The organism is Paenibacillus radicis (ex Gao et al. 2016) (assembly GCF_014641555.1).
GTDB lineage: Bacteria > Bacillota > Bacilli > Paenibacillales > Paenibacillaceae > Pristimantibacillus > Pristimantibacillus radicis.
In genome coordinates this window covers 1-111,233 of the sequence record NZ_BMHY01000014.1, presented here as the reverse complement: position 1 = coordinate 111,233, position 111,233 = coordinate 1, and the positions used below count along the sequence as shown (strand labels likewise).

Annotated in this window: 101 protein-coding genes and 1 riboswitch; of the genes, 91 read left to right on the top strand and 10 right to left on the bottom strand. The window is 49.9% G+C overall.

The features are described from left to right. The 9 genes from IEX98_RS29300 to IEX98_RS24655 all read left to right on the top strand — a co-directional run. Positions 1 to 1,356: DUF6385 domain-containing protein (locus tag IEX98_RS29300; protein WP_229692370.1), on the top strand; the 1,356-nt coding region annotated here is incomplete at its 5' end. A gap of 15 nt (positions 1,357 to 1,371) precedes the next feature. Then, positions 1,372 to 3,447, top strand: a complete 2,076-nt coding sequence (locus IEX98_RS24690) for a tetratricopeptide repeat-containing glycosyltransferase family 2 protein (RefSeq protein WP_188892363.1) — start codon at positions 1,372 to 1,374, stop codon at positions 3,445 to 3,447. Beyond that, complete coding sequence (locus IEX98_RS24685; protein WP_229692372.1) at positions 3,410 to 4,930, top strand: tetratricopeptide repeat-containing glycosyltransferase family 2 protein; 1,521 nt, start codon at positions 3,410 to 3,412, stop codon at positions 4,928 to 4,930. The genes IEX98_RS24690 and IEX98_RS24685 overlap by 38 nt, the downstream gene beginning before the upstream one ends. A gap of 3 nt (positions 4,931 to 4,933) precedes the next feature. After that, positions 4,934 to 7,090, top strand: a complete 2,157-nt coding sequence (locus tag IEX98_RS24680) for a tetratricopeptide repeat-containing glycosyltransferase family 2 protein (RefSeq protein ID WP_188892361.1) — start codon at positions 4,934 to 4,936, stop codon at positions 7,088 to 7,090. 140 nt (positions 7,091 to 7,230) lie between these two features. Next, positions 7,231 to 8,892: a glutamine--tRNA ligase/YqeY domain fusion protein gene (locus IEX98_RS24675; protein ID WP_188892368.1), complete on the top strand. Its 1,662-nt coding sequence runs from the start codon at positions 7,231 to 7,233 to the stop codon at positions 8,890 to 8,892. Positions 8,893 to 9,087: 195 nt separating this feature from the next. Beyond that, on the top strand, positions 9,088 to 9,426 hold the full coding sequence (locus IEX98_RS24670) for a hypothetical protein (RefSeq protein WP_188892360.1): 339 nt from the start codon (positions 9,088 to 9,090) through the stop codon (positions 9,424 to 9,426). Between the two features lie 153 nt (positions 9,427 to 9,579). Then, on the top strand, positions 9,580 to 9,939 hold the full coding sequence (locus IEX98_RS24665; protein ID WP_188892359.1) for a YrdB family protein: 360 nt from the start codon (positions 9,580 to 9,582) through the stop codon (positions 9,937 to 9,939). Positions 9,940 to 9,964: 25 nt separating this feature from the next. After that, positions 9,965 to 10,357, top strand: coding sequence for an RDD family protein (locus tag IEX98_RS24660; RefSeq protein WP_188892358.1), 393 nt, complete (start codon positions 9,965 to 9,967; stop codon positions 10,355 to 10,357). A 122-nt stretch (positions 10,358 to 10,479) separates the two neighbouring features. Further along, positions 10,480 to 10,779 (top strand): hypothetical protein, encoded by a 300-nt coding sequence (locus tag IEX98_RS24655; protein WP_188892357.1) that lies wholly within the window; start codon positions 10,480 to 10,482, stop codon positions 10,777 to 10,779. Positions 10,780 to 10,815: 36 nt separating this feature from the next. On the opposite strand, the gene IEX98_RS24650 is transcribed toward IEX98_RS24655, so the two are convergent. After that, positions 10,816 to 11,652 (bottom strand): sugar phosphate isomerase/epimerase family protein, encoded by an 837-nt coding sequence (locus tag IEX98_RS24650; protein ID WP_188892356.1) that lies wholly within the window; start codon positions 11,650 to 11,652, stop codon positions 10,816 to 10,818. Between the two features lies 1 nt (position 11,653). Continuing rightward, a complete protein-coding gene (locus tag IEX98_RS24645) occupies positions 11,654 to 12,745 on the bottom strand; it encodes a Gfo/Idh/MocA family protein (protein WP_188892355.1) in 1,092 nt (363 codons plus the stop codon). A 167-nt stretch (positions 12,746 to 12,912) separates the two neighbouring features. On the opposite strand from IEX98_RS24645, the gene IEX98_RS24640 reads away from it, so the two are divergent. Continuing rightward, a complete protein-coding gene (locus IEX98_RS24640; protein WP_188892354.1) occupies positions 12,913 to 13,785 on the top strand; it encodes an AraC family transcriptional regulator in 873 nt (290 codons plus the stop codon). Between the two features lie 148 nt (positions 13,786 to 13,933). Here the strand turns inward: IEX98_RS24640 and IEX98_RS24635 are convergent, their stop codons facing one another. Continuing rightward, the gene (locus tag IEX98_RS24635) at positions 13,934 to 14,692 is read right to left on the bottom strand and encodes an SDR family NAD(P)-dependent oxidoreductase (RefSeq protein ID WP_188892353.1); all 759 of its coding nucleotides are present in this window, start codon (positions 14,690 to 14,692) and stop codon (positions 13,934 to 13,936) included. A gap of 255 nt (positions 14,693 to 14,947) precedes the next feature. On the opposite strand from IEX98_RS24635, the gene IEX98_RS24630 reads away from it, so the two are divergent. The 5 genes from IEX98_RS24630 to IEX98_RS24610 all read left to right on the top strand — a co-directional run bounded on the left by IEX98_RS24630 (position 14,948) and on the right by IEX98_RS24610 (position 22,202). Next, on the top strand, positions 14,948 to 15,922 hold the full coding sequence (locus IEX98_RS24630) for an ABC transporter permease (protein ID WP_188892352.1): 975 nt from the start codon (positions 14,948 to 14,950) through the stop codon (positions 15,920 to 15,922). Between the two features lie 19 nt (positions 15,923 to 15,941). After that, positions 15,942 to 16,829 (top strand): carbohydrate ABC transporter permease, encoded by an 888-nt coding sequence (locus tag IEX98_RS24625; protein ID WP_188892351.1) that lies wholly within the window; start codon positions 15,942 to 15,944, stop codon positions 16,827 to 16,829. 81 nt (positions 16,830 to 16,910) lie between these two features. Then, on the top strand, positions 16,911 to 18,572 hold the full coding sequence (locus tag IEX98_RS24620) for an extracellular solute-binding protein (protein ID WP_188892350.1): 1,662 nt from the start codon (positions 16,911 to 16,913) through the stop codon (positions 18,570 to 18,572). A gap of 131 nt (positions 18,573 to 18,703) precedes the next feature. Then, complete coding sequence (locus IEX98_RS24615; RefSeq protein WP_188892349.1) at positions 18,704 to 20,632, top strand: sensor histidine kinase; 1,929 nt, start codon at positions 18,704 to 18,706, stop codon at positions 20,630 to 20,632. Continuing rightward, complete coding sequence (locus IEX98_RS24610) at positions 20,607 to 22,202, top strand: response regulator (protein WP_188892348.1); 1,596 nt, start codon at positions 20,607 to 20,609, stop codon at positions 22,200 to 22,202. Before IEX98_RS24615 ends, IEX98_RS24610 begins: the two co-directional genes overlap by 26 nt. Positions 22,203 to 22,267: 65 nt before the next feature. Here IEX98_RS24610 and IEX98_RS24605 read toward each other — a convergent pair whose 3' ends face one another. From IEX98_RS24605 to IEX98_RS24595, 3 genes are all read right to left on the bottom strand, one after another. Then, positions 22,268 to 22,867, bottom strand: coding sequence for a response regulator transcription factor (locus tag IEX98_RS24605; RefSeq protein ID WP_188892347.1), 600 nt, complete (start codon positions 22,865 to 22,867; stop codon positions 22,268 to 22,270). Positions 22,868 to 22,879: 12 nt separating this feature from the next. Next, positions 22,880 to 24,004, bottom strand: a complete 1,125-nt coding sequence (locus tag IEX98_RS24600) for a sensor histidine kinase (RefSeq protein ID WP_188892346.1) — start codon at positions 24,002 to 24,004, stop codon at positions 22,880 to 22,882. Positions 24,005 to 24,065: 61 nt separating this feature from the next. Continuing rightward, positions 24,066 to 25,136 (bottom strand): fatty acid desaturase, encoded by a 1,071-nt coding sequence (locus IEX98_RS24595; RefSeq protein WP_188892345.1) that lies wholly within the window; start codon positions 25,134 to 25,136, stop codon positions 24,066 to 24,068. A 216-nt stretch (positions 25,137 to 25,352) separates the two neighbouring features. On the opposite strand from IEX98_RS24595, the gene IEX98_RS24590 reads away from it, so the two are divergent. From IEX98_RS24590 to IEX98_RS24570, 6 genes are all read left to right on the top strand, one after another. After that, positions 25,353 to 25,817, top strand: coding sequence for a hypothetical protein (locus IEX98_RS24590; RefSeq protein ID WP_188892344.1), 465 nt, complete (start codon positions 25,353 to 25,355; stop codon positions 25,815 to 25,817). 345 nt (positions 25,818 to 26,162) lie between these two features. After that, positions 26,163 to 26,363, top strand: a complete 201-nt coding sequence (locus tag IEX98_RS24585; RefSeq protein ID WP_188892343.1) for a DUF4177 domain-containing protein — start codon at positions 26,163 to 26,165, stop codon at positions 26,361 to 26,363. Between the two features lie 2 nt (positions 26,364 to 26,365). After that, positions 26,366 to 26,803 carry a hypothetical protein gene (locus tag IEX98_RS24580; protein WP_188892342.1) on the top strand — a complete coding sequence of 146 codons (438 nt, stop codon included), beginning with the start codon at positions 26,366 to 26,368 and terminating at the stop codon, positions 26,801 to 26,803. Positions 26,804 to 26,849: 46 nt separating this feature from the next. Continuing rightward, on the top strand, positions 26,850 to 27,218 hold the full coding sequence (locus tag IEX98_RS24575; protein WP_188892341.1) for a hypothetical protein: 369 nt from the start codon (positions 26,850 to 26,852) through the stop codon (positions 27,216 to 27,218). Continuing rightward, entirely contained in the window at positions 27,215 to 27,349 is a 135-nt protein-coding gene (locus IEX98_RS29385; RefSeq protein ID WP_268237841.1) for a hypothetical protein, read from the top strand. The genes IEX98_RS24575 and IEX98_RS29385 overlap by 4 nt, the downstream gene beginning before the upstream one ends. Beyond that, positions 27,342 to 27,620: a hypothetical protein gene (locus IEX98_RS24570; RefSeq protein ID WP_188892340.1), complete on the top strand. Its 279-nt coding sequence runs from the start codon at positions 27,342 to 27,344 to the stop codon at positions 27,618 to 27,620. Before IEX98_RS29385 ends, IEX98_RS24570 begins: the two co-directional genes overlap by 8 nt. A gap of 501 nt (positions 27,621 to 28,121) precedes the next feature. On the opposite strand, the gene IEX98_RS24565 is transcribed toward IEX98_RS24570, so the two are convergent. After that, a complete protein-coding gene (locus IEX98_RS24565) occupies positions 28,122 to 29,495 on the bottom strand; it encodes an LLM class flavin-dependent oxidoreductase (protein WP_188892339.1) in 1,374 nt (457 codons plus the stop codon). Between the two features lie 355 nt (positions 29,496 to 29,850). Here IEX98_RS24565 and IEX98_RS24560 point away from each other — a divergent pair, with 355 nt between their 5' ends. The 12 genes from IEX98_RS24560 (at position 29,851) to IEX98_RS24505 (ending at position 39,087) form a co-directional block, all read left to right on the top strand. Then, positions 29,851 to 30,636 carry a methionine ABC transporter ATP-binding protein gene (locus tag IEX98_RS24560; RefSeq protein WP_188892338.1) on the top strand — a complete coding sequence of 262 codons (786 nt, stop codon included), beginning with the start codon at positions 29,851 to 29,853 and terminating at the stop codon, positions 30,634 to 30,636. Further along, the gene (locus IEX98_RS24555) at positions 30,633 to 31,298 is read left to right on the top strand and encodes a methionine ABC transporter permease (protein ID WP_188892337.1); all 666 of its coding nucleotides are present in this window, start codon (positions 30,633 to 30,635) and stop codon (positions 31,296 to 31,298) included. The genes IEX98_RS24560 and IEX98_RS24555 overlap by 4 nt, the downstream gene beginning before the upstream one ends. A gap of 68 nt (positions 31,299 to 31,366) precedes the next feature. Beyond that, a complete protein-coding gene (locus IEX98_RS24550) occupies positions 31,367 to 32,251 on the top strand; it encodes a MetQ/NlpA family ABC transporter substrate-binding protein (RefSeq protein WP_188892336.1) in 885 nt (294 codons plus the stop codon). Between the two features lie 132 nt (positions 32,252 to 32,383). Continuing rightward, positions 32,384 to 32,896, top strand: a complete 513-nt coding sequence (locus tag IEX98_RS24545) for a GNAT family N-acetyltransferase (protein ID WP_188892335.1) — start codon at positions 32,384 to 32,386, stop codon at positions 32,894 to 32,896. Positions 32,897 to 33,271: 375 nt separating this feature from the next. Beyond that, positions 33,272 to 33,445 (top strand): hypothetical protein, encoded by a 174-nt coding sequence (locus IEX98_RS24540; protein WP_188892370.1) that lies wholly within the window; start codon positions 33,272 to 33,274, stop codon positions 33,443 to 33,445. A 1-nt stretch (position 33,446) separates the two neighbouring features. After that, positions 33,447 to 34,079 carry a Yip1 family protein gene (locus IEX98_RS24535; protein ID WP_188892334.1) on the top strand — a complete coding sequence of 211 codons (633 nt, stop codon included), beginning with the start codon at positions 33,447 to 33,449 and terminating at the stop codon, positions 34,077 to 34,079. Between the two features lie 117 nt (positions 34,080 to 34,196). Then, on the top strand, positions 34,197 to 35,258 hold the full coding sequence (gene hisC / locus IEX98_RS24530) for a histidinol-phosphate transaminase (protein ID WP_188892333.1): 1,062 nt from the start codon (positions 34,197 to 34,199) through the stop codon (positions 35,256 to 35,258). A gap of 95 nt (positions 35,259 to 35,353) precedes the next feature. Further along, positions 35,354 to 35,683, top strand: a complete 330-nt coding sequence (locus IEX98_RS24525) for a hypothetical protein (protein WP_188892332.1) — start codon at positions 35,354 to 35,356, stop codon at positions 35,681 to 35,683. Between the two features lie 110 nt (positions 35,684 to 35,793). After that, complete coding sequence (locus IEX98_RS24520; RefSeq protein ID WP_374705381.1) at positions 35,794 to 37,473, top strand: ribonuclease J; 1,680 nt, start codon at positions 35,794 to 35,796, stop codon at positions 37,471 to 37,473. A 253-nt stretch (positions 37,474 to 37,726) separates the two neighbouring features. Continuing rightward, entirely contained in the window at positions 37,727 to 38,338 is a 612-nt protein-coding gene (locus IEX98_RS24515; protein ID WP_188892330.1) for a TetR/AcrR family transcriptional regulator, read from the top strand. A 13-nt stretch (positions 38,339 to 38,351) separates the two neighbouring features. After that, on the top strand, positions 38,352 to 38,762 hold the full coding sequence (locus tag IEX98_RS24510; protein WP_188892329.1) for a DMT family transporter: 411 nt from the start codon (positions 38,352 to 38,354) through the stop codon (positions 38,760 to 38,762). A 1-nt stretch (position 38,763) separates the two neighbouring features. After that, positions 38,764 to 39,087 carry a DMT family transporter gene (locus IEX98_RS24505; protein ID WP_188892328.1) on the top strand — a complete coding sequence of 108 codons (324 nt, stop codon included), beginning with the start codon at positions 38,764 to 38,766 and terminating at the stop codon, positions 39,085 to 39,087. Positions 39,088 to 39,286: 199 nt separating this feature from the next. Here IEX98_RS24505 and IEX98_RS24500 read toward each other — a convergent pair whose 3' ends face one another. Further along, on the bottom strand, positions 39,287 to 39,502 hold the full coding sequence (locus tag IEX98_RS24500) for a hypothetical protein (RefSeq protein WP_229692369.1): 216 nt from the start codon (positions 39,500 to 39,502) through the stop codon (positions 39,287 to 39,289). 305 nt (positions 39,503 to 39,807) lie between these two features. Between IEX98_RS24500 and IEX98_RS24495 the strand changes: the two genes are divergently transcribed. From IEX98_RS24495 to IEX98_RS24485, 3 genes are all read left to right on the top strand, one after another. Then, positions 39,808 to 40,227, top strand: coding sequence for an RrF2 family transcriptional regulator (locus tag IEX98_RS24495; RefSeq protein ID WP_188892327.1), 420 nt, complete (start codon positions 39,808 to 39,810; stop codon positions 40,225 to 40,227). A gap of 69 nt (positions 40,228 to 40,296) precedes the next feature. Next, a complete protein-coding gene (gene trxA, locus IEX98_RS24490; RefSeq protein ID WP_042170322.1) occupies positions 40,297 to 40,608 on the top strand; it encodes a thioredoxin in 312 nt (103 codons plus the stop codon). A gap of 219 nt (positions 40,609 to 40,827) precedes the next feature. Continuing rightward, on the top strand, positions 40,828 to 43,167 hold the full coding sequence (locus tag IEX98_RS24485) for an S-layer homology domain-containing protein (protein ID WP_188892326.1): 2,340 nt from the start codon (positions 40,828 to 40,830) through the stop codon (positions 43,165 to 43,167). Between the two features lie 61 nt (positions 43,168 to 43,228). Here IEX98_RS24485 and IEX98_RS24480 read toward each other — a convergent pair whose 3' ends face one another. Beyond that, positions 43,229 to 43,372: a hypothetical protein gene (locus IEX98_RS24480; RefSeq protein WP_188892325.1), complete on the bottom strand. Its 144-nt coding sequence runs from the start codon at positions 43,370 to 43,372 to the stop codon at positions 43,229 to 43,231. A 91-nt stretch (positions 43,373 to 43,463) separates the two neighbouring features. Between IEX98_RS24480 and IEX98_RS24475 the strand changes: the two genes are divergently transcribed. Together IEX98_RS24475 and IEX98_RS24470 are read left to right on the top strand one after the other, a co-directional pair. After that, the gene (locus tag IEX98_RS24475) at positions 43,464 to 43,886 is read left to right on the top strand and encodes a hypothetical protein (RefSeq protein ID WP_188892324.1); all 423 of its coding nucleotides are present in this window, start codon (positions 43,464 to 43,466) and stop codon (positions 43,884 to 43,886) included. 92 nt (positions 43,887 to 43,978) lie between these two features. Further along, positions 43,979 to 46,249 carry a methyltransferase domain-containing protein gene (locus IEX98_RS24470; protein WP_188892323.1) on the top strand — a complete coding sequence of 757 codons (2,271 nt, stop codon included), beginning with the start codon at positions 43,979 to 43,981 and terminating at the stop codon, positions 46,247 to 46,249. Between the two features lie 72 nt (positions 46,250 to 46,321). Here IEX98_RS24470 and IEX98_RS24465 read toward each other — a convergent pair whose 3' ends face one another. Next, entirely contained in the window at positions 46,322 to 49,447 is a 3,126-nt protein-coding gene (locus IEX98_RS24465; protein WP_188892322.1) for an ATP-binding protein, read from the bottom strand. A gap of 327 nt (positions 49,448 to 49,774) precedes the next feature. Between IEX98_RS24465 and IEX98_RS24460 the strand changes: the two genes are divergently transcribed. The 53 genes from IEX98_RS24460 to murA all read left to right on the top strand — a co-directional run bounded on the left by IEX98_RS24460 (position 49,775) and on the right by murA (position 110,581). After that, positions 49,775 to 50,908, top strand: coding sequence for a hypothetical protein (locus tag IEX98_RS24460; protein WP_188892321.1), 1,134 nt, complete (start codon positions 49,775 to 49,777; stop codon positions 50,906 to 50,908). A 51-nt stretch (positions 50,909 to 50,959) separates the two neighbouring features. Continuing rightward, on the top strand, positions 50,960 to 56,551 hold the full coding sequence (locus IEX98_RS24455) for an RHS repeat-associated core domain-containing protein (protein WP_188892320.1): 5,592 nt from the start codon (positions 50,960 to 50,962) through the stop codon (positions 56,549 to 56,551). 2 nt (positions 56,552 to 56,553) lie between these two features. Continuing rightward, entirely contained in the window at positions 56,554 to 56,853 is a 300-nt protein-coding gene (locus IEX98_RS24450; RefSeq protein WP_188892319.1) for an immunity 53 family protein, read from the top strand. A 363-nt stretch (positions 56,854 to 57,216) separates the two neighbouring features. After that, positions 57,217 to 58,317, top strand: a complete 1,101-nt coding sequence (gene ychF / locus IEX98_RS24445) for a redox-regulated ATPase YchF (RefSeq protein WP_188892318.1) — start codon at positions 57,217 to 57,219, stop codon at positions 58,315 to 58,317. Positions 58,318 to 58,555: 238 nt separating this feature from the next. Further along, positions 58,556 to 60,208 carry a copper resistance CopC/CopD family protein gene (locus IEX98_RS24440; RefSeq protein ID WP_188892317.1) on the top strand — a complete coding sequence of 551 codons (1,653 nt, stop codon included), beginning with the start codon at positions 58,556 to 58,558 and terminating at the stop codon, positions 60,206 to 60,208. A 147-nt stretch (positions 60,209 to 60,355) separates the two neighbouring features. Continuing rightward, on the top strand, positions 60,356 to 60,997 hold the full coding sequence (locus tag IEX98_RS24435; protein ID WP_308421827.1) for a YcnI family protein: 642 nt from the start codon (positions 60,356 to 60,358) through the stop codon (positions 60,995 to 60,997). Positions 60,998 to 61,182: 185 nt separating this feature from the next. Continuing rightward, on the top strand, positions 61,183 to 62,253 hold the full coding sequence (gene prfA / locus IEX98_RS24430; protein WP_188892316.1) for a peptide chain release factor 1: 1,071 nt from the start codon (positions 61,183 to 61,185) through the stop codon (positions 62,251 to 62,253). Positions 62,254 to 62,280: 27 nt separating this feature from the next. Further along, positions 62,281 to 63,219 (top strand): peptide chain release factor N(5)-glutamine methyltransferase, encoded by a 939-nt coding sequence (gene prmC, locus IEX98_RS24425; protein ID WP_188892315.1) that lies wholly within the window; start codon positions 62,281 to 62,283, stop codon positions 63,217 to 63,219. Positions 63,220 to 63,665: 446 nt separating this feature from the next. Next, positions 63,666 to 64,406: a stage II sporulation protein R gene (gene spoIIR / locus IEX98_RS24420; RefSeq protein ID WP_188892314.1), complete on the top strand. Its 741-nt coding sequence runs from the start codon at positions 63,666 to 63,668 to the stop codon at positions 64,404 to 64,406. A 596-nt stretch (positions 64,407 to 65,002) separates the two neighbouring features. Continuing rightward, positions 65,003 to 66,061 carry an L-threonylcarbamoyladenylate synthase gene (locus IEX98_RS24415; RefSeq protein WP_188892313.1) on the top strand — a complete coding sequence of 353 codons (1,059 nt, stop codon included), beginning with the start codon at positions 65,003 to 65,005 and terminating at the stop codon, positions 66,059 to 66,061. A 333-nt stretch (positions 66,062 to 66,394) separates the two neighbouring features. Beyond that, the gene (locus IEX98_RS24410; RefSeq protein ID WP_374705382.1) at positions 66,395 to 66,907 is read left to right on the top strand and encodes a manganese efflux pump MntP; all 513 of its coding nucleotides are present in this window, start codon (positions 66,395 to 66,397) and stop codon (positions 66,905 to 66,907) included. A 39-nt stretch (positions 66,908 to 66,946) separates the two neighbouring features. Continuing rightward, complete coding sequence (locus IEX98_RS24405) at positions 66,947 to 67,516, top strand: low molecular weight protein arginine phosphatase (protein ID WP_188892311.1); 570 nt, start codon at positions 66,947 to 66,949, stop codon at positions 67,514 to 67,516. A 170-nt stretch (positions 67,517 to 67,686) separates the two neighbouring features. Then, positions 67,687 to 67,767: riboswitch (ZMP/ZTP riboswitch) on the top strand. Positions 67,768 to 67,990: 223 nt separating this feature from the next. Beyond that, positions 67,991 to 68,446 (top strand): ribose 5-phosphate isomerase B, encoded by a 456-nt coding sequence (rpiB, locus tag IEX98_RS24400; RefSeq protein ID WP_188892310.1) that lies wholly within the window; start codon positions 67,991 to 67,993, stop codon positions 68,444 to 68,446. A gap of 27 nt (positions 68,447 to 68,473) precedes the next feature. Further along, entirely contained in the window at positions 68,474 to 69,082 is a 609-nt protein-coding gene (locus IEX98_RS24395; RefSeq protein WP_188892309.1) for a TIGR01440 family protein, read from the top strand. 60 nt (positions 69,083 to 69,142) lie between these two features. Further along, the gene (glyA, locus tag IEX98_RS24390; protein WP_188892308.1) at positions 69,143 to 70,390 is read left to right on the top strand and encodes a serine hydroxymethyltransferase; all 1,248 of its coding nucleotides are present in this window, start codon (positions 69,143 to 69,145) and stop codon (positions 70,388 to 70,390) included. Between the two features lie 365 nt (positions 70,391 to 70,755). Beyond that, positions 70,756 to 72,429 (top strand): peptide ABC transporter substrate-binding protein, encoded by a 1,674-nt coding sequence (locus IEX98_RS24385; RefSeq protein ID WP_188892307.1) that lies wholly within the window; start codon positions 70,756 to 70,758, stop codon positions 72,427 to 72,429. A gap of 127 nt (positions 72,430 to 72,556) precedes the next feature. Further along, positions 72,557 to 73,486: an ABC transporter permease gene (locus IEX98_RS24380; protein ID WP_188892306.1), complete on the top strand. Its 930-nt coding sequence runs from the start codon at positions 72,557 to 72,559 to the stop codon at positions 73,484 to 73,486. A 4-nt stretch (positions 73,487 to 73,490) separates the two neighbouring features. Further along, the gene (locus IEX98_RS24375; protein WP_188892305.1) at positions 73,491 to 74,414 is read left to right on the top strand and encodes an ABC transporter permease; all 924 of its coding nucleotides are present in this window, start codon (positions 73,491 to 73,493) and stop codon (positions 74,412 to 74,414) included. A gap of 12 nt (positions 74,415 to 74,426) precedes the next feature. Next, on the top strand, positions 74,427 to 75,431 hold the full coding sequence (locus IEX98_RS24370; protein ID WP_188892304.1) for an ABC transporter ATP-binding protein: 1,005 nt from the start codon (positions 74,427 to 74,429) through the stop codon (positions 75,429 to 75,431). Further along, positions 75,428 to 76,390 (top strand): ABC transporter ATP-binding protein, encoded by a 963-nt coding sequence (locus IEX98_RS24365; protein ID WP_188892303.1) that lies wholly within the window; start codon positions 75,428 to 75,430, stop codon positions 76,388 to 76,390. Before IEX98_RS24370 ends, IEX98_RS24365 begins: the two co-directional genes overlap by 4 nt. Before the next feature lie 198 nt (positions 76,391 to 76,588). Beyond that, positions 76,589 to 77,605 carry a hypothetical protein gene (locus tag IEX98_RS24360; RefSeq protein WP_188892302.1) on the top strand — a complete coding sequence of 339 codons (1,017 nt, stop codon included), beginning with the start codon at positions 76,589 to 76,591 and terminating at the stop codon, positions 77,603 to 77,605. 111 nt (positions 77,606 to 77,716) lie between these two features. Further along, positions 77,717 to 78,346: a uracil phosphoribosyltransferase gene (gene upp / locus IEX98_RS24355; RefSeq protein WP_188892301.1), complete on the top strand. Its 630-nt coding sequence runs from the start codon at positions 77,717 to 77,719 to the stop codon at positions 78,344 to 78,346. A 38-nt stretch (positions 78,347 to 78,384) separates the two neighbouring features. Further along, on the top strand, positions 78,385 to 79,533 hold the full coding sequence (gene wecB, locus IEX98_RS24350; protein WP_308421826.1) for a non-hydrolyzing UDP-N-acetylglucosamine 2-epimerase: 1,149 nt from the start codon (positions 78,385 to 78,387) through the stop codon (positions 79,531 to 79,533). Positions 79,534 to 79,721: 188 nt separating this feature from the next. Further along, positions 79,722 to 79,955: an AtpZ/AtpI family protein gene (locus IEX98_RS24345; protein ID WP_042170289.1), complete on the top strand. Its 234-nt coding sequence runs from the start codon at positions 79,722 to 79,724 to the stop codon at positions 79,953 to 79,955. Continuing rightward, the gene (locus IEX98_RS24340; RefSeq protein WP_188892300.1) at positions 79,948 to 80,316 is read left to right on the top strand and encodes an ATP synthase subunit I; all 369 of its coding nucleotides are present in this window, start codon (positions 79,948 to 79,950) and stop codon (positions 80,314 to 80,316) included. The genes IEX98_RS24345 and IEX98_RS24340 overlap by 8 nt, the downstream gene beginning before the upstream one ends. Positions 80,317 to 80,337: 21 nt before the next feature. Then, positions 80,338 to 81,096 (top strand): F0F1 ATP synthase subunit A, encoded by a 759-nt coding sequence (gene atpB / locus IEX98_RS24335; RefSeq protein ID WP_188892299.1) that lies wholly within the window; start codon positions 80,338 to 80,340, stop codon positions 81,094 to 81,096. Between the two features lie 90 nt (positions 81,097 to 81,186). After that, complete coding sequence (gene atpE / locus IEX98_RS24330; protein WP_042170229.1) at positions 81,187 to 81,402, top strand: F0F1 ATP synthase subunit C; 216 nt, start codon at positions 81,187 to 81,189, stop codon at positions 81,400 to 81,402. A gap of 89 nt (positions 81,403 to 81,491) precedes the next feature. Next, the gene (gene atpF / locus IEX98_RS24325; RefSeq protein WP_188892298.1) at positions 81,492 to 81,974 is read left to right on the top strand and encodes a F0F1 ATP synthase subunit B; all 483 of its coding nucleotides are present in this window, start codon (positions 81,492 to 81,494) and stop codon (positions 81,972 to 81,974) included. Further along, positions 81,971 to 82,507 carry a F0F1 ATP synthase subunit delta gene (locus IEX98_RS24320; protein ID WP_188892297.1) on the top strand — a complete coding sequence of 179 codons (537 nt, stop codon included), beginning with the start codon at positions 81,971 to 81,973 and terminating at the stop codon, positions 82,505 to 82,507. Before atpF ends, IEX98_RS24320 begins: the two co-directional genes overlap by 4 nt. A 15-nt stretch (positions 82,508 to 82,522) precedes the next feature. Further along, entirely contained in the window at positions 82,523 to 84,040 is a 1,518-nt protein-coding gene (atpA, locus tag IEX98_RS24315) for a F0F1 ATP synthase subunit alpha (protein WP_188892296.1), read from the top strand. 114 nt (positions 84,041 to 84,154) lie between these two features. Next, the gene (atpG, locus tag IEX98_RS24310; protein ID WP_188892295.1) at positions 84,155 to 85,015 is read left to right on the top strand and encodes an ATP synthase F1 subunit gamma; all 861 of its coding nucleotides are present in this window, start codon (positions 84,155 to 84,157) and stop codon (positions 85,013 to 85,015) included. Between the two features lie 83 nt (positions 85,016 to 85,098). Then, on the top strand, positions 85,099 to 86,502 hold the full coding sequence (atpD, locus tag IEX98_RS24305) for a F0F1 ATP synthase subunit beta (protein WP_188892294.1): 1,404 nt from the start codon (positions 85,099 to 85,101) through the stop codon (positions 86,500 to 86,502). A gap of 24 nt (positions 86,503 to 86,526) precedes the next feature. Further along, positions 86,527 to 86,925, top strand: coding sequence for a F0F1 ATP synthase subunit epsilon (locus IEX98_RS24300; protein ID WP_188892293.1), 399 nt, complete (start codon positions 86,527 to 86,529; stop codon positions 86,923 to 86,925). A gap of 154 nt (positions 86,926 to 87,079) precedes the next feature. Beyond that, positions 87,080 to 87,865 (top strand): tyrosine-protein phosphatase, encoded by a 786-nt coding sequence (locus tag IEX98_RS24295; RefSeq protein WP_188892292.1) that lies wholly within the window; start codon positions 87,080 to 87,082, stop codon positions 87,863 to 87,865. A gap of 248 nt (positions 87,866 to 88,113) precedes the next feature. After that, positions 88,114 to 90,336, top strand: a complete 2,223-nt coding sequence (locus IEX98_RS24290; protein WP_188892291.1) for a methyl-accepting chemotaxis protein — start codon at positions 88,114 to 88,116, stop codon at positions 90,334 to 90,336. Between the two features lie 210 nt (positions 90,337 to 90,546). Next, positions 90,547 to 92,160, top strand: a complete 1,614-nt coding sequence (locus IEX98_RS24285; protein ID WP_188892290.1) for a spore germination protein — start codon at positions 90,547 to 90,549, stop codon at positions 92,158 to 92,160. Beyond that, on the top strand, positions 92,157 to 93,395 hold the full coding sequence (locus tag IEX98_RS24280; protein ID WP_188892289.1) for a Ger(x)C family spore germination protein: 1,239 nt from the start codon (positions 92,157 to 92,159) through the stop codon (positions 93,393 to 93,395). Before IEX98_RS24285 ends, IEX98_RS24280 begins: the two co-directional genes overlap by 4 nt. A gap of 12 nt (positions 93,396 to 93,407) precedes the next feature. Then, a complete protein-coding gene (locus tag IEX98_RS24275) occupies positions 93,408 to 93,653 on the top strand; it encodes a hypothetical protein (RefSeq protein ID WP_188892288.1) in 246 nt (81 codons plus the stop codon). Further along, positions 93,650 to 94,879 carry a GerAB/ArcD/ProY family transporter gene (locus IEX98_RS24270; protein WP_188892287.1) on the top strand — a complete coding sequence of 410 codons (1,230 nt, stop codon included), beginning with the start codon at positions 93,650 to 93,652 and terminating at the stop codon, positions 94,877 to 94,879. Before IEX98_RS24275 ends, IEX98_RS24270 begins: the two co-directional genes overlap by 4 nt. A gap of 51 nt (positions 94,880 to 94,930) precedes the next feature. After that, positions 94,931 to 95,341: an NADH-quinone oxidoreductase subunit A gene (locus IEX98_RS24265; RefSeq protein WP_188892364.1), complete on the top strand. Its 411-nt coding sequence runs from the start codon at positions 94,931 to 94,933 to the stop codon at positions 95,339 to 95,341. Continuing rightward, positions 95,326 to 95,844, top strand: a complete 519-nt coding sequence (locus tag IEX98_RS24260; RefSeq protein ID WP_188892286.1) for a NuoB/complex I 20 kDa subunit family protein — start codon at positions 95,326 to 95,328, stop codon at positions 95,842 to 95,844. Before IEX98_RS24265 ends, IEX98_RS24260 begins: the two co-directional genes overlap by 16 nt. Next, positions 95,841 to 96,521 (top strand): NADH-quinone oxidoreductase subunit C, encoded by a 681-nt coding sequence (locus IEX98_RS24255; protein ID WP_188892285.1) that lies wholly within the window; start codon positions 95,841 to 95,843, stop codon positions 96,519 to 96,521. Before IEX98_RS24260 ends, IEX98_RS24255 begins: the two co-directional genes overlap by 4 nt. A gap of 7 nt (positions 96,522 to 96,528) precedes the next feature. After that, positions 96,529 to 97,629, top strand: coding sequence for an NADH-quinone oxidoreductase subunit D (locus IEX98_RS24250; protein ID WP_188892284.1), 1,101 nt, complete (start codon positions 96,529 to 96,531; stop codon positions 97,627 to 97,629). Continuing rightward, positions 97,629 to 98,645 (top strand): NADH-quinone oxidoreductase subunit NuoH, encoded by a 1,017-nt coding sequence (gene nuoH / locus IEX98_RS24245; RefSeq protein WP_188892283.1) that lies wholly within the window; start codon positions 97,629 to 97,631, stop codon positions 98,643 to 98,645. The genes IEX98_RS24250 and nuoH overlap by 1 nt, the downstream gene beginning before the upstream one ends. Before the next feature lie 15 nt (positions 98,646 to 98,660). After that, complete coding sequence (gene nuoI, locus IEX98_RS24240; protein ID WP_188892282.1) at positions 98,661 to 99,110, top strand: NADH-quinone oxidoreductase subunit NuoI; 450 nt, start codon at positions 98,661 to 98,663, stop codon at positions 99,108 to 99,110. Then, positions 99,111 to 99,716, top strand: coding sequence for an NADH-quinone oxidoreductase subunit J (locus tag IEX98_RS24235; RefSeq protein WP_188892281.1), 606 nt, complete (start codon positions 99,111 to 99,113; stop codon positions 99,714 to 99,716). A gap of 1 nt (position 99,717) precedes the next feature. Further along, entirely contained in the window at positions 99,718 to 100,020 is a 303-nt protein-coding gene (gene nuoK, locus IEX98_RS24230; RefSeq protein WP_188892280.1) for an NADH-quinone oxidoreductase subunit NuoK, read from the top strand. Positions 100,021 to 100,030: 10 nt separating this feature from the next. Next, on the top strand, positions 100,031 to 101,920 hold the full coding sequence (nuoL, locus tag IEX98_RS24225) for an NADH-quinone oxidoreductase subunit L (protein ID WP_188892279.1): 1,890 nt from the start codon (positions 100,031 to 100,033) through the stop codon (positions 101,918 to 101,920). Then, on the top strand, positions 101,917 to 103,548 hold the full coding sequence (locus IEX98_RS24220) for a complex I subunit 4 family protein (RefSeq protein ID WP_188892278.1): 1,632 nt from the start codon (positions 101,917 to 101,919) through the stop codon (positions 103,546 to 103,548). Before nuoL ends, IEX98_RS24220 begins: the two co-directional genes overlap by 4 nt. A 3-nt stretch (positions 103,549 to 103,551) precedes the next feature. After that, positions 103,552 to 105,123 carry an NADH-quinone oxidoreductase subunit N gene (locus IEX98_RS24215; RefSeq protein ID WP_188892277.1) on the top strand — a complete coding sequence of 524 codons (1,572 nt, stop codon included), beginning with the start codon at positions 103,552 to 103,554 and terminating at the stop codon, positions 105,121 to 105,123. A 430-nt stretch (positions 105,124 to 105,553) separates the two neighbouring features. After that, a complete protein-coding gene (locus IEX98_RS24210) occupies positions 105,554 to 108,457 on the top strand; it encodes a S8 family peptidase (RefSeq protein WP_188892276.1) in 2,904 nt (967 codons plus the stop codon). Positions 108,458 to 108,545: 88 nt separating this feature from the next. Continuing rightward, positions 108,546 to 108,809, top strand: a complete 264-nt coding sequence (locus tag IEX98_RS24205; protein ID WP_188892275.1) for a DUF1146 family protein — start codon at positions 108,546 to 108,548, stop codon at positions 108,807 to 108,809. A 374-nt stretch (positions 108,810 to 109,183) separates the two neighbouring features. Continuing rightward, positions 109,184 to 110,581 (top strand): UDP-N-acetylglucosamine 1-carboxyvinyltransferase, encoded by a 1,398-nt coding sequence (gene murA / locus IEX98_RS24200; RefSeq protein WP_188892274.1) that lies wholly within the window; start codon positions 109,184 to 109,186, stop codon positions 110,579 to 110,581. The last annotated feature ends 652 nt before the right edge of the window (positions 110,582 to 111,233 follow it).

Below are 111,233 nucleotides of genomic sequence, written 5' to 3'. Positions count from 1 at the left end.
CTGGCGGCTGTGCTCGGGGCAACGATCACCACGGGTACACTGGCGGCTGTGCTCGGGGCAACGATCACCACGGGTACGCTGGCAGCAGTGTCAGGAGCAACAATTACCGCAGGTACACTTACTGCGATTCTCGGAGCAACGATCACGGGAGGAACAGTAGCCATATCAAGTGGCACGGTGGCCCTGTCAGGCGGAACAGTGGCGATATCTGGAGGAACAGTAGCAGTCTCCGGAGCAACAATCACAGGCGGAACATTGGGAGCGTTGCTAGGGGCGACGATCACGACAGGTACGCTGGCTGCCGTGCTCGGAGCAACGATTACAACGGGTACGTTGGCAGCAGTGTCAGGAGCAACAATCACAGCAGGTACCCTGACTGCAATCCTTGGAGCAACGATCACGGGAGGAACAGTAGCCATATCAAGTGGCACAGTGGCTCTGTCCGGAGGAACAGTAGCAATTTCTGGGGGAACGGTAGCAGTGTCGGGAGCGACCATCACAGGCGGAACATTGGGAGCGTTGCTCGGAGCAACGATAACAACAGGTACGCTGGCAGCAGTGTCGGGAGCGACGATCACAGCGGGTACGTTGACTGCGATTCTTGGAGCAACGATTACGACAGGTACGTTGGCGGCCGTGCTCGGAGCGACGATCACGACAGGAACGTTGGCAGCCGTGTCAGGGGCAACAATTACCGCAGGTACTCTGACTGCAATCCTTGGAGCAACGATCACAGGAGGAACAGTAGCCATATCAAGCGGCACGGTGGCTCTGTTAGGAGGAACAGTCGCGATATCTGGAGGGACGGTAGCGGTGTCGGGAGCGACAATCACAGGTGGAACGTTGGGAGCACTGCTCGGAGCGACAATCACGACAGGTACGCTGGCGGCTGTGCTCGGAGCGACGATAACAACGGGTACGCTGGCAGCCGTGTTAGGAGCGACGATCACGACAGGTACGTTAGCTGCACTGCTCGGAGCAACAATTACAGCAGGTACGCTTACCAGTGTGATCTCAATTTCACAGAAGAGCTTCCAAGAACAGTCGACGACTAATATAGTAACAACAAACACCTATACCCCTATACTGCCTGTAACAACTAGCAACTACGGCACTTATTCCTTTTATGTCTACAACAGGGGACCAGGCGGCAATAACGCTGATGCGATTGTTGAAATCAGTGCTAACGGCTCGAACTGGTACACCGATGTATCGACAGATACAGGAATTGCGGTTGGTTCGGTAGATGTGCTTGTTCCACAGAGATTTTTGAAGTATACGAGGTTATCCGCTCGCTCGAGCTCTTCAGGAAATCCGACGACGGTTGATGTGTATTTCAATGGTCAAGGAACTTAGATGGGAGGTTTGACTATGCTTCTCGGCGTTCACGTCATAGTCAGAGACGAGGCCGATGTATTAGGGCGCTGCTTAAGCAGCGTCCAAGGGATTGCGGATGAGATTATTGTCGCTGACACGGGTTCGACGGATCAGTCGGCGGCGATTGCCGCCGGCTTTGGCGCTAAAGTAATCGAAGTGCCATGGCAGGACGATTTTGCAGCTGTGCGAAACAGACTGCTTGACGAGGCAAGCACGCAATGGATATTGGTACTAGATGCAGATGAATGGCTGTCAGGAGGAGAGGCGCTGCTTCTGCGGCAAGAGCTTGAAGAAGCAGCCTTATCTATTTCGGCATTTAAACTTGCGATGGAGCATGTAATTGACGATACGGATCATCAGAATGTGGTGCGGAGCGAAGCAGTCCGATTATTCCGCAACAGACAAAGTTTTAAATATACGGGAGAAATACATGAGCAGCTTACTAACGAAACAAAGGAAGTTGATGGCCCTCTGCTGACTGCTTCCTTTATTCTTTTACACGATGGTTATAAACCTTCCGTCCTTCAACGTAAAAAGAAAACGGAAAGGAACTTGCGGATCATTACCAGGCAGCTGTCCCAGCGGCCGGATGATCCTTTTTGTCTATACAACTACGCCGTTGCATTATGCCAGTCTGGCCAGCTTGCAGAAGCGCTTGACGCTTTCCGTCAGTCCCTTGCATCGACATCAGTAAAGGCGCCTTATCGGCCGACGCTCATTCGGGATTATGCCAAAACTTTGCTTGCTACCGGTAAAGCGGATGAAGCGGGACAGTTGCTGCGAAGTGAAACGCTAGGCTACAGGGATTATGCAGAGCTTCATTTGCTATATGGTGAAAGTCTCGTTGCGCTCCACCTGCTCTCAGATGCTGAAGCTGCCTTTAAAGCGGCAATTGCAGCTGGCGAAACAGGCCGTTACGTATCTTTGGCAGGATCATCCGGCTACCGGGCACATACCGCACTCGGAGAAATTTATTTGCGTTTAGGTCACCGTTCAGAAGCGAATTATCATTTGAAAATAGCGCTGGAGCAAGCTCCCCTCTGGGAGCCAGCCCTTAAGGGCATGGCTCTATGGCTTCACGAAGACGGTGTGCCGGACTCCGCTCTGGCAGATCGGTTAGGGGAGTGGGTGGAGCCTGGCCAGACTAAACTTGTTGCTCGAGTGCTGGTCGGCATTGGCGCTTATTCGGATGCTTTGCTTTTATGGCAGTCGGTCCTTAATGAAGAGTGGACGGTGCGGGATAAGGTGCTGTATAGCGAGTGCCTTATCGGTATTCAACGATATTCTGAAGCAAGCCAGCTGTTGGAGGAATTGGTTGTTCAGCAGAATCCGGCCTATTCAGAAGAGCTTGGGATTGCAGTCGTCGATTGGATGCTTTGCCTTTGGACGGAGGAACGGCGAATGCCGGTTCAAGGCTGGAGCCAGCTTCATCTGCTTATGGGAAAACCCCAGCTGGAATGGACAAAAGAGCTCGATTTGCTTTTGACGTCAAAAAGGCGTGGGTACCCCGCATCTCTTGCAAATGCCCGCAACTTGGAGGCAGCGCGTATTTTTATGGATCGGGCCATTGGGCACGGCATGCTGCCGTTGGCGCAGCGTTTTGTCAAGCGTCTCCGCGGGTTGGATGCTTCCTTTGAGACGTCCCTATACGATAACGGATATATGGCCGCATCGGCCGAGCTCATGCTTCAAAGCTATGGGGCAAAAGGCAGACTGGGAGCGGAGCAGGCTTACCGCTTAGGCGAGCTGCTTTACCGTAAAAGACTGTTTCAAGAAGCGCTGCCGCTCATGGAGCAGGCTGCTGAAGCTGAAGGATCGGCAATCGCTGATCGTGCGCAGTTAGGGGTCGCATCGGTCTGCTTGCAGCTGGCACTGGAATCGCTTCAGCCTGAGGAGTACGGTGGAGGCCGCAGCTGGGATGGCGGCTGGCCGGAGCAGGACAGGGAACGAATTACGGAGGCATTGAGGCTGACGGAAGCACTTGGCTGGCTAACGAACTGGAACGGACTGCAAAGGAGGCGCGCAGGTGGAGATGCGTCGGAAGCTAATTTCCTTATGCATGATCGTTAAGGATGAAGAAGCGTTTTTGGCGGATTGTCTGGAGAGCGTAAAAGGCATTGCAGATGAAATTATTATCGTAGATACGGGTTCGACCGATCGTACGACTGAGATTGCGGCTCGGTACGGGGCAGTGATCGTTCACTATGAGTGGGATCATGACTTCGCAAAAGCGCGAAATGCGGGTTTGGATCGGGCTAAGGGAGAATGGATTCTTTTTCTGGATGCCGATGAGCGGCTGGATGCGGCCACGAAAGGGCAATTGCTCGATCTCATAAAGGACAAAAGCCTCTCGGCGATGCTGCTGCAAATTTGGAACATTGTCGGGGACGGCGAAGGGCAAGGAGCGACGATCCATCCCGTGCTTCGCATGTTCCGCAACGATAAGTTTATCCGCTTCGAGGGACGAATTCACGAGCAGATTGCGCCGTCGATTTTGCGGAAATTTCCAGGTGCAAGATTTCATTTGACGGATGCTATTATTCATCATTATGGCTACAAGCATCAGGTGGTGGAATCGAAAGGAAAGCTCAAGCGCAACATGGAGCTGTTAAAGCTGGCTATTGCCGAGGAACCGGAAAATAGTTTTCATCGCTATAACATTGGCGTAGAGCATTTGCGTGTAGGGGAGCCGGAGGAGGCTTTGGCTGCTTTTCGACTGGTACGCAATTCTCCCGATTTCGAACTATTAAATTATGCGCATCTGGTCAATAAATACGAGGCGTTAAGCCTGCAATTGTTAGGCCGATGGCAGGAGGCTGCGGATTCCGCTACGGAAGCTACGGTTCGTTTTCCGACTTATACGGATATGTGGCATTACAAATCGCTAGCGCATGCCCAATTGGCGCAGCTGCCGGAAGCTCGTGCCGCTGCGGAGCGGGCGATAGAGCTGGGTGTGTCGCCGCCTCAGTATCATACGGAAGATGGGATGGGTACTTTTCGGACGGCATATTTATTGGGACGTTTATGCGAAGCGCTGCAGGATGATCAGGCCGTTATTCGTTACTACGTGTTGGCGCTCAGGATGAAATCCAGTCTGCTGCCGCCATTATTCCGTCTATGCGCTTATTATCGCTCTAGCGGCCGCTCATCAGCGATAGGCGCTATTCTTGTTTCCAAGCTGCATTGTCCAGACGAGCGGTCGATCATGAAGGTAGCGGGCGTGATGAACGCTTCCGGCTGCGGCCAAGCGGCGTTATCCTGGCTGGAATGGCATGCTTCCACGGAAAAGGATTCAACCCTCAAGCAGTCGCTAACCGATCTCCTCGTTCGATTTCGCAGTGGAGATCATAGCGCGCTCCCTTTCGGAGAAAGGCTGTCCGCTGCTAACGAGCAAGAAGGCGGGGAGGCCAGAGAACAGCGGGTTAGCTCAAAAAGCTGGCGCGACCTTGCGGATGCAAGGCTGGATCTTTTCCAGAAGAGCAGGAGAACCGCATTGGAGCAAAGAGCGATAACGGCTATTCGGATTCAATTGCCTTTTTATGAAGGCTGGTAGTGAATGTATGGAGGCAAGGAGGAGCTGGATAAAATGGATCATCCGCTAGGCAAGCTGCCTATTTCGTTGTGCATGATTGTAAGGGATGAGGAAGAACTTCTAGCGCAATGTCTTCGCTCCGCCTTGCCTTATATATCGGAAATTGTCGTTGTGGATACCGGATCGGTGGATGGCACGGCTGCAATCGCAGCACAGTTTGGGGCAAAGCTTATTCAAACGGAATGGATTGACGATTTCGCGGCAGTCCGGAATGTGGCTCTGGCTCATGCTGTGCATCCGTGGCTGCTGGTGCTCGACGCTGATGAAGGGCTGGAGCCGTTGGCGATGGAGCAATGGCACCGCCTTTTGCATGATGAAACGAGGCAGGGCTACTATGTCCAACTTGTGAGCAGCATAGGCTCGGCGGCGATAGATGTGCTTCAAGATCGTGCGGGGCCGATGAATGTAGTGAAGGATCTGGTTTGCCGGTTGTTTCGCAATGATCCGCGTATCCGATTCACAGGGGCTATTCATGAGGAGTCTGTGACGGCGATAGAGAGCGCTTTTGGAGCGAATGCGATCGGTCTAGCCCCCATTGTGGTGCTGCATGAAGGGTACCGTGAGGAGCGGCTGCGCCAACGGGGAAAAAGAGAACGGAATGCGCGAATTATTGAAGCCGCATTAGACAGAAATCCGGGAGATCCTATGCTTCGCTATGCCCGCGGTACGGAGTTTTTTACGTATGGCGAATGGGAGAGCGCCGCTGCATGGCTGGAGCCATTAGCGGCGCAACTCCCGCAAGATTGCGGGTACGCTTCTGATGTTTTCTTGAAGTTAAGTCACGCGCTTCGCGTGTCTGGCCGATTACAGGATGCCGAGCACTGGGCCGAGAAGGGCTGGCGTGTATTCGGGTATGCAGATTTTCCGGATTTGTACGAAGCCCAAGCAGCAGCGCTGCTGGAGCAGGATCGTTCGGAGGAGGCCAAGCAGGCGTATGACAGGGCGTTAGCGGTTGGACCGGCACCCATTCATTATACTTCAGCACCGGGAGCGGGCACGTATCGGACGCTTTGCTCGGCAGGATTCGCAGCGGAGAGGCAATACGGGTGGTGGGAAGCAGCCGATTGCTATAAAGAAGCACTTCGCATCGATCCGGGTTACAGCCCGGCATGGGAACGGCTGATTATGCTGGGAGCATTGAATGAGCAGTTCCGTCCGCATTGGAAGGAAGCGATAGAATGGTTGTTGCATCGTCGGTTAAGAGAGGAGCAACAACTTGGACGGGAGCAGGGAACCTTTGATAGCGGAGAGAGCGGGCTGGGTATAGAAGAATGGCTGTGGCGTTTCGCAGATGCGGGCCTGGAACTGGATGCTGATATCAGTTTGCTAGTAATAGATCAGTTGGGCGATAGAGCGGCATTTTGGCACGGTTTGCTGCTCGTACAGCAAGGGGATACGGAAGCAGGTCGAGGTCATTGGGTGCAGTATGCGCAGCAGCTTGTTGATGAGCCGAAGCGGCGGCAGATAGAGGCCTATTTGGCTGCGCTGCGGCTGCGTAACGATAGGGAGAGCGATCAAGCGGGAACAGCAGAGCACGCTGGCGATGCACAGCGTGCTGCCTCTGCCGCCGGGCTGGCTCCGGCGGCTTTCGCGCGGACGCTGCTGCACGTCCGCGCCTGGCCCGCGTGGCAGGCGCTGCTCGCCGCCGCGCCTGCGCATGAAGCGGCGGCGGCGCACTCGCTCCCGCCGCTGCAGTGGTGCGCGCTGCTGGGCGCGAAAGCGTCCGCGCCCGGCAGCGCCTATGCGGCGCAGCTGCTTCGCGCCGCTGCGCCAGTGCCTGCGGCGCCCGCGCTGCTCGCAGCGGGCGCTGTTGCCGCAGCCGCGGGCGATTGGCCCGCCGCGGCGGAGCGGTTTGCGGCCGCGCGAGCCAGCGGGCCGCGGCCATGGCTGGCGCGAGCCGCTGGTAGCGGGCTCGCGGCTGCCTACGCCGCTTATGCCCGACGAGCGGCGATTCCATCCCTATCCGGGGAAGCGGGTATCGCCCCGCCTTCAGCCCCGCGGTTAAAAGCGTACGCGAACGAGCAGCTCGCTGCAGCCCTTGCTCCGCTAACCTGCCCTTCGCCGCTAATATCGGAGAGAGAATTGCTCCTTCGCATCAGTTCTGCTCTATACAGTCTTTAAATAATAGGGAGGGTACTTGTACCCCTCCTATTTCGTGCTGTCCGGCAATTCGCCATATCATTCGTGTAATTTCCGGCGATTTTGTGTATGATAGGAAGATAATATTTTCGTGGGAAAGGTTGATCGCCGTGGAAAACACAGTGGAGAATAAGACATCATCCTCTAACTTTATTAAAAACATCGTCGCCGAAGATTTGAAGGAAGGCCGCGTGCAGGAAATTGCAACCCGCTTTCCTCCGGAACCGAACGGCTACTTGCATATTGGACATGCCAAATCGATCTGTCTGAACTTTGAGCTTGCCGATGATTTCAAGGGCAGAACGAACCTTCGCTTTGATGATACGAATCCGGCTAAGGAAGACACAGAGTACGTGGAGTCGATTCAAGAGGATGTTCGCTGGCTCGGTTTTGATTGGGAGGAGCTCCGCTTTGCTTCTGATTATTTCGAGGAGCTGTACGATCGTGCTGTCCTGTTGATCAAAAAAGGCAAAGCCTACGTCTGTGACCTGAGCGCTGAGCAAATGCGCGAAACGCGCGGTACGTTGACGCAGCCTGGCCAAGACAGTCCGTACCGGAGCCGCAGCGTAGAGGAGAATCTTGATCTGTTCGCACGGATGCGCGCAGGTGAATTCCCGGACGGGGCGAAGGTGCTCCGCGCCAAAATCGATATGGCTTCGCCGAATATCAACCTTCGCGACCCTGTGCTGTACCGCATTTCTCATGCGCATCATCACCGGACCGGAGACGCTTGGTGCATCTATCCGATGTACGATTATGCGCACCCGATCAGCGATGCGATCGAAGGCATTACGCATTCCATCTGTACGCTGGAATTTGCCGACCACCGTCCGCTCTATGACTGGGCTATCGCTGAGTGCGAGATGGACGCGGTTCCGCATCAATACGAGTTTGCGCGCCTGAATGTCACTAACACGGTGATGAGCAAAAGAAAGCTGAAGCTGCTTGTCGACGAGAATGTAGTCGACGGCTGGGATGATCCGCGGATGCCGACGATCAGCGGTTTGCGCCGCAAAGGCTTTACGCCGGAATCGATCCGGGCGTTCTGCCGCGAGATTGGCGTAGCCAAAGCATACAGCATCGTGGATGAGCGGATGCTGGAGCATTTTATCCGTGAGGACTTGAAGCTGAAGGCGCTTCGTACGATGGCTGTGCTGCAGCCGTTGAAGGTTGTCATTACGAACTATCCGGAAGGGCAAACCGAGCTGCTTGAAGCGGAAAACAATGCCGAGAACGAAGAAATGGGCAAGCGCCAAATTCCGTTTTCCCGTGAGATCTATATTGAGCAAGATGACTTTATGGAGAATCCGCCGGCTAAATACTTCCGTCTGTTCCCTGGCAACGAAGTTCGCCTGAAGCATGCCTACTTCATTACGTGCCAAGAAGTGATCAAGGATGAGGCAGGCAATGTAGTTGAACTGCGCTGCACTTATGATCCAGAGACGAAAAGCGGCAGCGGCTTTAATGCCCGTAAAGTAAAAGGAACGATTCACTGGGTCGAAGCTTCGCAAGCAGTGCCGGCCGACTTCCGTCTGTTTGAGCCGCTCATTACGAATGAAGCGGAAGAAGAAGACAAGCCGTTTCTCGAGTGCATCAATCCGAACAGCCAAGTGGTGCAAAGCGGCTTCGTCGAGCCGAACATGAAAGGAATTGCGGGCGGCGAGAAGTTCCAATTCTTCCGTCATGGCTACTTCAATGTTGATCCGAAGGATTCAACGGGGGACAAACTTGTGTTCAACCGGATCGTATCGATGAAAAGCTCGTTTGATCCATCAAAAGCATAATCGCTCGTATACATTCGTTTACAGCACCTCCCGGCTTGATTGCCGGGAGGTTTTTTGTTATGCCGTTGCCCTTTTTGCTATGCCGTTGCCCTTTTTACCCTATGTTGTTGCCGGTTGCGGCTGGACGCATGGTTGATAAATCAGATTCTGTTGTAAAAAGAAGGATTTTGAGGGAATTTGCAGAAGGTAGTTCGTATGGGAAACTTCAGAACCGTTTTCAAGTGGGGTATTATTGGTTTGTTGTTCGCGGGGGCGTGCCTAATAGCAACGAAACCTGGGGATAGTCAGTATGAGAAGTGGCTGGCTGCTAAACACGGGATCGTCTGCTGGAATGATCCGATGCTGCTGACGGTTTGCAAGAAAGACGGGGAACCGATTGAATGGCGCAGTAAAGGCGTAACAACGGGAGTCTTTACACTAAAAGTCAGAGATCGTTATACGACTGACGATAGGACTTACGAGATTCATACGATAGGATTGTTCGGCAGCTTTATCGATTTTTCGGTCATAAAGGGAGATGGCAGCGGCGTATAGTAAAAGCAGCCCAGCCATTTTGCCCGAATAGCAATAGCAATTACTACACTGCAAAAAGCGAGCTGATTGTACAGTGGTAGTTGTTCGGGAGAGCGGTCTGCATGGGCTATAGAACGCGCCGCTTATGTTTGATGAGGGGAGTCAGAGAAGCCGATGTTTGCTGCGTTTCAATTATCGGTTCGCTTTGTGCTGGAGCTGGTGTTGTTTATCGGCTTGGCCTATTGGGGATTCCAGATTGAGGGGAGTGTGCTGCTGCAGATCGTTGCTGGACTGGGACTTCCCGCGGTGGCGGCTTTTGTATGGGGCAAACTGTTATCGCCAAAGCGAACAGTTAAGTTGGATCTTGCTTGGCGTCTTCTAATCGAATTCGCTTTAATGGGCGCTGCTTTTGTTTGTTATTATGATTTGGGCTATCATGGCTTTGCTATTTTTTTCGGCATTGTGCAGGTGGTGAATCGTACGTGCATCGCCATTTGGGATATTCAAGATTGGCCGGTGCGGGCAAAAAAATGACGGATAATGATAGAGGAGGAATAGGATGAATGCAGGTTTCTGGATTCGACTTGGCGCGGCTTTGTTGGACGGTTTGATTATCGGTCTGCCGCTTGGCTTGCTTACTATGGCTTTGCTGGGCCGAACAGGCGGTGAAAATCTCGCGAATCTTATTGGTTTTCTTTATTCGTTGCTGCTTCCTGTTTTTTGGAATGGCTTCACCATTGGCAAAAAGGCTTGTGGCGTGCAGATCCGTAAGCTAGACGGCTCCGCTCCGACGATCGGCACGATGCTGCTGAGGCAATTGGTTGGAGGGCTTGTCTATGGTGTTACTTTTGGCATTTGTGCTATCGTTAGCGCCTTTATGGTCGGATTGCGGGAAGATAAACGCGCCATTCATGACTTTATTGCTGGCACCGAGGTTGTTTACGCCGATTAGCGTGTGGTGTGTATCCCCACTTAGAAAAGAACGCCGCCAACGCTGAGAGGCGTGGCGGCGTTCTTTTGTGTGCAAACAAAATGCAAAAGTGCATTTTGATAGTGCGAAAAGAGGGTGTTTTGGTGTCTCAAAATGTAAAAATACATTTTGAATTGCTCATTTCGCTGCAAAAGGCCGATAACAGCCGATTCCACCTGCACTTTTACATTTTGAAGGTGGAAATCGGCCATTTTTCGCTAATTCAACTGCACTTTTACATTTTGATAGCAGTAGCCAGCCCATTTCCGCCTAATTCAGGACCGCTGGCGTGTGACATCGCACCGGTGCCAGAAGGCACACAGTGTGGTTATTTCACTTGCTACTTTAAATGTGTGGTTGGAGTTTTCGTGGCGATTGAGCCGACAGAGCGGACAAAATGCTAAAGGCTGGCCTGGTTTGATAAGTGCCGCACGGGAAGCCTAAATCCCCGCCGCTGCGTACACTTTGTCGAAGCCGGCTTTAGAGCGCTGCACGAGCTCCTCCGGCGATCCTTGCGGCGCTTCCGCGGCCAGAATCTCCTGCGTGACCGCGCCTTTGTAGCCGATTCGATTCAGCGCGGCTAGGAAGCCTGCGAGATCGATGACGCCTTCGCCCGGATAGAGGCGGCCGTTGTCCAGCACTTCCGCAACAGGTACAGCTGGCGCGTCGTTAATGTGCACGTGGACGATCTGCTCCGGACGGAGCGCCTCGATGTCCGCAATGCTGTGCTCATTTGTGTACCAATGGAACGAGTCGAATAGCAAGCCGACGTTGCTCTCGCCAATGGTGTCGATCCAGTCGAGCGTTTCGGCGAGTGTCCAGATGAACGGATTGGCCCAGTTGGTGCGCAGATGATGCGGACCAACGAATTCGAGTCCAAGCCGGATGCCATACGCGCCAAGAATTTGCGCGCATAGCCGGAGACGCCGCGTTGCCAGCGCCATGAAGTGGGCAGCGTTCTGATCCGTTGACGGAAGCACATAGGTGCAGCAGCTCGTGCAGCCAAGCGCTGCGGCTGCTTCCGCAGCCGGCGCAAGATGCTTCAGGCTGGAGCGGAACTCTTCTTCCGTCGTCCGCCATTCGACGGGCAAGCCGATGGAGCCGATGACGATGCCCTTTTCTTCCAGCTGCGCGCGTGCTTGCTCCAAGCCGTGGCGTGCGATGAGACCGCCCGCATCGATGTCAACCGCTTGAAAGCCATAGCGTGAAGCGAGCTCGATTAACTGCTCGTCACTTTGCAAATTGCCGAGCCCGGCATGAGATAATCCTCTAAGCATATTAGTTGCCTCCTCCTTGGCTGGACCAGTCCAGCTTGACTTCGCTGCCTGTCCGCGAAGATTCGTAAATCGCGTCCAGAATCAGATTGTTGGTATAGCCCGTCAATGCAGATGTAATCGGCTGCTTGCCCTCGCGGATGCAGTCCAGGAAATGACGGCTCAGACGCAGCCGTTCTCCTTCATCATTATCCTGTTTGATGATATCGGTATCGATTGCCCGGTCGAACTTCTCCGTCAGCAGCTTGCCTTTATCACCTCGATAGGAGGCGCCGCCCTCGCTGCCCATTAAGTGGATAAACGGCGTATTGTCCGTGTCCATATGAACCGCCCAGCTTACTTCGAGCGACAGCGTGCTGCCGTCTTCCATCTTGATGAGCGATGTAGCCAAATCCTCTACGTCATACTCCCCTTCCCAGTTCGGTTTGCCCCAAGTGCCGATGCCTTTCCGGTTAGGACCAAACTCCGCATAAGTGGAGCCGTAGACGGATACCGGCTTTGGATTGCCCATCAAGTAAAGCGCAAGATCGAGCATATGAACACCAATATCGATTAGCGGACCGCCGCCCGATTGGTCCATGCGAGTGAACCAAGTACCCCAGCCTGGAATGCCTTTACGGCGGTACCAGCCAGTTTTGGCCGTATAAATCCGTCCCAGCTCGCCGCGGTCGATCTGCTCCTTAATTTGCATCGGAATGGACTCCCAGCGCATTTGATGAGCGACCATCACAACCTTATCTGAAGCCTCGCTGGCGCGCAAAATGCTGCGGGCCGCTTCGCTGTTAATGCCCATCGGCTTTTCCAGCAGGACATGCTTGCCTGATTCGATAGCCTGTACCGCGAGCGGGGCGTGGAACTGATTCGGTACACCGATAATGACGGCATCGATATCATCGCGAGCGATCAGTTCTTCCGGTGATGCTGCTACGACGGGAATAGAGAACTGCTTTGCCCGTTCTTGCGCGAGCGGCAAGTACGCATCGGTAATAGCGGCGATTTCACATTGTTCTGCCAGTTTTGAGAATTCAGTCGCATGGACGCTGCCAATGTTGCCGGCGCCGATAATGCCGATTCTGATTTTTCCTTTATTGCTCATAGGGCTCATCCTCCAATGAAGTATGCATTCGCATGAAGCGTATGCAGCAGTTGTATGGTTTCAATCCTTATCGTTCCGCTTACGCTCTCTATGGTAAAATAAACGGTACGAGAAAGAATGCTTGTTTTTCGATAAAAGTCTCTATTTTTCGGAGGAGGCTCCAAACTGTGACTTATTTTCCCGACTATTTGAAAACGTATCCAAATATGCATACCTCATCTCCGCTTCATATTAGCCTGAACCGCCTGGATAACGGCTTTCGTCCGCATAAACATGATTTTTTGGAGTTTTCTTATGTCATATCCGGAAGCGGTGCGGAACGGGTGAACGGAGATCAGCATGTAATGAAGCCCGGCACGTTTACCTTCGTCTTACCCTATCAGGTACATCAGCTGTTCACCGATCCTGGTGAATCGCTCATGCTCTATAATTGTATGTTCAGTATGGATTTGCTGATGGAATCGGCCAAGGAAGATGGACTGCTCGGTCTGATCGACGCGTTCGAACTGCCATCGTTCTTGCAGCTGAGCGGAGAACAGAATGCGCGGATGCTAGGGCTAATCGAGGAATTGTTCCGGGAGTATAGCGGAAACGAGCCTTGGCGGAAAACGATGCTGCAAGTCAAACTGAAGGAAATACTAATTGCCTTTGACCGGCTGCGTCTCGAAGCCGCGCAGGCAACTATTCCCATTAAACCTACCCAGCGCAAAAACGTCTGGCCGATTATTTCCTACATTCATGCGAACTATCAGGATGATCTGACGCTTTCTGATTTGTCAGCCGCATTCGCAATGAGCGTCTCCCGCATCAGTGAAGTGATTAAAGAAACGACGGGACAAAATTTTGTCCATCTGCTGCATGATCTGAGGCTCCGCCATGCTTGCGGTTTGCTCGTATCGACGGATATGAGCGTTGCGGAGATCGCGCTTGAGGTCGGTTACGGCTCCTACAAAACCTTCTCCCGTATCTTTCATGAGAAGAAAGGCGTCGTACCCAAGGATTACCGCAAGCAGAAGCCGGTGGGCGAGTTCGTACCCTAATCGATGATCCCGGCGAAAAGGTTCATCCTAGAAACGAGTCTCCATTGTTCATGCTTAAACGGAACGGACTAAAAAAGGACCTCGCTTCTATCGATAATGGGCAGCGGGGTCCTTCTTCTAATTATAGGGATGCAATAAGCAATCCGCTCTATTGAGCGGTCCAGCCGCCATCCACGACCAGAAGCGTGCCGGTGACAAGATTGGAGGCCGGAGAAGCCAGATAGATAACTGCACCTGCCACATCGTCGATTGAACCGATGCGACCCGCAGGAATCCGGGCCAATACTCCATCTCTGAATGCTATCTCATCCAGCTTTTCAGCTGTGCCTGGCGTATAAATAAAGGTGGGTCCAACCGCGTTGATATTAACGCCTCTGCTGGACCATTCCAGCGCGAGCACCTTCGTCAACTGATTGACGCCGCCTTTGGAGGCGCAATAGGCGACACCCTCCGGAATGCCGACGATGCTCACTTGCGAGCTGACATTGACGATTTTTCCGCTGCCTTGCGCCAGCATGATACGTCCGGCTGCCTGGCAGCAGAAAAATACGCCCTTCAAGTTGACGTCAAGCATATCGTCCCAGTATTCCTCCGTCACATCCTCTGCCAGCATGCCTTCGCCTAGCCCCGCATTGTTCACCAGTATATCGAGCCGTCCGAAGTGCTGTGCTACTTGCTCGAACACGCTGCGAATCTGGCTGATGTTTCGCACGTCCAGCTCATAGGCTTTCGCCTCGCCGCCTGCAGCGGCAATTTCTTCAACCAACGCGTCAAGCGATTCCTTCCGGCGTGCCGTTACCGCCACAATGGCTCCCACAGCGGCCATCGCTTTAGCCAATCCGAAGCCAATGCCTTTACTGGCACCGGTTACGATGGCGATTTTTCCTTGAATGCTGAAATCAGGCATCGATGTACCTTCCCTTCCTCTGTTTCGCTTTGTTCAATAGTTTACCATAGGCTGTATCATTTGGCTGTTGCGTCCAGCTCCTATGAGCTGTGATCCGCCCCTCGTTTACTGCCTTTTCCCGCTTTCACCCCTAAATCCGAAAAATGATGCCCTCAATACGAAATCTCAAGCCTTACCGCCCAAGAGGGGACAATCTACAATAAAAGTATAGAGATTGCAAAGGCTTTCATTTTGATTCACAACAGCGTGGAGGTAATGATTTTGAAGACACAACTTAATCCGGCGCCCGTTTCCTTGACTGACCGGGATACGAAGGCGGAAAGAAGGAAATGGTTCAAGCGGCTGTACAGCCAAAGGCATATTCAAATTATGGCCCTCCTTGGCGTCGCATGGATGATTATTTTCAACTACGTTCCAATGTATGGCGTAATTATCGCATTTAAAGAGTTCAACATCGTTAAATCCATAAGCGAAGCACCTTGGGTAGGCTTCACGCATTTCAAAGACTTTTTCCAAGATGAGAGCTTTATGGATGTCATGCGAAATACGCTTGGCATTAGTCTCATTAAACTGGCGATCGGATTCCCGCTGCCTATCATATTTGCTTTGTTTCTGAATGAAGTCCGTTCCGTTGGCTTCAAGAAGGCGATTCAGACGATTTCCTATCTGCCTCACTTTTTGTCGTGGGTAATCCTCGGCGGCATTCTGACAACTTGGCTTGCCGATGTCGGGATCATCAACAATGTGCTGATGGCGCTTCATCTCATCAAGGAGCCGATTTCTTATTTGGCGGAACCTAGCTACTTCTGGAGCATTATTATTACCTCCGACATTTGGAAGGAGCTCGGCTGGTCGGCAATCATTTATTTGGCGGCTATCGCCAGCGTATCGCCGGAGCTTTATGAAGCGGCGACGATCGACGGCGCAGGCCGTTTTCAGAAAATGTGGTACGTAACGCTTCCGAGCATTAAGGCAACGATCTCCATTTTGTTCATTCTGGCTGTGAGCGGCGTGCTGAACTCCAACTTTGACCAAATTCTCGTGCTTCGCAACTCGCTTAACGAGAGCGCGAGCAACGTCATCGATATTTATGTGTTTCAGACGGGGATGCAGCAAGGACGTTACTCCTATGCAACGGCAGTGGGATTGTTCAAATCCGCGATTGCTTTGATCTTGCTTCTGCTTGCCAACCGTGTCACGAAAAAAATGAATGATACATCGCTGTTCTAGAAAAGGAGGTCGTTTGACCATGTTTAGTATTAAGCGCAAAACAAAGGGAGAAGCATTATTCGACCTCTTCAATAATTTCGGCATGCTGCTGATCTGTTTCGCCACCATGTACCCGATCTGGTACGTGCTGGTGAACGCCTTCAACGAAGGCCAGGACGGCATGCGCGGCGGCATCTACTGGTGGCCGCGGGTATTCAGCTTCGAGAGCTTCACAGCTGTATTCCAGAGCAGCGGCATTATGGGCGCTATGGGCATTACGATTGCCAAGACGCTGCTCGGCACCGTGCTTCACGTCTTTTTCACCGCTATGGTCGCTTACGCGTTTTCCCGCAAAGGCTTGATTGGCGGCAAAATTTACATCTTATTCGGTACGGTGACGCTGTTCTTCGGAGGCGGCCTGATCCCTATCTACCTGTTGATGAGGGATTTGCACTTGCTGGACAATTTTCTCGTGTATATCATTCCAGCGATGTTCAGCTTCTTCGATCTGATCATCTTCATGACCTTCTTCCGGGATATTCCTGACGGGCTGGAGGAAGCGGCTAAGATCGATGGAGCCAACGACTGGTCGATCTTTCTCAAGGTTATTCTGCCCGTGTCAATGCCGGTTATCGCGACGATTGCGTTGTTCCATGGGGTCTATCAGTGGAATGACTACTTCGCCGGCGTGATCTATATGAACAATATGGACCTGCAGCCGATTCAGACGTATCTGTACCGCGTCGTGGCCCAATCCAGCTCGAACCAGATGCTTGCGGCTATTCCGGGCGGCATCGGCAAATCGGTCACTTCGCAGTCGATCAAGCTGGCTACGATGGTCGTCACGACACTTCCAATCGTCCTTGTCTATCCGTTCCTGCAGAAGTACTTCGTTAAAGGGATGATGATCGGTTCGATTAAAGGCTAACCTAAGGCAATACCTGCGGCTCTATGAATAGAGCAACAGATTGCATATACTCATTCTTAGAGAGAAGGGGAAGACAAACAGATGAACAAGAAGCATACGCTTAAAAACATGTTGATGCTGATGGTCGCTGCGGTTCTCGTGTTTACAGCCGCCTGTTCTTCGGGCAGCAAAAACACGGACAAGCAAGAGGGCGGCTCTAACGCCGAGACGGTGAAGCTCACCCAGGATGATAAAGGCTGGGAAGTGGACAAAAGCCCGATTACGTTTGACTGGTATATTAACTTTTCATGGTTTCCTAACAAATGGGGTGTAGACTCCACCTCGAAATATATTACGGAGAAAACAGGCGTAAACATCAACTTCATCGTGCCGGCAGGCAATGAAGCGGAGAAGATGAATACGATGATGGCTTCCGGCAGCCTACCTGATTTTATTACGCTGGGCTGGTATGAAGATGCGGTTAAGAAAATGATCGAAGGCGACTTGGTGCTTCCGCTCAACGAGCTTGCCGACAAGTATGACCCGTACTTCTATAAAGTAACCGATCCTGCGAAGCTTTCGTGGTACAAGCAAGAGAACGGCAATGTATACGGTTATCCGAACTCTTCTTCGTCACCTAAAGACTATGAGAAATTCGGCGACAACATTGCGTCCTCGCAAACCTTCCTGGTACGCAAAGACATGTATGAGGCGCTTGGCAAACCGGATATGCGTACGCCAGAGGGCTTTCTGAAAGCGCTGGATGATGCAAAAAAAATGTTCCCGAACGTGAACGGCCAGCCGCTTATCCCGCTGGGCATGTATGATTTCAACGATACGGGCAATGCTGCCCTGCAGCACTATATTCAAAACTTCCTTGCTATTCCTTACGAGAAGGACGGCCAGTTGTATGACCGGAATACCGATCCGGAATATGTGAAATGGCTGAAGACGATGCGTCAAGCGAACGAAAACGGTTTGCTGGCAAAAGATATCTTTATCGACAAACGCCCGCAAATGGAAGAGAAAATCGCACAAGGCCGTTACTTTGCCATGCTGTATGCAAGAACAGATTTGGCTAATCAGCAAAACGCGCTGTTTGCCAATGACCCAGAGTCGATCTACATTGCTGTAGACGGTCCAGCCAATGCGAATTTGGATCAGCCAACGCTTGCTGGCCCATCGATTTCCGGATGGACAGTCACGCTCATCTCCAAAGATGTGAAGGACAAAGCTCGCGCCATTCGTTTCCTGGACTACCTGATCTCTGAAGAAGGCCAGCATGACCTGTTCTTCGGCAAGCAAGGCGAAACGTGGGACAACATTGACGGCAAAGATCAATTTCTTCCAGAAGCGCTTGAGCTGATGAATAAGGATCGCGGCGCATTCGACAAGAAGTATGGCGCTTCCCATACGTTCTGGATGATGATGGACACGAACCTGACGCCAATCTGGAGCCCGCCGGCAGTTGAGCCTTTCAAGCAATTGGAGGATTGGACGTTCGGCAAGACGGTAAGTCTTTCGGAATTTGACCAGATCAACCCGACTGGCACTTCGCCAGAGGGGATTAAGAACACCAAGATTGATCAGGAATTCGGCAAAGTGCTTCCGAAGCTGCTGCTTTCGAAATCAGAAGCGGACTTTGATAAAGTATGGAATGACTTCCTGAAAAAACGCGATTCCCTCGGATTCAAAGAGGTACAAGCGTACAAACAGAAGAAATATGAGGAAAATGTAGCGAAGCTTAACGGCGCTGCGGAATAATCGGGCAATCGCCCTCGCGAGAGGGCAGGCCCTGCAAAGGGTACTCCAGAACCGGTAACGGGCTGGGGTGCTTTTTGTCGCATAAGGGGAAGAATAGCAACATAGAACAGCCGGACGGAAGTGATAGGGTAATGGGCAGAAATATGGCGCAATCGATTGCGCATTGGTTCAACCGCAGATCGATGCAGAGTCGTCTAGTTGCTGCGTATATCGTTATTTTGCTGCTGCCGAGTCTCTTGGTATCGAACTATTTGTTTAGTGAAATTCGCGAGAGCTATGGCAATGATACGCTGAAACAGGCGCAGTATTCGGTGGAGATGGAACGGGTGAACATTCGCAATCAGATTGAAGCGATGGAACGGGCTGCCCAGCTCACGATATCCGATTCCGAAATTATCGACTATATATCGAGGGAGGAAGAGCTCCCCGTCGAGGATCTGCTTGAGCTTTACCGCGGGCCGTTAACGGATATGATCAATATTCAAATCAACAATCCGAATATCGTTCATTTACGATTGTTTTCGAACAACCGCTATTTGTCTGAGGTTTGGCCGATTGTATTTCATGAGCGCCGCATTCAGAAAGAGCCTTGGTACAAACAATTGGAGGAGCTAAACGGCAAGGAGCTGTGGCTGTTTAAAAATGAGGATCCTGACATCCTGCATCGCAACGTCACCGATGGCACGAATCAGATGCCGAAGGTTTCCCTTATGCGCGTAATAGAGGCAGGGGGCAAACGTGTTGGTGTGATTGAGGTGTCGATGCTCCTCAAGCAATTCTCGCCGAAGGCATTCGCCAGCATTAAAGACGAGGGAAGCCAGATGATGATAGCCGACAGGAACGGGACGATCTTTATGGATGAGCAGCAATCGTTTGCAGGCGATAATCTGGAGCTTCGCGACGCTTTGCTGGAAACGTTCGGGAAGATGGAACAGCAGCAATTAAGCGAGATGCGTTTTGTCGTCGGCCAGCAACCCTATTTGCTCGTATCAGCACCGCTTGAGCAAGCCAATGCTTATATCCTCAATCTCGTTTCGCTGCAAGCCGTCAGCAAAGATATTTCCAAGGCGCAGGCGCAGATTATCGGGTTTAACGTCATTATTATCACCTTGCTTTCTGTCATTACCTATTGGCTGAACGCGATTATTCTTAAAAACTTGCGAAGATTGACCGAAGCGATGAAAAAGGTAAGGCGCGGCGAGATGCCGACCGGCTTGCCGCTTAGCGGCGGGGGCGAAATCGGTGAGCTTGCCCATCATTTCAATAAAATGATCCATACGATTAATGAGTTGATCGCTCAGGGTGTGAAGAAGCAGGCGCTGACCAAAGAAGCAGAGCTGCGTACGCTGCACAGCCAGATCGATTCCCACTTTCTATATAACACGCTCGAGAATATTAAGATGCTTGCGGAGATGGAAGATCAGCGCACCATATCCGATTCTCTTACTTCGCTTGGCGGCATGATGCGCTATAATTTCAAATGGTCAGGCGAGTACGTGAGTTTGCAGGACGAAATTCGTCATATTCAAAATTATATCGCCGTCATGAATATCCGGTTCGATGAGCCGATTGCGCTGGAGCTCCATATCCCGCCAGGCCTCATGGAGATCGAAGTGCTGAAGATGTCACTGCAGCCAATCGTTGAAAATGCCGTCAAGCATGCATGGTCGGGCACAGAAGAGGAACAAAGCGTTATTCGCATTGAGGTGGCCGAAGGGAAGGGTAGTTCGGGTGCCAGCGATAGCCGGGATGGCGGCATCATCATTACGCTTAGAGACAACGGCATGGGCATCGGGGAAGAACGATTGCAGAGATTGAATGAATGGGTGCAGTCCGGACACAGCCGCGAAATGTCTTTAAGCGGTCCCGGCAATGGCCAGCAAGCGATTGGAATCGGACTGCGCAACGTGCATGAGCGCATCCGGCTCTATTATGGCGAACCGTACGGTTTGCGGATATACAGCGTAGAGGGGCAATTCACAGAAGTGGTTATTACCCTGCCGAAAGTGCTGTTAATGGGAGGGAGTTCCGGATATGAGAAAAATGCTGATCGTAGATGACGAGAAAAATATTCGGCTAGGGCTCAAAATGATGATCGAAAGAGAGTTTCCGGACTTCTATGACATTCGGATGGCTGTTCATGGGCAAGATGCACTGGCCCAATACGAGAGCGAGCGGGCTGATATTGTCATAACCGACATTCGAATGCCGGTCATGGACGGACTAGAGTTGATTCGAAGGCTGATGAATGAGATGGAGAAGGGACAGGAGCCGCCGATCTTTATCATTCTAAGCGGCTATGACGATTTTGCTTATGCGAGAGCGGCGATAGAATATCAGGTGAAAAACTACCTCTTGAAGCCTATCCGCCGGGAAGAGCTGTTTGAGGCGCTGCGCAAAAGCGAAACGACGCTTCAGGCGCAAGCTGAATTGGCTGAGCGGGTCGCCGTAAGCGATACTTTCCGCGAGCAGCTGCAAATTAACCGGTTGAAGGAATGGTTTGGGCAAGACGGCAGCGTTGCCCTCGAGAAGGCAAGCGAGTTTGCAGAAAGCGTCGGCTTTGATACGTTCACCCGCCCGTTTACGGTGGCGGTGTTGAATGATAAATCGGAGAGCAGCGGCTCAATGAGCAAGGAGCAGTTCAAGCAGATGGCCGAAAATCTGCTGAAGCCGATGAAGGGCGTACTCGATGCTTCTTTTCTCGATAACGGAAACCGGCTCGTATTGATTGGAAGTCCGTCCTCGCAATTTGTGGAGCTGTACAAGCAAATTTGCAGCAATGAGCTTGTACATGTTGGCATCAGCGCAGAGGGTGAGAAGGCGGCGGATTTATTCCGCTGTTACAGACAAGCATCTGAGGCGCTGCAGTATTCCTTTCTGTATTCGAATTGCCGCCTGCTCCAGCATGAGGACATTGCAGGAGAAGCACGCGCCTATCCGGCTGCCCCGATTGAGGAAGTGCGCAAGCTTGGCAATATGCTGGGGACGGATCGCGAGCGGGAAATGTTGGAGCTGTTGAAGCAGATTTTTCATATCGAGGAGCTTCCCTTGGTCGATATCCAGTATTTGAAGCTAGCGGGTAAAATGATCAACGAGCAGGTGCTCGATGAAATATTCCGCATCTACGGTGAGGGGTCCATTGAGGTGCTTAAGCTGTATCGCAAAGTCGGAAGTATGGACAATTTCCGTACCTTCCATGACTATTACCGGAGTTTGGAGCTGCTGCTGTCCAGCGTAAACGATTATGTTCGAGGCATTCGCTCTGCTTATAGCGAGCATTCGGAGATTAACGCCGCGATTGCTTATATCGAGGAGTTCTACTACAAGCCGCTGAATATGGCCGTCGTCAGCAATCACGTCGGGCTGAACTACTCGTATTTCAGCGAGGCGTTCAAAGCCCATACCGGTGAAAGTTTTGTCTTGTTTTTGAAGAAAGTGCGCATTCGCAAAGGCAAAGAGCTGCTGCTGGAAGACAATCGCAAAACGCAGGATATTGGCAGCGCGGTTGGCTTCGAGAACAGCAAGCAGTTTTCCCGCGTGTTCAAGGAATTGGAAGGCGTGTCCCCGCAGGAGTATAAGATCAAGCTTCGTATGGATGCGCAACAGAGCTTGGGCGAAGGGACAGAGTGAGCCTGAGGGCGGTCAATTAACAAGAAAAGAGCTGGTCAAGGGGAAAGGGGTTTTACTCCCATTCTCTACTTGAACCAGCCCTTTTCTTTAAAGCGGGTAATCGCTTCGATGCGATTGCTGACGTCGAGCTTATCGAGGATGACGGAAATGTAATTGCGAACCGTTCCGGTCGTAATATAGAGCTCGCTGGCGATTTCCTTGGTGTTCTTGCCATCGGCGATCAAACCGAGTACTTCCTTCTCCCGTTCGGTGAGGGGGTTCTCCTCGCCGTATGCTTCGTCCATCAGCTCCGGGGCGTAGATACGACGCCCGGCTATCACGCTGCGAATTGAAGCCGCAAGCTCCTCACTGGGGCTGTCCTTTAACAGATAGCCGCTGACTCCCGCTTTGAGTGCACGGTCGAAATAGCCGCTGCGGGCGAAGGTAGTAAGGATAATGACTTTGCAGCCAGCGCCTTTCAGCTCTTCGGCGGCTTCCAGTCCGGTTTTTGCCGGCATTTCGATATCCATAATGACGACGTCCGGCTTATGAAGATGGACGAGCGCAACAGCCTCCTCGCCGTTTCCAGCCCGTCCGACGACCTGCATATCTTCCTCCAGATCAAGCAGCGACGCAAGTGCGCCAAGCAGCATCCGTTGATCCTCTGCGATGACGATTCGTATCATTACGCTCACCTCCTAAAGTTGATTGACGACATTGGGCACGCGAATGACGAGTGTCGTGCCTTGTCCTGTTGATACAATTTCCAGATTGCCGTTGACGAACTCCAGCCTCTCTTTGATCCCTTTCAGCCCGTTGCCGTTGCGGAAGCCGCTGCGCGTTGCATTTATGCCTTTGCCATTATCCTGTACCCGTAAAGCGAGATCGGTCCGAGTCGGTTCAATGGTAACGCAGCATGCTGTCGCTTCGCTGTGTTTGACGATATTGGTGACCGCTTCCTTCAGACACATGCTCAGCACGTTCTCATTCAGCAGTGAGGTATTGGCAAGCTTGGGGTCACCCTCAATCGCGAGTTCAATCTCGGCCGCTTTCAATATTTGATGGACGCGGTGGACCTCATCCTCCAGCCGGGTTCCCCGCATTTGGGTAACCAGTTCACGAACTTCTTTTAGTGCAGTCCGAGCCGTTTGCTGTACATCATGAATTTCGGCTTGGGCACGATTAGGGTCGCTTGCGACGAGCCTGCTGGCCAAATCGCTTTTTAACCCAATCAGACTGAGTTTCTGCCCTAGTGTATCGTGAAGGTCGCGTGCAATCCGCTGCCGCTCCTCCAGCTTCACCAGCTCGGAAATCCGTTTGTTGGCATCCTCCAGCTTCACCTCGAGCTTCTCTTGCTTGTTCCGGTTGTAGTTGTTGACGGGAAGGAGAATGACTACGATCAAGCTGATGAGGATGAACGGGAATTGGCTGAGCAGCGTGGAATTCGTCGATATAAAACCGTAGTTAATGGTAATAAAGGTTGTGACGAGATGGATCGTATAGAGCGAGATAAACCCTGCACGATTCCGGATATTGCCGATGAAAAAGGCGAGAAAAATGGAAAAGTAGACGTAGCTGAACAAGAGCGTCATCGCAATGGATATGACAATCTGCAAGCCCGTCCACATATAGACCTGCCAGCCTTTGGATACGAAAGAAAGGACATAGCAGGTAAAGAACAGCAGAACGAGCGCGACACCGTAGACGATATCGATTGTGGAAGAGGAACGGACAATGAAATAAAAGGGCAAGATACAGAATACGATCCAAACATAGGGGCTAAGCCCGGTGTTTTTGTGGAAAATCTGATGCCATTTATTCATACGCGTTCCTCCCTCCTCCGTTCGCTGTCTCTATAGATGTATTGTAGCATAAAAGTCAAATTCAGCTAGGACGGCGGACCGTCTTCGTTCCTGGTACAAGCTCGGGAACAATTCGTCTTACACGAATACGCTGCTTAACCTCACGGAAAGTGACGAAGTTTTTGGCTGCTTCATCCCATAGCTTGAAGCGGAGCGATTGGAGACTGGTGCGCAATGTAATTGTAGTTGCCTTATGAAGCGGCGGCGTTGCATTATGCGCGTCTTCCAAATAGTAATTCGGTACCTTCGGGCTCAAGTGATGGACGTGGTGGAAGCCAATGTTGCCAGTTAACCATTGCAGCACTTTTGGAAGCTTATAGTACGAGCTGCCTTCTACGGCTGCCTTAACGTAGCTCCACTCCTCTTCGTTCTCGAAGTAGGAATCCTCGAATTGATGCTGTACATAGAATAACCAAATGCCGAGCAAGCCTGACATGAAGAAGATCGGGCCGTGTACGAGCAGGAACGCTTGCCAGCCAATCGCCCAGCACAGCAGTGCGTACAGAACTACCATCGAAATATTGGTCACATACGTGTTAATCCGTTCTTTGCGTCTTGCACCCTTGCGGTTGAAGCGGTATTGAACAAGAAATACGGCAATGGGACCAAGTCCAAACATAACGAGCGGATGACGGTAAAAGCGGTAAGCCAAACGGCGCCACAGCGGAGCTGCTACATACTCGTCGACCGTTAGAATCCAAATGTCGCCGAGGCCTCTTTTGTCCAAGTTGCCGCTAGTTGCGTGGTGCATGGCATGACTGTATTTCCACTGGGCATAAGGGACATGAGTCAGAACGCCGGTTATCGTGCCCATGATGGCGTTGGCCCGTTTGTTCTTGAAGAAGGACCCGTGACAGCAGTCGTGGAAAATGATAAAGGTGCGAATAACGAAGCCTGAAGCGGCTATGCCGAGCACAATTGTGAGCCAGTAAGATACGGCAAGACTTGCATAGGCGGCGTACCAAAGCCCGAATAAAGGAACAAGCGTATTCACCAGCTGGCGAATGCTCGATTTCATATCGGTTTTTTCATAGGGAGCGATTTCTTTTTTTAATTGGATTTGTTTGGCTGCGGAATTCGAATGGTTTGTCATCGTATTCCCCCTCTGTTGGGATGAGTAAAGCAATGTTGTAAGGTCTTTTTTGGTGGTGTACTTGTTTTCTATCTTAATTGTAAAGAAAAGCGTCATCCCCTTGAAGTCATAAACGTCAAGGATAGGGTATGACAACTGTCATGGAGGCTGTGGTATAATCTGGTTTATTATCTTAGTTGAATGATTTGGAATGAAGAATAAAGGAGTTGCTTTTAAATGAAAAGAAGATATGAGATCAAGCATCCGCTGCATTTGCAGACCATGATTGGGATGAGTGCCTATCTCGTTGGTCAACTATTGCTGATCTATAGCTCGTTTACCCGCAACGGGTTTAATCCGTTATTTTATTTTGTCGTTATCCTGCTGGTTTTCTCGCTAACAATTACGGTTTATCTGATTTTGAGAAGGATGGCGAAGCCTTCGGAGATTCGGATGCTGGAGACAACGATGGATGTGCGGGGGCATGAAGTCGATGCGAAAAACGTAGATTGCATTATGATCGACGGTTATTTCCAGCCTGTTGTAGGCATTAGGCCGAAGGGGAGGAAGATCGTTCCGGGGCAGTTTACGTTCAGCTTCCACGTCAGCGGCAACGACGATGAAGCGATGAAGGCGTTGAAGGGCTGGGCCGAACATAATCAGATTCAAATTTATAACCGGAAGTTTCTGCGCTGGATTTAGTACCTCTGCTTGAAGGGGAAGGGGAAGAGGCTGGATGGGAGGATTTGCAGTTATTGCTGGTATAACGGTCTTAATTGTAGTGGGAACAATTTTTTATTTATTAAGATTGCAATCAACGATTCTGTAGCAGGCAAGATCCAGCAGGAACTTAGCGAAATGAATACGAGATGTCAGTTGCAGCAGGAAGAGCATGTTAGACAATTCGAGCAATTAAATGAGCTGCTTCGAGAGCAAAATGCACTACTGGCGGAAATAAAGGACAAATCGTTGTAACTATTTCCCGGTTTTTCACGTTAACTTTAGTAATGGAACTAAAGGTGAATATCGACCGGGAGGCTAGTGCAAATGGACAAGTGGGAATATAAAACGCTGAAGTTCAAAATCGGGAGCTTTTGGGGCGGCGTCAACGTGGATGAGCAGCAATTCGAAGACATTCTCAATGAGGCCGGCTCACAAGGCTGGGAACTCGTGTCGAGTGTAGATACGAGTCAGTACCAAGGACAGTCCAAAGATTTGATCGTCGTGATGAAAAGAAAAAGGACCTAAAGATGAGACGGCTGGTATTGTTTATTTTACTAAGCTGCTTGTTGTTGACGGGCTGTTCGGATGACAAATTTATGCTGCAATTAAAGCTTCATACTTTGGATGACGTCAAGCAAGGGATGCAGCAAGTGTCCATTCAAGGGGCAGAGACAGAAATGCTTGAAAGCTACCGTCTGACGTCTGCTAGAGATTCGGCAGCCTATGCATTCGACAACGGCGAACTGCTCTACGTATATGAGTTTGAAGCTCCCACGGAGGCACATGAGGGCATGAAGAAAATTGAGGAGCAAACTGCACTAGTTGACCTGGTGTATTCTCCTGTCATTTATAATGCAAACAATGTCATTCTGATTTATATGCAGAAGTACGGAGAAACGACCGGTAAACAGCCGGCTGTAGAAAAGCTTGCAAGCAGCCTCGGATGGCAAGTTTCAACGTCATAAGGTGAAGCTAGGATAGGCTGAGGCTGATAGGTTAGGAGGAATGGCTATGACGGCATGGCGTATATCGACGGGTATTTCCACTCTGATCTGTTTCGTCCTGTACCTTTCCCCTGTATTGGCTTACATGCTCCGCATTGAGGAAGCTCCTCTTGGCTACTTGTGGAGCCTTCTGTTTGGACTATCCGGCATCTTGTTTCTAGATCCTGGCTTGCGCATGCCCGCATGGTTGCGAAAGCTCGGCTGGGGCTGCAATATGATCGTGCAGATCGTATTGCTCTTGTTGACACTGGGGTATTTGCTGCAGGTGAAGGATGCCCGTCTGTTGTTCTGGGTGTACCCCGTCGTTCATTTGCTCGCAGCGGTGCTTCTAGCTGGCTTCGTCATCATTTATCGTCGAGGGGAGATCCGACCATGATCCCACTGTTTGCTGGGCAACAGCCTGACATGGAGGTTGTGGCCAACGGTGATCTTCGTGATAGTGAACCCGCTTCGTTAAATAACGAAGCGAATTTCGCTGTAGAGCTGGTGGGCGAGGGTCTTGAGTAAAAGAGCGAAGCAACTTTCGCTATTCGTGAACCTAGGTTCTCCAATAGCGAAGTCTGCTTCGCTCTTTCATTTTAGGGTGCCAAGTACATCAGCCATTAGCGAATATGGCTTCGCAAAATTGCGAACCAGCTTCGCTAATGGCAAGATGCAGAGCAAGCAATATGAATGGTGTAATGGTGCGAGTGGTACGAGTGGTGTACATGATGCGCTGGCCTATAAGGTAGTTAAAGTAACTAGTGATGTACGTGTTGAAGGTGCTGACATGATGTGAATCGGTTCAAATGATGCTAGTAGTGGGCGTGATGCTGGGGTATATGTTACTTAAAGTAACGGGTAGCATACATGGTGCAGGTGTGAACAATACGGCAGCGGTTGGTGATTGTCAGATAGCGAACCCGATTCGTTAAATAACGAAGCGAGATTCGCTGTAGAGCTGGTGGGCGAGGGTCTTGAGTAAAAGAGCGAAGCAACTTTCGCTATTCGTGAACCTAGGTTCTCCGATAGCGAAGTCTGCTTCGCTCTTTGGTGATGGAGGGGTATGCAAGTCAGCAATAACGAAAATGGGTTCGCAAATTTGCGAACCAGCTTCGCTAATGGGCTGAGCTTGCTGGGAATCGTGAAAATGATGCATTGCATGAAGATTTGTGAGTTCATCTGCCATCCGGACAGTCCAGTTGAGTGATCCAACTAACTGTGTAGGACATGCCTTACACCTTTATAGGCCGCCCGCGTATGCTCTTCCCTTGAGTCATATCCTTTTCCTTATGCTTCCTTACGCCTTAACCTCAGCGGCGCTGAAGCGGTTGGCTGGCTTGGGCAAGCCGAAGTGCTCGCGCAGCGTGCTGCCCTCATACTCCGTGCGGAACAGCCCTCGCTCCTGAAGGATGGGAACGACTAAATTGACGAAATCGTCCAATCCGTCCGGCAGCAGCGGAGCCATCAGCATAAAGCCGTCAGCGGCTCGTTCTTGGAACCAATGCTCCAGCGTATCGGCGATTTTCTCCGGCGTGCCGACCAGATGGTCGCCGCTGAAGGAGCCGGTCAACAAGGAGTACACCTCGCGGAGCGTCGGGTTTTCACGGGCGATGACAGGCTGATGCTTCTTGTAATCGGATTTTTTCTCATCGACCCGGTCGAGGCCAACATCTATTGCGCGCGATTCCAGCGTGAAGCCGCTAAAATCGACGGTGCGGAAATAATCAGCGAGGAACCCGATGCCTTGTTCATCCGTAATAAGCGCCTCCAACTGCCGGAGCTTCGCTTTGGCGGCTTCATCCGACTCGGCAATGATGGGCGAAATCCCTTGCAAAATATAGACATCCTCCGGCGATCTTCCGGCAGCGGCAGCTTTTTCTTTGAAGGAACGATAGAACGTCTGAGCGTCCTCAATATTGTATTTAATGGAGAAGATGACTTCTGCTGATTTGGCGGCAAAGCTTTGTCCGGCCTCCGAATTTCCGGCTTGGACAAGTACGGGATGTCCCTGCTGGGAACGGGCGATATTCAGCGGCCCTTGAACGGAGAAAAACTCGCCCTGATGGTTGATGCGATGCAGTTTGTCCGGATCGAAGAAGACGCCGCTGGCTTTATCCCGCTGGAAGGCATCGTCCTCCCACGAATCCCACAGCCCCTGAATAACCTCGACAAACTCTTCGGCACGCTTATAGCGGTAGCTATGCTCATAATGCTCCTGCCCGCCGAAATTAAGCGCGGTATTGCCTGACAAATCCCGGGTCGTGACAATATTCCAGCCTACGCGTCCCTTGCTGATATGATCGGCAGACAGAAGCAGACGTGCCAGATTGAACGGTTCGATATAGGAAGTGGACGCGGTAGCGACGACACCAATATGGGTCGTTGCACAAGCAAGCGCCGTAATGAGTGTAATCGGTTCGTAACGGTTGAGGATATTAGGGTGGGATTGCTCATTAATAGCGAGACTGTCTGCTATAAAAGCAATATCGAACTTGCCGCGTTCTGCCGTCTGAGCCAGCTTGCGATAATAGTCGATATCGATGCTTGCATCTGGTTGCGCATGGGGGTGACGCCAGCCGGCTACGTGCATACCAGTTCCGACTAAATAGGCGGAAAGATGAATTTGCCGTTTTCGTTGCGATGGTCCGGATTGCTGTTGGGATTGTGTCATTAAGAAGCCTCCTGTCGACGGGTGAAATTTCGTATCTATTTATCCAAGTTAATTCATAAGAATAATTGGCTATAATTTACCATCTTCCGAACAGAGCGTCAATGCTCAAATTATTTTACAACTAAGGTAATTGTTGTTTGAAAGCGAATTTTATTTACCATATCTAAAAAATCCGTAAACAAGTATTGACACTTCCTGGTTTGTGTTTTAAATTATAGAAAATCAATCGGCTTAGTTGGTTATAAAAGCGGCGAGTTGACCAGTACACTGGAAACTAAGCGCATTACCGGGCAATAGGGACGGTCATGCGCTTAGTTTTTTTCGTTTTAAAGACCAAAATCGGGGGAGAGGCAACATGATTGAGGTATCCAATCTAAGCAAGACCTATAAAACCGGCAAAGAAACGGTTACGGCATTGAGCAATATTAACCTAAGCATTCGTAAAGGCGATATTTTTGGCATCATCGGCTTCAGTGGTGCAGGCAAATCAACCTTGATTCGCTGTTTGAACCGGTTGGAGGAGCCGGATACAGGGCGCATCGTCATCGGGGATACGGTGATTACCGATCTGGATGACAAGGAGCTTCGGCTGGCGAGACGGAAGATCGGGATGATTTTTCAACATTTTAATTTGCTTGATTCTCAGACGGTATTTCAAAACGTTGCATTTCCGCTATCGGTAGCAGGCCACCCAAAGCCTTATATCCGGGAAAAGGTGAGAGCGCTGCTCGCGCTTGTCGGCCTGGAGGACAAAGAAAACGTTTATCCGTCCATGCTGAGCGGCGGACAGAAGCAGAGAGTCGGCATCGCAAGGGCGCTTGTCAACGATCCGGATGTGCTGCTCAGCGACGAGGCGACTTCATCGCTTGATCCGCAAACCACGTATTCAATTCTGGAGCTGCTTCAAGATATTAACGCCAAGCTGAACTTGACGATCGTGCTTATTACACACGAGCTGGACGTTCTGCAGCATGTATGCGATCGCATGGCGGTTATCGAATACGGCTCCATCGCCGAGACCGGCACGGTCGACAAACTGTTTCTCCAGCCGGAGAGCCATACAGCTAGACGCTTTGTCAGCATTATTGACTATTACCGCGACAAGCGATCCATTATTGAAGGGTTTGGTGCCGGCATATGAGAGATGACTTGCTTGATCTGCTATGGGAAGGCCTTAAAGAGACGCTTTATATGGTGGCATGGTCCTCCGTATTTGCGCTTTTAATTGGCATTGCGCTCGGAGTCACACTCGTGGTCACGGAACGAAACGGTATTTTAGCAGCGCCAACGCTTAACAAAATTATCGGGACGCTCATAAACGGCGTTCGTTCCCTTCCTTTCATTATTTTGATCGTTTTACTTCTGCCAGTGGCGCGTTTCGTGGTCGGCACTTCACTAGGGCCGACGGCTGCGATCGTATCGCTGTCCATAGGGGCAGCTCCTTTTCTAGGGCGAATCATTGAAAATTCATTGAAGGAAGTTAGCTCCGGTAAAATCGAGGCGGCGAAAGCGATGGGAGCTACTCCCTGGACGATCATTTTCCGCGTATTGATTCCTGAGGCGCTTCCGGCTCTTGTGCGAGGCATTACGATCGCGGTCATCGCCATTACGGAATTTACTGCCGTAGCAGGCGCAATAGGCGCGGGAGGCCTTGGCAGTCTGGCAATCCGATTTGGTTATCAGCGCTTCCGCGTAGACATTCTGATCGCTACTGTCATTGTCATCATTGCACTTGTGCAATTGATCCAATTTTCCGGCGACGGGGTAGCTAGATCAATTTTGAGGCGAAGAAGACAACTCTAAAAGATGGTTTTACGGCTATACCACATATACCGTTTAGCGAAAAAACAAAGGGAAAGTAGGAGAGAAATATGGTTAAAAAGCATGTATTTACGTTAACTGCACTACTGCTCGTCATTAGCGTGATCCTAGGGGGCTGCGGATCGAACGGCGGTAACAGCAAGGCGACGAACGCACCATCGCCTGAAGCGACGGTTGCACCGTCCGAACCAGCTGCAACAGACGCACCTCCGGCTGAGGTTACAATTAAAGTAGGCGCTGCGCCAGTGCCGCATGCGGAAATTTTGGAGTTCGTAAAGCCGATTTTGAAAGAGCAAGGCGTTAATCTGGAAGTCGTTATCCTGGATGACGAAGGCCAGCTCAATCCGGCGCTCAAAGAAGGCCAAATCGATGCGAACTATTTCCAGCACGTTCCTTACCTCGATTCCGTTAAGGATGAGAAGGGTTATGACTTTGCTGTAACGGCAAAAGTGCATGTCGAGCCAATTGGCTTCTATTCCGACAAGTTAAAGTCTAAGGATGAGCTGAAGGAAGGCGCGAAAATCGGCATTCCGAACAACCCGTCCAATGAATACCGTGCCTTGGTATTGCTGCAACAACAAGGCCTGATTAAGCTGAAAGACGGTTTGACGACGTATGAAGCAACGCCTAAAGATATCGTTGAAAATCCGCTGAAGCTGAAATTCGTAGAAGCAGATTCCGCAACGCTGCCAAGAGCGCTGCCAGACGTTGCCGGCGCGGTTATTAACACAAACCTTGTACTCGAAGCCGGTCTTGATCCGAAAAGCGCGCTCTTCCGCGAGGACGCGAATTCCCCTTACGCGAACATCATAGTCGTGCGTAAAGGCGACGAGAACCGTGATGAAATTAAGAAGCTGAGCGCAGCTCTGTTGTCACCAGAAGTGAAGAAATTTATTGAAGACAAATACGGTGTAGCCGTTGTTCCGGCATTCTAATTTTTGCAAGCTGCCATTTTAATCTTCATTAACCGAAACAGCGTCTCCCGTCATCCATGGCGGCGAGGCGCTGTTTCATGATAAAATGCTCTTCAAAAAGGTACGGCAAACCGTCAGGAAGGACGAGCTGCGATGATCAAGCTTTTGGAGACTTATACGTTAAGAGATGCCGAGTGGAATGATCTGCCCCGCATCGTAGACATTTACAATTCCACGATTGAATCCCGTCAGGTAACGGCCGATCTGGAGCCGGTAACGGTAGAAAGCCGTCAAAAATGGTGGGAGGAGCATTCACCAGAAGCAAGGCCGCTATGGGTGCTGGAGGAGAATGGAGCCATTATCGCTTGGCTTAGCTTTCAATCTTTCTATGGACGGCCGGCTTATCAGGCGACAGCCGAACTAAGCATATATATCGCGCAGGAGCAGCGAAGCCGCGGAATCGGTTCATTGCTCATTCGGGAAGCGCTTGAAGCTTGTCCAAGTCTGAATATCCGCACGCTGCTTGGCTTTATTTTCGGACATAACGAACCGAGTCTTGGGCTGCTTGGGAAGTTTGGCTTCGAGCGATGGGCGCATTTGCCAAGGGTGGCGGAACTTGACGGTATTGAGCGGGATCTTATTATAGTAGGAAAACGAGTCGAATAGCCCGATCAAGCCCACGTCTCACCTCTCCATTCTGCATGAGAAACAAAATGCAAAAATGCATGCTGATGTGGCTCAAACGATCCAAAACAGCCTTCAAAATGCAAAAGTGCATTTGAAATGACTCAAATTCGCTCTTTAAGGGTAATTTGGGCTAATCAAAATGCACATTTGCATTTTGATGCGGTAAATTGAGGATCAAGCGGCTGACAACATGCAGATTTACATTTTGTTCGATATTTGTTGCAGTTTACAGCCTAAACTTAGAAATAGAGTCAGAGGCGCATCAGAAGGGATGCGTCTTTTTGTTGCAGACAAGAACATATCAGCAATGGTAATATGTTCCTATCTAAACAGAATGGAAAAGGAGGGAATTTGGTGGATAGTGGTACAGGTGGTTTAGTGGTTCTATGGCCGATCATTTTAATGGGCCTCATTTATATTCCAATTCTTGCTCTTGGCATTTACATGTCGGTTTTGTTCATTAAATTGGCTCGCAGGGGAATTGCCGCCCTTGATATTTACTTAGCGGAAAAAGGACGGAGATTCTAAAGTGGAGCAAGGGCAAACAAAGCTTTCACCATGGTTAGCGGTCTGGATTCGGCCAAGGGAGACGGTGCGGGAGCAGCTCGATACCGGACAGCCCATTAAATGGATGATTCCGATTGCGCTTGGAGCCGGTATTTTAAATGTGCTGGACAGGGCTTCAAGCAGATCCATGGGAGATACGATGTCTATGGGGGCGCTATTAGCGCTTGTCATTATTGGCGGTATGATAGCCGGTCTGGTCGGTTTATATCTCGGCAGCGCAATATTCGTCTGGATAGGCAAGTGGCTTGGCGGTGAGGGCAGCTATTCGGATCTTCTTACGGCGTTGACCGTGGGAAATTTAATGCCATCGATAGGAATGGGGATTTTGTGGATTCCCAAACTTCTGCTATATGGTAAGGATAATTTTACGAGTATATCTCCGTCCATTAATGCGTATCCAATGTTAGATTATATGCTGCTAATGGTTAGTCTCTTATTAACAATATGGAACCTTATCATTTCGTTGCATGCAGTAGGAGAAGCTCATCAGTTCTCTGCATGGAGAGCTCTGGGCAGCGTTGCCATCTTATTCGGAATGATCATAGGCGTTGCTCTTATTGTTGGCATTTTTACTTCCATCTTTACCGTTTTTTGAGCCGCTTCAGAGGCTTCCCTTCTTGGCAAGCGAATTTCAGGATGGTTTTGTAAGCCAAAATGAATTATTCTGAAATTAGCTATTTTTGACGTGCATATCAGAAGGGAGTACGACCCATTGAGTAAATTTTGGAGTCCGCTTGCCGCTTCTCTGGTTCCTTACGTGCCAGGAGAACAGCCAAAGGACAAAAAATATATAAAGCTGAATACGAATGAAAATCCGTACCCGCCGTCTCCGAACGTACTTGAGGCGATAAAAGCAGCAGCCAATGAGGATTTACGGCTGTATCCCGATCCGACCTGCGGAGAGCTGTCAAGCGTCGTAGCGGATTATTTTGGGCTGAAACCAAATCAGGTCTTCTTAGGCAACGGTTCGGACGAAGTGCTGTCGTTTGCTTTTGCCGCTTTCTTTGATCCGGCCAAACCGGTATTGTTTGCGGATATTACATACAGCTTCTATAAAGTGTATGCGGAATTTTATGGCCTGAAGGCGGATTTAATTCCGTTGGACGAGCAGCTCCGCATGCCGCTTGCATTGTTCAACCGGGAGAACGGCGGGATCGTCATACCGAATCCGAACGCTCCTACAGCGATGCTCATTCCAGTGGATGAGTTTCGTGCTCTTCTCGAGCAAAATGCCGATCAAGTCGTCATCATTGACGAAGCCTACATCGACTTCGGCGGCGAATCTGCGGCTAAGCTGGTAAATGATTACCCGAACGTGCTTGTCGTTCAGACGTTGTCTAAGTCGCGCTCACTGGCCGGCTTGCGTGTCGGTTGGGCGCTTGGCAGCGAAGAGCTGATCGATGGATTGAACCGGGTCAAAAACTCGTTCAATTCGTATACGATTGATCGGCTTGCACTGGCTGGCGCTATCGCGGCCATCAAGGATGAGGCTTATTTCCAAGAGACAGCCGCTAAAGTAAATGCAACACGCGACGCGGTTGCTGCGGAGCTTAAATCCATCGGCTTTCACGTCACGGATTCCAAAGCAAATTTCGTCTTTATTTCGCATCCGAATGTGGATGCTGAAGCGATCTTCCTGCAGCTTCGCGAGCAAGGCATTCTCGTCCGTTATTTCAAGCAGCCAAGAATCGACCGCTTCTTGCGTGTAACGATCGGCACGGATGAGGAGATGGAAGCTTTTCTGAAAGCTGTGAGAGGCATCGTGGCGCCGTAATGGATGCGGAGAAGAAACGCAGTTTCCGGAGAGCAACATTAATTGCCGTGCTTGCAAGCGTTATTTATGCTTTAATCGGGAATACTTTTTTTAACATGGCTTACTACAGCGACGCCATCTTTAACAACAGCTATTGGATTGCTGCGGTGCTGGCAGCGTTGTACGCCGTACCTGTCGTCATCTGGTTTCGCAACAGATACTGGTATTTTCCATTGTTTATACCGGTGCTGTGGGTGCCGTTTGTGGTGATTACAGGCTTCATATTTCCTCGGCTGCCAGAGGGCGCAATGGGCGGAGGCATGCTTCTCCTATTCATCCATATTTTGAATTTGGGAGCGGTCGCGCTTGGTGTGGCTTTAGGGATGACGGTCAACGCCATCATGGCTGCTTGGCGAAAGCTCAACAGGGAAATAAAGGCGCAATAGCCTATTTCCTTTTTATTAATTCTTCGTGTTATAATGAGGACAAGTGACTGGTTCGGATTTTTTTTGGTTTGAGTATATGAACGTCGTCAGTCTAATAATTAGGAGGTTTATTGTTGAATAATAAAAAAGAAAACAAGCTATCCATTTTTGCCTTAGGCGGCGTAGGCGAAATTGGTAAAAATATGTACGCAGTACAATATGCGAACGATATTATTGTAATTGATTGCGGTTCCAAGTTCCCCGATGAAGAGCTTCTGGGCATCGATATTATCGTGCCGGACATCTCTTATCTCATCGAGAACAAAGACAAAGTTAGAGCGCTGCTCATCACGCACGGACATGAAGATCACATCGGCGGATTGCCTTATATTCTGAAGCAGCTTAGTCTGCCGGTATATGCAAGCCGGCTGACCATGGGCTTGATCGAAGGAAAGCTGAAAGAAGCCGGCCTGCTCGGCACGACGGAAAGAACGTTGATTCATTCCGACTCCGTGCTCAAGCTGGGCTCGATGACAGCTTCGTTCTTCAAGACGAATCACAGTATTCCGGACTCCTTGGGCGTCGTGCTCGACACTCCGGAAGGCGTTGTGGTTCATACGGGGGACTTTAAATTCGATCAAACACCGGTTGGCGACTATCATGCGGATATTCATCGGATGGCGGAGATCGGAAGTAAAGGCGTTCTTGCATTGCTCTCTGAGAGCACGAATGCAGAGCGTCCCGGCTTTACCCCTTCAGAGCGCATCGTTGGCGCGAATTTCATCGACGCTTTCCGCAAAGCGGAGCGCCGTGTTATCGTATCGACTTTCGCTTCGAACGTGCACCGGCTTCAGCAAGTTATTGATGCCGGCCACGTAACCGGACGCAAGCTGGCTGTTATTGGCCGCAGTATGGTAAACATGATTACGATTGCATCAGAGTTAGGTTATTTGAACATTCCGGACGGCATGCTCATTGAGCCGAACGAGGTCAACCGCTATGCGGACAACCAAGTCGTTATTCTATGTACCGGCAGCCAAGGCGAACCGATGTCTGCGCTCACGCGCATGGCTCGCTCGAATCATCGTCAAGTGGAAATTCTCGAAGGCGATACCGTAATTATCTCCGCTACCCCGATTCCGGGCAACGAGCGGAGCATCGGCCGTACTGTAGATGAATTGTTCCGTCTGGGAGCGAATGTCATTTACGGTTCCGGTTCTGCAACCGGCATGCACGTATCCGGCCACGGCAGCCAAGAAGAGTTGAAGCTGATGCTTCAACTGATGGCTCCGAAATACTTTATTCCAATTCACGGCGAGTACCGGATGCAATTGCATCATAAGAAGCTTGCTGTTGCGGTAGGCGTCGAAAGTGACAATATCTTTATTGTTGATAACGGCGAAATCGTGGAAATTGTGGGCGGCGATGCCCGCAAATCAGGTAAAGTACCGGCAGGCAATACGTATATCGACGGTCTTGGCATCGGCGATGTCGGCAATATCGTCCTTCGCGACCGCAAGCATCTTTCCCAAGACGGCATTCTTGTCGTCGTTGTAACAATCAGCAAACAGGACAAAACGATCAAATCGGGACCGGATATCATTTCCCGCGGCTTCGTATACGTACGCGAGTCGGAGGGGCTGCTTGAAGAAGCGGGCCGAATTGTATCGAGAACGATAACGAAATCCATCAGCGACAACGTCAATCAATGGACGACGCTGAAATCAAATGTCAAAGACTCGCTCGGACGGTTCCTATACGAGCAAACGAAAAGAAAGCCGATGATTCTTCCTATCATCATGGAAGTGTAATCGGCGCCTAACCAGTCCACTTTTACTTTTGATTAGTGAGCCGATACAAATTAAAGCCTTGCTCAGCAGGCGGCCTAGCCGCCTGTACGAGCGGGGCTTTTTGCGTGCTGTGAAAACTTTATGAAAGGGTTTGGCCAGGGGTTGACTTTTATGCAGGAAGGTCATAAAATAGCGTGAGACTAACGTTCGTTAGGTAAGGGAACATTAACGTATAGGCTGCTTCGGCCAATGAAAACGGGAAAGGATTGATCCTATGCTGCCGCCTTCGAGTGGGAAAAGTACGTCTGAGAAAATCATACAAGCAGCTTTGGCGATGTTTGCCGACTCCGGGTATGAAGGGACATCGATGTCGGAGATTGCGAAAGCCGTGGGCATCAAAACGCCATCCATTTACGCGCATTTCAAATCAAAGGAGCAGTTGTTTCTTCAATTAACGGAAGAAGGAAAGGCTGAGGAACAGGAAGCTTTTCAGAAATGCTTAAAACAATCCGAAGAGATGGCCGCTAAAGAGCGGATAGAGCAAGCATTTGATTTTTTCACCGATTTCAGTCAACTGACAGCCGGCCAATCTTTTCTAAAGCGTTCCATGATGGTGCCGCCCCGCCATTTGCGCGATCAGCTCCGGATAAACTTTATGGCGTATGAATCAGAATTGAATGTACATTTAGAGCAATTATTTATACAGGGTATTGAAGAAGGACTGTTTCCTAGGCAAGATGTGAAGCGAATGGTTGCGCAGTTTTATAATGCCATAGACGGCTTGATGGTGGAGTATCAGATTTATGATGATTTATTATTTCATGACCGGAAACGAATAATAGGGGAGTCGTTGATGCGAATGTGGACAGCGGCTGCAACGACGTAGGAGGAGAATGATTATGGCTTGGGTTTATTTGATTTTGGCTGGGTTGTTAGAGGTTGGCTGGACGTTTGGTTTAAAGGAGTCGAAAGGATTTACAGTACTGGTTCCAAGTGTGATTACTATTGTCCTTATCATTATTAGCTTCATGCTGCTGGCTCGTGTCATGCGATATATTGAAATCGGAACCGCTTATGCGATCTTTACCGGAATTGGGACGGTCGGTACCGTTATCCTGGGCATCGCGCTCGGCGATTCTGCCGATCCGCTCAAACTGATGTTCCTGGGCATTCTGGTTATTGGTATAGTCGGATTGAAGCTGGTATCGGGAGATAAGGCGGAAGACAAGACGGACAATTCAGATTCAACGACTCGCGACGGAATAAGCTTATCTGCTTCGGAGGCAGCTTCCGGAAAGGAGAGAGCATAAGATGGCATGGTTATTTCTTATTTTATCGGGCCTTGCAGAAGTCGGAGGCGTTACTTCGATGAAGCTGTCGGATGGGTTCCGCAAATGGAAGGGAACGGTCGGGGCTGTTATTTTCGGTTTCTTCAGCTTCTACTTGCTGTCGAAAGCGCTGGAGGGAATTCCTCTGAGCACCGGTTACGGCATTTGGACGGGAATCGGGGCGGTTGGAAGTGTACTTCTTGGTATGGCACTGTTCGGCGATTCGCGGAGCTGGAAGAAGCTCTTCTTCGTAGGCTTAATTATTATCGGGGTCATTGGGTTGAAAATGACGGGCGGCAGTCACTAAGCCGCAGCGGAGCAAAAGCAAAGCAAAAGACCAGACGACGGAACGTAATTATCCCGATGTCTGGTCTTTTTTTGGGGAAAAAGCAGGCGGCAGCCGTCGTACGGCGCCGCCCTTAGAGGGTATGCGGAATGGGTCAAGCTTCGGGCTCCAGACCGGATCTTGCAGTCTTTCGCCTCTGCGGAGACAAGGGAAAAGATGATTAGTGATCCCCGTCGAACGTTGCGAGCAATTCCCTTGCCCGGCTTTCATCCTGCTGCAGAACATGAATTCGTTTCAGACCGTGGTCTTCCAGCGTTATTTTCGATTTCACTCCATTCTCTTTGAAGTGTGCTTGAAGTCTGTCAATCAGATCAGCCCGAGAACCGCCTTCGGTTCTGATGGCGATCCACTTTTTCCACCATAGCAGTGCCATCATGCGCACCTCCCCGCCTTGCACAGAGTAGCCATTCCGTACATATGTATTCCGCAGGACGGTGCAAACATGACAGCTGCTGGCAGTTTGACCGAAAAAAATCTAATAGTCATGGTGTGATCTTGCGAATAATGGTAAAATGATCGGCGTAAGCAGCCTGTTAAATAAAGAAAATAGGGGCTTCCGGCGCTAGGCGTATAAATGACACGTACAAATCGCAACCTAAGTGAGCATTCGGGCGGCCTGGCTATTGACAAGAGTAACTGTAATTGATAATATTACAGTATGAAGCAGGGAGGCCGTTCACATTGAACAGCGAATTTACGATTGCCGTACACAGTCTCGTGTACCTAGCTTATCTGCCTGAGCGGATGGCCAGCAGCGAGATGATCGCCCATAACGTCGGAACGCATTCCGCCCGAGTACGTAAAGTAATGAGCGGTTTGCGCAAAGCCGGATATGTCGATACGCGCGAAGGCGCGGGAGGCGGATACAAGCTGACCATGGATCCGAACGTCGTCACTTTAGGCGATATATACAAGGTAATGGCGCAAGGCTCGCTAATTCCGAGCTGGTGCACGGGAGATCCGGGCATGGATTGCGTCGTTGGCTCGAATATGAACCAGGTGATGTTCGGTATTTTTTGCAAAGCGGAAAAGCAGCTTGAATCACATTTCACTGGCATTACGATTCAGGATGTGCTGAGCCAAATCCACGCTTGCGGATAGCTGATTCACGAGTATGGTGTAACGGGTATTTCCCTTTATAATAACTTTATCTCGAGAGGATGATTGACAATGGCAGTAGCATTGACGAAAGACAACTTTCAATCAAGCGTAGAAAGCGGAGTATCCTTGGTAGATTTCTGGGCGCCATGGTGCGGACCTTGTAAAATGCAGCTTCCAATCGTTGAAGAATTGGCAACTGAGCTTGACGGCCAAGCAACGATCGGTAAAATCAACGTTGACGAGCAGCCTGAACTTGCTTCCCAATTCGGCGTAATGAGCATTCCTACGCTGATCCTGTTCAAAGACGGTCAACCTGTTGATAAAATGGTAGGCCTGCAAAGCAAAGACGCTCTGAAAGCTAAAATTTCGAGCCAACTGTAAGCCAACCGCGACGAAAGCCGTGCGAATCGCAATCTGCGATCCGCGCGGCTTTTTTTCATAGCTGGTCGCAACTTCCATCTAAGCTATAGCGTCTAAAGATTGTTCGATTGTAAATTTACCTACACGATGATTGCCTACATAACGATTGGACGTTTGAGCTTTGAACAGATAACAAAGAAGGCGCAAGCTTATTCCATTTATGGAGGGTGATTTTTCAATATGAAGAACAAAAAGCGTTGGATTGCGATGGCGGTCGCTGTTATGATGGTCAGCAGCCTGCCGGCAGCGGCATTTGCGGATACTCCGGCGGGACCGGCAACCGTGCCTGGGGAGGCGGCCAGTGTGGACAATGGGACGACAGAAGATCCGATTGACGTAGCGGTATCCAAAGAGAAAGCGACCTCGCTTGCGCGCGAGCTGGTCAACATTCCGAAGGAGTATACCTTGCAGGGTGCTTCCTACTCGACGGATCTGCTGGCAGGCGGCAAACGCGGCGCTTGGTCGCTGGATTTCGTGAAGAAGGTCAACGGCAAGCATAAAGGCAGCATCTACGTGCGTATCAGCGCGGACAGCGGCCAATTGCTGGATTTTGACACGTATGTGGACAATGCCAACTCGAAGCCTTCTTACCCGTTGAAGGTCGAACGGTCTGAGGCTCTCGAAATCGCCAAAACGTATATTAACACGATAGCTCCAGCCTATAAGGATCAGGTGCAGTACAATCCGGATTACGGCGTGCAGCTGCTTCCGCCGCTGACGGGAGAGGTGCGGCATTCCATCCGCTATGACCGAATTGTCAACGGCATTAGCTATGTCGACAATTATATCGAGCTTGAAGTCGACAGCGAGGGTCACGTCATGCGGTACTCACTCGTGTGGGATAGTACAATTCAGTTCCCGAAAGTTGATAAAATGCTGTCCCTGCAAGAAGCTAATGCCAAACTGAGCGAGCTGGCTAAGCCTGCCTTAACTTATATTTTGCCTTATGGCGCTCAAAAAAACACGAAGCCGGCTCTCAGTTATGAGCTGGATACGTTGACGATTCAGGCAACGGACGGCAAGCTGCTTCCAGAGATGTACGGAGGCAGGACAGAGGTCATCTCCCCAACGCCGGTAGCAGAGAAGGCGCTTGGAGAGGCGCCGAAAAAAGGCGTAAGCCTCACCGAGAAGGACGCTATTGCGAAGGTGACGTCTGCTTTCACGCTGCCTGCTGGAGCGAAGGTCTCCGGCACAAGCTATAACGAATATGCCAATGAAAGAACGGGCAGTAATAACGCGAGCTGGAATATTAGCTGGACGATTACAAGCAACAACCAGGAAGTCGGTTCTGCCTACGCAACGGTCAATAGCGACACCGGTGTTGTTGCAAGCTTTAATTGCTATCTATACGGCGACGACTCAAAAGTTGCCGTTACACTGGAGCAAGCGAAAGCCAAGGCGATCGAGACGGTCAAAAAGCAATTGCCATGGGCAGCCAATGAATTGTACCTGGTTGAACCTAATAAAGATCAGTACAGCCCGGATAAAATCGGAACGATGGATGCTTACTATTTCAGCTTTGTGCACAAAATTCATGGCGCAACGGTATCCTATGACCGTGTAGGCATATCAATAGACGGTAAAACCGGAGAGGTGCGTAATTTTGACGCATCGCTTAACGATTATGCATACCCGGCTAAAGCGCCGAATCTTATTGGCAGCAAGCAAGCTGTCGACAAATGGCTCACCTACTATCGTACCCAGCTTACGTATTATTTGGCTCAACAGTATATCTGGCACGGACAGCCGATTCCAGTTGAGAAGTATAAAGTATTGCTTGCAGCCGGCGAAGTGCAAGCAAACGAAGTGGAATATAAGACTGAAGCGCAGCTGGTCTACCGACTGGTGCCAAGACTGATTGACGAAGCTGTATTTCTGGATGCAGAGACCGGCAGCTGGCGGAGTCGTGATACAGGCGATGTGACACAGCTGGAGAAGCCTCAGGCGACGGACATCAACGGACATTGGGCGCAGCGTCAATTGGAGCTGATGGTTGCTTATAAGGCGCTTGACGTGAAGGATGGTAAAGTCCGTCCGAACGCGATAGTGACGCGCGGCGAGTTGATTAAGATGCTGGTATTATCGATGAATAGCGGTCACAAACCGATGTTTGCGGCGGGTGATACCGCTGCAAAGGCTTCCTTTAACGATGTGGCCACAAGCTCAAGCTATTACGTCTATGTCGAGTCGGCCTTGCAGCAAAATCTGATCGACATTGGAGATGGAACGTTTAATCCCGAAGGAAAAGTGGATCGTGAAGAAATGGCAGAGCTGATTGTTCGAGCTTTGGGTTATAACACCCTCGCCAATTATGATCAATTATTCCGCATTTCGTTCAAGGACGCTGCCAAGGTTGAGAAGAAAGGCCAAGCGGCAATCGTCGTTGGTCTTGGCATTATGACGTTGTCTGACGGCAACTTCGCACCGGAGAAGCAAGTGACGCGTGCGGAAGCTTCCGCAGCCTTCTTCCGTTTCCTGCAATCACGAGCTGATCTGCAAGAAGCGCCACTGCGCAATTAAGAAAAGTAGAAAACGCCGCCCTGCGAGCAAGACGGTCGCGGGGCGGCGTTTTATTGTGTCTTTAGTCGGATTTTTTCTTATCCGCTGTAAAATTAGTGACGGATTTGGTATCCTCTACATTATCGTTGACGAAAGCCATATCCTGATTTTTTGCTTTCATAGCCGTTGTCCCTTTATAATTGCCTTTGTGGCTCTTATTTTCCATCGGTTGCATGCACCTCCTTTGCTTCAGTATTATTTCCACAGCAGGGTGAGGCATTCGCCGCATTAGACAGTTTAAACAACAAGGAGTGTAGATGGTGCGTTTGAATCGATCGTTTTATCGTTATTTGGTTTTTGTTTTATTCGCGGCATTCAGCTTGCTGGTCGTTCATCTTAGCAATGAAGTTTTGATCCGCAACGGAGACGAAGCCGTCACCAATAAATACTTATTTGTACAATACGGTATGCTGTTTGCCTTTGGCATTAGCTTTCATCTATTATTGGGAGCCGAGTTATGGCTGCGTATAAGGGAAACGTTCTGGACGCTTCTGTTATCCTTGCTGCTAGTGGTTGGCTGCTACTTGCTTGCAATCAACAGCGTACAGTTGTATACCGAAGCATCCGGTTACGTTAACGCTGCACTCCGCATGGTGCTCGATGATCGGGTTCATCTGATGGTTATCGTGCTGGCGGGCTATTTGTTCGGCTTCTCTTTTGCAGAAAAAAGGTACAGGTAATCGCGGAGCGCATTGAGGTTAACGTCTATACGGATAACCCTCCGCTTACATATGCTGATGTCATAAAGCTACTTGGATAGGGGGCTTGTGACATGGATTTAACGCCTGACAACAACAACATAACGAGTATTGTGATCGTCTCCCGCAATCAGTTGGCGTTCACGAAGCAATGCATGGACAGTATTAGAAGAAATACGGCCGCCGGAAGCTATGAGCTCATTCTGGTTGACAATGGATCGGATGACGGGACTGCGGCATGGGCTGCCGAGCAGGCCGATGTGAAATTAATCGCAAATCACGACAACGCAGGCTTTCCTAAAGCATGCAATCAGGGGCTTGAGCTTGCTTCAGGCTCTTTTTTGCTGTTGTTAAATAATGATACGCTGGTTACCCCAGGTTGGCTGACCGGTTTGCAGCGCTGCCTGACGAGCGATGATACGATTGGGGCAGTTGGTCCGGTTACGAATTCTGCCTCTTATTGGAGCTCCGTCCCAGCCTCTTATATGACGATAGAGGAGTTGGATCAGTTCGCTGCAACGCTGAGAAGCTCTGCGAATAATGCGAATATACAAGGGGAATGGGAAGAACGGCTTAAGCTGGTCGGTTACTGCATGCTGTTCAAGCGTGAGGCTTATGAAACAGTGGGCGGGCTGGACGAGAGTTTCGGCATCGGCAATTTCGAGGACGATGATTATTCGGTACGGCTGCGGCTTGCCGGTTATAAGCTGATATTGTGCAGGGATACGTTCGTTCATCATTATGGCAGCGTCAGTTTTCGGGAAGAGGAGCATCTGTTTATAAGCACCTTCAAGAAGAATGGCCAAATTTTCCGCGATAAATGGGGTTTTAAGGCTGAACAAGGCTTAAAGATTCGTGTAGACCTTGTGGCATTGGTTGAGAGAGAGGCTAAGCCTCCAGGGAAGAAAAGCGCACCTCAAACTGCCGAGGGAGCTTACAAGCTGCTGGAGATCGGCTGCGGCTGTGGAGGCACGCTGCTGCGGTTACGGAGCGATTATCCTGGTGCAGAGCTGTTTGGTCTGGAGAGCAATGCAGGCGCTTCGCGGATCGCTGAGACATTGGGCGTGCAGTTGGTGGGAGGAAATGACCCTTCTCAATGGGCAATCGCTCCTGGCAGTCTGGACGGTATAATTGTCGGCGAAGCGGAATGGATAACAGCGGAGGAGACGCTGCGGGCGTTAGGCTTGCTGCTCAAGCCGGGCGGGTGGCTTGCTGGAGATTTCGCTAATCGCCATTATTATCAGAATTTGCTGCGCTACTTAAATCCTGTAGAAGGCGAATCAGGGGCTTTAGAAGAAGGGTTACATGCCATTGAGCAAGTGAAGGAGCGTTATGAACGAACAGGCTTCATCAACCTCTCGATTCATTTGCTGGATGACGGCAGCAGTGACAACGGGGGCAGCGATGTTGATTTCGAGGTGCTGGAGCGGATCGTTAATACCAAAAATGTGATTGCGGGCAGGCTGACTTCGAGTCGTTTTGTCGTATATGGCACTACGGCTTCGAGCAATGCCGATTCAGTTGGTTCGTCTGAGCTGTTGGATTTGCCGCAAGGCTTGAACGATGAGCATTCCAAGCCCAGGACCAAGGAGCTTGCCGAACAAAACGATGTCCGCTTCATGGGAGAGCGGCTGGTCGTCAATCAAGAAGTGAAGACGCATTATGCTGATGTATATGAGGAGCATCTGTCCCGGTACGAATTGGCCTGCCGTTATGTCAATGGCTTGCGAGTGCTGGATGCCGCCTGCGGGGCTGGTTACGGTACGGCGATGCTCAGTCAGGCTGGAGCGCTTGAAGTATGGGGTGTTGACGTAGATTCTCAATCCGTGCAACTGGCTCAACGGGATTATGGAGGAGTAGGCATTGCTTTTGCGGCTGCTGATGTGCTGGAACTGCCCTTTGCGGATAAGGAATTTGATGCGGTCATCTCCTTTGAGACGATTGAGCATGTGGCTCAAGGAGCGGCATGGATTGCCGAATCAGCACGCGTCTTAAAACCGGGTGGTCTATTTATCGTCTCTACGCCTAACCGGACGGTCACCAATCCGCCGCTGTATTATGAAGAGCAGCCGTTCAATACCTTCCATCGTTTCGAGTATCGAACCGCAGAGCTAGCGGGTGAGTTGCTGGTTCATTATGATATAGAAGCGATGTACGGGCAAAATCCAGTCGACGATTCCCGGTTTGCTTCCCTGAACTGGCTTCGCCAGATTAGTGGACTGGAGCCGGGACGAGAGGCTAGCCGGATTATGGAGCCGCAAGGCCATCAACCCATTCCGCTGTCGCAATTCAAAAGCGCAGAACCGATGTATGTTATCGCTGTATGCCGGAAAAGGCGAGCATAGCGAGTAGCCTGTATAAGAAGAGGGATGCCTGTCAACGTGTCATCACGTTGTTAGGCATCCCTCTTTTATCGTTTATGAGTTCGGAATTTGGAACGATACCGTCGTTCCCTGGTCAGGTATGCTGACGATGGACAACCCTTGCCCATACAACTGCGTCAGCCGTCGATTGGTGTTGAACAATCCGATCCCGCCGTCCTCGTTCTTGCTCCGAGGAAGGAGGAGGAGCTGGAGCGTCTCTTGGTTCATTCCTCTCCCGTCATCCGACACTTCAAATAATGTGAAGCCGTCATTCTTCCGAATTCGAATGCGTACAGTGCCTCCCCTGGAGCGGCTCATGATACCATGCCTTACGGCGTTCTCAACCAGCGGCTGAAGAGTCAGCGGAGGGAGAACCATTTTTGCCTCCGAATCATCAAGCTCCCATACGACAGTAAGCTTCTCCTCAAAACGTTCTTTCTCAATATGCAGATAAGCTCTTACAAGCTCAAGTTCATGCGATAGAGACACCAGCTTGCCGGAGTTCAGGAAATGGAAGCTAATTCGCAAATAGGAGGTAAAAGCTTCGCCTAGCGTAAACATCCGGTCCGGATCGATATGGCTGAGCGCCATAATCGAATTGAGCGTATTGAACAGGAAATGAGGGTGGATCTGCGCCTGCAAATAAGCGGCTTCCATACGAACTCTCTCGTTCACCGATTGCTTCAATGTCGTAAGCGACCAGATCCGATATTTCAATTCGGTTGCGTCCAGCGGCTTCGTTACATAGTCATTGGCTCCAGATTGAAAGCCTGTATAAATGTCGGTTGGTTCACTGCGGGCGGTTAGCAGCAGTACCGGAAGCTCGGATAGCGAATAGCGTTCCCGCACTTTCTGTGTCAATTCATAGCCGGAAACATGGGGCATCATGACATCTGTGATGAGCAAATCCCAAGACTTTGTTCCGAGCAAGCTCATTGCTTCTTCAGCAGAAGTGGCGAAATGAATCTCATACGGTTCCGTAGAAAGAATGCCGGCTAATACCTTCAAGTTGACTAGATCGTCATCGACAGCAAGTATTGTGGCCGTTCTTTCTCCCGCTGGCAGGGAAAGCATCGGCTGGCTGGAAGGCCAAGCACTGCCTGCAACATCGGCAAATCCCCGGGCTACGGCAATTTCCGCGGAAGACTCCTTTAACATGTCCGACCGCCTGTCATGGTCATGGACTGAAGCGGATGACGATTCTGCGAGCGGCAATGCGAACCGGAACGTTGAGCCTTTGCCTAGCTCGGAACGGACCGTAAGTTCTCCGCCATGGAGTTCGACGAGCTGCTTGCTGATGCTAAGGCCAAGACCTATGCCACCGCTGACGCTGCCCCCGTCTGCTCCATGCTCATAGGGCAGGAAAAGCCGTGTCAGCAATTCCTTGTCCATACCGCTACCCGTATCGGTTACTTCTATGGAAAGCTGACCGTTGCGGCTGTCCGCAGAGACGGTGACGGTTCCAGTCTCCGTGTGCTTAAGTGCGTTATGCAGCAAGTTGAACATGATCTGCACAAGCCTTTTCTCATCCGCCCAAGCGGGCGGAGTGGAGGGGGAGGCGAGCAGCTTCAATTGAACGGGTTTGCCCTCTGTCATATAGCGCAACATACTGAACACGCCGGATACGACGGATGGGAAAGATAACGGCTCAGCGTGCAGGACGATACGTTTTTCCCGCAGCCTTACCGTGTCGAGAAGATCATTCAGCAAGTAAGACATTCTTCGGCCGATCGTAACGAGCAATTCCATGTCTTGCGTACTTCTTTCGGCCATCGTATGCTTCTCTCTCTCCGCGAGGCTCTCAGCAATGCTGATGATGCCATGCAGCGGTGTTCTCAGCTCGTGGGAAGTGTTGGCTAAGAATTGATCCTTTAATTTGTCCGCAGCTAGCAGCTGTGCATTTAACTTTTTATTCTCGGTGGCATTGCGGAAATAGCCTTTGAACCAATAAGCGGAGAAGCCGATGATCGCTGTAAGCACATCTAACGGGTAGTAAATGTCGGTAAGTTCTTGCCGGTTATTGAATGCGCCCCATATGACGCTCGATAGGAGGCCCATAGCCGTGAACAGTAAGTAAATTGAGTCTTTTTGCTGCTTGATGACCATTTTGACGATAATGGCAACGAACCAAATGATCGGGAACAAATAGAAAAGCAAGAAAATATGATTCTTGAATGTGAAATAGATCAGCGGCGGAGTGGCTGCCAGTATAAAAACGGAGTATAGGACGAGTGCAGTCACATACACATAATAGGTTTTTCGGCCTGATAAACGGGCAGAGAAGCCTCTGGCAAGCAGCAGGATGAAAAAAGAGAGCCAAAGATAAGAGAGCATCTTGATTTTCAGCGCCCAAGCGTAAGTAATGGGAAGCCATAGCAGCAGCAAGCTTTCATGATCAGATACGATGGTGACACTGGCCGTGAGCAGCAACAAGAAGAATACGAGAAATAGCCGCTCCCGCGGGTTGAACGAGAACAGGATACAGGCGTAAAGCCCATGTAACAGCAGAACGGTAAACGTAATGAGTTGAAAGGCAATGGAATAGAGGCGCTCATTGTCGAGCGCAGCTTGGGAACCGAATCGAATCGAACGGGTAATTCCTCCCTCGTACGGGTGTTCGAAATTAGCAGCCTGAATGAAAAGATCGAGTTCGCCCTTTTCTTTTGCCTCATACGAGGCTGTATAAGAAATCGTTTTTGGTGTGTAAGCCTTAGCCTTCTCCGCAAGTGTACCAAAGGGATTTTCCTTTTGTCCGTTAATCTCCACCAAGGAGGAGGCCTGGATTTCTTGAAGCCAGAATGCAAAATCTATTTCTTTAACAGGGTCGACCAAAATACGAAGATGATAGGTGCCGTAGCCGAAGGAAGATTTGCGATTGTCTGGCATCGCGCTGCTCCAATCTCCAGGAACCTGAACGTATGCTGGCTGTTCTCCGGCTTTTGGCCTGTCCTTGGAGGAGTGGAAAGCTTCAGGGTAAAACTCCCATTGCCCGTTTAAAGTAATGGTCGGGGAATTGTTAAAGTCCCAGCCTCGTAAATCGATGACGCCCTGGCTTGCATGGGGATGCGGGGGTACTCTGAAAATGTCGAACCACAATAGACGCAGCCCGAGCAGAATCGTAAGGAATAGGACGAAGGACAATGTATACTTAACAATTGGTTTAGAGGTTATCGTGGTCATAGTAATGAGTAAATTCGACAGGATTTACGGTTTTCCTTTATAAAGGCTGCTTAATGAAGGGCGAAGCAGACGTTATTTGAGAGAGAGTCTGATCTTATCGCTTAATTTTTTGTGTCTGGGCTAGTAAAGGCTGATACATGTGAGAATGCTGTTGATATTAAAATAATAGTACGCTCTAAGTTGCTTCAATTATTTGAAAACTAATACAATCTATAATTGTGTTGTAAATCAATTAAGTACCATATATCATAGTGTAGTTGACTATTTTTTACTGAAATTACTAGATATCATTAAGATCTTGTTAATGAGAGTAAAGGGGTGCATGAAGTGAAAAGAGGTTTATTTTATTTAGTTGTAAGTATGATTTTTTTATTGTTGATTAATTCCAATAGTGCATTTGCATTCAAAAGTGAAGATAATTACTCAGGAGAAAAAGATAGTTCAACGAAAGCTACCGTGGATAAAACTCCCAGTTTTCAGGATGATGAATCTTTTAAAGAGAATTATCAGAAATTATTAAAGAATCTAAAGGAAAGAGCAGCAGCTGAAGGAAACAATAAACTGGAAAAAATAGTTGATGAAAATTTGAGGAAAACAAATATCAGTGAAAATAATGAGATATCTAAGGGGGAAAACGAACAAACAATTGATAGTATGATAAATGTAGGACCCTCTAGTAATTTAGTTACTAATGAAAGTTCTGCGATACGTTATTATCTCGAAAGACAATTAGAGGAAGTTGTATATGTTAATGCTGGCGAAAAAATAGAGATATTCCAGAAGAATATTTACAATGATCCAGAGGGTGCTGATGCATTCATATTATGCATGACCGATAAAGAATTCCACACAGGTGCAAATAATTTCGTATTAGTTGAAACAAAAGTGAAAAATGGTTATATAGAGTTTTTAATGCAAACGGATAGTAATACTACACCAGGGGTGTATTATCTTTATTATCCAACTGTTGCAGGTCAGTTTCAAGCATTTCAAGTGATACCATCAAATTTGCAAGAAATTACATTTAATAAGGATGCTAATTATACGGTTAATCTAAGCTTTGGTAATTATAAGTTATATTCTTTTAATCCCGATAAAAATGGAATATATACATTCGTGCATGATAACCCTAATCTTTGGATTGGTGTGTTTGAGGATACTAGCTTTAAAAATCCGGTCATGGTAAATAAGTACATGATGTCTAATAAAGCTAGCCAAGTGAATTTAGTCCCCGGAAAAAAATATTATATATTATTGTATCCGTATAATACAGTTGGAATATTAACTTCCAAATTGTCGATGACATATGAAATTAAGAGTGCTAATAAAGTACAGTATACTTACTCGAAGTCAGGTAGATTAGAAAAAATAGAAATAACATCAGGAGCAAATACCTATACTAAGTATTTTTATTATGATAAAAACGGGAATTTAATCGAAGTGAAAGTAGTAAAAAAATAAAATTTTTTTTATTTGCACTTATACATTATTGACTAGGAGGCTTTAGGCTTTATGCGCAAATTTACTAATAAATTCAAATGGATGGCTGTAATAATCGTTATTTCTCTCTTCTTAAGTTCCTTTAAGGATTTAGCCTATGCAAATAACAATAATAATTCCGCTATTGATGTATTTGATACCCAACTTCCCGTAATAAGTACTAACTCTTCAGTATTTGATGGTTATAACTCTGTTCTTCGATTTGAGGATCAGGAGAGAAAATGGATTAATGATGAAATCCATCAGCGTTTAGGTGAATTAAATACATTGAGGGCTCAGCTATCCGCAAAATTAGAAGAAAGTACCGATATAAACCTCGAATTAGGAACAGAAACAGAAACAGATATCAGTATAAATGAAGAAACAGATACCGAATCGAATGCAGAAACAGTCGCTAATGAAGAAATAGGAACCATTAATGAAGAGATACAAACCATTAATGAAGAAATAGACACCATTGGTGAAGATAGAGAATTATCCGAGCGTGTGATTCGTTTGTTAGAGAGAGAGCAGTTGAAGGCTCTGGATGAACGAAATGAACAGATGGTTGGTCTCAGTATTGAATCCGTAGCAGAAGCATGGAATGTTGATGAACAATATATACAAGATCAGTTAGATCTGGGTCAAACACTTGAGCAGGTTGAGAAAAATCTCTATTATGCTTCAAGTCTTACTGTTGAGACAGAACTGCAAGATCAACTTAATCTACAGACAGTAACTCACTCTACATATCAAAATCAGAGCAGTGAGAATGAGGGTATTGTTTCAGAAGTAGCTAATAAAGATTATGCTATTGCGAATTTATTTCGTGCTGCGGGACTACCTCCAGCGCCTGAAGAACCTAAATTAGATATGCTCAAAATCAAACTGGATGAAGCCCCCTATCAAATTAACCTTGAAACGGAGAATGTGTCCACCATATCGGGGGGACTCTCCTTATCTGAGCAGGATTTATCCTTGCCCGGACGCAATGGAAATGGATTCACATTAACAAGAACTTATGATTCTGGTTCTTCACAGTTGTATGATGCCGATATACAAGAAATTAACAGCAGCTATTATGAGCACTATGCCCAAATAGATTACAATGTTCAAATTGAAAAAAGAAAATATTATTATAATTACCAATATCACGTATTCAAAGAGAAGTATCAATGTTCTAATAATAGGTTCATACAAACTGAGGGAGAGCGATGGACTGATGCTGTCCAGAGTTCTTACTACGACACTGCAGTAGAACGTGATGCCGCCGCTCTCAATATCGGTACACCCGGGCCTACCACGATTAGAGATGTCTGCAAGACAGAAGATCGTAAATATGTTGAAAAGTATTATTTGAAACTGATAACTTCTTCAGAAATGAAGTACAGCCATTCAGAATATGACTCTGACTTTGAAGGTCCGTTTGGATCTGTTGCAGAAGCGACATCAGTAGTGAATAGTTATAATAACCGGGTTGGACAATTAGACGGATCAGATACTAGTGGTAATACAGTTAGAAAGTATTACATAAAAGGAGCATCAGTATATACTGACAGTACTGATAGTCGCAGTTATATTAATAAACTATCTAATTCTAAGGATCAAGCACGATTTCCGCTAGGTGTAGGCTGGACTTGGGATATTCCATACCTAACCTTTGATAACGGAACTTATGTTCATTTATCCGGTGGCGGCAGCTATAAGGTTGAGAATAATTATTTAAAGGGATATCCATGGAAGGATTTAACCCTAGTTCCTGATACTACTGTGAATGTTAACGGGCTGCAATCTGCTATGGTGTTGAAATCAATTACTGGTAACAATCAATATTTCGACAATACCGGAAAACTGATTCAAATCTCTGATGCATATAATAATAATATACAATTCAAATATGGTTCAGTAGCGCCTTATGGAACACTACTGACCGAAATTGTGGATGCTATTGGTAATAAAATTACAATTAGCTATTCTAGTTCTGAAGTCACCCTGACAATGGGAGATAGAGTAGTAACGTATAAAAAGACATTGCAAAATGGTAAAGAGATATTAACCCAAGTAGTAGATGCAATGAATAGAACGACCTCCTATAACTATACGATTAAACAAGCAAAATTTGATTTGTTAAGTACTACGCCTACGACGGAAAATCCTTATGCCTTAATTACATCGGTTACATTTCCTACCGGGGCTCAGACGGTCTATGAATACGAAAGTACGCCAACTGTCCGCTATACTTCAACAAACTCTGTAAATGAAGTCTACCGTTTGGCTGTTCGCAAAGATGTAGTTAAGAATGCTGATTCATCAACGACAGATGTGAACCGAACAGTATTTTTGTATCAGACTGATATGGGAAGTTCATATAACCAAGATATGAACTTTACAACTAGAATGATTAAAGGTCAACTAGAGACAGTATATTCGTATAAAAAGGATTTTATCGATGAACAGAATCCTCCAATGATTTATAAAATAGCGGAGGAACAATCGGATCTCATTACAAAAAGAGTTACAACTAACAGCTATGATGAAGTTAGACGGATACCTAATCCGATTTCGACAACAAACTATTTTGTCTCGAATTCGATCCAATCATCACCGGTTACAAACTCTTGGACTTATGATGACTATGGAAACCTGCTATCTTCAAGTGACACCTACGGATTTGTTGTTAACTATACCTACGATCCAGTTACACATTTAAGATTGACCGAGAGGTGGCCAATCTTTAATCAACAAGATGCTTTGTATATAACAATGTCAAGAAACGCTGAGGGGGATGTATTGGATTATCAGCTTAAATCCAATAATCTTTCTGCTGAATTTTTAAAACGGACAATATATGCTTATGATAGTTTTGGCAACGTAATTTCAACCCGTGACTTCGATACGGTTCGAGAAGCGATTACCAATTATGAGTATGATCCAAGCTATGGTTCCGCATATTTGACTAAGCAAACTGAACTATATAAAGACGCAGATAATATCTCTAGAAGTAGAAGCGCTGTCTCAACGTACGATAAGCTTACAGGCAATATGCTTACTTACACAGATGGAAGAGGTTCTGCGACGAGCTATCTGCATGATAAGTTAGATCGTATTACTCAAATAACCAATCCAGATCTGTCTACGTTCAAAGTGTCTTATGATGATCTGAACAACGCGATTATTACAACCAACGAAACCAATATTAGAACGAAGTCAACCTGGGATACTATTGGCAGATTGGTTGAGACTGGATTGTATGAGAATGGTATTTATAAGGTAAAGACTAAAACAGGATATGATGCACTCAGCCGTAAATTATGGGAAGAAGATCCGTCAGGAAATCGAATCGCTTATACGTATGACCACTGGGATAGACTGATTAAAACAAGTAATGCGGATCTAAGCTTTAGTACAGTGACTTACGATGATATTGCAAATACCGTGACGGATACAGACGAAGAGAATAATAAAATTATCAAATATGCTGATAAGCTGGATAGAACTGTACAAGAAAAAGAGCTTGAGAATGGGGTTTGGATAACAAAATCCACTACACTCTATAATCCTGCGGGTCATATTAGTCAAACCAAGGATGCCTTGAATAATGTAACCCAATATAGCTACGATCTTCTTGGCCAATTAATAGGTGTGCGAACACCAAAGGATGAAGTGTTCTCATATTCGTATGACAAGTTAGGAAATATGAGTGGAATTACCTATCCCGGCAACAATCGAATTATTAAGAAATATGATGAAGTTGGTCAATTAATCCAATACACAGACGAATCTGGTGCAAATAAAAAAATGTACTATGATTTGAGCGGAAATCTATCTAAACTAATTGATCGAAAAAACCAAACCTTTACTTATCAATATGATAGCAAGAACAGATTATTGGAAAGAAAAGGGCCGTCTGAGACGATCACTTACACTTATGAGGCTGATGGTAAACGCAGTACGATGAACGATAAAACTGGTGTTACAAAATACGCGTACGACAGTAACACAGGTTTGTTAGCGAAGAAAACCTATCCAGATAATAAAACGATTCAATACAAGTATGATTTGCGAGGAAACAAAACACAAATTACAGATCCGTTTGGAATAGTAACGGATTACCAGTATGATACTGTGAATCGTTTGAGTACTGTTAGGACAAATAATGCAACAACAGAGAGATTTCAGTACTATAAGAATGATCAGCTTAAGTCGGTTATGCATGGCAACGATATGTCTAGTGAGTATGGGTACAAAGGATTTGATCTTAGCAGCTTAAAGCATATAGCCACTAATCGTTCTACCATTAATAGTTTTGAGTATACCAATGATGCTAATGGTAATGTTACAAGCCGTACGGAGAATGGTGTCAATTATTCTTATACGTACGATTCATTAGGACGCATTCAGTCAAATTCTCAGTTTAACGAGCAGTATGAATATGATCCAAGAGGGAATCGAATATCGCTAATTTCGGAAGATTCTTCATTCTCATTAAATGATTATGCCTACACACACGATGAGTGGAACAGGCTAACAAGTGTAAAAGAGAATAATCAATTATCGGCTGAATATACCTATAATGGCGATGATAAATTATACGAACGTAAAGAGAATGGAATTACTACTAGATATTATTGGGATGATGAACATATTGTTGGTGAAGCGACTGTTAGCGCTACGCAAATAACTCCTGTAGCCTCATATATATATGGGAATAATAGTTTATTGGAGAGAATTGATGCTGCTACACATAGTCGAGCATATTATATTTTAAATGGGCATCAAGATGTTATCGAGATCAGGGATCAGTCAGGGAATCTATTAAATAAGTATAGTTATGATATTTGGGGCAAACCATTAGCTGCTAATACGACAGAGACAATAGCCAATCCATTTAGATATTCTTCTGAGTATTGGGACAGCAAATCCAATTTGTTATATTTAAGCACAAGATGGTATGATCCAAGTACAGCGAGATTCCTTGAACAGGATACCTTTGAGGGTGAATTGAAGAATCCGCTTAGTCTGAATCAATACACCTATGCTCATAATGATCCTATCTCGTATAGTGATCCTACTGGTAATTTTGCATTCTTAATCCCGCTAGCTATTTATGTGGGTAAAGTTGCAATAAAGACGGCAGTGGATGTATCCATTGATTATGCATCAGCAAAAGCATCAGGTACTAAATTTAATGCTGGGAAATCTATATTAAGTAATAGCATAAGTAATGCGGTGCCAGGCCTGGGAGAAGCCAAGACGATTAGTAAGATTGCTAAGGCCGGTAAGGTTATACAGGCTGCAAAGGCGTCTAAGAATGCGGGGAAAGTTGTTGAGAAGAACACCGGAAAAGCTAAAAATTTCATGAAGTCTGATAAAGAAGCGACAGGGGATCATACAGTCTTGAAAAGAGATCCTAAAACGAAGGAAGTTACGAATTATGAGACCTATAAATCCAATCCAAGAAACCCGAATGGTTTTGATAAGGTGCAACGTTATGATGGGATAGGTAAAGGCCACCATAATAAGCTAACAGGTAAAGAAATTCCTACGCCACATGTAAATGGTAAGTCAATTCCTGGGGGAGTTAGACCGGCGTATCCCAATGAAATTCCAAAGAAAAGGCGATGAAGATGGACATATTAAAGTGGATTCAAAATTGGTATTTCGAAAACTGTAATGGCGATTGGGAACATATGTATGGAGTTAAAATTGATACAATTGACAATCCTGGTTGGACTGTGAAGATTGATTTAGTGGAGACTTGTCTTGAGAATGAGCATTTTGAAATAATTAAAGGCGAAAGAGATGAAGAAGATTGGTATTACTGTGAAGTAAGGGATGGAATGTTCTATGGTGCAGGAGGAGTGGGGAACTTAGAAGAAATATTAAATTATTTTAGACAGTGGGCTTCAAGCATAGAGAGAAATTAGTTTTTTAGTAATTAGAGAAACCTTGGTTGGCTTCATGCCTTTCAAGGTTTCTTTTTGGGGTGTGTGAGCTAATATGCGTCGAATAAGACTCAGCCACTTTACTAGTCTTCCATATTACATAGAAGCGGGCGCATCGCCGCCTCCTGGAAAGTGCGCATCCAGATCAACTGGCGGCGTCAAATGCGGGCTAAGGGCCAGAGTTAAAAAGGTATTCACAGACTCCCATTGTCTTCAAGCGTATATGCACCTGCATGTACTTTATAAATACTCAATTTAATGTACAGTATTGGATTAGGCTTTCAATGTATATAGGCATCAGGTATAATAGCGACAGAAATATTTATATTAAGGAGCTGTTCAATAATGCCACTTTCATGTGGAATCGTCGGGCTGCCAAACGTCGGCAAATCGACTTTGTTTAATGCAATTACGCAAGCGGGCGCTGAATCCGCGAACTATCCTTTCTGTACGATCGATCCAAACGTTGGCGTCGTGGAAGTACCGGACCCGCGTCTAGATAAACTGGTTGAGCTCGTTACGCCAAAAAGCATCGTCCCTACCGCTTTTGAATTTGTCGATATCGCTGGTCTGGTTGCCGGCGCGAGCAAAGGCGAGGGACTTGGAAATAAGTTCCTGGCCCATATCCGCGAGGTAGACGCGATTGTTCACGTCGTTCGCTGTTTCCAAGACGAGAACATCACTCACGTTAATGGCAAAATCGATCCGCTGGGCGATATTCAGACGATCAATCTGGAGCTGATTCTGGCCGATATTGATTCGGTTGATCGGAAGATCGAACGCTCCCGTAAAAACCTCAAAGGCGGCGACAAAAAAATCGCTCAAGAGGTTGAAGTGCTGGAACGCGTCAAAGCAGCTCTTTATGAAGACAAGCCAGCTCGCAGCCTTGATCTGAGCGACGATGAGCGTCTGCTCATTCGCGACCTTCATCTCATTACGATGAAGCCAGTGTTGTATGCAGCTAACGTTAGCGAAGCTGAAGTAGCTGACACGGGCAGCAACGAGTACGTACAAAAAGTGCGTGAATTCGCCGCTGCGGAAAATGCGGAAGTGGTACAGATCAGCGCGCGTGTAGAAGAAGAAATCGCCGAGCTGGAAGGCGACGACAAAGCGATGTTCCTGGAGGAGCTGGGCTTGCAGGAATCCGGCTTGAACCGTCTGATCGCTGCGGCGTACAAGCTGCTTGGCTTGTACACGTACTTCACGGCAGGGGTGCAAGAGGTTCGCGCTTGGACGATCCGTCAAGGCACGAAAGCGCCTCAAGCAGCAGGCGTCATTCATACGGACTTCGAACGCGGCTTTATCCGTGCCGAGGTTGTATCCTTTGATGATCTCTCTGCTGCAGGATCGATGGCTGTTGCGCGCGAGCGCGGACAGCTTCGCCTTGAGGGAAAAGAGTACGTCGTGAAAGACGGGGACGTTATGCATTTCCGTTTCAACGTCTAGAATAGAGCTATAACGAAGAAGACCCTTTGTGGTCTTCTTTTTCGTACCCGAAATTCCTCCATGGAAAGGAGAATCGCATTTTCCGCTCTCTATAGCTCTTTCGAGTCATGCCAAATTTAGCGCGGAGCATTATACTTGATGGCGAAAAAGATGACCCTTTGCCTGTGTGTAAAAGATATCGTATTTAACGTATTGCAACGCGCTTACCCGCGAAAGAAATGAAGGAAGTGATTGCCGTATGCAACAACAGATACAACTCAGGAAACAGAAAAGAAGGCTTCCTCAAATTGTGCTTCTCGTTTTTGCCGTCATTTGGATGGTCGGCTTGCTGCCGTCCCTTATGCCAGTTGCCTCGGCTCATGCTTCGCTGGAGAAGCGGGTCCCCGAGGCGAATGCGAAACTGAAGGAATCGCCGCCTTTTGTCGAGCTCAGCTTCAGCGAGGCTATTGAACCGAGTGCCGGTTCATTGCAGGTGCTGGATTCTCAGAAGCGGAAAGTGACCTCTGACAAACCGACGCTCAATGAAGATCGGACAACGCTGAAGCTGGCGCTGCCGTCCCTGCAGGAAGGGGTCTATACCGCGTCCTTCCATATCGTGTCGGAGGATGGTCATCCGGTCAGCGGTTCCTATGTATTCGTAGTGGGCAACCCCCCGGAATGGAAGGATGGTTCCACCTTTAATGACGACGCTGGCGGCAGTTCCGGCTCGCATGGACTATCTAGCGACAATTGGCTGCTGTTCACTGTGCGTATTGTTTACTATCTGTCCCTGCTAATTGCGGCGGGATTAATGATTTGGTCGGCCTTATACCGCAATCCTAGTGAGTCCGTCAGCGGCGTACACCGCCGATTGCTGCTCCTCTCACTGAGGGTGCTGTTAATTTCACTGCTGCTGCACATCTTCATTCAAGCCAAAGAAATTATGGCCGGTCAGCCTTTCAGCGCATGGGGAGAGCTGTTTACCGGAACAGCTACCGGCCGCGCATGGCTGGAGCTTATCGTCGTTGTGCTTGCCGGTTTCGTTATTCAACGGGCACCTATGTATGTGAAGCTGTTATGGGCGGTTATTATACTGGCTATAGAAAGCTTAATTGGTCATCCTGCTGCCAATGACCTTAAGATCCTGACGCTTGCAGCCGATTGGATCCATTTGGTCGCAGCAGCAATATGGGCCGGCGGTTTATTGGCGCTTGTGGTCCTCTGGTTTGAAGACCGGAAGGAAGCGGGACGGTTCGGGGCGAGCTTTTCAAAGGGAGCACTCATCTCTCTTGTTGCGCTCGTCGTCAGCGGTATTCTGATGATGACGCTTTTCCTGCCTAAGTTTTCCTACTTGTGGCTGACGCCATGGGGAATAATGCTGGCTATTAAATCAGGGCTTACGTTGCTCGTTATCGGAACAGGCGCTTGGCTTCGCATTCGAATGAGCAAAAGCGGTATTCCAGACGGCCGGTTGCTTCGTGTCGATCTGGGTCTAATGCTCGTTATCGTGGCGATCGCCGCGATCTTCACCTACATTAGCCCGTTGCCGGCGAATGAGCCAATCAGGCATCACGAAATGGGCGAGGATATGCATTATACGCTCAGTATTACACCAAACGTACCGGGCGGCGAAAATGAAGCGAAGCTGCAAATCTGGCTGCCGGAAGCGGCCGGAGAGCCGAAAGCCGTTGTGCTTCGCCTGCATCCGCAAGGCAGTGAGGAGGCGCCGCTGGACGTGCCGCTTGCCCCTTTTGATGACGAGTCCTACGATTCCTATCCGGGCTACGCGAGAACTTCGTATCAGGCAACCGGAGCTTTCCTTCCGTATGCCTCGAAGTGGAAAGCAGAAATTCGAGTCATGACTCAGGATGATATCGAAATGGTGAAGCGATTGGATTTTGTGAACTATTAGACGAATATAGGCGGAGACATCAGCGGTGATTCGGACACATTTTTTTCACCAGTCATAGCTCTATCGAGTCATGACTGAGAACTCAGCTATCCTTATACTGGGGAACGAGAGATAAAGATTAATAACCGGGAAGGGTTGTGCAGAGTAATGAAAAAAATGCAAAAGTGGTTTGTGACCGCATCGGTCAGCTTGAGCCTTAGCCTGTTCCTGTTCGTCGGAATGGCTAGTGCCCATGTGACGGTGCAGCCGCCGGAGGTTCCGGCCAATTCGTATCAGGTGTTCACTGTTCGCGTGCCTAGTGAGACAAAAGGCGTTAACACGATAAAAGTACAAGTGAAAGCAGCCGATGGCGCTGCGATTTCCCGCGTCGAGCCGAAGCAGGGCTGGAAGCATGAGATCGAGAAAAATGCTGACGGCTCGATCGCAAGTGTAACTTGGACTGCTGAAGGTCCAGGGCTGGCTGAGACGGAATTCACAGAATTCCGTTTGAGCGGCAAAGTCAACGAAGATGCGACTCAGCTTGTATGGCGCGCTTACCAAACCTATAGCGACAACAGTGTTGTTGAGTGGATTGGCGGAGACGGTGCAGACAAACCGGCATCTGTTCAAAAGGTTACTCCTGCGGTAGCGGGCGGCGGTGACGGTCATGGGGCCGGCGGCTCGTCTCACGCAGCAGGCGACGAGGCGAAGGATGATGGTCAATCGCCATTGCCGCTTATTTTATCGATCGTAGCGGTTGTTCTGGGCGCAGCAGCGCTCGTTACGGCAGTTGCTAAAAAGAAAAAATAAAGTTTTGCTGAAGACGAGCCGGTTGCGGTTCGTCTTTTTTATGGCGTTTTTGCTTGATAACTTTAAAAAAACCGCTTTCTGAGCGATTCTGACATGCAGTTAGGCAAATACACCAGTCGTAACCTTTGGATCGTTATGTTATAATAAAGGATATTAATGCGGAAAAATAACAGAGGTGACGAAAAGTGTTGGACCGTTTACAAGCACTGGCCGACCGTTACGAGAAGCTGAGCGAATTGCTGTGCGATCCCGACGTAGCCAGCGATCCGAAGCGTCTGCGGGAGTATTCCAAGGAACAATCGGATTTACAAGAGGCGTATGAAGCTTTTACCGAATATAAGCAAGTGTCGGCGCAATTGGACGACGCAAAAGTAATGCAGGGCGAAAAGCTCGATGATGAAATGCGCGAAATGGTAAAGATGGAGATCGAAGAGCTGTCTGATCGCAAAGAAGAGCTGGACGCTAAGATCAAAATCTTGCTCCTGCCGAAAGATCCGAACGACGATAAGAACGTTATCGTTGAGATTCGCGGCGCAGCGGGCGGCGACGAAGCGGCTTTGTTCGCTTCTGAACTGTACCGGATGTACACGAAGTTTGCGGATTCTCAAGGCTGGCGCGTAGAGCTGATGGATTTGAGCGAGAATGACTTGGGCGGCTTTAAAGAGGTAATCTTCATGATTACCGGTAAGGGCGCCTACAGCAAGCTGAAGTTCGAGAGCGGCGCGCACCGCGTACAGCGTATTCCGGTAACGGAATCCGGCGGACGCATCCATACATCAACTTCAACAGTTTCGGTTATGCCGGAGGTTGAAGAGGTGGATGTAGAAATTCTCGACAAGGATATCCGGATCGATACGTTCTGCTCCAGCGGCGCAGGCGGGCAATCCGTTAATACGACCAAGTCGGCGGTTCGCGTACTGCACGTGCCGACTGGTATTATGGCGACTTGTCAGGACGGTAAATCGCAAAACGACAATAAAGCGAAGGCGCTGCAAGTGCTGCGCGCCCGTATCTCTGATATTCGTCGTCAAGAAGAGGAAGCGAAATACGCAGGCGAGCGGAAAAGCAAGGTCGGCACTGGTGACCGAAGCGAACGCATTCGCACGTATAACTTCCCGCAAAGCCGGGTGACCGATCACCGCATCGGCCTGACGCTGCACAAGCTGGATCAGGTGATGAACGGCGACATGGCCGACATCGTATCGTCGCTGACGATTGCCGAGCAAGCGGACATGATGGACAAAGAACTCGTATAAACCATAGGAGAGCGGAGATATTCAAATATGAGTGAATTTGAATTTTTCGCCCCGTCCTATACCATTCGGGAAGCCTGCTTGCAGGCTTCTTCGTTTTTGGCGGGGCATGGCGTGGAGGAATCCCGGTCGAATGCGGAGCTGCTGCTTCTGCATGTACTGGAGGTAGAGCGGTCCGTTTTGCTTCGCGACTGGAGCTTTGAGCAGTTCCCGCAAGAGAAGGCGGAGGCATGGGTACAAGCCGTTAGCCGAAAGGCGGCGGGCGAGCCGGTGCAATATATTATCGGCGAGCAGTGGTTTTATGGACGGCCGTTTACGGTAACGCCGGCCGTCTTGATCCCGCGCCCTGAGACGGAGCTGCTCGTCGAGGCGGTGCTGGAGGCGGCCGATCGCTTATGGCCGCCTGAAGGCGATACGGTGCCGACTGTGCTGGATGTCGGCACTGGCAGCGGCGCCATCGCCGTGACGCTGGCGGCGCAGCGTCCGCGCTGGCGCGTAAGCGCGTCCGATCTTTCGCCGGACGCGCTGGAGGTCGCCCGCATGAATGCGGCCCGCCAAGAGGCGGCGGGCCGGATTGCATTCGTGCAGGGCGACTTGCTGGCGCCGTTTGCCGTCGGCGCCGAAGGCTCTGCGTCGGCCGGGCTGGCGGCCGACGTGCTGGTGTCGAATCCGCCGTATATACCGGCGGATGATCTCCCGGGCTTGCAGCGCGAGGTGCGCGACTTTGAGCCGCGCCTTGCGCTGGATGGCGGGGCGGACGGGCTGGACCCGTACCGCCGCATGGTGGAGCAGCTGCCGGCGCTGCGGCAGGTGCCGCGGATCGTCGGCTTCGAGCTTGGCATGGGCCAAGCCCGCGACGTCGCGGCGCTGCTTGAGCAGTACGGCGCTTGGGACGAGGTGCGGATTATTACCGACTATGCCGGCATTGAGCGGCATGTACTGGCGATCCGCCATGCTGATCAGCTCTAGCGTTTCTCATTACCTGCAAAAATACATTTTGATTAGCTTAAAAAGGGTCATTTTCCACATCAGCCTGCAAAAGTGCATTTTGATTGATCGTCAAAGCTTGAAATCGGCGGTTTTGGCCCAATCAGCATGCAGATTTACATTTTGATGCGGTTTTTTGGCTTGTGTTGAGGAAATGAAATGTATTTTGGCATTTTGTAATCCTATGAATGTTCGCCAGTTAGCTCTGTGGCCTAAGGAGCTTAAAGTAGAGTGTCCGGAACTTTTTAATAGCATGACAAACCGGGTCCGCGAGGGCTCGGTTTTTTATTCTCTCTAAATCTAGCATGAGTAAATCTTTTTGCGAGATACGAGGTTTATAGAGTGGGATTGCGGGACATACTGACGGATAGATACGTTCCGGAACGCAAGCTGAAGCACCGACGGGTGCACGAGAGGAGCTTGTGTGTATGTCCCGCCCTTATTCCCGTTTCTATTATCGCAGGTCGTATGGTTTTATTGTATTTGCCCTTATTCTATTGATTATGAGCTGGGAGCTTCAACAAACGGATGCTGCTGTAGCCAGTGGTTCCATTCCACAGGAGTCGATTCGTCTCCGTATTTTAGCCAATTCGGACACTCCCGCTGACCAGGCGGTTAAACGCGTCGTTCGCGACGCCGTAGTAGATGCTATGAACGGCTGGGTAACCGGCCCGCAAACAATTGAAGAGGCTCGCGAAACATTGCAAAACCATATGAGTGAAATCGAAGCGATTGTCGCTGAAGTACTGCAAAGCCGGGGCTTTGGCTATGACTATCAGGCACAGCTCGGAATGGTTCCATTTCCAACGAAAATGTACGGCAATGAAGTATACCCTGCCGGACAATATGAAGCGCTGCTTATTACGCTGGGCGAGGGTCAAGGGCAAAATTGGTGGTGCGTGCTCTTCCCGCCGCTCTGCTTCATAGATGCTGCGACAGGCGAAGCTTCTGCTGCGAGCAGCGATGATGTGCAGGGTAAAGCCAAAGAAGCTGCTCCAGCCAAATCAGAAAGCAGTAAAGTAAGCAAGTCGGATGACAAGGCCTCCGCTTCGGTATCGAAAGATACTGCCGACAAAAAGCAATCGGAAGGCAAAGCGCCGGAAGCAAAGTTTTTCCTCTGGGAGATGCTGCAGCAGTTGATCAACTGGTTGAAAGGTTTGTTCTCTTAATGTAGCTTGTCTTTCAGTTCCGTACCGCGCCGGACTCCCGAAGCGCGTGCCATCGCGGCATGCGGCGCTCTTTCGCACGCTGGCGGTTAAACCTTATGCGAAAGCTGTCAGTGGACGAAGAGGCCGTGCCTGGATTGTAGCGAAGCTGGTTCGCTAAATAGAGAAGCCAAGTTCGCTGTGCACATCTCTATTTAGGAGATGAATTTTGCACAGCGAACCTTTTTTCGCTAACCGTGAACCTAAGTTCATGAGTAGCGAAAAGAGGTTCGCTAATGAACAAAACACACGCAACAATAGAGCAGCCAACGAAATTTGCTTCGTTATATAGCGAAGTAGCTTCGCTGGAGTCTCGTTTCTTCACAGCATAATGGTTGGTTACTTATTTAAGTAGTGAAACAGTTTATAAAGGTGACGATGAGTCTGCCAGGTAATTGATTGGTTAGTTGGATGCAGGCCTGTGATCATTTGAGTGATGCTGATATCATGCGACTGAGTCTGCCAGATAACTGATTAGTCAGATGGATGCGGCGCGTTTGCGTGCCTGTGGTATAATAGCGGCAAACAGACTACTAACAAGCAGGGATTGAACCATAAAGATGAAGATGACTAAGGTATGGCAGCTGGAAGGCGAGTTGTTGGCTGGACAGCTGACTGAGGCGGCCGAGCTGCTGAAGGCAGGAGAGCTGGTAGCATTCCCGACGGAGACGGTTTATGGCTTAGGGGCGGATGCGAGAAGTACGCAAGCGGTGGAACAGATTTTTGCCGCTAAGGGAAGGCCTTCCGATAATCCGCTTATCGTTCATATCGCTAGTATTGGACAGTTGGACGAGCTTGTGCTGCCGTATCCGGAATTGGCAAGCCGCTTGATGCAACAGCTTTGGCCGGGACCTCTCACCATTGTATTGCCCGTAAAGCCTGGTGCAGTATCGCCACTCGTGACAGCGGGATTAGCAACTGTAGGCGTCCGCATGCCGGATCACGCTGCGGCACTGGAGCTCATCGGGCAAGCCAATTGTCCAGTTGCTGCTCCAAGCGCCAATCGTTCAGGGAGACCAAGCCCGACAACAGCCGCACATGTATTAGAGGATCTTGACGGTGCAATCGCTGGAATCGTAGATGGCGGAGCGACGGGTGTCGGACTAGAGTCGACCGTTGTCGAGCTTGCTGGCGACAATGTCATTCGCATTCTTCGGCCAGGTGGCGTTACACCTGAACAACTGCTCCTGGCTGCACCAGATGCAATGATCGATACGCCTCCAGCAAAAGCTGAAGCGACGGAAGCTCCCCGTTCGCCTGGTATGAAATATACCCATTATGCACCTCAAGGCGATATGGAGATTGTTCAAGGCGATGCCGTTGAGATGACTGCTTATATCCGGCAAGCTATCGCTCAGGCTAAGAGCGAAGGTCTGAAAACCGGCGCACTTGTATTTGCTGAACGTGAAGGCGATTTTGACGCTGATGTTGTCCTCACCTACGGTGGAGGGAAGCGTCAATTGGAACAGGCGGCGCAGCGGCTGTATGCAGCATTAAGGCAGTTTGATGCCGAAGGGGTGCAGCGCATCTGGGCTGAGGGCTGCGAGGAGCAGGGGATTGGTCTGGCATTAATGAACCGGCTGGCCAAAGCAGCGGGCAATCAGGTAACCCGATTATAGAATAGAAGGTACCTTAAGTGCGGTTCCAGCTTCCGAAACCTTTGCCCTTGAGAAGTTTGAAGATAGCTCATGTAACCCGCTCAAGGGCGGGGGACGTGTGAGGTTGAGATGTCTCATCTGCCTTTACGTATGCTTCCCCACTAACGCGGCTACTCTAAAGCAGTCGCCGGTGCCGAATAGCAATGTCTCTTTTTTCTCTAATCTATTTGCCTATTAATTCGTATGTTTGGCTTCTTGTCCGCATATGTTGGGTAAAGAATGGATGTGGACAGGGGGAGAGACTGCGTGAATGAAGCCGCTTTGCACGCTGGACAGTTTGCGACACTGCTTATTATGGCGGTGGCACTGGGCATGGATGCTTTTTCATTGGGAATTGGAATCGGATTGAAAGGTATACGACTACGCGATATATTGAAGTTAAGCAGCGTTATTGCTCTTTTTCATATTATTATGCCGCTCGGGGGAATGTTTGCCGGGCAGTTCGTAAGCGGCCTTTTAGGCCATGTAGCGACTACGGCAGCTGGCATTCTGCTGGTTTTGCTGGGCGGGCATATGATTTACAGCTCGATTAAAGGCGAAGAGGTTAAATCGCTCGATTACCGTTCGGTTTGGGGAACGTTTCTGTTTGCGCTGAGCGTCAGCATCGATTCTTTTTCTGTTGGCGTGACCCTTGGGATGTTCCAAGCCGATCTGCTGCTTACGATTCTATTGTTCGGGTTTTTCGGCGGATTGATGTCCATAATGGGTTTGATGCTTGGCCGGAGAGTCAGCCGCAATCTTGGCGGTTACGGTGAAGCGTTTGGCGGAGCCATTTTGTTTATTTTTGGCATAATGTTTATTATCTGACCATGTTCATGGTCTCTCGAATAGAAAGGGGACAGCAACATGAAACGCATCTTATTCGTATGTACCGGCAACACCTGCCGATCACCGATGGCCGAAGCGATGTTGAAGGATATGGCCGATCGCCAAGGTGTTGCACTAGAAATCCGCTCTGCAGGCGTATCGACGATCGACGGTCTAGCTGTTTCACGATATGCGATTGAATCACTGCGGGAGAAAAATATCCAGCATCGCGGCGCATCACGTGCACTGACTGGCGAGGCTGTTGAATGGGCGGACCTCATCTTGACGATGACTGCAGGCCATAAAAGAGGATTGCTGCAAGGTTTTCCAGAAGCAGTGGACAAGACCCACACGCTGAAGGAATATGCGCATCAAGACGACACAGCGCTTGCTGACATTCAAGAGCTGGAACAGCTTTATACGGAGATGCATATGAAGCAGGCGCTCGGACAGCAGTTGAGCAATGCTGAGCGGTCGAAGCTGCTGGAATTGGAGCGGCGGATCCCTGGCACTGACATCGCCGATCCATTCGGCGGGACGATGGAAATGTACCGAAGCTGTGCGAACGAAATCGAAGAAGGGCTGCGCAAGCTGCTGGGCAAGCTATAAAGGAAAGGCGATCCGCAGATGACTGGGAATGCCATCCCCTTTTATTGCCGCTCGCTACTCTTTCTTTTCTTTAATAAGAAGCCTGTCCGATTAGTAAATTTCCACGCTGAAAAAGCATAAAGGATGATTGATTTTCGGGCAGGAATCGGCTATGATGAGAATACAAAGACGGTTTCCGATGTGACTGGCGACGGAAGTGGGTAACCACGGTGGAGCATCGGAACATACGGCCGGTCGCCTGGGCAAAGAGCAGCATGCTGAAGAGCATGTCATGCTCTTTTTTCGTCTTTTTCGACGAATTTAGGTATAATAAGATCGTAGGATTGGAGCGATAGTGTCATTTTTCAGCTTCAAAGGTAAGCAGTTTTGTCTGGTAGTAATCATGCTTATCTTGCTATGTAAAACGCCAAAGGTTTAAACAAATGGCCGTTTTGCCCGGTAATCGACGCACATACCTTTAGGAGGAAACCCACTATGAAAATTGCAATCGGCGCGGACCACGGAGGCTACCGCCTGAAAGACGTTATCGTCCCTTATCTGGAATCGCTGGGACATGAAATCGAGGATCTCGGCTGCGATTGCAGTCAATCGGTCGACTATCCCGACTATGCGCTTCCAGTTGCAGATCGCGTTGCAAGCGGCCAAGCTGACCGCGGTATCCTTATCTGCGGAACCGGCATCGGAATGTCGATCGCGGCGAATAAAGTCGCTGGCATCCGCTGTGCGCTTGTGCATGATTTGTTCTCTGCGCAAGCGACCCGAGAGCATAACGATACCAATGTGCTCGCGATGGGCGAGCGTGTCATCGGCCCTGGCGTAGCGCAAGAAATCGTCCGCATCTGGCTGGAGACACCGTTCTCGGGCGGAGAGCGTCATGTTAGCCGGCTGAATAAAGTGAATCAAATTGAAGCCCAACACTCACGCTCCTAACATGATGCAAGAAGGAGACAAACGTCCATGAGCGGAACTGATAAAATAACGAACATTGCATCTGATGTTGAGCAGATCATCCGTGAATTGGCCGAGGCCGGAAACCTTGGCAAAGGACAACTGCTCGTCGTCGGGACGAGCACGAGCGAGGTGCTGGGTCACCGTATCGGAACTTCCGGAACGGTGGAAACGGCGGCGCAGATTTTTGCAGGTGTGGAGGCGGCTCGACGCGACATTGGTTTTTACCCGGTGTTTCAATGCTGTGAGCATTTGAACCGTGCACTCGTCATTGAACGAGAGGCGGCGGAGAAGTACGGGCTGGAGGAAGTAGCGGCTGTACCGGTTCCGAAAGCAGGCGGCTCGATGGCGGCCTACGCTTACCGTCAGCTTCACGGGGCGTGTCTGGTTGAGACGATAGCTGCACACGCAGGGATTGATATCGGGGATACGTTCATCGGCATGCATTTGCGGCGGGTGGCGGTACCGGTTCGTCCTTCGATTAAAAACATTGGATCTGCCCATGTGACGATGGCTTATGCGCGACCGAAGCTGATCGGCGGCGCACGTGCCGTCTATACATCAGAGCCGGAAGGAAGCGGCCTGGCGGTAGAGCAATCGCCGGGAACCTGCGACTAGCGGCATGAGCCGTTGTCTCTAATTTATATAAACCATTAATTAACTATAGGAGGCATTATTATGGAAAATCTACGTAAGCAAGATCCTGAAGTTTTGAAGGCAATGGGCCTTGAATTGCAGCGTCAACGCGACAACATCGAATTGATCGCATCCGAGAACATCGTAAGTGAAGCGGTTCTGGAAGCAATGGGCTCTGTATTGACGAACAAATACGCAGAAGGCTACCCGGGCAAACGTTTCTACGGCGGCTGTGAGCATGTTGACATCGTTGAAGATATCGCACGTGATCGCGCAAAAGAAATTTTCGGCGCAGAACACGCGAACGTTCAGCCTCACTCCGGCGCTCAAGCAAACATGGCGGTTTACCTGGCTGTCCTCAAACCAGGCGACACCGTTCTTGGCATGAACCTGGCGCACGGCGGCCACTTGACACACGGCAGCCCGGTTAACGCTTCCGGCTTGTTGTACAATTTCGTCGCTTATGGCGTTGACGAAGATACATTCACAATTAACTATGAAGAAGTTCGCAAAGCGGCATTCAAGCACCGTCCTCGTCTGATCGTTGCCGGTGCCAGCGCTTACCCGCGTACGATTGATTTCGAAAAACTGGGCAAAATCGCAGAAGACGTAGGCGCTTTGTTCATGGTCGATATGGCCCACATCGCAGGTCTTGTTGCGGCTGGTCTGCACCCGAACCCAGTTCCATATGCACATTTCGTAACGACTACTACGCACAAAACGCTTCGCGGTCCTCGCGGCGGCTTGATTCTTTGCCGTAAACCATGGGCAGCGGCTATTGATAAAGCTGTATTCCCGGGTACGCAAGGCGGTCCTCTGATGCATATCATCGCTGCTAAAGCAGTTGCTTTTGGCGAAGTGCTGCAGCCTTCATGGAAGCAGTATGCACAACAGGTGATCAACAATGCGAAAGTTCTGGCTGACACGCTGGTTGGCGAAGGCATCAACATCGTTTCCGGCGGAACTGACAACCACTTGATGCTCATCGATACGCGCGGCCTGAACATCACAGGCAAAGTTGCGGAGCATGTGCTTGACTCGATCGGCATTACAGCTAACAAAAATGCGATTCCATTCGATCCGACCAGCCCGTTTGTAACGAGCGGCATCCGTCTTGGTACGCCAGCTGCTACTTCCCGCGGCATGGACGAAACAGCGATGAAGACGATCGGCGAAGTTATTGCAATGACGCTGAAAAACCACGAAGACGAAGCGATTCTGGCAAAAGCACGCGGCATCGTTCGCGATCTGACTGCGCAATATCCGCTTTACCCGACTGTTCAATACTAATCATCTGCGCTTGCAGTCAAAAGGGCGATTCGAGACTATTCTCGAATCGCCCTTTTTTTGCTTTAACAGCGTATTAACCCCATGCTGTTGCAGCATGCTATACGTACCGCTAGAAGTCTTCGTTATCAACATCCAACAATTACCACCCAATATATGGGAATTGACACGGGTCACTTACTAATGTATATTGGAAGTCGTGTATTAAAAGTTACAATGCAATAATTATATGTGTATCGACATAGAAATTGATAAATTTCGATTGAAATCATTTAATTTTCGCACAATTCAATCGATTAAATGTGATTTCTATCGTTATTAATGTAAAATTATTGCAAATATGGTAAGAACATCAGGGGAGGATATTCATGTTGAAGAAGAACAAACATGGCTTTAAACTCGTTTCTTTGCTTCTCGTGCTGGCCATCATTGCAGTTGGCTGTACACCAAAGAATGAAACGGGCAACTCGGGCAATGGCGGCAGCGATGCTGCAGGAAAGAAAGAATTTCGGATGAACCTGTCTGAGCAGCCTCCTACGCTGGATCCTGCGCAAGTACAGGACCAAGTTTCCGCTACTGTACTTAACGGTATCTACGAAGGTTTGTTGCGTAAAGACGAAAAAGGCAATGACGTTGCCGGCATTGCGAAAGATTGGAAAATTTCCGATGACGGTTTGACCTATACATTTAATCTTCGCGATGATGCGAAATGGAGCAATGGCGATCCAGTAACGGCGAATGATTTCGTTTATGCCTGGAAACGCGTCCTTGATCCAGACCTTAAACCAGCTGCAGCAGCTTACGCTTACCAGCTGTATTACATCAAAAACGCTGAGAAATACAACACAGGCGCTGACGGCGTAACAGCCGATGACGTTGCAGTAAAAGCGGTAGACGAGCATACGCTTGAAGTAACGCTGAACTCGCCAACGCCATACTTCTTGAGCCTGATGTCGTTTACAACTTACTTCCCTGTTCATCAATCGGTGAAGGACAATGAAGCATGGGCAACAGATGCGAAAACGATCATTACGAACGGTTCGTTCAAAATGACCGAGTGGAAGAAAAACACGTCGATTACGCTAGTTCCGAACGAGAACTATTACGCGAAAGACGATGTGAAGCTGAGCAAAGTATTCTTCACTATGGTTAACGACTCCGGTACGGAGCTTAGCATGTACCAAACAGACAAGCTGGATTATGCGGGTATGCCTACAGGCCTGATCCCGACTGAGCAATTCGAGACGTTGAAAAAAAGCAATCCTGATGAATTCAAAGTAAAAGGCACGGCGAGCATTTACTACTACATGTTCAACATTAAGCAAGAGCCTTTTAACAACCAGAAGATTCGCCAAGCACTGTCGATGGCAATCAGCCGTCAGGATATTACCGATAAAATCGCACTGGGCGGCGAGAAGCCAGCTTTCGGCTTTGTTCCTCCAGGTATTAAAGGCGAGAAAGAAGATTTCCGCGCCGAAGTTAGCGATGCATACTTCACTGAAGATATCGAAGCAGCGAAAAAACTGTTGGCTGAGGGTCTGCAAGAGCTGGGCCTGAGCAAAATGCCAACTGTTAAACTTGCTTACAACACAAATGACAAGCATCAAAAAATCGCTGAGGCGATTGCAGCAATGTGGAAAACAAACCTGGGCGTTGATACAAGCATCGAGAACCAGGAATGGGGCGTGTTCATCGACAACCGGAACCGTCTGAACTATGAAGTGGCTCGCGGCGGCAACGGCGCGGACTATAACGATCCGATGACTTTCATCGACCTGTACACTTCGAAGAGCGGCAACAACAATACCGGCTTTGCATCGAAGGAATACGACGATATGGTGAAAAAAGCATATGCTACGGATAATCAAAAAGAGCGTATGCAAGCTATGGCGCGTGCCGAGCAAATTTTGATCGAATCCCGTGCAGTAGCACCGCTGTTCTACTACAGCAGCGTGTACATGATTAAGCCTGGATATGAAGGCATCTTCATGGATTACAAAGGCGATATTGACTACAATCGCGGCAGCTATGTAGGAAAATAAGAAGCACGTCCATGGTTTGCGGGATATATGCAGCATTGACTGCATATATCCCTTTTTGAAATAAAAGGCCGTTTCCTGACGAATCGCCTTATTCCAGATGCTCATTACCAAGGAGGTGCCACGACGAGTGGTTCGCTATGTCCTTCAGAAGCTGCTGTTTATGTTAATTTCGATTTTCGTGCTGGCTTCCGCTACTTTTTTCCTGATGAAAGCGATACCGGGAAATCCTTTTCAATCCGAGAAAAACGTGCCTCCGGCCATTCAAGAGAGGCTTAACGAGCAATACGGTTTGAATGATCCGCTCGGCGTTCAATATTTGCATTACATGAACAATTTGCTTCACTTTGATCTTGGCTTGTCTATGAAACAGCAATATACGTCGGTTGTCGACGTGATTAAGAACGGCTTTATTTATTCGTTGCAGCTGGGCATTTTCGCGATTATTCTAGCGATTGCCGCAGGCATCGTTTTGGGTCTGATCGCTGCGCTTAACCATCGAAAATTTCTCGACGCCTTCACGATTTTTATCGCTGTGCTGGGTGTATCGATTCCAAATTTCGTCGTTGCCGCAGGTCTCCAGTATATTTTTGGCGTAAAGCTCGGCTGGCTTAGCGTAGCGGGTCTGAACGATCCGACCGACTTTATCTTGCCGGTTGTCGCATTGTCATTCCTGCCCGCAGCCTTCATTGCACGGCTTACGCGCTCCAGCATGCTGGAGGTGCTGACGGCCGACTATATTAAGACGGCTAGAGCAAAAGGCTTGTCCGGACGTATTATCCTCATTCGGCATGCACTGCGCAATGCGATTTTGCCAGTTGTCACTTACGTAGGTCCGATGACAGCCAACATTATTACCGGTTCGGTTATTATCGAGCAGATTTTCGGGATCGGCGGCTTGGGCAAAAGCTTCGTCAACAGCATTACCAACCGCGACTACACGCTGATCATGGGCGTGACGCTCTTCTATGCGGTTATTCTGATGCTTGCGCGCTTCTTGACCGATATTGCGTACGGCCTCGTTGACCCGCGGATTAAATTAAGCAGGAAAGGAGGCTGACCCGATGTCGGAGCATTCATTGCAAAGAGAAGATTTCGCAAAGCTTAGCAGAGAAGAGAAAGTGCCGGAAACAGTCGTTCGCGAAAGTATTTCGGCATGGAAGGACGCTTGGTTCCGGCTGCGTTCCAATAAAATGGCGATGGTCAGCCTTGTTATTCTTTTCCTTATCGTCGTTATGGCCATTATCGGCCAATGGATTTCGCCTCATGATTATTCCACGAATGATCTGTCGGCAACAAATCAGAAGCCGTCCTCTGACCACTGGTTTGGTACTGACGCTCTGGGACGGGATATGTTCTCGCGTACCTGGATGGGTGCGGGAATTTCACTGCAGGTCGGCATTTACGCGGCATTGGTCGATTTGTTCGTCGGCGTTATTATCGGCGGTATTATGGGCTACTACGGCGGTAAAGTCGACGAAGTACTCAACCGTTTTTGCGAAATATTGTATTCCATTCCGAGCTTGCTCGTCGTTATATTGCTTATTGTCGTTTTGGAGCCTAGCATGTTCACGATCATCTTGGCGCTTAGTATTACTGGATGGATCAATATGGCGTGGATTGTCCGCGGACAAATTATGCAGCTCAAAAATCAGGAATATGTATTGGCCGCGCGTTCGCTTGGCGCGAGTCCTGCGCGGATTATGTTTAAGCATCTTGTTCCGAACGCGATCGGCGCGATTATCGTCACGATTACGATGACGGTGCCAAGCGCAATTTTCGCCGAAGCTTTCCTCAGCTTCCTCGGACTTGGCGTGCAGTCCCCTGCCGCGTCGCTCGGAACACTGATCAATGACGCATTGAAAGCCATGACGATCTATCCTTGGCGGATGATTTTCCCTGCGGTCCTGATTAGTTTAACGATGCTTTGCTTTAATATTTTCGGAGACGGATTGCGTGACGCGCTTGATCCGAAAATGAAAAAGTAGGAGGTGCGACAGATGGAGCGTTTGCTTGAAGTCAATGATCTGCGAGTAAATTTCAAAGTTCGAGGCGGTACCGTGCAAGCGGTACGCGGCGTCAACTTTCATGTAAATAAAGGCGAAGCAGTAGGCATCGTCGGTGAATCCGGCTGCGGCAAGTCCGTAACCGCGCAATCGCTCATGCGCCTCGTGCCTTCGCCGCCTGCTGTAACAACAGGCTCGATTCTGTTCAATGGTCAAGATATTTTGAAGAAGACGCCGAAGCAGATGGAGGATATCCGCGGCAAGGATATGGGGATGATTTTCCAGGATCCGATGACCTCGCTTAACCCGACGCTGACGATCGGGCGTCAAATTACGGAAGGGCTCGTGAAGCATCAAGGCGTCAGTGCTGCGGCAGCGCGTGCCCGTGCGATTGAAATGCTGAAGCTTGTTGGTATTCCGAACCCGGAAGCCCGGTTTAGCCAATACCCGCATGAGTTCTCAGGGGGTATGCGCCAGCGTGCGATGATCGCTATCGCTTTGGCCTGCAATCCGTCACTGCTCATCGCCGATGAGCCGACAACGGCGCTGGACGTAACGATTCAGGCGCAAATCTTGCGCGTGATGAAAGACTTGCAGCAGCGTATGGGCACTTCGATCATTCTGATTACCCATGACCTTGGTGTCGTTGCGGATGTATGTGACCGCGTTATCGTTATGTATGCCGGCAAGGTAGTTGAGACAGGTACGAAATGGGAAATTTTCAAAAATCCGAAGCATCCGTATACGAAAGGATTACTGCGCTCCGTTCCGCGTCTGGATCAGAAGAAGGACGAGCCGCTTATTCCGATCTACGGTATGCCGCCGGATTTAATCAAGCCTCCGAAGGGCTGCAGCTTCTGCGCTCGTTGTGACGAAGCAATGAAGGTATGTGTGGATAATGATCCTGAGCTTCTTGCTGTTGACGGCAATGAATCGCATAAATCGGCTTGCTGGATGGCTCATCCGTATGCGACAAAAGCCGAGGAGGTGCCGGTATGAGTGAACCTCTAGTTCAGGTCAATCACTTGCGGAAGTTTTTCAACCTTGGGGGCGGCAACATTCTCAAGGCGGTTAACGATATCGATTTCTCGATTCATAAAGGCGAGACGGTTGGCGTTGTTGGCGAGTCCGGCTGCGGAAAGTCGACGGCTGGCCGTACAATTCTCCGGCTGTACGAGCCGACAAGCGGCGGCGTGACGTTCCAAGGCGAAGATATCTATAAAATGAAAGGCGCAAAGCTGAAAGCATTGCGCCGCGACATGCAGATGATCTTCCAAGATCCGTACGCATCGCTGAATCCCCGTATGACGATTACCGATGTCATCGGAGAGGCGCTTGACATTCACAACCTGGCTGGCAGCCGCACCGAGCGGAAACGCAAGGTAGAAGGGCTGCTTGATCTCGTCGGCCTGAACCCGGATCATGCGACGCGCTATCCGCATGAGTTCTCCGGCGGCCAGCGTCAGCGTATCGGAATTGCCCGCGCGCTGGCGGTCGATCCGAAGTTTATCATTGCGGATGAGCCGATCTCCGCACTCGACGTTTCCATTCAGGCACAGGTCGTCAACCTGCTGCAGGATTTGCAGCGCAAAATGGGTCTGACTTACCTGTTTATTGCTCATGACTTGTCGATGGTTAAGCATATCAGCGACCGGGTAGCCGTGATGTACTTGGGCAAAATCGTTGAGTTTGCTGAGAGCGGCGATTTGTATTCGCGTCCAGCGCATCCGTATACACGAGCGCTGTTGTCAGCGATTCCGATTCCCGATCCTGAGGTCGAAGAAAGCCGGGAACGCATCGTGCTGGCAGGTGATTTGCCGAGCCCGATCAACCCGCCAAGCGGCTGTCAATTCCACACGCGCTGTCCGATTGCGACGGAGAAATGCAAGACCGTTGAGCCGGCGCTATTGGAAATCCGCAAAGGCCATTTTGCCTCTTGCCATTACGCGGAAGTATAATCGCTTGATAACTTAGTACAATCAGCCTTGCAGACCGTTTCGGGATGGAAACGGTCTGCAAGGCTTTTTGCTTTGACCGAACGAAAAACAGTGTCAGGCGGGCTAAATTCGGCTTATTACGGCATGAACGAGCGGCGTTATGATAAAATATAGCCAATCATCTTCCAATAAAATGGAATGACGTTCAGGAGGTAATTCATGACGCCGATTTGGATTTTTGTATTGTGCATCGCGATCTTTGTAATTGTGTTGCTTGGGCGAGGTTCTGCTAAAGGCAAAGGCCGTTCCACATTGATGAGACCGTTTCGCTGGCCGATCGAAGAACCGCCGGCCGCGCTTGGCGTGCCAGTGGGGCATCCTGTCCGTTCTGCCGCCGAAAGGCTGGAGACTGCGCTGGGGCTTGATCTCGAGAGCCGGGTCAAGGATCGCGTGCTGAAGGAAGCGCCGGACATGAGCGATGAGGAATGGAACTGGACGTGGTTTGAGCTGAAGCGCTATTTTCTCATGTGCGCGGTCATGAAAGGCGTTACGATGTACAGCGGGAAAGTGGATGCGGTCTGGCATGAAATGCTGATGTTTACACGAGAATATGAAGAGTTCTGCAGCAAGCTTTGCGGCATGATGATTCATCATGCTCCCCACGGTCCGAGTGATGCACCAGAGCAAGACGAGCGGGCCTGGTTCGATTGGGTTTATGGTGAACTGTTCACGCAAGCGCCTGCCAGCGGCCGCCTGTGGGGCAATTTCTATCGGACGAAAATGCCCGAGAGCCGGCTGAAGCCACTTGCTGAGCTTGAGGCCGCTGAGCTGCGGGAGAAGTGGTTTAATGCCAAAGCGATTAGCCATTATGCAGATTTGGGAGAAACGGCTGATTATTTAATTCACCGCGCCAAGTCCCAGCTTCAGGGCGCAGGCCGCGGAACAGCCAGTGTGCCTGCTTGGCAAGGCGGATATGATCCGATGCTTAGCGGCACAGGGTTGTTGGCTGGACTTCTCATTATGAATTCAATTGGCACTTCCAGTGACAGCGAATTCAGCCGGCAAATGGATATGGGCCAGACAGAGGAACAACGCCAGGCGAATGACAGCGGAGCGTTTGTTCCGCCGGTTTGCGGCTCCGGCTCTGATCCATCCGGCTCCGATCATTCTGGAGGAGACGGCGGCGGAAGCGATGGCGGATCTTCCTGCGGCGGTGGAGGCTGCAGCAGCAGCTAGCGCCGGTGAAATCTCAGGATGCAAGGCAATGGCTACAGTGATATAATAAACGGGATTGTGCCCGAAAAAGAAAAAAGAAAATAGATGTATTTACAGGAGGAATTAAGCTTCATGAACAAATTGGTCATCTGCGACCATCCGTTGATTCAGCACAAGCTGACTTTCATTCGGAACAAAGAAACGAACACGAAAGACTTCCGCGAATTGGTCGACGAAGTCGCTACCCTAATGGCATATGAAATTACGAGAGACATTCCTTTGGCTACCATAAAAGTACAGACTCCAGTGGCAGAGACGGAAGCCAAGGTCGTATCCGGCCGCATGATCGGGCTTGTGCCGATTCTTCGCGCAGGACTTGGCATGGTTGAAGGCATTCTGAAGCTTGTACCGGCTGCCAAAGTCGGGCATATCGGCTTGTTCCGCGATCATGAGACGCTTCAGCCTTCCGAATACTACATCAACCTGCCTACCGATGCTCCCAATAGACAGCTTATAGTTATTGATCCGATGCTGGCTACAGGCGGCTCTGCGATTGCAGCGATTAACGCCTTGAAGAAACGCGATTGCGATCAAATTAAGCTGATGTGTCTGATTGCTGCTCCGGAAGGCGTCAAAGCCGTTCAGGAAGCCCACCCGGATGTGGACATTTATTTGGCCGCGCTGGACGAGAAACTGAATGAAAAAGGCTATATTGTACCGGGCCTCGGCGACGCCGGCGACCGTATATTCGGAACTAATTAGCGCGCGGCAGCGACAACTGATACTAGGAGTGAATCGTTTTGTCTAAACTGAAAGTAATGACGATCTTCGGAACGCGTCCGGAGGCGGTTAAAATGGCACCGCTTGTGCTCGAATTGAACAAGCATGCGGACCAGATCGAGTCCATCGTCTGCGTCACGGCGCAGCATCGCCAGATTTTGGACCAGGTGCTGGAATTTTTCGAAATTCAGCCTGATTACGACTTGAACGTGATGAAGGACCGCCAGACGCTGACGGAGACGACCGTACGCGTGCTGGAGGGGCTTGATCCTGTTCTGACGGAAGCCAAGCCGGATATCGTGCTCGTGCACGGCGATACGCAGACGACTTTCTTGGCCAGCTACGCCTCCTTCCTGAAGCAAATTCAGGTCGGTCATGTAGAAGCAGGACTGCGGACGTGGAACAAGCTGTCGCCTTACCCGGAGGAGATGAACCGCCAGCTTGCAGGCGTGCTGTCTGACGTGCATTTTGCCCCGACGGAATGGTCGGCGAACAACTTGCGCAAGGAGAATAAGTCCGAATCTACCATTTATGTGACCGGCAACACGGCAACTGACGTATTTCAATACACGGTTGATCCGTCGTTCTCGCATCCGGTCATTGAATGGGCAAAGGGCAAGCGGATGATTCTCATGACGGCGCATCGACGCGAAGCGCTGGGCGAGCCTCACCGCAACATTTTCAGAGCGGTTAAACGAATTGCCGACGAGCATGAGGATGTCGCGATTGTCTATGCCGTTCATCCAAATCCGGCAGTACGGGAGCCAGCCAATGAAATACTCGGCAATCACCCTCGTATCCAGTTGATCGAACCGCTTGATGTTTTTGAATTCCATAACTTTTATCCTCATGCTTATATGATTATGACCGATTCCGGCGGTATGCAGGAAGAAGCACCATCCTTTGGCGTGCCGACGCTGGTGCTCCGGGACACGACGGAGCGTCCAGAAGGCATTGAGGCGGGAACGCTTGAGCTTGTCGGTACGGACGAAGAGAACGTATACAGCCGGGCGAAGGCGCTGCTGAACGACGGTGCGCTGTACGAACGGATGAGCCATGCGGCTAATCCATACGGCGACGGACAAGCATCCGCGCGCATTGTACAGGCGATTTTGTATCATTTTGGGAAAAATGTCGAGCGTCCTGAGCCGTTCACACAACGTTCATAAATAACATGGTTAAAGCCGGATGAAGGCGCAATGTACAGCATACAGTGGTACTGTATGGTTTTGCCCGCAGGAAAGTCTTTATTTATCAAGGCTTTTGGCGGTTTTTTCATAGAATATTCGCAGTTATATCAATTGACAAACCTTGCGCCGCTTCGATAAAATATATGAGGATTGACAGGGGTATGATCATGAATAAAAAGAGCAGAAGGGACAATCCGTTGTTCGCTGCCGGAATGGTTGGCGCACTCGGTTTGCAAGTCGCTGTATGTATCTTTTTAGGCTACTGGATCGGATCTTCACTCGGACGCCGGCTTGGCGACGAGAAGGGTTGGACGGTCGGGGGCATCCTGGTCGGTCTGGCTGTCGGTATACTCTCAGCCATTCTGCTCGTTAAGAAGGTTATGGAGGAAGCCGATGGATAAAATAGTTAACACAGCAGTGCGGGCGGTCCTTCTTATAACTGCGGGTTGTCTGGTAGTTTGGGCTTTGGTTCCCGGATGGCGCACGGTCATTCTCGGTCTTTTACTGGGGTTGGCAGGCAGTTCCTTGAATGCGTTTTTATTACGGAAACGTGTACAAAGAGTCGCGCTTGGAGCCGCAGGTATGGGGCCAAGCAAATCGGGCCTCGGGCTCGGTAGCCGGATTGCGACGGTGCTGCTTGTCGCGATGATTGCTTACCGTTTACCGGAGAAGTTCAACATGCCGGCCGCGTTAATCGGTTGTATGGTGGTACCGTTTATACTATTAGCAGCAGCTTATTTCATCAACAAACGACAATCTTAGCGAAAGGGGTGAAAATTTTACATGCATGATTTTCCCATATGGCAACTTGGGCCGCTTCAGATTGACGTAGCTACGTGGATTGCGCTTCTGGTTTCGGTGATCGTAACGTTTGTTGTTGCTAGATTGGCGGTTCGGAATTTGTCGGTGGACAACCCGTCGAAGATGCAGAACTTTCTTGAGTGGGCTGTCGATTTCGTGCACAACCTTATCGGTAGCGCAATGCCGCTTAATCGGGTGAAGCCTTTCATGTCGCTCGGCTTAACGCTCATTATGTTCATTTTTATCTCCAACTTGCTTGGTCTTCCTTTCGGTATCGTGACGGAACCCCATCACGAGATTGAGAGCCTGGGCATTACGAAAGAGATGCTGGAGCATGGTCACGTTGCGCTCGCTTGGTGGAAATCCCCGACAGCGGATATTTCAGTAACGGCGGGTCTGGCGGTTATCGTTTTCGTAATCGTACATTTCCTCGGTCTGAAACAGAACAAAAAGCATTATCTGAAGCACTACTTCCAACCGTATCCGATCTTCTTCCCGATTAACTTAATCGAGACGATCTCCAAGCCGGTAACGCTGGCATTGCGGTTGTACGCGAATATTTTCGCAGGTGAGGTTCTGATCAGTACGATCTTGATGATTGGCTGGTACGGTACGCCGTTCCTGATCGCTTGGCAAGGCTTCAGTTTATTCGTAGGTGCGATTCAAGCGTTCTTGTTCACCATGCTTACCATGGTATACATCTCGCAAGCAGCTATTCATGACGAAGCGGAACATCATTAATACACGTTTGACACCTGAGCTCCTTTAAAAGGTTCGGGTTGGTTATAGAAATTCCAAAAAAAACGATATTTTTCGAGGAGGATTTTCACAATGGAAGTATTGGCAGCAGCATTAGCAGTAGGTTTGGGCGCAGTTGGCGCTGGCGTAGGTAACGGTCTGATCGTTAGTAAAACAGTTGAGGGCATCGCGCGTCAACCAGAACTGCAAAGCAAGCTTCAAACAACAATGTTTATTGGTGTAGGTATCGTCGAAGTAGTACCTATCATCGGCGTAGTTATCGGCTTCTTGGCGTTCTTCAGCGCTTAATTGAACATTCGCGACTGGCGGGGAAGGCCTAGCCCTCTTCGCCTTCGTTATGATTTAGACAATTCTGTGGTGAGGAAGGAGTGGCAACAATGGGTTGGCATTGGGAATCTACAGTAATCGCAATGGTTGCGTTCGGGATTTTGTACTGGTTGTTGAGCAAGTACGCGTTCGGACCATTGTTCAGCATTATGGAGCAGCGCAGACAACTGGTGCTGGAGCAAATGAATACGGCAGAATCCAGCCGCAAACAGGCTGAAGCGAATATGGCTGAGCAAAAGGCGGCGCTTGATCAAGCTCGCAAGGACGCTTACGACATCATCGAGCAAGCAAGAACAACAAGCACGAAACAAGCTGACGACATCGTTCAAACGGCGAAAACGGAAGCGACTCGTCTGAAAGATGATGCTTTGAAAGATATCGAAAGCGAGAAAAACAAAGCAATCGCTGCGCTTCGTACAGAAGTTGGCGGTATCTCGGTTAAAATCGCATCGAAAATCATCGAGAAGCAAATCGACGAAAAATCTCAGGAGCAGTTGGTTAATCAATACCTGAAAGAAGTAGGAAGCAAATGAGCCGGGACACAGTCGTAGCGAAGCGCTACGCTAAAGCATTGTTCGAGCTCGCTCAGCAGAATGGCATCGCAGCAGAGGTTGAAGATCAGCTGAAGCTGATCGTCGATACGCTGGCACAAAACGAAGAAGTCGTGAAGTTTCTTTCCTTCCCAAGCATCGATCCGGCAAACAAAATTTCGGTTCTGAAATCGACATTTGGCGACAACGTATCCAATCTTGTATTGAATACGCTTGAATTGCTAGTCGTTCGCGGACGTCAGGATGTTATTGCGGAAGTCTATGAAGCATTCACTAAAATTGCGGGCGAGGTTCTTGGTCAAGCCCATGCAACGATATATGCCGCTACTCAGCTGTCCGTAACGGAATTCGCGGACGTTGTGACTCATTTCAGTCAAGTAACCGGCAAAAAAATTATTGCTCAGCAAATTGTAGAGCCTGCTTTGCTCGGTGGCGTACAAGTACGCATCGGCGACCGTCTGTACGACGGAAGCTTGTCCGGCAAGCTGGATCGTTTACAAAAATCGTTTAAGTAGATAGGGGTGAACGAATTGAGTATCAGACCTGATGAAATCAGCACGCTGATTAAACAACAGATCGAACAATATAAATCCGACATTCAAGTCGTCGACGTCGGTACCGTAATTACTGTCGGTGACGGTATCGCCCGCGTTCACGGTTTGGAGAATGCGATGCAAGGCGAACTGCTCGAATTCGCTAACGGTGTTGTGGGTATGGCGCTTAACTTGGAAGAAAGCAACGTGGGTGTCGTTATCCTCGGGCCTTACAAGGATATTAAAGAAGGCGACCAAGTTAAACGTACGGGACGCATCTTGGACGTACCAGTTGGCGAAGAGCTGCTGGGCCGCGTTGTTAACCCGCTGGGCCAACCGCTTGACGGCAAAGGTCCAATCAACACGAAACATACTCGTCCGATTGAATCGCCTGCACCAGGCGTTATCGACCGTAAATCGGTTCATGAGCCAATGCAAACAGGGATCAAAGCAATCGATGCGATGGTACCAGTAGGCCGCGGCCAACGTGAGCTTATCATCGGTGACCGTCAAACGGGTAAAACGACGATCGCAATCGATGCGATCATCAACCAAAAAGGCAACGGCGTGAAATGTATTTACGTCGCTATCGGCCAAAAACAATCCACGGTTGCAGGCGTTGTTGAAACGCTTCGCAAACACGGCGCGCTTGATTACACAATCATTGTAACAGCTGGCGCTTCTGATCCGGCTCCGCTCTTGTACCTGGCTCCTTATGCTGGTTGCTCGATGGGCGAATACTTCATGTATAAAGGCGAGCACGTTCTCGTTATTTATGATGACTTGACGAAACAAGCGGCAGCATACCGCGAATTGTCCTTGCTGCTGAAACGTCCTCCGGGCCGGGAAGCTTATCCGGGCGACGTATTCTACATTCACTCCCGTCTGCTGGAACGCGCAGCTAAGCTGAGCGACGCGCTGGGCGGCGGTTCCTTGACGGCTCTGCCTTTCATCGAGACGCAAGCATCCGACGTATCAGCTTACATTCCAACAAACGTAATCTCGATTACGGACGGTCAGATCTTCCTGGAAGCCGACCTGTTCAACTCCGGCCAACGTCCGGCAGTAAACGTAGGTATCTCGGTATCCCGTGTAGGCGGCTCCGCTCAAATTAAAGCAATGAAAAAGGTTGCCGGTACGCTCCGTCTGGACCTTGCGGCATACCGCGAGCTTCAAGCGTTCTCGCAGTTCGGCTCTGATCTTGATAAATCTACGCAAGCCCGTCTGAACCGCGGCGCTCGCACGATGGAAATTCTGAAACAAGGTGCTAACCAGCCGATGCCGGTTGAGAAGCAAGTTATCTCGATCTATGCTGCAGTTAGAGGCCATCTGGATGAAATTCCGGTTGTTGACATTCTGCGCTTCGAGAAAGAATTCCACGCGTTCCTCGACTCCAACCATTCCGAAATCGGCGAATCGATTCGCACGAAAAAAGAAATGGATGCAGACACTGAGAAAGCATTCATCGAGGCATTGAATAAATTCAAGAAAAGCTTCTCCGTAACAGAAGCTTAAATGAGAATCGCCTGACGCCCGTCCTGCATTGTACGGGCGTAGGTTCCATGCTCAACACCAGGCCCTGTGCATCGCGCGAAGCGCGGACCGGGCATCAAAGGCGGGTGAAATGAAATGGCTAAAGGCATGCGCGAGATTAAACGCGAAATTAAGAGTAAACAAAGCATGAAGCAAATCACGAAAGCGATGGAGATGGTTGCCGCATCCAAGCTGAGAAAAGCTCAGGAAGCAGCAGTAGCATCCCGTCCTTACGCGGATAAGCTGAAAGAAGTGGTAGCTAGCATTGCGGCCGGCTCGAAGGATGCGAAACATCCAATGCTGGAGACGCGTCCGGTCAAGAAAACGGGTTATCTCGTTATTACGTCGGACCGCGGCCTCGCAGGCGGCTACAACTCCAACATTTTACGCAAAGTTACGCAAACGATTCGCGAGAAGCATAAATCGACAGACGAATACACGTTGTTCGTTATCGGTCGTAAAGGCGCGGATTATTTCCGCCGCCGCAATATGCCAATCACGGAAGACGTTATCGGTTTGTCCGATTCACCTACGTTCGCTGATATTAAATCAGTTGCTTACTCCGCTGTGAAGAATTTCACGGAAGGCACGTATGATGAATTGTACTTGTTCTATAACCAATTCGTGAACGCGATCACTCAAATTCCGACAGAGACCCGCTTGCTGCCGCTTGATGAAGTCAGCAGCAATACGGCTGTATCCTCTTACGAGTACGAGCCTTCACCGGAGGGCGTACTGGAAGTGCTGCTGCCGAAATATGCGGAGACGCTTATTTACAGCGCGGTACTGGACGGCAAAGCGAGTGAGTTCGGCGCGCGGATGACTGCAATGGGCAGCGCGACGAAAAATGCTAACAAAATGATTAACCAGCTGACGCTGACTTATAACCGAGCTCGTCAAGCAGCGATTACCCAGGAAATTTCCGAGATCGTTGCGGGGGCTAATGCACAATCGTAAGACTAATGCTGCGCCATACCGCTTTTGCGTCTAGAGAGGGCGGTATGGTTTTCGCAGAACATGAGGAACCAGGAGGGAAAACCATGAAAAAAGGACGCGTTGTATCCGTCATGGGTCCGGTCGTCGATTTAGAGTTCGAACGCGGCAACCTGCCGGAAATTTTGAACGCTGTCAAAATCAAGGAGAAGGGCGAAGCAGGCGGAGTTCCAATCGATCTGACGCTTGAAGTAGCTCTTCATCTGGGAGACAACATGGTTCGTGCTGTTGCAATGAGCACAACTGATGGTCTTGTACGCGGCATGACCGCAATTGACACAGGCGCACCTATTACGATTCCAGTTGGCGCACCAACATTGGGCCGTGTATTCAACGTTTTGGGCGAGCCAATTGACCAAGTGGGCGACGTGAAATCGGAAGTTAATCTTCCTATTCACCGCGAAGCTCCAGCATTCGACGAATTGTCCACACAATCGGAAATTCTCGAAACTGGCATTAAAGTTATCGACTTGCTTGCTCCTTACGCAAAAGGCGGTAAAATCGGCCTGTTCGGCGGCGCTGGCGTAGGTAAAACGGTAACGATTCAAGAGCTTATCAATAACATCGCTCAAGAGCACGGCGGTATTTCCGTATTCGCCGGCGTAGGCGAGCGTACTCGTGAAGGTAATGACCTTTACCACGAGATGAAAGATTCCGGCGTACTGAGCAAAACAGCGATGGTATTCGGACAAATGAACGAGCCTCCAGGCGCGCGTCAACGCGTTGCACTGACAGGTCTGACAATGGCTGAGTACTTCCGTGATACGGAAGGCAAAGACGTATTGCTGTTCGTCGACAACATCTTCCGCTTCACGCAAGCGGGCTCTGAGGTTTCGGCCCTTCTTGGCCGTATGCCATCCGCGGTAGGTTACCAGCCAACACTGGCAACTGAAATGGGTCAATTGCAAGAGCGGATCACGTCGACGAAAAAAGGCTCGGTTACTTCGATCCAAGCGATCTATGTACCTGCCGATGACTATACGGACCCGGCTCCTGCTACAACGTTTGCTCACTTGGACGCAACGACAAACTTGGAACGTAAAATTTCCGAGATGGGTATCTTCCCAGCGGTTGATCCGCTCGCATCGTCGTCCCGTATTCTGAGCGCCGACATTCTCGGTCAAGAACACTACAACGTTGCTCAAGGCGTTAAGCAAATCCTGCAACGCTACAAAGAGCTTCAAGATATTATCGCGATCCTGGGTATGGACGAGCTGAGCGAAGAAGACAAACTGACTGTTGGCCGCGCACGCCGCATTCAACTGTTCTTGTCGCAACCGTTCCACGTTGCCGAGCCTTTCACAGGCCTTGCAGGCAAATACGTGCCGGTTAAAGAATCCGTACGCAGCTTCAAAGAAATTCTCGAGGGCAAACATGACGACCTTCCGGAAGAAGCTTTCCGGTATGTAGGTACGATTGAAGAAGCCGTGGAGAAAGCCAAAACGCTGTAATAGCGAAAGGCGGGAGGAATCCACATGAGTACGTTTTTGGTAGAAATCGTAACACCGGAACGCAAAGTGTACGCAGAAACGGCTAACATGGTTAGCGTGACGGGCGTGGAAGGCGAGCTTGGCATTTTGCCGAACCACATTCCGCTTGTTACGGCGCTGCGTATTGCTCCGATCGTCATTAAACGTGATAACAAAGTGGACGTTATCGCGGCAAGCGGCGGCTTTATTGAAGTCCGTAAGGACAAAATCGTTATTCTTGCCGAGAGTGCTGAGCTCGCGACAAATATCGATGTAAGCCGTGCGCAATCCGCGAAAGAGCGTGCCCAGCAGCGTCTGGCTGCAAAGCGCGACGAAATCGATTATCGCCGGGCAGAGCTTGCTCTGCAGCGCGCGATGAACCGGATCAACGTTACCGAGCGTTAAATTACAATAAGCACCGTTCAAGTCTCTATTACTGAGCTTGGGCGGTGTTTTTCATTTCAGGCTCAAAATTGAGGCTCAGGGTGTTTGACAGCATCGTCGCCGTATCCCACAATGGAGTGTGAGGAAATTGAACGCGAAGAGAGGTGCCGCTCCAATGATCGATATACATTCGCACATATTGCCGGGGATCGATGACGGCGCCGCCGACTGGGCCGATTCATTGATGCTTGCCCGTGCCGCTGTTGCTGAAGGCATTACCGATATTATTGCAACGCCTCATCATTACGACCGGAAATATAAAAACGATGCCGAGCAGGTATTAGCGCTAGTTACTGAGCTTAATGACCGATTGAACAAGCAAGAGATACCTCTAATGGTCCATGCGGGCCAAGAGATACATATCCATGAAGAGCTCCTTGCCCACTTGGATGAGGGAAATCTGCTTTCATTAGCGAATACATCCTACATGCTTCTGGAAATGCCGCATTCCCGTATGCCCAATGTGATGGAGCATATCGTCTATGAGCTTTGCCTAGCAGGTATCAAGCCTATCATTGCGCATCCGGAACGGAATGCCGAAGTGCTGAAGCACCCCGAACGTCTGGCGGGACTGATTGAGCTAGGCGCATACGCACAAGTGACGAGTCATTCCTTGCTGGGAGGCTTCGGAAGGGAGATCGAACGCACTTCATGGGAGCTTTGCCGCCATGGCCTCATTCATTTTATTGCATCTGATGCCCATCATCTGTCCTGGCGCGGTTTTAGAATGCGGGAAGCGTTTGAGAAAACCGAAGAGGTGCTTGGCGCAAGCACAGCCGCAGCCTATGCGCGCAATGCCGAGCTGCTTTTGCATAATAAAGAGGTCGGTATGACCGCGATTCGTCAGTCAGAGCGCCGCCTGAAGGGCTGGAGCTCGTTCCGTGCTTTATTCCGTAAGTGATCTTTCATTACAAGTAAGATAATTAGCAATGTAATATGTTAGAAGAATAATGAGTTTAAAAATCATAATTATGACAAAATCAATCAATTTAACATGTTTCTATTCATGTTTGATTGATTTTTTTATGTTCATAGTACTTTATACATGAATAAATTATCAAAAATGCCCTGCAATGGATGTGATAAGAACTATATTTATGTTACTATAGTTGACATGAGATAGAACGACACAGGATGTGGGGGATGCGCATGTTTGACTGGTTGGGCGCGAAGAAAGGGCTGCCTCTATGGATTTCATGGCGGCTTAACAGCAAAATGAAAGACGACGTAGAACAGATATTTGAGGGGATTGCGGACACCCGTAAAGAGCTGCTAATGTCCTGGGCTAGTGAATATTGGGGACATATGGAGAAGCTGGCCGAACAGCTTGGGTCGCATATGCCGTCAGACAGCGATGCGATCACAGACGTACAACGGCAAGCAACCTCACGCTTACTGGAGAGAACGTATTTGAGAGGAATGGATTTCACCGAACTCTTCATTTTGAACACGGCCAACGAAGTCATCTATTCTACATATGAGAAACACCAGGGAGCCGGTTATGGCGCAGGTACAATTCTGTTTCCAGGCTTGCAGTATATTCACAGCAGCGGTCAGCCGATGCCTTGCCTGTATGGTCCTTTCGGCGATCCGATCACACTGGAGCTGGGACCAAGAACATCTTCCTTCCACGATAAAATGACGCTGTTGTTTCTGCAGCCGCTTATCGTTGCCGGCGAATATCGGGGTGCAGTCTGCGGACGGGTGCCGAACGACGTTTTGGGTGATTTGATTCAAAGGGAATCGGGCCATGTGTACCCGGATTCCGGCGACAACTACTTGTTCATGGCGAAGCCTCAGCTGAACAGCCATATTGCGCTTGGTACCGCCTTGTCGCGAAGCCGCTTCGAGGACCGTACGTTTACGCACGGCGAGAATTTAAAAGACGGCGTTACGACGGACTGGGGCATCGTATCGATTAAGGAGCATACGGAGCTTGAAATTATTTTTACCGACCCTGCTACAGGGGAGCTTCATCCGGGCGTCACGAATACCATTCGCAATGGCAGCAACTTATTCGTTGAATTTCCAGGGTATTCCGATTATCGACATATCCCCGTAATCGGCAAAGGCGTAACGTTCCAGCTTCCGCATTGTCCCGATGGATGGGGAATGATGTGCGAAGGCGATTTGGAGGAAGTGTACCGCATTCGCAGTATCGAGTGGCGCCAGCGCAAGATCCTGCAGCGGCTGCTTGTCCTGCAAGCGGTGTTGACGGTTGTTCTCGTGGGCTTGCTTGCTGGCCAGACTTCCCCTTGGGTAACGGGTGCCGCTGCCGGCGGATTTGTGCTTCTATTCGGCCTAATCCTAACAGGGACGCTGCAGCGTAAAGAATCGAATCGCGTAGTCGGGCATTTGAGCCGAATTAATCGTTTTATCCGTATCAATGCGGAAGGAAAGGGCGATTTGACACAGCGGTTGAAGCTAACCGAATTCGACAATGACGAGTCTCGGGAGCTGGCGAAATGGATCAACAATATGATCGATTCTCTGGAGGGCATTATGCTGCAGGTAAAGCTTGCGGCATCGGATGTATTGTCCAGTCAGCATGTCATGAATGAATCGGCGGCGGTAACCGCCAAATCGACAGAGCGGGTAAGCGGTCAGGTTGGTGAAATGATCGGCAGCATTCGATTGCAGCTGAAGGACATCGACATGGCGAAGGAAGCCGCAGATGCGATGAGAGATACGCTGCGCGCGCTGGAATTTCAGGCCGCGGAGCAAATTGCGGTAGCCCAATCGGAGGTAGACCGGATTGGTGAGAAAATGCAGCATATCTCATCGAAGGTTGGCGATACGAATGATACGATTCGCCGCTTCATGCATACGGTGGATGAAATCCGCAGCGTGCTTCAAGTCATCGAGGAGATTTCAGCACAGACGAATCTCCTTGCGCTTAATGCTTCCATTGAAGCGGCAAGGGTTGGCGAGCAGGGCCGAGGCTTTGCGGTCGTAGCTGCAGAAATCCGAAAGCTGGCGGATCTGACCCGCAAATCGACGGAGGAGGTGCACGGCATTACGCACCAAATCTATGAGGAAGCGAAGCAAGCCTATACCTCGATGGACGAAGGAACTCAAGTCGTCGAGGAAGGCACGCAATTGGTTGCCGCAGCTGCCAGCACACTGCAGTCGGCGCAAAGCGAGGATGACCGCAAGACACAGGTTGTTGATGAAGTGGTGCAGCTAATGGAGAAAATCGCGGTTATTAGTATGTCGAATCGCAAAGTATCCTCCAATGTAGAGGGCAGGGTACAAGCATTGATCGGTGAAATGGCGAATGTTCGCCAGACGTCTGAGAGCGTAGAATCGATTACGAGATTTCTCCAGCAGCTTGTTGGTCAATTCAAGCTTACGGAATCACGTCATCGTTAATTTTTCACCTCAATTGTCAGGTGTATAGTACGAATATCGCAAGGCGGAGAGGCTGTCTCTCGGGTAGATGTATTTGCCCGGGAAACAGTCTTTTTCTATGCTTGCCTTTCTATCCCTGCATGAGCCCAAATCTCTTGAGACGCATATTATTCCAAGAAATAGATATCCTAATTGGTATTAAACGGGCGCGCGGCAGGAGGGAGCGAGAAGATGTTCAGTGATTATATGCTCAGCCGAGGCCGGAAAAAAACGAAGAAACAAGAGGATAGGGAGAAAGAGCTCCAACAAAACCAATTAGGTGAGTACGAGCAAGAGCCATTGTTGCCCGTGCTTGCTGACAATATTAAGCTGCTGCAATCCGAGATGGGCAACAGCAATGACATCGTCGTCCGCGAGTTAGCATTGGAAGGAGAGGGCGGCTTCATTAAAGTCGCCATCATTTATGTGCAAGGTTTAGTCGATGAATTCCGAATGAATGAATCGATCATTCAGCCGATGCAGTCCGTTCCCTTCCAGGCGGGCCCAGACGATCCATCGCGAGTACAGGATGAATTGAAAAATAAAATCGTGGCTGCTGGCCGAGTGGAAGAAGCGAAAGATTGGAAGAAGCTGTTCGAAGGTTTATTCCTCGGAAATGCACTAATTCTGCTAGATGGCTGCAATACCGCGCTTGCGTCTTCCTGTGTAGGCGGCGAAAGACGTGCAGTGGAAGAGCCGAAGACCGAAACGGCAATCCGCGGACCCCGGGAAGGATTTGTTGAAGCCTTACGCGTCAATACAGCCCTGATCAGACGGAAGATTAGAAGTCCGAAGCTGTGGATGGAGCAAAAGACGATTGGCCGGGAGACACAGACACCGGTCTGCATTATGTATATGAAGGGCTTAGCGAGTGAGGATACGCTGCAGGATTTGCGTGATCGGCTCGATGCTATCGATATTGACGGCATATTAGAGAGCAGCTATATCGAAGAGCTGATTGCCGATCAGAAGTGGACCCCTTTTCCGACAATACTGAACAATGAACGCCCCGATGTGATCGCCTCTAATCTGCTGGAAGGCCGTATTGCCATTCTGGTGGACGGGACACCCTTTGTTCTGATTGTCCCTACGGAGTTGAATATGTTTTTTCAAGCAGCGGAGGATTATTATCAGCGGTTTGACGTCGCGACTTTTTTACGTCTGCTCCGATTCTTCTCATATGTATTGGCTTTAGTTATGCCCTCGGTCTACGTAGCCGTCGTCGGCTACCACCAGGAGATGATTCCGACGCCGCTGCTGCTGAAGCTGGTGGCGCAGCGGGAAGGGGTCCCTTTTCCCGTCTACTTGGAAGCATTCATTATGGAGCTCGTCTTTGAAATATTGCGCGAGGCCGTTGTGCGAATGCCGACCATCGTAGGCAATGCCATCTCGATTGTAGGCGGTATGGTAATCGGACAATCCGTCGTGGAAGCGGGTATCGTCTCGCCGCCCGTCGTTATCGTTGTTGCGTTTACGGCCATTACCAGCTTCGTCTCGCCGACCTATAATCTGGGGATTGCGGCTCGCTTGCTGCGTTTCTTGCTGCTGATTGCTGCGTCTACGCTTGGTTTCTACGGTATTTCAATTGTGCTGCTACTCCTGCTGCTGCATCTCAGCAATTTGCGTTCCTTAGGTATGCCGTACATGAAGCCGTTCTCGCCGATGTTCCGGAAGGACTGGAAGGACACGCTTCTGCGGGCTCCGATGTGGATGATGCGGGAGCGTCCCCAGGCTATTGCTGTGGATAATCTGGTGCGCGCGGATATGGACACGAAGGAGCTTGAGGGACAGGAGCCGGTGCAATGACAGGTTCTATAAGATGGGCAGGAAATAAGAAGCGTATAGCGGCGACCCTGGCTATATTGCTGCTTATTGTGTCTGTGTTAAGCGGCTGCTGGGATCTGCGCTATCTGGATCGTCTGGGTGTCGTCATGGCTGTAGGCGTTGACAGCGATCCGACGGGCAAGCAGCAATTGCGAGTGACCATGCAGACAGTGCTGGCTCAAAATGCAGCGGCCGGCAATAAGCTTGCTTCGGAAGGGATGGCCGTCACGACCTTTACGGAGACGGGAGATACGATGTTTGAAGCCATCCGCAAGATGACCCGCAAAACGTCGAGAAGACTGTTTTTCTCACATACCAGGCTGCTCATCATCGGCGAGCAAGCCGCTCGTAAAGGGGTCTTTCCGCTTCTTGATCTAATTGAGCGCAATCCCGATATCAGGGGGGATATTGCCGTTATGATCGCAAGAAACACGACGGCGGAGCAACTGCTTCAGACGACTACGCAAATCGATGCGATTCCGGCTAATCAAATGTACGATACGCTGGAAATTAATGAGCATGCGCTAGGGCAGGAATATTTGGTCAGGGTGCAGGAAATTACCCGTATGGCTTTGCAGAAAAAACAGCAGGTCGCAATTCCTTCTATTACGCTGGAGGGTGATGAGGCAGCGGGCAACGACGAGCAAAATCTGAAGCGAATACATCCAACCGTTCAGCCGGAGCTAAGCACGATGGCCGTATTGAAGGAAGGACATCTGAAGGGCTTTCTGACAGCGAAAGAATCGAGAGGTTTGTCGTGGATGCTTGGAAGGGTAAAGAGCACCGTGGTAAAAGCAGCATGTCCAAATTCAGAGGGCTATTTCATGGTGGAGATCAGCGGCTCTAAGGTCAATATGTCGGCGGTCAAGCCGAAGGACGGGATTCCTGTCATTCAGATCGGCATCAAGCCGGAAGGAAGCGTGAAGGAGGTCATGTGTTCGGATCTTCCCGTGGATGAGGAAGAGATGCTGAAGGAGATCGGCAAGCTGATTGACCAGTCCATCGAAGGGGAAATTGAAGCTGTCATCGTGAAGCTGCAGAAAAAGATGCAGCTCGATACGTTCGGCTGGGGCAGGTTGATCTACATGCAGAAGCCTGCTCTATGGAGACGTATAGATAAGGAGTGGGATGTTGTCTATCCGAAGGTTCAGCATGAGCTGAAGATCAAGACAAGAATAAAGGACACAGGTGTTCGAGGAAATTCAATTGTAAAGTAAGGAGTGCTTGGGATGCCTTCGGTTATGATTGTGCTCGCGGCGGCGCTGTGGGGGACCGCCATTGTCCGTCACAGAATGAAGCTGAAGCAAGTACGCGAGAGCGTGTGGGCTATTGCGGTGCTCGTCATGGGTGTTGTTTATTGTTTGTGTTTGTTGAAGCAGGTGAATGTCCCGAACCCTGTGGACTGGATAACGGCTTTGTACGAGCCCTTGTGCAAGCCGATAATCGATTGGGTGATGGAGGGATCGTCGGAATGAACGGCAGCAAAAAATTAAACAATCAATTCATAGGCGCCAGCCAGCTGTCCAAGATGCTGTTTTTATTCGCGCTAGGCACAGCGGGTTTAATGGTTCCCACCTTCGTGGTGGCCATCGCCAAACAGGATGCCTGGATCTCTATGGCGATTGCCGGACCGCTCAACTATATTGTTCTGCTGCTCTACTTGGCGCTGGCAGAACGATTCCCGGGCCTTACCCTGGCACAATATGCAGAAAAATTATTGGGAACCTGGCTCGGGAAAGCACTGACGCTTGTGTACGTCTGTTTCTTCCTGCTGCTCAGCGCTTTGGTTCTCCGCAACATCGTCGATTTTCTCGGATTGTCTGTACTTCCAGGAACACCAAATTGGGTGATCGCGTTTACGTTTATGCTTGTCATCGTCTATGGCGCCTATTTGGGTATAGAGACGATCGCCCGCTCGGGTGAGCTGCTGTTTGGATGGACTGTTCTGGTCATATTTATTATCATGCTGCTGCTGACCAATCAATTTGAGCCTAAAAATTTCGAGCCCTTCGTGTATGAAGGCTGGACACGGCCTTTTAAAGGCCTCTATCCGATTCTCGGATTTCCTTTAGGCGAATTTGTCGTAATGTCGGCCTTCTTTCCATTCGTTAAACAGGCGGATGTGGGGAAGCTTCGCAAGCATTTGAAGCTGGCTGCCATGTTCGTCGGCATTTTCAGTGTGGGAATAAGCGTTTTGCTTCTAGGGGTGTTGGGTGTCGATGAGACAAGACGAAGCCCCTTTTCAATTTTTGATATGGCAAAAACGATTAATGTGGAGGACGTGATCGTACGGGTGGAGGTGACAGTGGCCATTGTATGGGTCAGCACGGTCTTTATGAAGCTGATGATGTCGTTCTATGGGGCGACGCTGCTTGCTGCTCAGATGCTTAATCTAAAAAGCTATCGGCCGCTGATCGTTCCTTTTACTTTCGTCGTCGTTCCTTTGTCTATTGCCGTATACCGCAATTCTGCACATGCTGAATATTTTGCCATGCAAATTTGGACCCCGTTTAGTCTGACGATCGGCGTCGCCATTCCGATGCTTTTACTGCTCTTTGCCTTCATAACCGGCAAGCGGACTGCGCGTTCGAAGGGAGACATGCCAGTTAAGGCATCCTATGAGGCGCCTAACGATAGCCCGAGCGGCGGAAAGGCTCAACAGAGCGGCGCGGGACAAGCTGGAGGCGCAACTCCGTCATAGACGATTGTGGAAGCATTTGTTATAATTGTGAGGAAAATTGGACCAAGCGGCATGGGTCTGCTGCACTTCACAAATGACGGAGGCGATTGCGTGGACAACTACGTTAACCAGTATGTCGTTGTGGCTATCTTTATCGTGCTTGGCATTTTGCTGCCTGCTGCGGCGTTGACCGCAGGCAGGCTGCTCAGACCGCATAAACCGACCGACCCGAAGCAGACCACCTACGAAAGCGGCAATGAGCCGGTTGGAGAAGGGCAAGTGCGGTTTAACATTCGTTATTATTTATTCGCACTGATGTTTGTCATTTTTGATGTGGAAACCGTTTTCTTATACCCTTGGGCCGTAGCGTACAATAAGCTCGGCTTATTTGTGCTGATTGAGATGTTTATCTTCACGGGAATGCTGCTCATTGGACTTCTATACGCATGGAAGAAGAAGGTGCTGCAATGGAATTCAGTTTAGAGTCGATCTCGCTGGAAGAACGCCGCGAGCTGGAACGGAACGTTTTCATGGGTACGCTGGAGCAGTTGAAAGCATGGGCGCGAAGCAATTCCCTCTGGCCGCTGACCTTTGGCCTGGCTTGCTGCGCGATAGAAATGATGGGAACAGGCGCATCCCATTATGATCTGGACCGGTTTGGCGTCATGTTCCGTACATCGCCGCGCCAATCGGACGTTATGATCGTTGCTGGCACAGTGACGAAGAAGATGGGACCATTGCTGCGCAGGCTTTATGACCAGATGCCTGAGCCCAAATGGGTCATTGCAATGGGCTCTTGCGCAACGGCAGGCGGTCCGTATGTGAAATCATACGCCGTCATTAAAGGCGTCGATCAGATCGTTCCTGTCGATGTCTATATTCCGGGATGCCCGCCTAATCCGGCGGCGCTGATCTATGGAATCAACAAGCTGCAGGAGAAAATCCGCTATGAAGCCAAGACCGGGAAGCGGGTGACCGGCAGATGAGCGAAGAGGAGAAGAAGGAGCCGCAAGAGTCAGGGACGGCGGAAGCGGGGGAGCAGGCGAAGCAGAAGACGGCCGAGGCTGAAGCGGATCCGGAGAAAGCCGCAAAGTTGAAAGCGGCCGCAGAAGCGCGGGCGGCCCGGGCGGCGGCGAAAGCTGCCGCAGAGGCGGCTGAAGCAGCAGAGGCCTCTGCGCCGCCAGCCCCATCGCCTAAGCAGCCGGAGCTGGATGCGGCGGCTGCACTCATTCGCCGGGAAGTGGCGGATGAGGCGCTGGAGGAAGTTTATATCAACGAGTTGAACGGGCATATGCCGACGATTATCGTGAAGAATGATTATTGGCGCAGCATTGCGGAGCTGTTGAAGATAGAGAATGATTTGACGTATTTGCGCAACGTATCCGGTGTTGATTACGAGACGCATCTAGAGGTTGTCTATCATCTCGTCTCGCTGCAGAGCGGGCGGGAGCTGACTGTGAAAGTAAAGGCCGACCGTGAGAAGCCAGAGGTGTCGTCTGCCACGCCAGTATGGGCAACGGCCAATTGGAATGAGCGTGAAATTTATGATCTGCTGGGTATTGTTTTTACTGGGCATCCCGATTTGCGGCGCATTATGATGCCGGACGATTGGGTCGGGCATCCGCTTCGCAAAGATTACGAACCGTTAGACTCGGAGGTGTAAGCCGCTCGTGATTCGTACCGAAGAACTGCTGCTTAACGTTGGTCCTCAGCATCCCAGCACACATGGCGTGTTTCGCATCGTCGTCAAGCTTGACGGCGAGGTCATTACTGAAGCGACCCCGGTCATGGGTTATTTGCACCGCGGCACAGAGAAGCTTGCGGAGCAGCTGAATTATACGCAAATTATTCCTTATACCGACCGAATGGATTATGTCTCCGCGATGACTAACAATTATGTGCTCGTTCATGCAGTGGAGACGATGATGGGACTGGAAGTGCCGGAGCGGGCTGAATTTATGCGCCTTATTGTGATGGAGCTGCAAAGGGTAGCGAGTCATCTGGTCTGGTGGGGAACCTACCTGCTTGATATCGGCGCGATGAGTCCCTTTCTCTATGCGTTTCGCGATCGCGAGACGATCATCAACTTGTTCAACGAGCTGTGCGGCGCTCGCCTGACGTACAATTACATGCGGGTTGGCGGTGTGAAATGGGATGCTCCTCCCGGATGGATCGATAAAGTGAGCGAGTTTATCCCCTATATGGAAGGCAAGCTCCGAGAGTACGACAAGCTGGTCAGCGGCAATGAGATTTTCCTGGCCCGCATTAAAGGGATCGGCAAATACGATGCGGCAACTGCCATTGATTATGGATTGTCCGGCGCCAATTTACGCTGTACCGGCGTCGACTGGGATTTGCGTAAAGCGGAGCCGTACAGCCTGTACAGCCGTTTCGAATTTGACGTGCCGCTTGGCCAAAACGGCGATTGCTATGACCGCTATCGCATCCGGCTGGAGGAAATTAGTCAAAGCCTGCGCATATTGAAGCAGGCGATCGCGCAATTTCCGAGCGGCGGCGAGACGATGGGCAAGGTGCCCCGGGCGATCCGGCCGCCTGCCGGAGAGGTATACACACGAATTGAATCGCCGCGCGGCGAGATCGGCTGTCATATCGTATCGAAAGGCAAGGCAGAGCCATACCGGCTGAAGTTCCGTCGTCCTTCCTTCGTGAACCTGCAAATATTGCCCAAGCTGCTCATCGGGGAGACGATGACCAATTTAATTACGATACTGGGCGGCGTCGACATCGTCGTCGGGGAGGTCGATTGCTAATGGGCGCCTGGCTGAACGGCCCGATGACCTGGGGCAATGCGGTAGTGATTTTTCTTTGGGGCGCCGTTTTTCTAATGATCGTGCTGGGCTTCGTAACCTATGCGATCTACTTCGAACGAAAAGTGATCGGCTGGATGCAATTTCGCCAGGGGCCGAACCGGGTAGGACCGCTGGGTCTGCTTCAGACAGTTGCTGATATCTTCAAGCTGCTGATCAAAGAGGATACGATTCCGCGCAAGGCGGACCGGCTGCTTTTTATGCTCGCCCCCGTACTCGCTTATGTTCCTGCCTTTTCTGTGCTGGCCGTCATTCCATACACTCAGAAGCTCTATTTCGCCGATTTGAATGTCGGCTTGCTTTATTATGTAGCGCTGTCCGGCATTTCTACGCTCGCTATCGTGCTTGGAGGCTGGGCTTCGAACAATAAGTACGCGCTGCTCGGCGGCATGCGCTCCGCGGCGCAAATGATCAGCTACGAAGTGCCGCTCGTCATCTCCGTCGTTGGCGTGATTTTGCTGAGCGGCAGCTTGAATCTGCGGGATATTGTGGAGGCGCAAAGCGGAGGTTGGTTCTGGAACTGGAACTTCCTTCCGCAAATTATCGGCTTCGCTGTCTTTATCATCGCCGCCGTCTCCGAGCTCAACCGGACGCCATTCGATTTGCCAGAGGCGGAATCGGAGCTGGTCGCTGGCTATCATGTGGAATACAGCGGCTTCCGCTTCGCCTTCTTCATGCTAACGGAGTATGTGTACGTCTATGCGATTGCAGCGCTCACTACCGTTCTGTTTCTCGGCGGCTGGCAGGCGCCTGCGCCGTTTCTTGAATTTGTCCCAGGCATCTTATGGTTTCTGCTGAAGTTCGTTTTTGTCGTCTTCTTCCTGTTCTGGATTCGGGCGACCTTTCCGCGCATTCGCGTCGATCAGCTGATGGGGCTTGGATGGAAGGTGCTGCTCCCGGTGTCGCTGCTCAACGTATTCCTTACGGCCGTCTATATTGAGCTTTTCATAAAAGGATAGAGGGAGGCATGGGCAATGAAAGGATTGTTTCGCGGGCTTGGCGTCACGCTGAAAGCGATGACCTCGCCTAAAGTGACCACTTCCTACCCTGACGTACCTTTTGAAATGCCGGACCGGTTTCGGGGCATTCAGCATTTTATACCGGAGCTATGCATCGTCTGCAACCAATGTGCGAGAATTTGTCCGACGGATTGCATCACGCTGACAGGCAAGCCGAATCCCGATCCTGAAAAAAGAGGGAAGGTTATCGATACCTTCGATATTAATTTCGAAATTTGCATCTTATGCGATCTTTGCACCGAGGTATGCCCGACGGAGGCGATCGTCATGACGAATCACTTCGAGCTGTCGGCCTTCAGCCGCGACGACTTGTTCAAGGACGCGCAGTGGCTGACCGACAACAATACGCTGGTGCGCAAAGACAACAACAATATCGGAGCACCGGCCAAAGGGGGCGCCAAGTAATTGTTCAATATCGAGTTTAACGGCGAGTTTGCGGCGTTTTTTATATTTTCTACGATAATCGTCTGCGGCGCCGTACTAATGATCAGCCTCCAAAAGGTCGTGCATATGGTGATTTCTATGGCGGGCGTTTTTCTCGGTCTGGCGGGCATGTTCGTGCTGCTGGAAGCCGAGTTCGTCGCGTTCGTGCAGGTTCTCATTTATGCTGGAGCGGTATCCATTCTAATGATCTTCGGCATCATGATGACAAACCACCAGGATGCTGGAGGGGAGAAGGTACTGCCGCTGCATGAAGGGCTTGCCGCGATAGGCGCGCTGGCGCTGTTCGGGCTGTTGTTTTATGCTATTCGTACGACGGATTTTCCCGATCCGCTTCCTTTCCAGGGCGGGGAGGAAAATACGATGAAGATTGGCCAGCTCCTCTACACAGGCTACATTGTGCCGTTCGAGCTGCTGTCGATTTTGCTTACGGTTGCTTTTATCGGGTCAATTGCAATCGCACGACGTTTGCCGGAGAAAATAAACGGCGCTTCAGGCGGCGATAATGCGGGCATAGGCGGCGGTCCGGCGGGGCCAACTGCCCAATTGCAGACGAAGGAGGCGGAGTAGCATGCTTCCATCCTACTTAACGATGGCGGCGATCTTGTTTTGCATCGGCTTGTACGGGGCGCTTGTGAAAAGGAACGCCGTAGTCGTCCTGTTGTCGGTTGAACTGATGCTCAATGCCGTCAATTTAAATCTAATTGTATTTTCCAAGTACGGGGTTGCGCCTTCCTTGACAGGGCAAGTGTTCTCGCTGTTCACGATTACGGTAGCGGCAGCAGAAGCCGCGGTGGGTGTGGCTATATTGATCGCTTTGTTCCGCGCCAAAGGTACGGTGAACGTCGACGAATATGATGAAATGAGGAGGTGACGGCAAGCAAATGGAATTTTATACACAATCGGCTTGGCTCATCCCGATATTCCCGCTGGCGGCCTTTCTGCTCCTTATTGCACTCGGCAGAAGTTATCGGACTACGGCTATGCTGCTTGGGTCCGCCGGCTCTCTCGCGGCTTTCGTCCTATCGTTGCTAGTCTTGTTCGAGCGATTGGGACCGGACGCCGTCGATTACAGCATAAGAAGCTTTAAGTGGATCGTTATTGGCGACTATACGCTGCGTCTGGGCTTCGAGGTGACGAATCTGACATCGCTTATGCTGGTGGTCATAACGGGCGTCAGCCTGGCGGTTAATGTCTATTCCGCAGGCTATATGAAAAACGATGAACGGTTAACCGTCTTTTACGGCTATGTCGCTTTATTTACCTTCTCGATGATCGGACTGGTGCTGGCGGACAATATACTGCTCCTCTATATTTTCTGGGAGCTGGTCGGGGTATGTTCGTTTCTGTTGATCGGTTTCTGGTATGCGAGGCCATCCGCTCGCGCTGCAGCGAAGAAAGCTTTCATCGTCACGCGCATCGGTGATGCCGGTCTGCTGCTGGCCATCCTGCTGCTGTTCTGGTATATGCCGGGTCATGCGCTGGACTTCACCAGTATCTACAATGTCTTTCATGAGGGACAATCCGGCGTAATGACCTCTGGCATTACAACGTTTATCGCGCTGCTCATCTTGCTTGGCGCCATCGGCAAATCCGGCCAGTTTCCGCTGCATGTGTGGCTTCCGGATGCGATGGAGGGGCCAACTCCGATCAGTGCGCTTATTCATGCGGCGACGATGGTCGCTGCCGGCGTCTTCTTGCTGGCAAGAACGTTCGACATCGTGAGTGCATCGGAAGCTGCGATGCAGACGACGGCATATATAGGCGGTTTTACTGCGATATTTGCCGCGACGATTGCTCTAGCTCAAAACGATATTAAACGAATTCTCGCTTATTCCACGGTAAGCCAGTTAGGCTATATGGTTATGGCGATCGGTTTGGGTTCGGTATCAGGAGGCATCTTCCATCTGTTTACTCATGCTTTCTTCAAAGCACTGCTCTTCCTGGGAGCCGGGAGCATCATCCATGCGGTACATACGCAGGATATCCGGGAAATGGGCGGTCTTGGTGCCAAGATGAAAACAACAGCTTGGACTTTCGCTATAGGCGCGCTTGCGTTGTCTGGCATACCGCCCTTCTCTGGTTTTTGGTCCAAAGATGCTATTCTGACAACCGCTTTGGACGAAAATCCCGTGTTGTTCGTCGTTGGACTTGCGGCCGCTTTCTGCACGGCGCTTTACATGTCGAGATTGTTCTTCCTTGTCTTTGCAGGCAAGCCGCGAAGCGGGCATGCAGCGGTGAAGGAGTCGGCTGCTGTTATGACGATCCCGATGATCATACTTGCAGCGTTGTCGGTTGTTGCCGGGTTTATAGAAACGCCTTGGAATGGCTGGCTCAGCGGCTGGTTGAGCGGCTCAGAGGCCGTCGAGACCGTGCATGGCGGCTCAAGTATCGCCGCTATGGTGGCCTCCATCGGAGTAGGAGCATTGGGCATCTACTTGGGCTGGCTGTTCTTTGTGAAGAAAAGCATCGGCAGCGGTTTTATGGCAGCAAAGCTTCCTAGTTTGTTACGGGCAGTAGAAAGAGGGTATTACATCGATGAATGGTATCGAGTCATTATTGTCAAACCATTGCGCGGGCTTGGCAGCACGCTTGCTGTATTCGATGAATATGTAATCGGCGGAACCGTCCGGATGACGGGAGCACTGACGACTGCCGCCGGCCGGTTTGCAGCGAGGTTAAGCAATGGCAAGGTTCAAACCTATGGATTGGCAGCATTAATCGGCTGTATCGTTCTAATTGCGGTTATCGTCGGAAGGAGGTTCTGGTCATGAACATTCTCTCCGATTGGCCGATTTTATCGATTATACTGGCAACGCCGCTGGCCGGGCTGCTTGTTGTACTGCTGCTGCCAAGCCGGCGCAACCGATGGCTGCATGCCGCGGCAATCATTACGACGCTTATACCGCTGCTTCTCTCATGTCTGCTGTATTCCGACTTTGTGAATCTTCAAGGCGTAAGCGGCTACGAGGAGCAGGCAACTTGGGTGGAGGTCCCGCTTAACAAAGAGACGCTGGAAGGCGTTACGAGCTATAAATTCATCATTCAATATGCGGTTGGTATTGACGGATTGTCTCTTCCGCTTGTCATTCTTACTGCGTTAGTGACGGCGATGGCTGCTTTTGCTTCGATTCATGTGAAAAAGCGCTGGAAAGCATTTTATGCATGGTTTCTGCTGCTTGAAGCGGGAATGCTGGGCGTCTTTCTTGCACGGGACTTATTTCTATTCTTCATCTCTTTCGAATTGACGATTATCGCGATGTACTTCCTGATCGGCATATGGGGTTACTTCAATCGCGAGCGGGCCGCTAATCAGTTCTTGATCTATAACGGAATTGGCTCTGCAGTTTTACTTATTGCATTTATTATTCTCGTTAATACGGCAGGCTTCCGCATTGAGCAGTCTGGGAATGTTCTTGACTTCATCTATAGCGGCAATTATGCCGATCTGGCGAAGAATATGACGGACCCTACCGCATGGGTCAACTTAACATCCGAGGCGATGGGCGGTCTCAATCCGTTCCATATGGGCGACGCCATGCAGTGGACGCTGTTTGTCCTGCTCATGGTCGGCTTTGGCATCAAGCTTCCGATCTTCCCTTTTCACACCTGGATGCTGAAGGTGCATACGGAAGCTCCGCCTTCCATCGTCATGATCCACTCTGGCGTGCTGCTCAAGATGGGAGCATACGGGATGATTCGCTTCGGCATTTATTTATTTCCGGAGCAGGCGAAAGCTTGGGCTGTCGTATTGGCGGTGCTAGGTTTAGTGAATCTTCTATACGGCGCGCTTATTGCTTTCCGGCAGAAGGATTTGAAGCAAGTGTTAGCCTATTCTTCGATTAGTCATATGGGGATCTTCTTGTTGGGCCTTGCTGCTTTCAACGAAATCGGCCTGCAAGGTGCTGTGTTCCAGTTAGTCTCGCATGGACTGATCTCGGCGCTGCTGTTCTTGCTGGTCGGCAGCTTTTACGAGCGGACGAAGACGACGGAGCTTCCGCTGCTAGGAGGTTTGGCACGCAGTATGCCATTCATGAGCGGTATGCTGCTTGCTGGGGGATTGGCCGCGCTCGGCCTGCCGGGACTTTCAGGCTTTATTGGCGAGCTGTTGTCACTGCTGGGCCTGTTCGAATCGCATCCATGGCTGGCCGGGCTTGCGTTGCTTGGCATTATTTTGACCGCGGCTTATGTGCTGCGCAGCGTGCTGAAGGTGACCTTCGGGCCGATGGATGAGCAGTATGCAGCAGCCAAGGATGCCAGACTTGTGGAGGCCGTGCCGATGATTGTGCTGCTGGCTGTTATCATTCTGCTTGGCTGTTATCCTTCCATGCTTACAGATACGCTTCATTACAGCTATGAGACGCTGATTCATCCAATACTTGCAACAAGGGCGGGGGGGTAGCAAATGTACGAGGGTGTTTCGTTTTTGCCTCTGACGTGGCCGGATATGCTGTACATGGCTCCCGAGCTGTTCCTTGCCGCTGTTTTTCTCCTTCTAGTCGTTGCCGATCTGTTGCTGCCGCAAAAGGTAAGCCGATTGTCGATCGGCTGGATGACCGTAGCAGGGCTGCTTGGCGCTGCTGGATTCGTAGTTTATCGGTTAATTGATCTGCAGGGCAGCGGCAGGGAGGTTGGCCAAGTCATTGAATTGCTTGGCGCAAGCTACGTTGTTGACCAATTCGCCAACCTGTTAAAGCTGGTTTTTCTTGCTGGTACGGCGCTCGTAGCATTGATGGCTCTAGGTTCTGTTAAGCAGGATAAGGACATCACGGATCGGGCTGAGTTGTTCTACTTGCTGCTGCCCGCTGCAATAGGGGCTATGATTATGGCCTCCTCCGGCAATCTGGTTACGCTTTATATTGGCTTGGAATTGCTCAGCATTACTAGCTATGTATTGGTTGCTTTGCGAAGACGGTCGTCAAAATCAGCAGAAGCAGCTTTTAAATACGTGGTGATCGGCGGCATTTCCTCCGCCTTTATACTATTCGGTATGTCCTACTTATACGGATTAACGGGATCGGTAGATCTCGGTGATTTTAGAACGGCTCTTCCTGAGGTTATGACGAGCTATCCAGCGCTCATGTATGCCGGTTTCTTCTTCCTTATTGCCGGTTTTGCGATCAAAATTGCGGCCGCTCCTTTCCATGCTTGGGCACCGGATGTCTATCAAGGCGCTCCGACGCCAGTCTCGGCGTTTCTGGCGGTTGTATCCAAAGGTGCTGCGCTTGCAGCAGTGCTCCGTATCCTCTATAACAGCGCGTTCTTTATCTCTGGCGGAGGAGGAGGGGGCGTCAAACCGGTAGGCAATGATGTCTATCTTGCTTTGCTAGTTTTGGCAGCGGCAGCTATGCTTGCCGGAACGACCGCTGCGCTGCGCCAGAGGCAGATGAAACGTCTGCTTGCATTGTCAGGGGTGGCGAATGCCGGATATTTGCTGGTGCCGATCGGGCTGAATTTCACGACGGTCCATAGCAGCAACGTCTCCGAATTTATTTTCTACCTCATTGTCTACTTGTTGATGACGATAGGTGCGTTCGCTGTATTAACTGTCATTAGCCAAGCAGCGGGGCATGAGGAGTTAAAGGGCTTCTCTGGGCTTTATTACCGGGCGCCGTGGACGTCAGCAGCGATGGTTGTTTTTATTCTATCGCTGGCCGGCCTGCCGGTGAGCGGGGGCTTTTTCGCCAAGCTGTTCATTCTGATGGGAGCAGCCAGCGCGAAAGCCTACTGGCTTGTTGCGATTATGGTGATTAGCAGTGTCATTTCCTACTACTTTTACTTTGCCATTGTTCGTCAAATGTTCATGCGCTCGAGCAGTGAAGAGGAAAGTGAGATTAGAGTGTCGGCACCGACCGGAATTGTCATATGGCTTTGCGCCGGGGCGACAGTGGCATTAGGCTTGATGCCCGGTCTGCTTATGGATTGGATTCAAGCGATTTTCACCATTCGCGGCGATTTGCTGATTGGGCTGGGATAGCGATAATCACAGTTGGAATAGCATGATAGGGTTGGGGACCGATGACAGTGGATGAGTAATTCTCTGTCATCGGTCTTTTTTTTCATTAGTAAGCGGTTACCAATTTGTGGTGAAGTTCATTTTCGGCATTCGGTTGCATATATACGTTTAGTCACCGTTTCGTTTAGGAAGCTGCGAATGGGGGTACGTAAATAGAAGAATGGAGATTGCGACGCTGCCACAGCGGTGAATCATGTGATTAGACTCCAGAAATGTAAGAGATAAGCCGTTTTCGTAGGTCTTTTGTCGTGTATTTGTAATAGCAAAGGAAAATTTAGTCGGTAAAGCGAACTGTATAACAATAGAAAATAAAATCTGTTCGTTCTTCTATTGCATACAAATTTTCACTTCGGCTAGTCCTACTAAATATGAAGTTACCGAGGCACAATAAATGAAATTTCCGCTCTGGCACCCTTACCCATACAAAAGGGCAGTCGCCATGCTATTGCTGGCGGCGCTTATCTGCGCCTGTGTCGCGCCTGCCCCTGCTGTTGAAGGGCAGCGGGCGCAGCAGCGGCCAGCCTCCACTGAGGAGTCTGCAAACGGCTGGCTGCTCAAATGGCGCAGTCCTGAGCAGATGCAAGAGCTGCAAGGGACGAACTTATTGCACCGCCAAAGTGAGACGGCGGTCGATCTTATCGCGCCCGCTGACCCGGGCGCAGATCTTGAGTCTTGGCTGCTCCGGCTTAAGAGTACGCCGGGCGTGGAATACGTGCAACCGAATTATTCGGTGCACGTATTAAATGAACCGTCTGCGGAAGGAGACGGCGCTTCGGAGCAGCGCATGCTGCAGGCGGCCGCAGCCGATAATGGCGAAGCCAACGACCCGGAGCTTGGCAAACAGACGTATCTTAAGCAGATCGGCGCACTGGAGGCGTGGAAGAGCGTTCGGACGCAAACCTCGCTGACGATTGCAGTTATCGATACAGGTGTCGATCTGAATCATCCGGATTTGAAGGATAATTTGGTGGACGGCATTAACCTTGTCCGTCCAAACCAGCCGCCAGACGATGACAACGGACACGGAACAAGTGTGGCAGGTGTTATCGCGGCTTCCGGCAACAATGGAGTCGGAGTGGCGGGCATTCTATGGAAGGCTAAGCTTATGCCGATCAAAGCGTTGGATCACCGCGGAGATGGTACGGAGCAGGAGCTTGGCGAAGCGATTCTGTACGCCGTACGCAAGCAGGCAAAAATTATTGTACTGTCGGTAGGGCTTTACCGCTATTCGCCGTATATGCTGGATATTGTGGAGTATGCAGAGAGCAAGGGCACTCTTCTCGTCGCCGCGGCGGGCAATGACGGCATAAATCTCGGCAGCAAAGCAGCCGTGAAATATCCGGCGGCCTATCCGACGGTGCTTGCCGTTGGCGGAGCGCAAGCGGACAACAAGCCGGATTCGCGCTCCAATCCTGGACCTGAACTGGATTTGGTTGCTCCATGGAATGTGTATACGACAGCCATTGGCGGCCGTTATAAGAAGGAAGAGGGCACCTCAATGGCCGCTCCGCAAGTTGCGGCTGCTGCTGCGCTCATCTGGGCGCGCTATCCGGAGATGAAGCTCTATCAAATTCGGGAGCTGCTTCGCCAGACAGCCAAGGATATAGGGGCACGCGGTTTTGATAACCAATCGGGTTATGGACTGCTGCAAATCGATAAAGCCGTCACGACCTCCTTAAAGGCGGACGGATACGAGCCAAATGACCGGATGAGCCAAGCAAGTTATTTTCCGCTACCCAGTCAGCTTACTGCCGTACTTGAAACGAACGGAGATAAGGATTGGTATGCAGTGGATGCTCCTTACGACGGGGTGTTGACCCTTCGCTATGAGTCGATGCTGCCGCAAGGGAAAACCGCGCCGCCAATCCGCCTTTCGCATTACGCAGACGGCAAGCTGCTGAAAAAGGAAGAGACGAAGCTAGGGAGCCGGAATATCGAATGGAAGGTACGCAAAGGCCGCCAGCTTGTTTTAATGGAGGCAATGAATGCTGGCAATAGTACGAGGCTGCCTTATATGCTGAACGCTTCTTTTCGAATGGCTGAGGATACATACGAGCCTAATGATAAGTCGTATACGGCATTTACGCTGCAGCCGCGCAGTCAGACGATTAACGGAAGCTTCCATCAGACCGCTGACCGCGATTGGTTTGTCATCAACTTCAAACAGAGCGGTACGCTCAGCTTGAGGCTAAGCACAAATACGGTGCGCATCGACCCTGGTCTTGCCGTGCAGCGGGCAGGTCAATCGCTCGTCGTCTACGATGACCAGCATGAAGGAGAGACGGAGCAATCGCCGCTTTTGACCGTTACTCCGGGCAAGTATTACATTCGTGTGCATAACGCGATTTCGGCGGAGGCGAGCCCAACCGTCGGCACTTATACGCTGAAGCTGAACTACAACCCGAAATATGATGATCCGAACGAGCCAAATGATAAGTATTATGAAGCGCTGCTGGTTAGTCCGGGTACGGAGTATGTAGGGGTGATAGGCACTAAGAGTGATGTGGATTGGTTTCAGCTCCGCCTGCAGAAGCCAAGTATCGTCGATATGCGGCTCAAAGACGTTCCGGATGGCTTCAAAATGAAGCTGGAAGCCTATGATAAGAAGCAAAAGCTTATTTTCTCCCAGTCGACAGGCAGTTCCGGCAGTCTTGAAGCGAACGGAAGACTTTTTCAACCAGGGGTCTATTATGTTAAACTGACTTCTAATGCACCTTTCGATAATCAATACTACCGATTCCGAATCATCGCTGATGAACTGACAGCGGGCTTTCGCGATATTGGCGACCATTGGGCCAAGGAAGCAATCGTTGCGATGAACAGCCGCGGTATTGTGTCGGGGACAGGGAAATATGTCTTTGAACCGGAAAGGCCCATTACACGCGCAGAAGCGGTTGCGATGGTTGTGAAAGCTTATAAACCCGTAACGCTGCTAAAGCCAGCCAACTCCGTTCAATTTATAGATATCGACTCGAAGTATTGGGCATATGATGCCATCAGGAGGGCGGTAGAGCAGGGTTGGATCAAGGGATTTCCAAGCGGCGACTTTAAGCCGGATCAGCCCGTCACGCGCGCCGAGATGGCTGTCATTATCGGTCAGGCGGATGGTGTGAAGCCGATTCAGCCCACTTATGCACCGTATGCCGACGTTTCCAAATTGCATTGGGCCGCTCCCATGCTGCAAGCTTTAAAGCTTAAGGGCAGCGTCTCGGGCAAAGAGGGCAATCGGTTCCAGCCGGATGCGAAGGCGAGCCGGGCGGAGTATACAACATTATTGTACCGTTTATACGTCTAAGCAATAGGCGCGGAAATGCTTTAGTGTACTCTAGTTGCGGCGCGTAAGAAGCGGATGCGGATGCGGATAAATAAGCAGGAGGATATTCATGGGCACCGAGCAAATGGCAAGAGATATTGCAACGACAACGGGAGTGACTGGATTGTTTTCCATTGTCGTGACGATCATCAGCATTATATTTGTGTGGTACATTTTGCAGGAAGTGAAAATGGACACATTTTTCAAATCTCCGCGCAGTCCAAAGGCCCGCATGGTTCAAATTTTGATCGCGGTTGTACTGGGGCATGCGTTCGCCGGCTTTATTCTGGACTATTGGTCCTGGTCGGTCATGCTGAGGAGCTTTGTCGAATAACAATCGCGAAAAGAGTCAACAATGGGTAATACATGACGGTACGAAAATGACAATAAGCTCCGAATAGTTATAAATCGCGGGATGAAGGTTGATTTGCTGCCTGCTTCAGCCTGATGCTGGCACAGCTAAATGCCGCTGTTCGCCGCCGATCGACGCGAAACGTACGGATCTCATTGAAAAAACATTTGAAAAACGCCGCTTAAGCGCATCATTCGACACTTTTTTCTTTTTAAGGAAGCAATTCTTGCGATGGAATTGGCAGGTAACATTTGGATTTTATTTTACGCTTGTCGATTTGTGTAAATTAATGCTATTATGAAGGTTGGATGAATAAAAGCGATGAACGAAAATCAGTTCGCGGAGGGAACTATAAGATGACCAAAATTATCGTCCGCGGAGGCCAGCGCTTGTCGGGAACTGTCCGTGTCAGCGGTGCTAAAAATGCAGTACTCCCTATATTGGCGGCCTCTTTGCTCGCAGCGGAAGGAGACAGCGTCATCTGTGACGTACCCCTCCTCGATGACGTGATGACTATACAGCAGGTACTGGCGTCACTGGGCGCCAAATTAAGCTATAACAATGAGACGATGCGCATTTCTGCGGCATCGATTACTTCTTTTGAAGCACCGTATGAATTGATTCGTAAAATGCGGGCATCTTTCTTGGTGATGGGACCGTTGCTTGCCCGAATCGGTAAAGTGCGGATTTCGCTTCCAGGCGGCTGCGCGATCGGTACGAGACCGATTGACCAGCATTTGAAGGGCTTCGAAGCGATGGGCGCCGAAATTACGCTGGGTCACGGCTTTATTGAAGCCAGCGTAGTAAAGCGGCTCAAGGGCGCTAAAATTTATTTGGATGTCGCCAGCGTCGGTGCGACTGAGAATATTATGATGGCGGCTGCGCTTGCCGAGGGCACGACTACGATCGAGAATGCGGCCAAGGAACCTGAGATTGTTGATTTGGCCAATTACTTGAATGCGATGGGCGCGAAGGTGCGCGGTGCAGGGACAGGCATGATCCGGATCGAAGGCGTTGATCAGATGCATGGTGCAGCCCACAATGTCATTCCAGATCGTGTAGAAGCGGGCACGTATATGATTGCGGCGGCAATTACAGGCGGCGATGTATTTGTAGAAGGCGCAATTTCTGATCATTTGACGCCGGTTATTTCGAAACTGCAGGAAATGGGCGTTGAAGTATCGGAGTCGGATAACGGCATTCGCGTAAGTGCAGCTCATGCCTTGAAATCAGTCGATGTGAAGACATTGCCGCATCCTGGTTTCCCAACGGATATGCAATCGCAAATGATGGCATTGCTTCTTGTGGCAGAAGGTACGGCAGTTGTTACGGAAACTGTATTTGAGAATCGTTTCATGCATGTCGAGGAATTCCAGAAGATGAACGCACAAATCAAGGTCGAAGGACGTTCTGCTTTCGTAAGCGGCGGCTCGCGTCTATCCGGCGCGAAAGTGTGCGCAACTGATTTGCGGGCGGGAGCAGCGCTTATTTGCGCGGCGTTGCGCGCGGACGGCGAGACCGAAATTAGCGGCATTCACCATGTGGATCGCGGCTATGTGAACATTACCGGCAAGCTCGCATCCCTTGGCGCATTGATCAGCCGTGTAGAAGCGGCTGCTGTAGCTGCAGAAGCTCCAGTTGCGGTAGCTGCGGCAGCAGCATCTGTTGCGTCGCATAGCGCTGAATCGGCAGCTGCGGAGACGTCTGGCAGCGGCAGCTACAAACGGGTGAAAGTGCAGCCTACTTGGGCGTAACAGCATAAACGGAACGAAAAAAAGCTTTCGATTGGCGGCCTGCCTCAGGCCTCTGATTGAAGGCTTTTTTGTGTTTGCTTGCTGGCGGGAGGTGGAAGGCTGAAGGCTGAAGCTCGGTGTTGACGGCTGGCTGGCGGTTGCTGGTTTTGGAGCTCTTATATAGTGAGTGATGGTTTGAAATGCAGCCAAACACGCAAACGAGGCGGTCTTAGTGTGGTGGGGGACGTATAGCGAAGCAGGTTCGCTAAATAACGAAGCCAAATTCTATAATGTGGGGCTCAGGAGAGGCTGCTGTAGTATAGCGAAGCAGGTTCGCAAAACAACGAAGCTAAATTCGCTAATCCGTCGGTTTTATTGTGGTTTCGAACGAACAGCGAAGAGAATTTCGCTAACCGTGAACCTAGGTTCATGGACTACGAAAATGGCTTCGCTAATTGAAGTGAAGCATGCTGCCTAACAAGCTTACAGCGAATTTGGGTTCGTTAAATAGCGAAGGTGCTTCGCTGCTATGAGGGAATGATGCCATAGAAAAATGGCAAGGCGAAAGCGCAGTAATAGTTTGCATAAGAGTAATTGTGGGAAGCGGAGTGATGGTATTGCATAAGAGTAGAAGTGGGAAGCGGAGTGATGGTATTGCATAAGAGTAGAAGTG

Excerpts from the sequence above, each read along its gene's own strand:
- IEX98_RS24690 (WP_188892363.1), top strand. The coding sequence starts at position 1,372 with ATGCTTCTCGGCGTTCACGTCATAGTCAGAGACGAGGCCGATGTATTA.
- IEX98_RS24685 (WP_229692372.1), top strand. The coding sequence starts at position 3,410 with ATGCGTCGGAAGCTAATTTCCTTATGCATGATCGTTAAGGATGAAGAA.
- IEX98_RS24680 (WP_188892361.1), top strand. The coding sequence starts at position 4,934 with ATGTATGGAGGCAAGGAGGAGCTGGATAAAATGGATCATCCGCTAGGC.
- IEX98_RS24670 (WP_188892360.1), top strand. The coding sequence starts at position 9,088 with ATGGGAAACTTCAGAACCGTTTTCAAGTGGGGTATTATTGGTTTGTTG.
- IEX98_RS24665 (WP_188892359.1), top strand. The coding sequence starts at position 9,580 with ATGTTTGCTGCGTTTCAATTATCGGTTCGCTTTGTGCTGGAGCTGGTG.
- IEX98_RS24660 (WP_188892358.1), top strand. The coding sequence starts at position 9,965 with ATGAATGCAGGTTTCTGGATTCGACTTGGCGCGGCTTTGTTGGACGGT.
- IEX98_RS24650 (WP_188892356.1), bottom strand. The coding sequence starts at position 11,652 with ATGCTTAGAGGATTATCTCATGCCGGGCTCGGCAATTTGCAAAGTGAC.
- IEX98_RS24645 (WP_188892355.1), bottom strand. The coding sequence starts at position 12,745 with ATGAGCAATAAAGGAAAAATCAGAATCGGCATTATCGGCGCCGGCAAC.
- IEX98_RS24635 (WP_188892353.1), bottom strand. The coding sequence starts at position 14,692 with ATGCCTGATTTCAGCATTCAAGGAAAAATCGCCATCGTAACCGGTGCC.
- IEX98_RS24630 (WP_188892352.1), top strand. The coding sequence starts at position 14,948 with ATGATTTTGAAGACACAACTTAATCCGGCGCCCGTTTCCTTGACTGAC.
- IEX98_RS24625 (WP_188892351.1), top strand. The coding sequence starts at position 15,942 with ATGTTTAGTATTAAGCGCAAAACAAAGGGAGAAGCATTATTCGACCTC.
- IEX98_RS24620 (WP_188892350.1), top strand. The coding sequence starts at position 16,911 with ATGAACAAGAAGCATACGCTTAAAAACATGTTGATGCTGATGGTCGCT.
- IEX98_RS24615 (WP_188892349.1), top strand. The coding sequence starts at position 18,704 with ATGGGCAGAAATATGGCGCAATCGATTGCGCATTGGTTCAACCGCAGA.
- IEX98_RS24610 (WP_188892348.1), top strand. The coding sequence starts at position 20,607 with ATGAGAAAAATGCTGATCGTAGATGACGAGAAAAATATTCGGCTAGGG.
- IEX98_RS24605 (WP_188892347.1), bottom strand. The coding sequence starts at position 22,867 with ATGATACGAATCGTCATCGCAGAGGATCAACGGATGCTGCTTGGCGCA.
- IEX98_RS24600 (WP_188892346.1), bottom strand. The coding sequence starts at position 24,004 with ATGAATAAATGGCATCAGATTTTCCACAAAAACACCGGGCTTAGCCCC.
- IEX98_RS24595 (WP_188892345.1), bottom strand. The coding sequence starts at position 25,136 with ATGACAAACCATTCGAATTCCGCAGCCAAACAAATCCAATTAAAAAAA.
- IEX98_RS24590 (WP_188892344.1), top strand. The coding sequence starts at position 25,353 with ATGAAAAGAAGATATGAGATCAAGCATCCGCTGCATTTGCAGACCATG.
- IEX98_RS24585 (WP_188892343.1), top strand. The coding sequence starts at position 26,163 with ATGGACAAGTGGGAATATAAAACGCTGAAGTTCAAAATCGGGAGCTTT.
- IEX98_RS24580 (WP_188892342.1), top strand. The coding sequence starts at position 26,366 with ATGAGACGGCTGGTATTGTTTATTTTACTAAGCTGCTTGTTGTTGACG.
- IEX98_RS24575 (WP_188892341.1), top strand. The coding sequence starts at position 26,850 with ATGACGGCATGGCGTATATCGACGGGTATTTCCACTCTGATCTGTTTC.
- IEX98_RS29385 (WP_268237841.1), top strand. The coding sequence starts at position 27,215 with ATGATCCCACTGTTTGCTGGGCAACAGCCTGACATGGAGGTTGTGGCC.
- IEX98_RS24565 (WP_188892339.1), bottom strand. The coding sequence starts at position 29,495 with ATGACACAATCCCAACAGCAATCCGGACCATCGCAACGAAAACGGCAA.
- IEX98_RS24560 (WP_188892338.1), top strand. The coding sequence starts at position 29,851 with ATGATTGAGGTATCCAATCTAAGCAAGACCTATAAAACCGGCAAAGAA.
- IEX98_RS24555 (WP_188892337.1), top strand. The coding sequence starts at position 30,633 with ATGAGAGATGACTTGCTTGATCTGCTATGGGAAGGCCTTAAAGAGACG.
- IEX98_RS24550 (WP_188892336.1), top strand. The coding sequence starts at position 31,367 with ATGGTTAAAAAGCATGTATTTACGTTAACTGCACTACTGCTCGTCATT.
- IEX98_RS24545 (WP_188892335.1), top strand. The coding sequence starts at position 32,384 with ATGATCAAGCTTTTGGAGACTTATACGTTAAGAGATGCCGAGTGGAAT.
- IEX98_RS24525 (WP_188892332.1), top strand. The coding sequence starts at position 35,354 with ATGGCTTACTACAGCGACGCCATCTTTAACAACAGCTATTGGATTGCT.
- IEX98_RS24515 (WP_188892330.1), top strand. The coding sequence starts at position 37,727 with ATGCTGCCGCCTTCGAGTGGGAAAAGTACGTCTGAGAAAATCATACAA.
- IEX98_RS24510 (WP_188892329.1), top strand. The coding sequence starts at position 38,352 with ATGGCTTGGGTTTATTTGATTTTGGCTGGGTTGTTAGAGGTTGGCTGG.
- IEX98_RS24505 (WP_188892328.1), top strand. The coding sequence starts at position 38,764 with ATGGCATGGTTATTTCTTATTTTATCGGGCCTTGCAGAAGTCGGAGGC.
- IEX98_RS24500 (WP_229692369.1), bottom strand. The coding sequence starts at position 39,502 with ATGATGGCACTGCTATGGTGGAAAAAGTGGATCGCCATCAGAACCGAA.
- trxA (WP_042170322.1), top strand. The coding sequence starts at position 40,297 with ATGGCAGTAGCATTGACGAAAGACAACTTTCAATCAAGCGTAGAAAGC.
- IEX98_RS24485 (WP_188892326.1), top strand. The coding sequence starts at position 40,828 with ATGAAGAACAAAAAGCGTTGGATTGCGATGGCGGTCGCTGTTATGATG.
- IEX98_RS24480 (WP_188892325.1), bottom strand. The coding sequence starts at position 43,372 with ATGGAAAATAAGAGCCACAAAGGCAATTATAAAGGGACAACGGCTATG.
- IEX98_RS24475 (WP_188892324.1), top strand. The coding sequence starts at position 43,464 with ATGGTGCGTTTGAATCGATCGTTTTATCGTTATTTGGTTTTTGTTTTA.
- IEX98_RS24470 (WP_188892323.1), top strand. The coding sequence starts at position 43,979 with ATGGATTTAACGCCTGACAACAACAACATAACGAGTATTGTGATCGTC.
- IEX98_RS24465 (WP_188892322.1), bottom strand. The coding sequence starts at position 49,447 with ATGACCACGATAACCTCTAAACCAATTGTTAAGTATACATTGTCCTTC.
- IEX98_RS24455 (WP_188892320.1), top strand. The coding sequence starts at position 50,960 with ATGCGCAAATTTACTAATAAATTCAAATGGATGGCTGTAATAATCGTT.
- IEX98_RS24450 (WP_188892319.1), top strand. The coding sequence starts at position 56,554 with ATGGACATATTAAAGTGGATTCAAAATTGGTATTTCGAAAACTGTAAT.
- ychF (WP_188892318.1), top strand. The coding sequence starts at position 57,217 with ATGCCACTTTCATGTGGAATCGTCGGGCTGCCAAACGTCGGCAAATCG.
- IEX98_RS24440 (WP_188892317.1), top strand. The coding sequence starts at position 58,556 with ATGCAACAACAGATACAACTCAGGAAACAGAAAAGAAGGCTTCCTCAA.
- IEX98_RS24435 (WP_308421827.1), top strand. The coding sequence starts at position 60,356 with ATGAAAAAAATGCAAAAGTGGTTTGTGACCGCATCGGTCAGCTTGAGC.
- prmC (WP_188892315.1), top strand. The coding sequence starts at position 62,281 with ATGAGTGAATTTGAATTTTTCGCCCCGTCCTATACCATTCGGGAAGCC.
- spoIIR (WP_188892314.1), top strand. The coding sequence starts at position 63,666 with ATGTCCCGCCCTTATTCCCGTTTCTATTATCGCAGGTCGTATGGTTTT.
- IEX98_RS24415 (WP_188892313.1), top strand. The coding sequence starts at position 65,003 with ATGAAGATGACTAAGGTATGGCAGCTGGAAGGCGAGTTGTTGGCTGGA.
- IEX98_RS24410 (WP_374705382.1), top strand. The coding sequence starts at position 66,395 with ATGGCGGTGGCACTGGGCATGGATGCTTTTTCATTGGGAATTGGAATC.
- IEX98_RS24405 (WP_188892311.1), top strand. The coding sequence starts at position 66,947 with ATGAAACGCATCTTATTCGTATGTACCGGCAACACCTGCCGATCACCG.
- rpiB (WP_188892310.1), top strand. The coding sequence starts at position 67,991 with ATGAAAATTGCAATCGGCGCGGACCACGGAGGCTACCGCCTGAAAGAC.
- IEX98_RS24395 (WP_188892309.1), top strand. The coding sequence starts at position 68,474 with ATGAGCGGAACTGATAAAATAACGAACATTGCATCTGATGTTGAGCAG.
- glyA (WP_188892308.1), top strand. The coding sequence starts at position 69,143 with ATGGAAAATCTACGTAAGCAAGATCCTGAAGTTTTGAAGGCAATGGGC.
- IEX98_RS24385 (WP_188892307.1), top strand. The coding sequence starts at position 70,756 with ATGTTGAAGAAGAACAAACATGGCTTTAAACTCGTTTCTTTGCTTCTC.
- IEX98_RS24375 (WP_188892305.1), top strand. The coding sequence starts at position 73,491 with ATGTCGGAGCATTCATTGCAAAGAGAAGATTTCGCAAAGCTTAGCAGA.
- IEX98_RS24370 (WP_188892304.1), top strand. The coding sequence starts at position 74,427 with ATGGAGCGTTTGCTTGAAGTCAATGATCTGCGAGTAAATTTCAAAGTT.
- IEX98_RS24365 (WP_188892303.1), top strand. The coding sequence starts at position 75,428 with ATGAGTGAACCTCTAGTTCAGGTCAATCACTTGCGGAAGTTTTTCAAC.
- IEX98_RS24360 (WP_188892302.1), top strand. The coding sequence starts at position 76,589 with ATGACGCCGATTTGGATTTTTGTATTGTGCATCGCGATCTTTGTAATT.
- upp (WP_188892301.1), top strand. The coding sequence starts at position 77,717 with ATGAACAAATTGGTCATCTGCGACCATCCGTTGATTCAGCACAAGCTG.
- IEX98_RS24345 (WP_042170289.1), top strand. The coding sequence starts at position 79,722 with ATGAATAAAAAGAGCAGAAGGGACAATCCGTTGTTCGCTGCCGGAATG.
- IEX98_RS24340 (WP_188892300.1), top strand. The coding sequence starts at position 79,948 with ATGGATAAAATAGTTAACACAGCAGTGCGGGCGGTCCTTCTTATAACT.
- atpB (WP_188892299.1), top strand. The coding sequence starts at position 80,338 with ATGCATGATTTTCCCATATGGCAACTTGGGCCGCTTCAGATTGACGTA.
- atpE (WP_042170229.1), top strand. The coding sequence starts at position 81,187 with ATGGAAGTATTGGCAGCAGCATTAGCAGTAGGTTTGGGCGCAGTTGGC.
- atpF (WP_188892298.1), top strand. The coding sequence starts at position 81,492 with ATGGGTTGGCATTGGGAATCTACAGTAATCGCAATGGTTGCGTTCGGG.
- IEX98_RS24320 (WP_188892297.1), top strand. The coding sequence starts at position 81,971 with ATGAGCCGGGACACAGTCGTAGCGAAGCGCTACGCTAAAGCATTGTTC.
- atpG (WP_188892295.1), top strand. The coding sequence starts at position 84,155 with ATGGCTAAAGGCATGCGCGAGATTAAACGCGAAATTAAGAGTAAACAA.
- atpD (WP_188892294.1), top strand. The coding sequence starts at position 85,099 with ATGAAAAAAGGACGCGTTGTATCCGTCATGGGTCCGGTCGTCGATTTA.
- IEX98_RS24300 (WP_188892293.1), top strand. The coding sequence starts at position 86,527 with ATGAGTACGTTTTTGGTAGAAATCGTAACACCGGAACGCAAAGTGTAC.
- IEX98_RS24295 (WP_188892292.1), top strand. The coding sequence starts at position 87,080 with ATGATCGATATACATTCGCACATATTGCCGGGGATCGATGACGGCGCC.
- IEX98_RS24290 (WP_188892291.1), top strand. The coding sequence starts at position 88,114 with ATGTTTGACTGGTTGGGCGCGAAGAAAGGGCTGCCTCTATGGATTTCA.
- IEX98_RS24285 (WP_188892290.1), top strand. The coding sequence starts at position 90,547 with ATGTTCAGTGATTATATGCTCAGCCGAGGCCGGAAAAAAACGAAGAAA.
- IEX98_RS24280 (WP_188892289.1), top strand. The coding sequence starts at position 92,157 with ATGACAGGTTCTATAAGATGGGCAGGAAATAAGAAGCGTATAGCGGCG.
- IEX98_RS24275 (WP_188892288.1), top strand. The coding sequence starts at position 93,408 with ATGCCTTCGGTTATGATTGTGCTCGCGGCGGCGCTGTGGGGGACCGCC.
- IEX98_RS24270 (WP_188892287.1), top strand. The coding sequence starts at position 93,650 with ATGAACGGCAGCAAAAAATTAAACAATCAATTCATAGGCGCCAGCCAG.
- IEX98_RS24265 (WP_188892364.1), top strand. The coding sequence starts at position 94,931 with ATGGGTCTGCTGCACTTCACAAATGACGGAGGCGATTGCGTGGACAAC.
- IEX98_RS24260 (WP_188892286.1), top strand. The coding sequence starts at position 95,326 with ATGGAATTCAGTTTAGAGTCGATCTCGCTGGAAGAACGCCGCGAGCTG.
- IEX98_RS24255 (WP_188892285.1), top strand. The coding sequence starts at position 95,841 with ATGAGCGAAGAGGAGAAGAAGGAGCCGCAAGAGTCAGGGACGGCGGAA.
- nuoH (WP_188892283.1), top strand. The coding sequence starts at position 97,629 with ATGGGCGCCTGGCTGAACGGCCCGATGACCTGGGGCAATGCGGTAGTG.
- nuoI (WP_188892282.1), top strand. The coding sequence starts at position 98,661 with ATGAAAGGATTGTTTCGCGGGCTTGGCGTCACGCTGAAAGCGATGACC.
- nuoK (WP_188892280.1), top strand. The coding sequence starts at position 99,718 with ATGCTTCCATCCTACTTAACGATGGCGGCGATCTTGTTTTGCATCGGC.
- nuoL (WP_188892279.1), top strand. The coding sequence starts at position 100,031 with ATGGAATTTTATACACAATCGGCTTGGCTCATCCCGATATTCCCGCTG.
- IEX98_RS24220 (WP_188892278.1), top strand. The coding sequence starts at position 101,917 with ATGAACATTCTCTCCGATTGGCCGATTTTATCGATTATACTGGCAACG.
- IEX98_RS24215 (WP_188892277.1), top strand. The coding sequence starts at position 103,552 with ATGTACGAGGGTGTTTCGTTTTTGCCTCTGACGTGGCCGGATATGCTG.
- IEX98_RS24210 (WP_188892276.1), top strand. The coding sequence starts at position 105,554 with ATGAAATTTCCGCTCTGGCACCCTTACCCATACAAAAGGGCAGTCGCC.
- IEX98_RS24205 (WP_188892275.1), top strand. The coding sequence starts at position 108,546 with ATGGGCACCGAGCAAATGGCAAGAGATATTGCAACGACAACGGGAGTG.
- murA (WP_188892274.1), top strand. The coding sequence starts at position 109,184 with ATGACCAAAATTATCGTCCGCGGAGGCCAGCGCTTGTCGGGAACTGTC.